General features: G+C 63.8%; 105 protein-coding genes, 1 tRNA gene and 1 pseudogene. 63 read left to right on the top strand and 44 right to left on the bottom strand.

Translation table 11 applies throughout. From position 1 onward, the window contains the following. Nucleotides 1-86: 86 nt before the first annotated feature. Nucleotides 87-473: a type II toxin-antitoxin system Phd/YefM family antitoxin gene (locus tag ACIPV6_RS08200; RefSeq protein ID WP_400270399.1), complete on the bottom strand. Its 387-nt coding sequence runs from the start codon at nucleotides 471-473 to the stop codon at nucleotides 87-89. A 237-nt stretch (nucleotides 474-710) separates the two neighbouring features. Between ACIPV6_RS08200 and ACIPV6_RS08205 the strand changes: the two genes are divergently transcribed. Both ACIPV6_RS08205 and ACIPV6_RS08210 read left to right on the top strand, forming a co-directional pair. Next, nucleotides 711-3,293: a LuxR C-terminal-related transcriptional regulator gene (locus ACIPV6_RS08205; protein WP_400270570.1), complete on the top strand. Its 2,583-nt coding sequence runs from the start codon at nucleotides 711-713 to the stop codon at nucleotides 3,291-3,293. 19 nt (nucleotides 3,294-3,312) lie between these two features. Continuing rightward, a complete protein-coding gene (locus ACIPV6_RS08210; RefSeq protein WP_400270400.1) occupies nucleotides 3,313-4,575 on the top strand; it encodes an APC family permease in 1,263 nt (420 codons plus the stop codon). A gap of 219 nt (nucleotides 4,576-4,794) precedes the next feature. Here ACIPV6_RS08210 and ACIPV6_RS08215 read toward each other — a convergent pair whose 3' ends face one another. Beyond that, entirely contained in the window at nucleotides 4,795-5,208 is a 414-nt protein-coding gene (locus ACIPV6_RS08215; protein WP_400270401.1) for a hypothetical protein, read from the bottom strand. Nucleotides 5,209-5,366: 158 nt separating this feature from the next. Here ACIPV6_RS08215 and ACIPV6_RS08220 point away from each other — a divergent pair, with 158 nt between their 5' ends. After that, nucleotides 5,367-6,626: a plasmid pRiA4b ORF-3 family protein gene (locus ACIPV6_RS08220; RefSeq protein ID WP_400270402.1), complete on the top strand. Its 1,260-nt coding sequence runs from the start codon at nucleotides 5,367-5,369 to the stop codon at nucleotides 6,624-6,626. A gap of 19 nt (nucleotides 6,627-6,645) precedes the next feature. Here the strand turns inward: ACIPV6_RS08220 and ACIPV6_RS08225 are convergent, their stop codons facing one another. Both ACIPV6_RS08225 and ACIPV6_RS08230 read right to left on the bottom strand, forming a co-directional pair. Further along, a complete protein-coding gene (locus ACIPV6_RS08225; RefSeq protein ID WP_400270403.1) occupies nucleotides 6,646-8,055 on the bottom strand; it encodes a UDP-glucose dehydrogenase family protein in 1,410 nt (469 codons plus the stop codon). Beyond that, complete coding sequence (locus ACIPV6_RS08230) at nucleotides 8,052-9,227, bottom strand: glycosyltransferase family 4 protein (RefSeq protein WP_400270404.1); 1,176 nt, start codon at nucleotides 9,225-9,227, stop codon at nucleotides 8,052-8,054. The genes ACIPV6_RS08225 and ACIPV6_RS08230 overlap by 4 nt, the downstream gene beginning before the upstream one ends. Before the next feature lie 158 nt (nucleotides 9,228-9,385). On the opposite strand from ACIPV6_RS08230, the gene ACIPV6_RS08235 reads away from it, so the two are divergent. Continuing rightward, complete coding sequence (locus ACIPV6_RS08235; protein WP_400270405.1) at nucleotides 9,386-11,278, top strand: FG-GAP-like repeat-containing protein; 1,893 nt, start codon at nucleotides 9,386-9,388, stop codon at nucleotides 11,276-11,278. 118 nt (nucleotides 11,279-11,396) lie between these two features. Then, nucleotides 11,397-13,220, top strand: coding sequence for an FG-GAP-like repeat-containing protein (locus ACIPV6_RS08240; protein WP_400270406.1), 1,824 nt, complete (start codon nucleotides 11,397-11,399; stop codon nucleotides 13,218-13,220). 29 nt (nucleotides 13,221-13,249) lie between these two features. On the opposite strand, the gene ACIPV6_RS08245 is transcribed toward ACIPV6_RS08240, so the two are convergent. Further along, nucleotides 13,250-13,672: a MerR family transcriptional regulator gene (locus ACIPV6_RS08245; protein ID WP_400270407.1), complete on the bottom strand. Its 423-nt coding sequence runs from the start codon at nucleotides 13,670-13,672 to the stop codon at nucleotides 13,250-13,252. Between the two features lie 143 nt (nucleotides 13,673-13,815). On the opposite strand from ACIPV6_RS08245, the gene ACIPV6_RS08250 reads away from it, so the two are divergent. From ACIPV6_RS08250 to ACIPV6_RS08260, 3 genes are all read left to right on the top strand, one after another. Then, complete coding sequence (locus ACIPV6_RS08250; protein ID WP_400270408.1) at nucleotides 13,816-14,238, top strand: Hsp20/alpha crystallin family protein; 423 nt, start codon at nucleotides 13,816-13,818, stop codon at nucleotides 14,236-14,238. A 234-nt stretch (nucleotides 14,239-14,472) separates the two neighbouring features. After that, entirely contained in the window at nucleotides 14,473-14,847 is a 375-nt protein-coding gene (locus tag ACIPV6_RS08255) for a J domain-containing protein (RefSeq protein ID WP_400270409.1), read from the top strand. After that, complete coding sequence (locus tag ACIPV6_RS08260) at nucleotides 14,844-15,221, top strand: hypothetical protein (protein WP_397325342.1); 378 nt, start codon at nucleotides 14,844-14,846, stop codon at nucleotides 15,219-15,221. The genes ACIPV6_RS08255 and ACIPV6_RS08260 overlap by 4 nt, the downstream gene beginning before the upstream one ends. A gap of 82 nt (nucleotides 15,222-15,303) precedes the next feature. Here ACIPV6_RS08260 and aqpZ read toward each other — a convergent pair whose 3' ends face one another. The 3 genes from aqpZ to ACIPV6_RS08275 form a co-directional block, all read right to left on the bottom strand. Beyond that, nucleotides 15,304-16,014: an aquaporin Z gene (aqpZ, locus tag ACIPV6_RS08265; protein WP_400270410.1), complete on the bottom strand. Its 711-nt coding sequence runs from the start codon at nucleotides 16,012-16,014 to the stop codon at nucleotides 15,304-15,306. Nucleotides 16,015-16,195: 181 nt separating this feature from the next. Next, nucleotides 16,196-16,423 (bottom strand): antitoxin, encoded by a 228-nt coding sequence (locus ACIPV6_RS08270; RefSeq protein ID WP_400270411.1) that lies wholly within the window; start codon nucleotides 16,421-16,423, stop codon nucleotides 16,196-16,198. A 26-nt stretch (nucleotides 16,424-16,449) separates the two neighbouring features. Then, the gene (locus ACIPV6_RS08275; protein ID WP_400270412.1) at nucleotides 16,450-17,268 is read right to left on the bottom strand and encodes an RNA polymerase sigma factor; all 819 of its coding nucleotides are present in this window, start codon (nucleotides 17,266-17,268) and stop codon (nucleotides 16,450-16,452) included. 99 nt (nucleotides 17,269-17,367) lie between these two features. Here ACIPV6_RS08275 and ACIPV6_RS08280 point away from each other — a divergent pair, with 99 nt between their 5' ends. Beyond that, nucleotides 17,368-18,351, top strand: a complete 984-nt coding sequence (locus tag ACIPV6_RS08280; RefSeq protein WP_400270413.1) for an Lrp/AsnC ligand binding domain-containing protein — start codon at nucleotides 17,368-17,370, stop codon at nucleotides 18,349-18,351. Nucleotides 18,352-18,402: 51 nt separating this feature from the next. Here the strand turns inward: ACIPV6_RS08280 and ACIPV6_RS08285 are convergent, their stop codons facing one another. Beyond that, nucleotides 18,403-19,071 (bottom strand): hypothetical protein, encoded by a 669-nt coding sequence (locus ACIPV6_RS08285; RefSeq protein ID WP_400270414.1) that lies wholly within the window; start codon nucleotides 19,069-19,071, stop codon nucleotides 18,403-18,405. Nucleotides 19,072-19,530: 459 nt separating this feature from the next. On the opposite strand from ACIPV6_RS08285, the gene ACIPV6_RS08290 reads away from it, so the two are divergent. After that, on the top strand, nucleotides 19,531-20,862 hold the full coding sequence (locus ACIPV6_RS08290) for a DUF6350 family protein (RefSeq protein WP_400270415.1): 1,332 nt from the start codon (nucleotides 19,531-19,533) through the stop codon (nucleotides 20,860-20,862). Nucleotides 20,863-20,892: 30 nt separating this feature from the next. Here ACIPV6_RS08290 and ACIPV6_RS08295 read toward each other — a convergent pair whose 3' ends face one another. Then, on the bottom strand, nucleotides 20,893-21,342 hold the full coding sequence (locus ACIPV6_RS08295) for a hypothetical protein (protein WP_400270416.1): 450 nt from the start codon (nucleotides 21,340-21,342) through the stop codon (nucleotides 20,893-20,895). An 11-nt stretch (nucleotides 21,343-21,353) separates the two neighbouring features. Here ACIPV6_RS08295 and purN point away from each other — a divergent pair, with 11 nt between their 5' ends. Next, complete coding sequence (purN, locus tag ACIPV6_RS08300; protein ID WP_400270417.1) at nucleotides 21,354-21,923, top strand: phosphoribosylglycinamide formyltransferase; 570 nt, start codon at nucleotides 21,354-21,356, stop codon at nucleotides 21,921-21,923. A 386-nt stretch (nucleotides 21,924-22,309) separates the two neighbouring features. Continuing rightward, nucleotides 22,310-22,978, top strand: a complete 669-nt coding sequence (locus tag ACIPV6_RS08305; RefSeq protein WP_400270418.1) for a hypothetical protein — start codon at nucleotides 22,310-22,312, stop codon at nucleotides 22,976-22,978. A 65-nt stretch (nucleotides 22,979-23,043) separates the two neighbouring features. Here the strand turns inward: ACIPV6_RS08305 and ACIPV6_RS08310 are convergent, their stop codons facing one another. The 3 genes from ACIPV6_RS08310 to ACIPV6_RS08320 are packed head-to-tail and all read right to left on the bottom strand — an operon-like array spanning nucleotide 23,044 to nucleotide 26,312. Then, nucleotides 23,044-24,396 carry an MFS transporter gene (locus ACIPV6_RS08310; protein ID WP_400270419.1) on the bottom strand — a complete coding sequence of 451 codons (1,353 nt, stop codon included), beginning with the start codon at nucleotides 24,394-24,396 and terminating at the stop codon, nucleotides 23,044-23,046. Nucleotides 24,397-24,439: 43 nt separating this feature from the next. Beyond that, complete coding sequence (gene murQ / locus ACIPV6_RS08315) at nucleotides 24,440-25,390, bottom strand: N-acetylmuramic acid 6-phosphate etherase (protein ID WP_400270420.1); 951 nt, start codon at nucleotides 25,388-25,390, stop codon at nucleotides 24,440-24,442. Further along, complete coding sequence (locus tag ACIPV6_RS08320; RefSeq protein WP_400270421.1) at nucleotides 25,365-26,312, bottom strand: N-acetylglucosamine kinase; 948 nt, start codon at nucleotides 26,310-26,312, stop codon at nucleotides 25,365-25,367. Before ACIPV6_RS08320 ends, murQ begins: the two co-directional genes overlap by 26 nt. 110 nt (nucleotides 26,313-26,422) lie before the next feature. Here ACIPV6_RS08320 and purH point away from each other — a divergent pair, with 110 nt between their 5' ends. Beyond that, nucleotides 26,423-28,093 carry a bifunctional phosphoribosylaminoimidazolecarboxamide formyltransferase/IMP cyclohydrolase gene (gene purH, locus ACIPV6_RS08325; RefSeq protein ID WP_400270422.1) on the top strand — a complete coding sequence of 557 codons (1,671 nt, stop codon included), beginning with the start codon at nucleotides 26,423-26,425 and terminating at the stop codon, nucleotides 28,091-28,093. A gap of 103 nt (nucleotides 28,094-28,196) precedes the next feature. On the opposite strand, the gene ACIPV6_RS08330 is transcribed toward purH, so the two are convergent. Beyond that, entirely contained in the window at nucleotides 28,197-29,198 is a 1,002-nt protein-coding gene (locus ACIPV6_RS08330) for a trypsin-like serine peptidase (protein WP_400270423.1), read from the bottom strand. A gap of 345 nt (nucleotides 29,199-29,543) precedes the next feature. On the opposite strand from ACIPV6_RS08330, the gene ACIPV6_RS08335 reads away from it, so the two are divergent. After that, nucleotides 29,544-31,763: an NADP-dependent isocitrate dehydrogenase gene (locus tag ACIPV6_RS08335; protein WP_400270424.1), complete on the top strand. Its 2,220-nt coding sequence runs from the start codon at nucleotides 29,544-29,546 to the stop codon at nucleotides 31,761-31,763. Nucleotides 31,764-31,827: 64 nt separating this feature from the next. Here ACIPV6_RS08335 and ACIPV6_RS08340 read toward each other — a convergent pair whose 3' ends face one another. The 5 genes from ACIPV6_RS08340 to ACIPV6_RS08360 form a co-directional block, all read right to left on the bottom strand. After that, nucleotides 31,828-32,937 (bottom strand): FAD-dependent oxidoreductase, encoded by a 1,110-nt coding sequence (locus ACIPV6_RS08340; protein WP_400270425.1) that lies wholly within the window; start codon nucleotides 32,935-32,937, stop codon nucleotides 31,828-31,830. A 145-nt stretch (nucleotides 32,938-33,082) separates the two neighbouring features. Beyond that, a complete protein-coding gene (phnE, locus tag ACIPV6_RS08345) occupies nucleotides 33,083-33,937 on the bottom strand; it encodes a phosphonate ABC transporter, permease protein PhnE (RefSeq protein WP_400270426.1) in 855 nt (284 codons plus the stop codon). Continuing rightward, on the bottom strand, nucleotides 33,934-34,710 hold the full coding sequence (locus ACIPV6_RS08350; RefSeq protein WP_400270427.1) for a phosphonate ABC transporter ATP-binding protein: 777 nt from the start codon (nucleotides 34,708-34,710) through the stop codon (nucleotides 33,934-33,936). Before ACIPV6_RS08350 ends, phnE begins: the two co-directional genes overlap by 4 nt. Then, a complete protein-coding gene (locus ACIPV6_RS08355) occupies nucleotides 34,710-35,627 on the bottom strand; it encodes a phosphate/phosphite/phosphonate ABC transporter substrate-binding protein (protein WP_400270428.1) in 918 nt (305 codons plus the stop codon). Before ACIPV6_RS08355 ends, ACIPV6_RS08350 begins: the two co-directional genes overlap by 1 nt. 29 nt (nucleotides 35,628-35,656) lie before the next feature. Further along, nucleotides 35,657-36,859: a TIGR03364 family FAD-dependent oxidoreductase gene (locus tag ACIPV6_RS08360; RefSeq protein WP_400270429.1), complete on the bottom strand. Its 1,203-nt coding sequence runs from the start codon at nucleotides 36,857-36,859 to the stop codon at nucleotides 35,657-35,659. A 164-nt stretch (nucleotides 36,860-37,023) separates the two neighbouring features. Here ACIPV6_RS08360 and ACIPV6_RS08365 point away from each other — a divergent pair, with 164 nt between their 5' ends. The 3 genes from ACIPV6_RS08365 to ACIPV6_RS08375 are packed head-to-tail and all read left to right on the top strand — an operon-like array spanning nucleotide 37,024 to nucleotide 38,970. Further along, a complete protein-coding gene (locus tag ACIPV6_RS08365) occupies nucleotides 37,024-37,806 on the top strand; it encodes a GntR family transcriptional regulator (RefSeq protein WP_400270430.1) in 783 nt (260 codons plus the stop codon). Further along, the gene (locus ACIPV6_RS08370) at nucleotides 37,803-38,498 is read left to right on the top strand and encodes a phosphonatase-like hydrolase (protein ID WP_400270431.1); all 696 of its coding nucleotides are present in this window, start codon (nucleotides 37,803-37,805) and stop codon (nucleotides 38,496-38,498) included. Before ACIPV6_RS08365 ends, ACIPV6_RS08370 begins: the two co-directional genes overlap by 4 nt. 37 nt (nucleotides 38,499-38,535) lie before the next feature. Further along, entirely contained in the window at nucleotides 38,536-38,970 is a 435-nt protein-coding gene (locus ACIPV6_RS08375) for a DoxX family protein (RefSeq protein WP_400270432.1), read from the top strand. Nucleotides 38,971-39,029: 59 nt separating this feature from the next. On the opposite strand, the gene ACIPV6_RS08380 is transcribed toward ACIPV6_RS08375, so the two are convergent. Then, entirely contained in the window at nucleotides 39,030-40,100 is a 1,071-nt protein-coding gene (locus tag ACIPV6_RS08380; RefSeq protein WP_400270433.1) for a Gfo/Idh/MocA family protein, read from the bottom strand. 13 nt (nucleotides 40,101-40,113) lie between these two features. Then, nucleotides 40,114-40,779: a hypothetical protein gene (locus ACIPV6_RS08385; protein ID WP_400270434.1), complete on the bottom strand. Its 666-nt coding sequence runs from the start codon at nucleotides 40,777-40,779 to the stop codon at nucleotides 40,114-40,116. Between the two features lie 254 nt (nucleotides 40,780-41,033). Between ACIPV6_RS08385 and ACIPV6_RS08390 the strand changes: the two genes are divergently transcribed. From ACIPV6_RS08390 to ACIPV6_RS08400, 3 genes are read left to right on the top strand one after another with little or no spacing between them, the layout of a single operon-like run. Beyond that, nucleotides 41,034-42,116, top strand: a complete 1,083-nt coding sequence (locus tag ACIPV6_RS08390; protein ID WP_400270435.1) for a hypothetical protein — start codon at nucleotides 41,034-41,036, stop codon at nucleotides 42,114-42,116. Nucleotides 42,117-42,118: 2 nt separating this feature from the next. Beyond that, on the top strand, nucleotides 42,119-42,847 hold the full coding sequence (locus ACIPV6_RS08395; protein ID WP_400270436.1) for an ABC transporter ATP-binding protein: 729 nt from the start codon (nucleotides 42,119-42,121) through the stop codon (nucleotides 42,845-42,847). Then, nucleotides 42,844-44,025: an ABC transporter permease gene (locus ACIPV6_RS08400; protein ID WP_400270437.1), complete on the top strand. Its 1,182-nt coding sequence runs from the start codon at nucleotides 42,844-42,846 to the stop codon at nucleotides 44,023-44,025. Before ACIPV6_RS08395 ends, ACIPV6_RS08400 begins: the two co-directional genes overlap by 4 nt. Here ACIPV6_RS08400 and ACIPV6_RS08405 read toward each other — a convergent pair. The 6 genes from ACIPV6_RS08405 to ACIPV6_RS08430 form a co-directional block, all read right to left on the bottom strand. Further along, nucleotides 44,003-44,695, bottom strand: a complete 693-nt coding sequence (locus tag ACIPV6_RS08405; RefSeq protein WP_397325371.1) for an ABC transporter ATP-binding protein — start codon at nucleotides 44,693-44,695, stop codon at nucleotides 44,003-44,005. The two genes, ACIPV6_RS08400 and ACIPV6_RS08405, sit on opposite strands and share 23 nt — an antisense overlap. Nucleotides 44,696-44,697: 2 nt before the next feature. Then, nucleotides 44,698-46,143: an ABC transporter permease gene (locus ACIPV6_RS08410; RefSeq protein ID WP_400270438.1), complete on the bottom strand. Its 1,446-nt coding sequence runs from the start codon at nucleotides 46,141-46,143 to the stop codon at nucleotides 44,698-44,700. Between the two features lie 226 nt (nucleotides 46,144-46,369). Beyond that, nucleotides 46,370-47,467, bottom strand: a complete 1,098-nt coding sequence (locus ACIPV6_RS08415) for a substrate-binding domain-containing protein (RefSeq protein ID WP_400270439.1) — start codon at nucleotides 47,465-47,467, stop codon at nucleotides 46,370-46,372. Between the two features lie 65 nt (nucleotides 47,468-47,532). Next, entirely contained in the window at nucleotides 47,533-48,801 is a 1,269-nt protein-coding gene (mmsB, locus tag ACIPV6_RS08420) for a multiple monosaccharide ABC transporter permease (protein ID WP_397325374.1), read from the bottom strand. A gap of 45 nt (nucleotides 48,802-48,846) precedes the next feature. Further along, nucleotides 48,847-50,403: a multiple monosaccharide ABC transporter ATP-binding protein gene (gene mmsA / locus ACIPV6_RS08425; RefSeq protein WP_400270440.1), complete on the bottom strand. Its 1,557-nt coding sequence runs from the start codon at nucleotides 50,401-50,403 to the stop codon at nucleotides 48,847-48,849. Between the two features lie 129 nt (nucleotides 50,404-50,532). Continuing rightward, on the bottom strand, nucleotides 50,533-51,723 hold the full coding sequence (locus ACIPV6_RS08430; RefSeq protein ID WP_400270441.1) for an ROK family transcriptional regulator: 1,191 nt from the start codon (nucleotides 51,721-51,723) through the stop codon (nucleotides 50,533-50,535). A gap of 320 nt (nucleotides 51,724-52,043) precedes the next feature. Between ACIPV6_RS08430 and ACIPV6_RS08435 the strand changes: the two genes are divergently transcribed. Then, nucleotides 52,044-52,874 carry a nitrilase-related carbon-nitrogen hydrolase gene (locus ACIPV6_RS08435; RefSeq protein ID WP_400270442.1) on the top strand — a complete coding sequence of 277 codons (831 nt, stop codon included), beginning with the start codon at nucleotides 52,044-52,046 and terminating at the stop codon, nucleotides 52,872-52,874. Here ACIPV6_RS08435 and ACIPV6_RS08440 read toward each other — a convergent pair. Beyond that, entirely contained in the window at nucleotides 52,871-54,460 is a 1,590-nt protein-coding gene (locus ACIPV6_RS08440; RefSeq protein ID WP_400270443.1) for a PucR family transcriptional regulator, read from the bottom strand. The two genes, ACIPV6_RS08435 and ACIPV6_RS08440, sit on opposite strands and share 4 nt — an antisense overlap. Beyond that, nucleotides 54,450-55,682, bottom strand: coding sequence for an alanine racemase (gene alr, locus ACIPV6_RS08445; protein WP_400270444.1), 1,233 nt, complete (start codon nucleotides 55,680-55,682; stop codon nucleotides 54,450-54,452). The genes ACIPV6_RS08440 and alr overlap by 11 nt, the downstream gene beginning before the upstream one ends. A gap of 196 nt (nucleotides 55,683-55,878) precedes the next feature. Between alr and ACIPV6_RS08450 the strand changes: the two genes are divergently transcribed. Both ACIPV6_RS08450 and ACIPV6_RS08455 read left to right on the top strand, forming a co-directional pair. After that, the gene (locus ACIPV6_RS08450; RefSeq protein WP_400270571.1) at nucleotides 55,879-57,309 is read left to right on the top strand and encodes an amino acid permease; all 1,431 of its coding nucleotides are present in this window, start codon (nucleotides 55,879-55,881) and stop codon (nucleotides 57,307-57,309) included. Next, nucleotides 57,306-58,994, top strand: a complete 1,689-nt coding sequence (locus ACIPV6_RS08455) for a flavin monoamine oxidase family protein (protein ID WP_400270445.1) — start codon at nucleotides 57,306-57,308, stop codon at nucleotides 58,992-58,994. The genes ACIPV6_RS08450 and ACIPV6_RS08455 overlap by 4 nt, the downstream gene beginning before the upstream one ends. A gap of 69 nt (nucleotides 58,995-59,063) precedes the next feature. Here ACIPV6_RS08455 and ACIPV6_RS08460 read toward each other — a convergent pair whose 3' ends face one another. From ACIPV6_RS08460 to purU, 3 genes are all read right to left on the bottom strand, one after another. Beyond that, nucleotides 59,064-59,585 carry a gamma carbonic anhydrase family protein gene (locus ACIPV6_RS08460; protein ID WP_400270446.1) on the bottom strand — a complete coding sequence of 174 codons (522 nt, stop codon included), beginning with the start codon at nucleotides 59,583-59,585 and terminating at the stop codon, nucleotides 59,064-59,066. 72 nt (nucleotides 59,586-59,657) lie between these two features. Continuing rightward, complete coding sequence (locus ACIPV6_RS08465) at nucleotides 59,658-60,317, bottom strand: class I SAM-dependent methyltransferase (RefSeq protein ID WP_400270447.1); 660 nt, start codon at nucleotides 60,315-60,317, stop codon at nucleotides 59,658-59,660. A gap of 21 nt (nucleotides 60,318-60,338) precedes the next feature. Beyond that, a complete protein-coding gene (purU, locus tag ACIPV6_RS08470; RefSeq protein ID WP_400270448.1) occupies nucleotides 60,339-61,187 on the bottom strand; it encodes a formyltetrahydrofolate deformylase in 849 nt (282 codons plus the stop codon). Between the two features lie 236 nt (nucleotides 61,188-61,423). Here purU and glyA point away from each other — a divergent pair, with 236 nt between their 5' ends. The 9 genes from glyA (at nucleotide 61,424) to ACIPV6_RS08515 (ending at nucleotide 69,189) form a co-directional block, all read left to right on the top strand. Then, nucleotides 61,424-62,716 carry a serine hydroxymethyltransferase gene (glyA, locus tag ACIPV6_RS08475; RefSeq protein ID WP_400270449.1) on the top strand — a complete coding sequence of 431 codons (1,293 nt, stop codon included), beginning with the start codon at nucleotides 61,424-61,426 and terminating at the stop codon, nucleotides 62,714-62,716. A gap of 133 nt (nucleotides 62,717-62,849) precedes the next feature. Next, nucleotides 62,850-63,743: a bifunctional methylenetetrahydrofolate dehydrogenase/methenyltetrahydrofolate cyclohydrolase gene (locus ACIPV6_RS08480; RefSeq protein WP_400270450.1), complete on the top strand. Its 894-nt coding sequence runs from the start codon at nucleotides 62,850-62,852 to the stop codon at nucleotides 63,741-63,743. A 93-nt stretch (nucleotides 63,744-63,836) separates the two neighbouring features. Next, nucleotides 63,837-65,009, top strand: coding sequence for a sensor histidine kinase (locus ACIPV6_RS08485; RefSeq protein ID WP_400270451.1), 1,173 nt, complete (start codon nucleotides 63,837-63,839; stop codon nucleotides 65,007-65,009). Continuing rightward, the gene (locus ACIPV6_RS08490) at nucleotides 65,006-65,671 is read left to right on the top strand and encodes a response regulator (RefSeq protein ID WP_400270452.1); all 666 of its coding nucleotides are present in this window, start codon (nucleotides 65,006-65,008) and stop codon (nucleotides 65,669-65,671) included. The genes ACIPV6_RS08485 and ACIPV6_RS08490 overlap by 4 nt, the downstream gene beginning before the upstream one ends. A gap of 150 nt (nucleotides 65,672-65,821) precedes the next feature. Next, the gene (locus ACIPV6_RS08495) at nucleotides 65,822-66,139 is read left to right on the top strand and encodes an SHOCT domain-containing protein (protein WP_400270453.1); all 318 of its coding nucleotides are present in this window, start codon (nucleotides 65,822-65,824) and stop codon (nucleotides 66,137-66,139) included. A 158-nt stretch (nucleotides 66,140-66,297) separates the two neighbouring features. Then, entirely contained in the window at nucleotides 66,298-67,227 is a 930-nt protein-coding gene (locus ACIPV6_RS08500) for an ABC transporter ATP-binding protein (protein WP_397324814.1), read from the top strand. Next, the gene (locus ACIPV6_RS08505; RefSeq protein ID WP_400270454.1) at nucleotides 67,220-68,074 is read left to right on the top strand and encodes an ABC transporter permease; all 855 of its coding nucleotides are present in this window, start codon (nucleotides 67,220-67,222) and stop codon (nucleotides 68,072-68,074) included. Before ACIPV6_RS08500 ends, ACIPV6_RS08505 begins: the two co-directional genes overlap by 8 nt. Then, nucleotides 68,071-68,904 (top strand): ABC transporter permease, encoded by an 834-nt coding sequence (locus ACIPV6_RS08510; RefSeq protein WP_400270455.1) that lies wholly within the window; start codon nucleotides 68,071-68,073, stop codon nucleotides 68,902-68,904. The genes ACIPV6_RS08505 and ACIPV6_RS08510 overlap by 4 nt, the downstream gene beginning before the upstream one ends. A 90-nt stretch (nucleotides 68,905-68,994) precedes the next feature. Continuing rightward, complete coding sequence (locus ACIPV6_RS08515; RefSeq protein WP_400270456.1) at nucleotides 68,995-69,189, top strand: hypothetical protein; 195 nt, start codon at nucleotides 68,995-68,997, stop codon at nucleotides 69,187-69,189. A 125-nt stretch (nucleotides 69,190-69,314) separates the two neighbouring features. On the opposite strand, the gene ACIPV6_RS08520 is transcribed toward ACIPV6_RS08515, so the two are convergent. After that, the gene (locus ACIPV6_RS08520) at nucleotides 69,315-69,575 is read right to left on the bottom strand and encodes a DUF5956 family protein (RefSeq protein WP_400270457.1); all 261 of its coding nucleotides are present in this window, start codon (nucleotides 69,573-69,575) and stop codon (nucleotides 69,315-69,317) included. Between the two features lie 1,239 nt (nucleotides 69,576-70,814). Between ACIPV6_RS08520 and ACIPV6_RS08525 the strand changes: the two genes are divergently transcribed. The 6 genes from ACIPV6_RS08525 to ACIPV6_RS08550 are packed head-to-tail and all read left to right on the top strand — an operon-like array spanning nucleotide 70,815 to nucleotide 75,212. Next, entirely contained in the window at nucleotides 70,815-71,381 is a 567-nt protein-coding gene (locus ACIPV6_RS08525) for a hypothetical protein (RefSeq protein WP_400270458.1), read from the top strand. Between the two features lie 10 nt (nucleotides 71,382-71,391). Continuing rightward, nucleotides 71,392-72,225: an exodeoxyribonuclease III gene (locus ACIPV6_RS08530; RefSeq protein ID WP_400270459.1), complete on the top strand. Its 834-nt coding sequence runs from the start codon at nucleotides 71,392-71,394 to the stop codon at nucleotides 72,223-72,225. Nucleotides 72,226-72,248: 23 nt separating this feature from the next. After that, a complete protein-coding gene (trpS, locus tag ACIPV6_RS08535) occupies nucleotides 72,249-73,346 on the top strand; it encodes a tryptophan--tRNA ligase (RefSeq protein ID WP_400270460.1) in 1,098 nt (365 codons plus the stop codon). A gap of 4 nt (nucleotides 73,347-73,350) precedes the next feature. Beyond that, the gene (locus tag ACIPV6_RS08540) at nucleotides 73,351-74,028 is read left to right on the top strand and encodes a 2'-5' RNA ligase family protein (protein WP_400270461.1); all 678 of its coding nucleotides are present in this window, start codon (nucleotides 73,351-73,353) and stop codon (nucleotides 74,026-74,028) included. Next, a complete protein-coding gene (locus ACIPV6_RS08545) occupies nucleotides 73,955-75,040 on the top strand; it encodes a YihY/virulence factor BrkB family protein (protein ID WP_400270462.1) in 1,086 nt (361 codons plus the stop codon). The genes ACIPV6_RS08540 and ACIPV6_RS08545 overlap by 74 nt, the downstream gene beginning before the upstream one ends. A 19-nt stretch (nucleotides 75,041-75,059) precedes the next feature. Next, nucleotides 75,060-75,212, top strand: a complete 153-nt coding sequence (locus ACIPV6_RS08550) for a hypothetical protein (protein WP_400270463.1) — start codon at nucleotides 75,060-75,062, stop codon at nucleotides 75,210-75,212. Nucleotides 75,213-75,219: 7 nt separating this feature from the next. Here ACIPV6_RS08550 and ACIPV6_RS08555 read toward each other — a convergent pair whose 3' ends face one another. Then, nucleotides 75,220-77,511: a hypothetical protein gene (locus ACIPV6_RS08555; protein WP_400270572.1), complete on the bottom strand. Its 2,292-nt coding sequence runs from the start codon at nucleotides 77,509-77,511 to the stop codon at nucleotides 75,220-75,222. 51 nt (nucleotides 77,512-77,562) lie between these two features. After that, a pseudogene (locus tag ACIPV6_RS08560) lies at nucleotides 77,563-78,372 on the bottom strand (glycoside hydrolase family 43 protein); the annotation flags it as partial. Nucleotides 78,373-78,485: 113 nt separating this feature from the next. Between ACIPV6_RS08560 and ACIPV6_RS08565 the strand changes: the two are divergent. Next, nucleotides 78,486-79,787, top strand: coding sequence for an ABC transporter substrate-binding protein (locus tag ACIPV6_RS08565; protein ID WP_400270464.1), 1,302 nt, complete (start codon nucleotides 78,486-78,488; stop codon nucleotides 79,785-79,787). An 82-nt stretch (nucleotides 79,788-79,869) separates the two neighbouring features. Here ACIPV6_RS08565 and ACIPV6_RS08570 read toward each other — a convergent pair whose 3' ends face one another. From ACIPV6_RS08570 to sdhC, 5 genes are all read right to left on the bottom strand, one after another. Continuing rightward, complete coding sequence (locus ACIPV6_RS08570) at nucleotides 79,870-80,646, bottom strand: alpha/beta hydrolase family protein (protein ID WP_400270465.1); 777 nt, start codon at nucleotides 80,644-80,646, stop codon at nucleotides 79,870-79,872. Nucleotides 80,647-80,771: 125 nt separating this feature from the next. Beyond that, a complete protein-coding gene (locus ACIPV6_RS08575) occupies nucleotides 80,772-81,554 on the bottom strand; it encodes a succinate dehydrogenase iron-sulfur subunit (RefSeq protein ID WP_397324666.1) in 783 nt (260 codons plus the stop codon). Further along, nucleotides 81,554-83,353 (bottom strand): succinate dehydrogenase flavoprotein subunit, encoded by a 1,800-nt coding sequence (gene sdhA / locus ACIPV6_RS08580; protein ID WP_400270466.1) that lies wholly within the window; start codon nucleotides 83,351-83,353, stop codon nucleotides 81,554-81,556. The genes ACIPV6_RS08575 and sdhA overlap by 1 nt, the downstream gene beginning before the upstream one ends. Before the next feature lie 86 nt (nucleotides 83,354-83,439). Continuing rightward, on the bottom strand, nucleotides 83,440-83,901 hold the full coding sequence (locus ACIPV6_RS08585) for a succinate dehydrogenase hydrophobic membrane anchor subunit (RefSeq protein WP_387433251.1): 462 nt from the start codon (nucleotides 83,899-83,901) through the stop codon (nucleotides 83,440-83,442). Nucleotides 83,902-83,904: 3 nt separating this feature from the next. After that, nucleotides 83,905-84,285 (bottom strand): succinate dehydrogenase, cytochrome b556 subunit, encoded by a 381-nt coding sequence (gene sdhC, locus ACIPV6_RS08590; RefSeq protein WP_011773978.1) that lies wholly within the window; start codon nucleotides 84,283-84,285, stop codon nucleotides 83,905-83,907. 253 nt (nucleotides 84,286-84,538) lie between these two features. Between sdhC and ACIPV6_RS08595 the strand changes: the two genes are divergently transcribed. The 24 genes from ACIPV6_RS08595 (at nucleotide 84,539) to ACIPV6_RS08710 (ending at nucleotide 109,379) form a co-directional block, all read left to right on the top strand. Next, nucleotides 84,539-85,672: a mannose-1-phosphate guanylyltransferase gene (locus ACIPV6_RS08595; RefSeq protein ID WP_400270467.1), complete on the top strand. Its 1,134-nt coding sequence runs from the start codon at nucleotides 84,539-84,541 to the stop codon at nucleotides 85,670-85,672. Nucleotides 85,673-85,780: 108 nt separating this feature from the next. Next, on the top strand, nucleotides 85,781-86,986 hold the full coding sequence (locus ACIPV6_RS08600; RefSeq protein ID WP_400270468.1) for an amidohydrolase: 1,206 nt from the start codon (nucleotides 85,781-85,783) through the stop codon (nucleotides 86,984-86,986). A gap of 123 nt (nucleotides 86,987-87,109) precedes the next feature. Continuing rightward, a complete protein-coding gene (locus ACIPV6_RS08605) occupies nucleotides 87,110-87,544 on the top strand; it encodes a MarR family winged helix-turn-helix transcriptional regulator (RefSeq protein ID WP_400270469.1) in 435 nt (144 codons plus the stop codon). A 48-nt stretch (nucleotides 87,545-87,592) separates the two neighbouring features. Continuing rightward, complete coding sequence (locus ACIPV6_RS08610) at nucleotides 87,593-88,024, top strand: organic hydroperoxide resistance protein (RefSeq protein WP_400270470.1); 432 nt, start codon at nucleotides 87,593-87,595, stop codon at nucleotides 88,022-88,024. Beyond that, a complete protein-coding gene (locus tag ACIPV6_RS08615) occupies nucleotides 88,021-89,046 on the top strand; it encodes an NADP-dependent oxidoreductase (RefSeq protein ID WP_400270471.1) in 1,026 nt (341 codons plus the stop codon). Before ACIPV6_RS08610 ends, ACIPV6_RS08615 begins: the two co-directional genes overlap by 4 nt. 267 nt (nucleotides 89,047-89,313) lie before the next feature. After that, nucleotides 89,314-90,381 (top strand): BMP family protein, encoded by a 1,068-nt coding sequence (locus ACIPV6_RS08620; protein WP_400270573.1) that lies wholly within the window; start codon nucleotides 89,314-89,316, stop codon nucleotides 90,379-90,381. 126 nt (nucleotides 90,382-90,507) lie between these two features. Then, nucleotides 90,508-92,031: an ABC transporter ATP-binding protein gene (locus tag ACIPV6_RS08625; protein ID WP_400270472.1), complete on the top strand. Its 1,524-nt coding sequence runs from the start codon at nucleotides 90,508-90,510 to the stop codon at nucleotides 92,029-92,031. After that, nucleotides 92,018-93,364 (top strand): ABC transporter permease, encoded by a 1,347-nt coding sequence (locus ACIPV6_RS08630; RefSeq protein WP_400270473.1) that lies wholly within the window; start codon nucleotides 92,018-92,020, stop codon nucleotides 93,362-93,364. Before ACIPV6_RS08625 ends, ACIPV6_RS08630 begins: the two co-directional genes overlap by 14 nt. Beyond that, nucleotides 93,361-94,650: an ABC transporter permease gene (locus ACIPV6_RS08635; RefSeq protein ID WP_400270474.1), complete on the top strand. Its 1,290-nt coding sequence runs from the start codon at nucleotides 93,361-93,363 to the stop codon at nucleotides 94,648-94,650. Before ACIPV6_RS08630 ends, ACIPV6_RS08635 begins: the two co-directional genes overlap by 4 nt. 3 nt (nucleotides 94,651-94,653) lie before the next feature. Further along, on the top strand, nucleotides 94,654-95,052 hold the full coding sequence (locus ACIPV6_RS08640; RefSeq protein ID WP_400270475.1) for a cytidine deaminase: 399 nt from the start codon (nucleotides 94,654-94,656) through the stop codon (nucleotides 95,050-95,052). Next, entirely contained in the window at nucleotides 95,049-96,359 is a 1,311-nt protein-coding gene (locus ACIPV6_RS08645) for a thymidine phosphorylase (protein WP_400270476.1), read from the top strand. Before ACIPV6_RS08640 ends, ACIPV6_RS08645 begins: the two co-directional genes overlap by 4 nt. An 11-nt stretch (nucleotides 96,360-96,370) precedes the next feature. After that, nucleotides 96,371-97,039: a DedA family protein gene (locus ACIPV6_RS08650; RefSeq protein WP_400270477.1), complete on the top strand. Its 669-nt coding sequence runs from the start codon at nucleotides 96,371-96,373 to the stop codon at nucleotides 97,037-97,039. A gap of 193 nt (nucleotides 97,040-97,232) precedes the next feature. Further along, nucleotides 97,233-97,916, top strand: coding sequence for a DedA family protein (locus tag ACIPV6_RS08655; protein WP_400270574.1), 684 nt, complete (start codon nucleotides 97,233-97,235; stop codon nucleotides 97,914-97,916). Between the two features lie 29 nt (nucleotides 97,917-97,945). Then, complete coding sequence (locus tag ACIPV6_RS08660) at nucleotides 97,946-99,088, top strand: adenosine deaminase (protein ID WP_400270478.1); 1,143 nt, start codon at nucleotides 97,946-97,948, stop codon at nucleotides 99,086-99,088. Continuing rightward, nucleotides 99,066-99,749 carry a MazG nucleotide pyrophosphohydrolase domain-containing protein gene (locus ACIPV6_RS08665; protein ID WP_400270479.1) on the top strand — a complete coding sequence of 228 codons (684 nt, stop codon included), beginning with the start codon at nucleotides 99,066-99,068 and terminating at the stop codon, nucleotides 99,747-99,749. The genes ACIPV6_RS08660 and ACIPV6_RS08665 overlap by 23 nt, the downstream gene beginning before the upstream one ends. Before the next feature lie 120 nt (nucleotides 99,750-99,869). After that, nucleotides 99,870-101,150 carry a phosphopyruvate hydratase gene (gene eno / locus ACIPV6_RS08670; protein ID WP_387433287.1) on the top strand — a complete coding sequence of 427 codons (1,281 nt, stop codon included), beginning with the start codon at nucleotides 99,870-99,872 and terminating at the stop codon, nucleotides 101,148-101,150. 164 nt (nucleotides 101,151-101,314) lie between these two features. Beyond that, nucleotides 101,315-102,097, top strand: a complete 783-nt coding sequence (locus ACIPV6_RS08675; RefSeq protein ID WP_400270480.1) for a septum formation initiator family protein — start codon at nucleotides 101,315-101,317, stop codon at nucleotides 102,095-102,097. A 68-nt stretch (nucleotides 102,098-102,165) separates the two neighbouring features. Beyond that, entirely contained in the window at nucleotides 102,166-102,876 is a 711-nt protein-coding gene (locus ACIPV6_RS08680) for a DUF501 domain-containing protein (protein WP_400270481.1), read from the top strand. After that, nucleotides 102,873-103,829 (top strand): exopolyphosphatase, encoded by a 957-nt coding sequence (locus ACIPV6_RS08685; RefSeq protein WP_400270482.1) that lies wholly within the window; start codon nucleotides 102,873-102,875, stop codon nucleotides 103,827-103,829. Before ACIPV6_RS08680 ends, ACIPV6_RS08685 begins: the two co-directional genes overlap by 4 nt. Then, nucleotides 103,826-105,205, top strand: a complete 1,380-nt coding sequence (locus ACIPV6_RS08690) for a S8 family serine peptidase (RefSeq protein ID WP_400270483.1) — start codon at nucleotides 103,826-103,828, stop codon at nucleotides 105,203-105,205. Before ACIPV6_RS08685 ends, ACIPV6_RS08690 begins: the two co-directional genes overlap by 4 nt. 38 nt (nucleotides 105,206-105,243) lie before the next feature. Beyond that, nucleotides 105,244-106,698 carry an NAD(P)/FAD-dependent oxidoreductase gene (locus ACIPV6_RS08695; protein WP_400270484.1) on the top strand — a complete coding sequence of 485 codons (1,455 nt, stop codon included), beginning with the start codon at nucleotides 105,244-105,246 and terminating at the stop codon, nucleotides 106,696-106,698. Nucleotides 106,699-106,779: 81 nt separating this feature from the next. Further along, complete coding sequence (locus tag ACIPV6_RS08700; protein WP_400270485.1) at nucleotides 106,780-107,700, top strand: N-acetyltransferase; 921 nt, start codon at nucleotides 106,780-106,782, stop codon at nucleotides 107,698-107,700. A 21-nt stretch (nucleotides 107,701-107,721) separates the two neighbouring features. Then, nucleotides 107,722-107,795: transfer RNA gene (locus ACIPV6_RS08705), tRNA-Leu, on the top strand. Nucleotides 107,796-108,017: 222 nt separating this feature from the next. Then, nucleotides 108,018-109,379 (top strand): ABC transporter substrate-binding protein, encoded by a 1,362-nt coding sequence (locus ACIPV6_RS08710; protein WP_400270486.1) that lies wholly within the window; start codon nucleotides 108,018-108,020, stop codon nucleotides 109,377-109,379. 598 nt (nucleotides 109,380-109,977) lie between these two features. On the opposite strand, the gene ACIPV6_RS08715 is transcribed toward ACIPV6_RS08710, so the two are convergent. Genes ACIPV6_RS08715 through ACIPV6_RS08730 form a run of 4 tightly spaced genes read right to left on the bottom strand, consistent with a single transcriptional unit; the run spans nucleotide 109,978 to nucleotide 114,007 of the window. Next, entirely contained in the window at nucleotides 109,978-110,748 is a 771-nt protein-coding gene (locus ACIPV6_RS08715) for an ABC transporter ATP-binding protein (RefSeq protein WP_397324710.1), read from the bottom strand. Continuing rightward, nucleotides 110,745-111,755 (bottom strand): ABC transporter ATP-binding protein, encoded by a 1,011-nt coding sequence (locus ACIPV6_RS08720; protein ID WP_400270487.1) that lies wholly within the window; start codon nucleotides 111,753-111,755, stop codon nucleotides 110,745-110,747. The genes ACIPV6_RS08715 and ACIPV6_RS08720 overlap by 4 nt, the downstream gene beginning before the upstream one ends. After that, a complete protein-coding gene (locus ACIPV6_RS08725) occupies nucleotides 111,752-112,720 on the bottom strand; it encodes a branched-chain amino acid ABC transporter permease (RefSeq protein ID WP_397324714.1) in 969 nt (322 codons plus the stop codon). The genes ACIPV6_RS08720 and ACIPV6_RS08725 overlap by 4 nt, the downstream gene beginning before the upstream one ends. 9 nt (nucleotides 112,721-112,729) lie before the next feature. Next, nucleotides 112,730-114,007, bottom strand: a complete 1,278-nt coding sequence (locus ACIPV6_RS08730) for a branched-chain amino acid ABC transporter permease (RefSeq protein WP_400270488.1) — start codon at nucleotides 114,005-114,007, stop codon at nucleotides 112,730-112,732. Nucleotides 114,008-114,395: the final 388 nt, after the last annotated feature.

A 114,395-nucleotide genomic window follows, 5' to 3' on the forward strand; every position in this document is an offset into this window, starting at 1 on the left:
CCACACTAAGCTTCAAAAGCTTAGCCACCCCGGATTTCCCCACGCCGGCACTGGGAAGCACGCCCCTGCCATACACACGTTCTGTCCTATAACCCAAGGGTTTTGCTAAGCCAAGGGTTTTTACTCGGCCAGTTCTCGTTGAGTCGCCCCACCAGACCTGTGTTGGGCGATGCTTTCGAGGAGGGGGCAGCGCTGGCCGGGGTACGCAGAAGATAGGCAGTTCCCTGCAGGGCCTCGTATTTTGCAAGCGAGATCAGGACGCCGCTGCCCTTGTTCGAAACGATCTCCACTGCAGTGCGGTCTGCGATCACCTGCTCTATGAGTGAAAGCAGATCTGCCTTGGCCATTGAAGCTGTGACAGCCACACTGGCTCCCCCCACTGACCCGCCCTGCTTTCGTCGTACCCATCGTATATATCTACTAGTGCTTATCAAGACAGTCGAACACATATCCACATAGCGAATTACACCCATGTAATTCGATTCCCCCAGCCCATAGCGTGTACATCAAGACACCATCACGCAAGGGGTACCGATGATCCGCCCGACCTTCAGCCAGAGCCAACCCGAGCCCGAAAACCACCACCTAGACGATCCGCGCCACCACCTAATTTTGCGAAATCACCACCTAATTTCGCCCAAAAACGCCTGTGCAAGGCACTTTTGGACCCCTAGTCCCGATTTTCGGGCTTAGTCTCCGGGGTGAACCGCATGACAGTGGTCAACGGAGACAGAAGGTTGGGCAGGGTGTTCGATATTGAGGTGCAGCGCATCCTCGACTACGTGGGACGCGGCATTGGCGTGCGCGTCATCGGTGCGCCCGGGAGCGGCAAGACCACGGTGATTTCCAGCGCGGTGGCGAACGCCGAGAAGACCGGTTTCACCATCCATTCGGTGACCGGGCTCCGGACGCACCGCAATATCCCTTACGCAGCCGTCAAGGGCCTCGGCATGGAGATGCGGCCAGGCCGGAGCGGCGTCCTGGACCTCGCCGATGTGATGGTCAGCCAGCTCGCCAAGCCGGGCAAGCACCTGATGATGGTGGATGACATCCAGCTCCTGGATAACGAGTCGCTCGCGGTGCTGGAGGCTGTCCGCCAGCAGTCGTTCGCACCGATGATCGCCACGGCGCCTGAGACACACAACTTCACGCGCGGTCAATTGGCTGTCCTGAACCAGGGCCGCGAGGCGGTAGTCCAGCTGGATCCGCTGCATTACGAGCAAGTGCATGCGCTCATCGCCAAGGTACTCGGCGGTCCCGCGGACGTGGACACCACGGCACGAATCCTTACCAAGTCCGCCGGTAATCCGCGGCTAATCGTGCGGATTACGGAGACGGCACTGCTGAGCAACCTCCTGGTCCGGCGCGATGGCATGTGGCACATGTCCGCCGGCACCCTGTGGAACGACCACCTCAGCGGCACCGTCGAGGCACTCCTCGCCGAACTGCCCGAAGAGGACGTCAACGCACTGCACAGCATGGCCATCCTGGGTACGGCGCGGATCGACGTCCTGCAGAAGATCGTCTCGCCGGACGTTCTGGACCGCTTGGAACGCCGAGGCTTCCTTTCCGTCATGGACGACCACCACAACGGCACCATCGCCGCGATCAGCCCGCCCGTGATCGTGGACTACTTCCGTGGCCGCCGAACACTGCGTGACCGGCACCTGCTGCGAAGCAGGATCGCAGGGCTCCTCGAATCCTCACCGCAGGTTACGCGGGACGAAACCTCCACGGCCGACTGCCTCTCACGGGCCCTCTCGGCCCTGCGGCTTGAACGCGGCAACGACGACGCTGTCACAGCGCGACACTTCCAAGACCACAATGCTGTCCGCGAACGTGCCCGCTTCGAACGCTGGGAAGCTAACAAAACGGCCACCAACGCGGCAGCGCTGCTGCGCGTTTACTGGGGCGCGCCGGTCGATCCCGTGCGGACCGCACGGGTCCTGACAGAAACGCCAACGGACGACGCCGACCCCAGCGAGTTGCTGTTCCTCACCATCACGAAGGCCCTCCTTGCGATACCGGCGGGCGGCGCGAGTGCCGCCGTCGAGGTTTTGCAGGCTTTCGGGGACGCCAACCCGGAGCTGAAAGCTGACGCGGAAGCAGCCATGCTCTTCCTCGGTGCCTCCCACGGACGGGTGCCCGAACAGCCGGCTGGTGTGCCAGAAGTGGGCGCACGGACCTTTGAGGTCCTGACGCAGGCGCTGCTTGAGCTGTACCGGTGCCGGCCCACAGTCGCGCTCAAACTCATCAACGACGTCGACAACGACGAGCTCTTCCCGCATCTCCGCCCTTTCATCCACGGCTATGCCCTGTTCGCCGCCGGGCGTGTGGATGAGTCGCTGGTGTTCGCGCTGGAATGGCGCGCCGAAGCCCGAAAGAACCTGGACCAGTTCGGCGTGGTCACCAGCAGCTACGTTGCTGTCCACGGCCTGCTCTACAGTGGCTACTTCGACGAAGCGGAATATCTCATGAGCAGCGTCTTCGCCATGGGCCGTCCCGGCTTTGTGGTGGACCTCCTTTACGACGCCATGCTCCGGCTCGCCGGCCTTCGCCAAGCCACCACGTCCACCACGCCTACGCTTTCCATTGCATCGCAGGCCCGCTCTGAAATGCCCGACGTCGGGCCGTTGCCTGGGATTGGCAAAGGGCCTTACGTCCTGGTCACCACCTCGGACATGCAGCCCGCGGCTTTCGACAAGGACGCCAGCAAACTCATCAAGCGGCAACTCAAGAGCGGCTACGTTCTCGAGGCGAAAATGACGGCCTTGCTGTGCACCTGTTTGGCTCCGGGGCGCAGGGTCCTGGACTTGCTGCAGAAAGTGCTGAGGGACAGCGGGATCCTGGTTCATGATCAGTTCGTGGCTATCGCTGCCGCAGTGGTGGAGACCGATCACCAGCTCCTCGGATTGCTGCTGAAGCACTACGAGCCGGACCAGGATGTGTACCAAGTGGGCATGCTGCTCCGGAGTGCACTCCGGGGCCACGTACTCGAAGGGGATACGACATCGGCTGAAGCCTTGGCCACGGCGTCATCGGCCTTCGCTGCCAGGTTCCCCTCAGAGAACGAGCAACTTTCCTTCAACACCTTCGAGGCCAGCGCCCTGACCGAGCGGGAAATCGAAATCGCTGCGCTGGCCGGGTACCTCTCCAACGTACAGATCGGGGAGCGTCTGCGGATCAGCGCCAGAACGGTGGAGAACCATATCTCCAACGCCCTCAGGAAGACCGGAGCAACTTCACGGACAAGTCTCTTCATCTTGGTTGGGAATACATTTCCGCCGCAGTGACTCTGGATAGGCTGGCTGGGTGAACAACCCACCCGCCCTGGCCCGTAGGCTCGGGACCTTTGAGGCGTCCTTGATCGGCCTGGGCTCCATGATCGGGGCGGGCGTGTTCGCAGCCTTCACGCCTGCTGCTGCGGCTGCCGGCTCCGGGTTGCTCGTGGGACTCGTTGTGGCTGCGTCCGTTGCATTCTGCAACGCGACGTCCTCGGCGCAGCTCGCCGCGGCCTACCCGACATCGGGAGGGACCTACGTCTACGGGCGGGAGCGACTGGGGCCCTGGCCAGGATTCCTTGCCGGTTGGGGATTCGTCATCGGCAAGACAGCCAGTGCAGCAGCAATGGCGATGACCTTCGCTGCCTACGCCGCGCCGCCCGGGTGGGAGCGGCCGGTGGCGATTGGCGCCGTCGTCCTTTTGACGGCCGTGAACTATCACGGTGTGACGCGGACAGCGGGGCTGACGCGGGTGTTGGTCATCGCGGTGCTGCTCGCCCTCGGGATCGCAGTTGCGGCTTGTTGGGGTGGTTCGCCTGATCCCGGCAACATCCTTGGCGACGGGCTGCTCTCGCACGGTTGGTACGGGATCCTTCAGTCGGCCGGGTTACTGTTCTTTGCGTTCGCCGGATACGCGCGGATCGCCACCATGGGTGAGGAAGTCATGGAGCCTCGCCGGACCATTCCGCGGGCCATCACCATTGCCTTGGGTATCACCATCCTGGTGTACGCCGTGATCGCCGTGACGTTGCTGGCATCGCTCGGCCCAGACGGCGTGGCGGGTAACGCGACTCCGCTGGCTGCCGCCGTCGGAAGTGGCTGGGCCTCAGCGGTGGTGCGCGTAGGCGCCGCTGTTGCTTCGCTCGGGGCGTTGCTTGCCCTCGTGGCCGGACTGGGACGGACGAGCCTGGCCATGTCACGCGAGCACGACCTGCCGCACGCGCTCGCAGCCGTTCATTCCCGGTACAAGGTTCCGCACCGGGCCGAGGTGACGATCGCCGTCGTGATCTGTGTTGTTGTTGCGGTGGCCGACCTGCGTGGGGCGATCGGTTTCTCGTCGTTCGGGGTGCTGTTGTATTACTTTGTGGCCAACGTCGCGGCCTTCACCCAGCCCGCTGAGGACCGGCGTTATCCGAAGGTGCTTCAGGTGTTGGGGGCAGTGGCCTGTGTGGTGCTCGTGGCAACGCTGCCGCCGCTCTCGATCGGGCTTGGCGTACTGATGTTTGCCGTGGGCATCGTGTACCGGCTGGTGCGCTTGCGTGTCCGTGGCGGGCACGGCTCCGCTTTGGGGTAACCAACGGAACCGTGCCCTATGCTTCCTACGCCTGGAGCGGGTGGGGGTTCCCGCCGGACACCGGGTCTCCCGCCCCGGAAGCACACAGTGAGCCTAAGGGCGATTTTTGCGTCTAGGTGTCGTTTTGATTTTTCTAGGTGGTGAAAACGGGCTGGCTTCAACCTGTTCTGGTTGTCTTTATCGGACGTGGAGCAAAAGATAGGTGCTCGGAGGCGGCGTCTAGGTGGTGGACTTGCGGGCGGCTACCTGGTTCTGCACGCGGTCCATGTAAACCACAAGGCTCGCCACCGTCAGAAGAAGGGCTGAGACCTCCGCCGCTGTGGACGAGATGTCTTGGAACTCCACCACGATGTCCGGACCGAGGGTCATGGCGTTGGTGAATGCCGCGAGAGCGAAGGCGGCCGCTTTGAGCAGCGGATACCTCACCGCCCTTGTGACCACTACTGCCAGGGGGATAAGGACACCCAAAATTCCCAGCGACACAACGGCCATGGTCTTGAGGGTCTGCGGATCCAGGACCTTGAGTCCCTCCGGCGGGGGAGCGAGCCACAACAAGTTTGCGGAGATCGCGGAGGAGGCTGCGACGATGCAGCCAAGAAGACGGAGTGCCCATGGGAAGATGCGTGTCATCATGCACGAATTCTGGACCCGAAAAATCGGTCTAGGTGTTTGGAATGCGCCTCCCTAGATCCACTCGGCCGAAATTAGGTGGTGATCCGGGAAAATTAGGTGGTGCGCGGGATCGTCTAGGGGGCATTCCGCCTGGTGGGCCCGCTGGCAGAATGGAGCATATGACTGCAACCAAGGTTCCCGCCATCGAACTGCGCATCTCCATCAGTGAGACCGAGCCATTGATCTGGCGGCAACTGGTTCTCCCGCAGACCGCCACGCTTGCCGACTTGCACGAAGTGATCCAGGCAGCGTTCGGCTGGAAGAACGCGCACTTGTTCGACTTCCACGGAAAGGGCGAGGACGGAAGGAAGCGAGCCATCGGCATACTCGACGACGAGTCTCCCGAAGGCGCCGAGTCCGCAACGGAGGTTGGGGTGCTTGAGTTGTTTAACCCGGCTTCTCCTGGCAGGTCGCCCTTTGAATACGTGTACGACTTTGGTGACCACTGGACCCATGAAATTGAGGTTGTCGGCGGGGGTGAGCTCCCAGAGAAGGCCATCGTCTGCGTGGCTGGCGCGATGCGTGGTCCGCTGGAAGACTCGGGCGGTGTTGGTGGTTACTCCAATCTTGTCCGCGTCATAGGCGACACAAAACACCCGGAGCATCAGGACGCCGCTGGCTGGTTGGAATGGGTGACCAGCGAGAAGGCGAAGAACTTCGATCCGACCGTATTCGACCTCCACGCCGTCAATGCTGACCTGGACCGGCTATCTCGACGGATCTGGGCAGAAGCACCTTCGCTGGAGGAGATGAACACTGTCCTTGCGCCGATACTTTGGCTACTCGGGGAAGCTCATCCAGATGGGCTGGATCTGACGGCTGCAGGATGGCTCAAGCCAGCGATCGTTAAGCGCATGATGACTGAGCTGAACTGGGACAAGGACTGGTACGGGACAGGCCGCAACGAGGTCAACATTCCTCACGTGAGCGACCTTCGCGAGCAACTACAGCGCTGGAAACTGCTGCGGAAGAACAAGAACAAGTTGCTGCTCACTCCTGCGGGTCGACGGGTGCTCCGCGACCCCGCCGACCTTTGGGACTTTCTGGCAGCCCGTGTAGCGTCGCCGGATACGCCAGCGGATGAAGTCGTCACGAGGCTTGTGGTCCACTGGGAGCTCACGAGCAGCAAGCCGAAATGGGAGAACTTGGACGAAGCAATCCGTGCTGACCTGTCCTTCCACGGTTTCGTTCTCAAGGCCGGGAACGCCGCAATTCCGTTGGACTTGGCCCGGGACATCTACTTCCACGCGCGTCGCCCTCTGGATTGTCTGGCATTGTGGGGTCCTCGAATGTGGAAGAGCATGAATCCCCAGCCCACCGATGCCGGCATCAAGTTCCTGCTGGATGTCCAGAACCGCTGGGACGCCAGCAACCGCTGACGCCCCAGCCCACGGGAACTTACGCTCGCGCGTGCTTCCGTCGCGGCGCGGACTCACCCGAAGCCCGCTCGCCAGCAGCGGCCCCAGCCCGTTCCTCCGCCGCGACCGCAGCGCCGGTACCCAAGCCGCGGACCGTCCAGCCGGCCGCCCGCCAGGCCTCAGCGTCGAGCACGTTGCGTGCGTCCAGCACCATCCGGCGTCGTACGAGTGCCCCAACCTCAACCGGCGAAAGGTGCATGTATTCGTTCCACTCCGTGAGCAGCAGCACCAGCTCGGCGCCTTCCAGGGCGCGCTTGGTGGAGGCCTCGAAGCGGATCTGCGGGTAGCGGATCCAGGCGTTGTTGATGGCCTTCGGGTCCGTGACGGTCACATGCGCGCCGGCGGAGGCGAGCTGCGCGGCGACGTCCAGCGCGGGGGAGTCGCGGATGTCGTCGGTGTCCGGCTTGAAGGCTGCGCCCAGGATGGTGACAGTGCGGCCGGAGAGGAATCCGCGGCACATTTCGCGGGCCACGTCCACGGCCCGAGAGCGCTGGTTCAGGTTCACGGTGTCCACCAAGGCCATCCACTCATCCACGGACGGCACGTCGAGCTCGCGGGACTGCGCGCGGAACGAGCGGATGTCCTTGGGCAGGCAGCCTCCGCCGAAACCGAGGCCGGCGTGCAGGTACCGGTTGCCGATGCGGGGGTCCAGGCCCATGGCTTCGCTGAGTTCGCTGACATCGGCGCCCGACGCATCGCACAGTTCGGCCATCGCGTTGATGAAGCTCACCTTCGTGGCCAGGAACGCGTTCGACGCTGACTTGATCAGCTCCGCCGTTGCGAAGTTGCAGACCAACCGCGGGATGCCGGCGGTGATCAGCGGCTCGTACACGGCATCCAGCACGGCGGTCACAGGCGCACCGGCGGCGGCGCCCTTGCCGCCCGGAACGCCGTAAACCAAGCGGTCGGGCACCAGCGAATCTTTCACCGCCGTGCCCTGCCGCAGGAACTCGGGGTTCCAGCCGAGGAGCACGTCGGACCGCCTGGCCAACACGGCGCGGACGGTTTCCACAGTGCCAACTGGCACGGTCGATTTCCCGACGACGGCGGCACCCTTGGCCAGGTGCGGCAGCAGGCTCCGGGTGGCGCTCATCAGATAGGAGAGGTCCGCGGTGTCCGAGGTCTTGGACTGCGGGGTGCCCACGCAGAGGAAATGGACCTGGGCATCCGCAGCGGCAGAGAAGTCCGTGGTGAACACGAGCCGGCCGGTGGTGCGTCCGTCGCCGAGGAGCTCGTCCAAACCGGGTTCGTGGAAGGGAGCAAGCGCCTTGTTCAGCTGCTCAACCTTGTGCGAATCAACATCGATGCCCACCACGTTGTGGCCCATCGAAGCGAGGGTGGCGGCGTGCACTGCGCCGAGGTAACCGCAGCCGATCACGGAGATCTTCATGAGAAAGGTCCTTTGCTTGGAGTCAGTTCGGAGCCGGTATCGGGCCCGGAATCGGAAGTCACGCCGTTCATCACTTCGTCGTAGTGCCGCACCAGGTCGGCGCAGAGCACCGGCCACGTCCGGCCCTGGACCGAAGCGGTAGCTGCCGTTGCGAACGCGCGGCGCTTGGCGTCGTCGCCCATCAGGTCCTGCACGTAGCCCCGCAGCTGGGCGAGGTTGCCCGGCTCGTACAGCCAGCCGGTACGGGAGTTTTCCACGAGGTCCAGGGGGCCGCCGCGGCCGGTTGCGACCACGGGGACGCCCGACGCCATGGCTTCCTGGATGGTCTGGCAGAAGGTCTCGAACTCGCCGGGATGGACGAAAAGGTCGAAGGAGGCAACGGCTTCAGCGAGGGATTCGCCACCGAGGAAGCCCGTGAAAATAGCGTCCGGCAGCTGCGCCTCAAGGGCGGCCCGCTGCGGTCCGTCTCCCACGATCACGAGCTTCGTATTCGGCAAGCCGTTCAGCACGGCAAGGTCCTCAACCTGCTTCTCCACCGCGAGCCGCCCGACGTAGCCGATGATCCGCTGGCCGTCGGGCGCAACTGAGCTGCGCCACGCCGTCGAACGTTTTGCCGGGTTGAAGCGCGCGGTATCCACGCCGCGCCGCCACATATCCACGCGAAGAATGCCGCGCCCGCGCAACTGGTTGAGCGCGAACGTGGAAGGCACCAGCGTGCGGGTGGCCAGGAGGTGGATGTTGTCCACGCGGTTCCAGGCCCAGTTCTCCAGGAACGGCACGCCGTATCGGGCGGCGTAGCTGGGAACCTCGGTCTGATAGATCGCAACCGTCGGGATGCCGAGTTGGTTGGCGGCCTGCACAGCGCGCCAGCCGAGCACGAACGGGGAGGCGAGATGAACGACGTCGGGGGAGAAATCGGCAAGGATTCGCTTGACCCGATTCACACCACCCAACGCAACCCGCACGTTCGTGTAACCGGCCAGCGGCACAGACGGAAGCCGGTGCACATACGCACCCTTCACGACGCTCGAAACATCAGTGTCCGACGTCGACGGCGCAATCACCATCACCTCATCCCCGCGTTCCTGCAGATGATCCAGCACCCGCAGTATCGAGTGCGTTACCCCGTTCATCAGCGGCAGGAATGATTCGGCGACGATTGCGATCCTCACGCATTCCACGGTGGTCGGGGCGGTTGGCGTTGCGGGTTCGATCGGGTGGCCTGTGGAGGAAGAGTTGGTTAACAGGAGGTTTGTGTTCTTTGTCGGAGCCCCCGCGTAGACTGCCAGCATCCGACGTGCTGGGCGTCGAAAGTTCTGGGGGTCTTGCCATGACTGCTGCTGGGGATCATTCGCGCGCGCTTGATACAGGTTCGGATCGCGTACGACGGCGGCGCTTGGCAGCGGCGCGTGTCGTCGCGGGCGGCCTGGGGCTGGCTTTGTTACTCGCCGGCCTGGTCTCGCCGGGTGTTGCTTCGGCTGATGCCGTGGTTAACGTGGTTTCGGTAGGGGACCGTCCGGGGGACATTGCAGTGAACCCAGTGACGAACAAGGCGTATGTTGTCACGTTTGAGGGTGTTTCTGTCATCGACGGCTCAACTGGTGCCGGCAACCTGTACTCAGGCGACATGCCGGTGGACGTCGCGGTGAACACGGCAACGAACAAGGTCTACGTCAGCGAGATCGGTGGCTCTGTTGCTGTGGTCGACGGTCTGACGCGGGCGGTAACGTCAGTGCCCGTGGGCTCCGGGGCTGGAGTCGTGGCGGTCAACGAAACGAACAACAAGATCTACGTTGGTGTGGCTGCCGGTGTTGCCATCATCGATGGTGCGACCAACGCCGTTACGACCGTCGCGCTATCCGGCGGTGCGCAGGACATTGTGGTGAATGATGTCACCAACAAGGTGTACGTGAACTCCGGCGGAACCATCAGGGTAATCAACGCCGCCGGGAGCGTTACTGGCGACGTCATCATTGGCGCTGGAGGAATTCTCGCCGTGGCCGTGAACCCGGCGACCAACAAGATCTACTACACCACGCTCGGCAGGTACGGTGCGGGCGTGAGCGTCATCGACGGTACAACCGACAAGACCACCGGAAAGCTCGAAACTTCGAGCAAGGTCGGGATCCTGGCGGTCAACCCGGCCAACAACCGGATCTATGTTGCTGCGGACAGTAATTCCACCGACGGTTACGTGAAAGTCATTGACGGCGCCAACCTCACTGAGATCGCCCAGGTCGTCACGCCTTCGCTTATCCGTGACATTGTGGTCAATCAGGAGAACAACAAGATTTACGTCCCCATGTCCGGACGGGGAACAACCATTGTTGACGGCGCGGACAACAGCGCCTCGGCTGTCTTCACAGGGCAGGAGCCAGTTGCAGCAGCCGTGAACTCTTCCACGGGCAGGGTCTACGTGTCCAACACCAGCAGCGCCTCCGTTTCCGTCATTGACTCCGATGCTCCAGCTCCGGCCAAGAACGATTTCAACGGCGACTCGTTCGCTGACCTCCTCGCTCGGGATGCCTCCGGTGTCCTGTGGCTGTACCCGGGCAACGGCTCCGGTGGGTGGTTGCCGCGAGTTCAGGTTGGTGTCGGCTGGAATGTGATGACTGCCTTAATCGCTCCTGGAGATTTCAACGGTGATTCATTCCCGGACGTCATGGCTCGTGACACGTCGGGGGTCCTGTGGCTCTACCCGGGCAACGGGTCCGCTGGCTGGAAACCGCGCGTGCAGATCGGCACAGGCTGGGAAGGCATGAGCGCGATCGAGGGGCTTGACTTCCACGGGGAAGGATTTGTGGACGTGACTGCGCGCGACCGCGGTGGCGCACTGTGGGTGTACCGCGGCAATGGCAGCGGCGGCTGGTTGCCCAGGATGTGGGTGGGTTCAGGATGGTCCGACATGTCCGAGATCACTGGCGTTGGCGACTTCAACGGAGACGGCCTACCGGACATCGCTGCCCGCGATTCCTCGGGCGCACTCTGGCTGTACCCGCCGAACGGTGGTGGCGGGTGGCTGTCGCGCCAGGCCATCGGGCAGGGCTGGAATTCGATGAACTCACTCGTGGGTCCCGGCGACTTCGACGGTGATGGCCGTACCGACATCCTGGCGCGCAATACGGCGGGGGAGTTGTGGCTGTACTCCGGAGCCGGCGGCTCCGTGTGGCCGTCGGCCTCGCGCGTGGGCACGGGATGGAGTGGGATGACGGCGATTCTGTGAGTTTCCTGATAACCATGTAGACTCCGCTCATCGACGCGGCGGTCGCGTCTCATTTTCTGGGGGTCCCATGGGTTCTATCGCGTCTGATTCAACTGTGTCCGGAATTGGAAAGTCACACTTGAAACGCACGACGGCGGCGCTCGCCGTTGTTGTTTCGCTCGCAGTTTCGCTGCTGGTCGGGTCGCCGGCAGTGGCCGACGTTTACGGCGGAGACATACCTGTTGGAACCGCTCCGCATGCCATTGCTGTCGATGATGACGGCAAGGTATTCGTTGCCACGGATTCGGGCCTCTCAATCATCGATAAGGACACGCGCAAAGTCACCACAGTGGACGTCGGAGGTCTTCCTCAGGACGTAGCCGTGTTCCGCAATTGGGTCTATGTGAGCGTGTCTGCCGGCGTTGGCAAAGCAGGCAGCATTGCCGTTCTCGATAGCCAAACAAACAGTGTTGTTCGAACAGATCCAACGGGCGTGGACCCCCGGCACGTCGTGGTCAACCAGTGGAACGGGAAGGTCTATGTTGCCTTCAAAACTGGTGTAACAGTGATGGGCGTCGGCGATCCAACGAAAACAGTGACCCTGCTGGCGCCCCCTAAGGACATGACCGTCAACTCAACGAACAACAACGTCTATGTCGCCAACGGCAACTCGGTCACCGTGATTGATGGAGCCACCAGTGCGAAGACCATCGTTGACCTGGGTGCCTCGGTGCAGGCTGTCGAAGCGAACCGCTACACCAACAAGATTTACGTCACCACCACAGGTAAGAACAGCTCTGCCGTAGTGCTGATCGATGGCATGACGAATGCCACCACGACCGTGCTTGAGACGTTCAAGAAGCTTGGCGACATCTTCAGTGACGGGAACGGCCGTGTCTACGTTGCCTCTTCCAACGGGAGCGAGGGTGGCTCAGTCATGGTGTTTGACGCCGAACTCAAGCGAAGGGTCGCCGAAGTTGGAACCAACGGTCCGTCCGGCATTATGGCGGGGGACAGATATCGGGCCAAGGTGTTCGTCCCGAACCTCGCAGGGGGAGCCACAGTCATTGACTACGCAAACGTCACCGCCACTATTCGGACAGGTAGCAATCCAGTAGCCGCTGCTGCCGAATTGGATGGGGGCAATGCGTACATCGCCAATAAGGGAAGTAACTCGGTGACGGTTATTGACACGTCCCTTCAGGCGCCGATCAAGAATGACTTCAATAACGACCGAAAGACTGACGTCTTGGCCCGGGATGCTGCGGGAGCGCTCTGGCTTTATCCCGGGGACGGCTCCGGCGGCTGGTTGCCCCGTGTCCAAGTGGGCTCCGGCTGGAACATCATGACGGCGTTGATCGCTCCTGGTGACTTCAATGGCGACGGCCTCCCAGACATCCTGGCCCGCGACAGCGCTGGAGTTCTGTGGCTGTATCCGAGTAACGGTTTTGGTGATTGGCTGCCGAAGGTCCAAGTCGGTTCGGGCTGGTCAGGGATGACTGCCCTCGCATCGCCTGGTGACTTCAACGGCGACGGCAAGGTGGATGTACTCGCCCGCGACACCGCTGGCATCTTGTGGCTCTACCCGGGCAACGGCTCCGGTGGTTGGTTGGCGCGGGTGCAGGTCGGATCAGGCTGGTCCGGCATGTCCGCTATCACCGGCGTTGGCGACTTCAACGGCGACGGCACGGCTGACCTTGCCGCTCGTGATGGTGCCGGAGCCCTGTGGCTCTACCCCGGCAACGGTTACGGTGGATGGCTGCCCCAGCGGCAAATCGGGCAGGGCTGGAACGTCATGAACACCTTGGTGAGCCCCGGTGACTTCAACGGCGACGGCAAGGCGGACCTTCTGGCCAGGGACTCTGTGGGCTCGCTCTGGTTGTTTGCAGGCAGCGGCGGTCCGTCGTGGCCGCTCTCCACGTGGGTTGGTCAGGGCTGGCAAGGCATGACGGCCATCTTCTGATGTTTCACGAGGGGGCGAGCTCTCAGCACTCATTCCCCTCCCCGCGCCCGCTTCAAATCCTTCCTTAGTCCACGGTTGTCCGCCCGCAACTCGAGGTTGTCCTCGGTGAGCCCACGGTTGTCCTCCACCAGCCCGCGATTCGTAGCTTCCAACTCCAGCACCAGCTTCACGCCGGCCAGGTTGAGCCCCTCGTCCAGGAGCACCCCGATCCGTCGCAGTGTCACCAGGTTCCGTTCGCTGTAGCGCCGCGTGCCGCCGTCGGTCCTTTCGGGAGTGAGCAGCCCTTTGCGCTCATACAGGCGGATGTTCTGTTGACCCATGCCCACTAGTTCGGCCGCTACGGAGATGGCGTAGACCCCCAGGTCGTCCCGCGAAGCAGCCGCGCCGGAGCCGCCGCCCGGCGCCGGACCAGCCAAGCCGCCGTCGTGCGCTTCCGCCGGAAAACCTGCCACGAAACCACTCCCAAAAATCTCCAAAAAATCCACTTGCAGCCCTCGTAGCTGAGTGCTATAAAAAATCTATACCAGCCAATACAGATCAGGAAGGCTGGCACCACAACAGAATCAGCATCAAGATCCAAAGGAGTGAGAACCACATGCTGATGCGCACTGACCCGTTCCGCGAATTCGACAGGCTCGCCCAACAGGTTTTTGGCACAACAGCACGGCCTGCCGGGATGCCGATGGACGCCTGGCAGGACGGCGAGGAATTCATTGTTGCTCTCGACCTGCCCGGAGTAAGCCCCGAGTCGATTGAGCTGGACGTGGAACGCAACGTCCTCACGGTCAAGGCGGAGCGGAAGTCGCCCGCCGGAGAAGATACGGAACTGATCGCCGCCGAACGGCCCCAAGGTGTCTTCAGCAGGCAGCTCATCCTCGGCGACACCCTGGACACGGACGGCGTCAACGCCAGTTACGACGCAGGCGTCCTGACCCTCCGCATCCCCGTCGCCGAAAAGGCCAAGCCGCGACGCATCGAGATCAGCTCCACCGGACAACGTCAGGAGATCAACGCCTGATAGTTCGCTTCGCGGAGGCCACGCAGCCAACGCGAAGCGTGCAAGCGGGAGAGCATCCGACCGGCCGCATCGGAGAAATGGGCGCAGGCTTCGCGCCACGCCATAGCGCTTGTTGCGCAGAGGAAGCGCGGCCCCCGACGTTGCCTCCCGAAAGGATGGCCCCCGGCCCTGACACGTTCAGGCCGCCGGGGGCCATCTCCCAATCAACCGCACGTCCACCGGGAACCGGCCTTGGTGAATGAACCTGATTACTACGCGATCCTCGGTGTGGCGCCAACCGCGTCGGCGCGCGAAATCGCCCGCGCATACCGCGCCTTGCTGCGGCAGCACCACCCGGACATCCGCCAAAAGACGCACGACGACGGTGCCTCCGAGGCGCTCGACCTCCAGCAGTTGCACGCCGTCATGCAGGCGTACGTCGTTTTGTCGGACCCAGTAAAGCGGGCGGCTTACGACCGGGGTCGCACGCGCGGGTCCGGAACTCCCGTCAGCGTTCGCGTCCATCGAACGACGGCGGGGCCCGCACCTGGGCGGGAGCAGCAACCCCTCAGCTTCGGACCTACCCGCTGGTCACCACTCCGCCGTACACATCCAAGGAGACCCACATGAGCGCCTGGCGTTCCTACGACAGCCACCTGATGCCCGCCTTTTACGAGCGCTTTGAGGAACGCTGGGGCAAGGGGACGGCGCCGTTCCTGGACCCCGAAGTACATGAGCAGCCCATGCCCCGCGCCCAGTGGATCAACGTGGATACGGGTGCAGCGGTGGCCGTTGTTCCCATCTGGACGGACGATCCGGAGCATCGTTCCTTCGGCGTCTTCTACCTCCCGCCAGCGGGGGACATCTGGATCCTCCGGCCGGGGCCAACCACGTTCATGGAGCCCGGCAGCGGTTCATCGCGCGACCAAGTCTCCTTGCGCAACGATGCGTTCAAGAAGGCCGTCAATCATGCCAAGGAGTTCATCTACGGGCCGCAGCCGTGAGGGTCGCCGCCGTCGAGCGACCGCCTCTGGGCCGATGGACGAAGCGAATCCGGGCGGATCGAGGCAGCCTAGGCGGAGTGCGCTATGACCGGCGCACCAGGCGATAGAGGGCTGCGGCGGCGATGCCGCCGGCAATTGGGGCAACGACGAAAACCCAAAGCTGACCGACTGCCCAGCCGTCGGCCCAGAGGGCCGTCGCAATGGAACGTGCCGGGTTCACCGACGTATTCGTTACAGGGATGCTGATGAGGTGAATAAGAGTCAGGGTTAAGCCGATGGCCAGGGCTGCGAATCCTGGCGTTGCCCGCTTCTCCGTGACGCCAAGGATGATCAGAACGAAAACTGCGGTCAAAACGAATTCGATGACCAGTGCCGAACCAACCCCAAACCCACCGGGGGAGTGATCACCGAAACCGTTTGATGCGAATCCGCCAGCACGTGCGGCCGCAAAGAAGCCGTCGGGGCCACCGGTTGCAATCGCGGCCAGCACGCTTGATGCGGCAGCGGCGCCCGCAATCTGGGCAATCACATAGGCCGGGATGTTCTTTGCGGGGAAACGCCCTGCAACAGCCATGCCGATGGTTACTGCCGGGTTGAAGTGCCCACCGGAAATGTGTCCGAAGGCGTACGCTCCCGCCACGACGGTAAGTCCGAAGGCCAGCGACACTCCCAGAAATCCAACGCCCAGGGTGTTTGACTTGTCCGGGAAATTTGCCGCGAACAAAGCCGTGCCTACGCCACCAAACACCAAGATAAATGTTCCGATGGCCTCGGCGCCCAGTTTGGCAGCCAAGGTTGGGGCGGGTTCCAGGTCATGTCGATGTGGAAGTGTTGTGGCTTTTTGGCTGACCATATTGGTCCTTTCAAACTGAAGGTCTATGTATCGCTTCGAAGGCAACCACGAAGGTGGAGGCCCTCCGTGAAGGAACTTTCGGGGGCTTCGTGGTTTCGAGTTGCCGGAGGTAGTGGCTGCGCTACTGCTGGGGGGTGTCTTCCGCGGGACCAACTTCTTCATTTTCGCCGTCGATATGTGACACGAAGTCCGAGGCCGCACCTTGAACGAGCTCAACCTGGCTGGCGAACTTGCCGTCTGTCTTTTCGTCCACGAAATCGCCGACTTTTTCGATTCCGTCCTGGATGGCTTCTTCGTTGCCTGCGATGAGGTCCTGGGCCTTGCCCTGCAAATTTTCAAAAAGTCCCATGGGTGTCTCTTTTCTCTGCCATTGTCCTAAAGGGGCGGAGTTGCCCCAGCAGATAAGTCCGGTGGGGGCGGGATTCGTGACGCGGTCCGACCGTGATTTCGGACTCTCATCAAGCTTTGAATGTCCCGCAGGTCGGAGAGCACTGTCCTGCAACGCGGACAAACAGCCAGATGGCTCTCAGCGCGGTTCCGTTCCGAGGACCCGATGGTCTTCCTGGCGAGCCTTGCGAGTAGCCAGCGGACCCTGGCACATTTGTCTGACTCGGCAGCCCGAACATGCTGCTGCAGGTAGGCGACCCGTAGCCCCTCCCTTGCCCGGATGAGCAACGAGGCAACCGCGTTTGGACTCACTCCAAGCATTGCGGCAACCTCAGCGTGACGCATGTCCTGCAGCTCGATGCATTTCAGGACCGTTTGCCAACGCGCCGGAAGAGACCGCAGCGCTTGCAACAGCATGGTGGAGTCTTCTTTCACTGTGGATTGTTCCGCATGCGGATGAATTGGTTCCAGAGCCCGGTCGCGCTCCAGAGCCTTGCCGCGACGGGCCAGCTGGTTTCGGCGATGGGCCATGCGGCGGGTAATAGTGAGGACATAGGACTTGAAGTGCTCCCGTGGTCCCGTCCCGACCGCGAGCGCCCGGAAGACCTCCAGGAAAGCTTCGGCGACGACGTCTTCGGCATCATTTCTATTGTCGGTTTCCTTGAGGGCCACGAATGCGACCGCTTTTCGATGTCGACCGTACAGTTCATCGAAGGCCGCCCGGTCTCCGTTACGAACAAGCTCCATGAGCTCCTTGTCATCGAGCGCCGCGTAGCGGGACAGTACAGGCAGGACCTGTGCGAGCATGGCATTTCTTTCAGGATGGGGAAGACAGTGGCCCCAAAACTAGGGCTCGCGTGATTGAATTCACGGCAAACGCAGGAAAAACCGGAAAGTGCACCAGCGATGCAGGATTTCGATCTGGACGAGCGCGATCTGCGCTTGTTGCATGCCCTCCAGGTGAGACCAAGGGCCTCGTGGACGTCCCTGGCGCCCATCGTGGGTGCCGATGCGGTGACCTTGGCCCGGCGGTGGACTGCTTTGCAGCAGGACGGCCTGGCGTGGATGACGTCCTATATTGGGGCCGGTACGAGGTTCGTTGGCGCCATCGTCGAAGTGGACTGCAAACCAGCTGCGCTCCCAGCCATTGTCGATGACCTTGCGAGGATCCATGAGGTGATCAGCGTCGACCAGACAGCGGGTGGACGCGACCTTGTTATCACCGTGCTCTGCCGCAGTGATCCTGAACTTTCAGCGTTCCTTGTTGACAGGATTCCTGGGGTGCCAGGCATCCGAGGTACGCGCACGCATCGAGTCATCACGTTGGTTACAGATGCCCAACGCTGGCGACTGCGTGCGTTGGGTGAGGAAGAGGTGAAGACTCTGGAACGGGCAGTTCCCCCGTTGGGTCCCGCGCCGTCTGCCTTACCCACAGATGTGGAGGAAAAGCTGATCCGCATGCTCTTGGTCGATGGCCGGGCCTCGGTTGCAGACATCGCTCAGTGGTTGAACATTTCGCCTGCCCGGGCAAAGAATGCCTTGTCGAACGTGTTGGGCCACCAGCGGGTGGTGGTACGGCTGGAGGTTGCGCGGACCTTCACGCCGTGGCCCATCAGCGTTTGGTATTTCCTGCGTGTCCCGACCACCAAGGTTGAGTCTGTCGCGGTCAGCCTTGCTGGCCTGGACGAAGCGCGCTTGGTTGTTACCACCGGTGGTCTCTACTCGCTGGTTATGTCGGTGTGGCTGAGGCGGGTGGAAGACATGACCCGGTTGGAAAAGCAGATGGGCCAACGGTTTCCCTACGTTGAGATTGTTGACCGATCCATTGTTCTTCGCACCCCCAAACATGTGGGCAAGAGGCTCGCCCCTGACGGGAGACGGATCGTCTAGGGAATACGCTTGGGCTTTTCCGGAGATGCCTCAAGAGGCGCCCACGATTGCCTACTGTCCTGCCCAACGACGCACCGTGCTATTGACAAGGCCAACCAGGACGGCAGTCCACCAGCAGCCCTGGGACACAGCTGCAGCAATCATGATCCGCGCCCGCAGCCTCCGGCCCAGCCCTCCCAAACGTGTCTGGGGCGGAAGGGACATCAACCTATGCATGGCAGGACTGACGCCTAGGCCGTTCAGCATGAGCACCAGAACGCTCACAAGTTTGATGCACGTCGCCGGATTGCCAAGGTCGGGTTTGATCGTTGCTCCCGAAGCCAGCAGCAACGCGATACCGCCCCAGATCAGAGGTCGTGCCACAGACTCGAGTTTGCCCGGTTCATGGAGTGCCACTTTGCCGAGAATCCAGAGGAGGCCGAGCCAATCAACCACCAGTATCGTGCCGAAAGCCAGCACCAGAGCCACAACGTGAACTGCGAGACCGATGCGGTGAATTTCGGGACCAGCGTCCATATATTCCCCAGTCAATACCGAAGCCGACCACGCTGCAAAGCAGATCAACCCCAGCGGCAGCATGCGTGTCCGCGGCAAGGCGTGCCGGCCGCTTGCCGTAGTCAACAGCCTTCGTCCCGTGGAAGGACCGCGGAAATCGGCAAGCCTGATGGTGTTGGCTGCTTCCATCACACGGGAGTTGAAGGAGTCGTTCGAGTCGAGCATGTGGGGAGCTTTCGGTTCGCCTGCGGATGGCGAACGCCTGCGCCCACCTCCATACAAGTGGTCAAACAGCCTTATCGTGACGTCGGAGCTACTCCGACAGTGCGGTACTTCCGTTCACGAGAGGTGGGTTCCCCGGCGCTATGCCAGCGCCAAAACGCCGGGAGCTCACCCCTCGGCGGCAACCAAAAGGGCGAAACCCAACGGGGCATAAGAAGGCTGGTGCAACCTGGAGAGTATCCGTAGCTGGTTGCACCAGCTGCTAGTACGACTTTCAGTAGTTAGTTGTGACACCTATCCATTGGCCGCTCCTAGTTCCCGGCTTCGATGATTTTCCGGGCTTATGAAGTCTGTGAAAACACCTCCAATTTTACGGCCGGACCGCGGAAAAAGCTCCGGAATTCGCCGTACTACCGGGAGTCTGCCGGGGGAGTGGAGCCCACCGTGGCACGATAGATCACGATGAAACTGCGCGCTGATCAGACCGGAAACCGTGGCCTCCCCATGCCCCTTTGGCTGCAGGGTGGTCTGGAAGCGGCGCAGGCAGCGTTCATTTCCGCCATCGTTGTGGTGTTGCCCCTGGTAGGGGTGTGGGCAACGGACGGATTCCAGAACCGCAACGTGGATGCCCTGGCCCGTTTGGCCGGCCAGGCGTGGTTGCTGATCCATGGGGTTCCGCTGCATCTGGCCCAGGTCAATCTGGGCACTGCAGGCCAGCCCGGCTCCGGGTCCTTATCCTTGATTCCCCTGGGCCTGACGCTCATTCCGTTCCTGCTCGCGTGGCGGGCGGGCCGTCGCCTGGCCCGGGCCTCGTACACGGACCAGTTGTGGCAGGCGTTCCTCGGCGCATGGCTTGTTTACGCAGCCTTCGGTGCCGCGACCGGGTTCGTGTGCCGGACCTCGGACGTGGTCATCAACCTGTGGTTCGCCATGTCCATTCCGCTCATCTCCTTCGGCCTGGGACTGGTGGTAGGCGCCCGGCGCGAGGCCGGTTCCTGGAGCCGCCTGATCGGTGTGGATGCCGTCAAGTGGCTCGCCAAGACCAGCCAACATTCGCGCTGGGCCGGCTCGTACGTGGGTTCGGCGTTGAAGGCCGGATTCGTGGCCACCATGGCCGCAGTCGCGCTCGCCGCCGTGCTCCTGGCCGTGGATATCGTGTGGCATTGGACGGACATCATCGCCGTCTATGAAGGCTTGAAGGCCGGAGCATTGGGCGGCGCAGTCCTCACCATCGCCCAGCTTGGTTTCCTGCCGAACCTGGTCATTTTCACACTCGCGTGGTCCTCCGGCGCGGGCTTCTCCCTCGGCGTCGGCTCCACCGCGGGACCGTTGGGAACCGCCGTCGGACCTTTGCCTGCCGTCCCGATCTTCGGTGGGCTGCCCGCCGGACAGCTCGACCTCGGCGGCATGGCCCTGGCGCTGCCCGTGGTGGCGGGGATCGTGGCCGGTTGGTGGTTCCTGCGCGAAGGCGAGAACCACTTTGACGAGTGGCTCTCCATCAAGGTCAAGGCCCGCTGGTTCACGGCTGCGGTGTCCACGCTGTTTCTCGGCGCGTTTATTGGCGCCGTCGCGGGTCTGTTGAGCGCGGGACTGGCGTGGATCGCCCGCGGTTCGGCCGGAATCGGCCGGCTCACAGACATTGGCCCCCACCCGTTGTGGACGGCTGTCTGGGTGGCCGCCGAGGTGGGTATCGGCGTCGTTATCGGTTACGCAGTGGGGCCGTGGCTGGAACGCAGCCAGAAGCTCCGCGAGGCGAACCTGGACGAAAAAGCGTACGACGACGAACACGCCTAAGCCTGTAGGCGGCCGCTTGGGTGGGGATGCCTAGCGCAACGGCCCGGGCATCGAGTTTTCCAGGTCCGCGAGGCACTGCGACTTTGCCGTCTCAGTCAAAGCCGACCGCGCACAATCCTGGTACGTACTCACCTGCTTGAAGAAGAGCGAGGTGGTGAGGATCAGCAGGCACATGATCGCCGAGACCACCAAGCCGGAGATGGTTCCGAACAGCACGATTTTGGAGTGCTTGTACTTAACTGCCCGGACAAGGACCACAATCCCCAACACCACGCTGGCCACGGTAAGGATGGCGCTGAGCCACACGTAGTTCACGTTCAGGGAGAAGACGAAGAACGATCCCAAGGCCGACAAAAGGAACGCTCGGAAAAGCACCTGCGTCCGCCCAAATGCGGACTTTTCCGCCTCGGCGCGGGACTTGGGACTCTGCCGGGGATCGACGTCGGGATTCATGTTTTCCAGCCTACGCGAGCCGCCCATAAGCTAGTGCAATGCGCATTGTTGTCCTCGTGTCCGGTACTGGTTCAAATCTGCAGGCTGTCATTGACGCCGTGAAGTCGGGTGAACTGGATGTGGAGATCGCCGCCGTTGGCGCCGACCGCCCGGATACCTATGGTGTGGAGCGCTCGGACGAGGCCGGCATCGAGACCTTCGTGGTCAACTTCAACTCCTTTGAAACCCGTGCCGAGTGGGATGCAGCCCTGCGGGACAAGGTGCTCTCCTACAGCCCGGACGTGGTGGTTTCCTCGGGGTTCATGCGCATTGTCAGCGCCGACTTCATCGATGCCTTCGGCGGCAAGTACGTCAACACCCATCCTGCATTGCTGCCCTCCTTCCCCGGCGCCCACGGTGTCCGCGACGCCATGGCTTACGGCGTCAAGGTCACCGGCTGCACCGTCCATTGGGCCGACGCCGGCGTGGACACGGGGCCGATCATTGCCCAGGAGGCCGTGGTGATCGAGCCTGAGGACACCGAGGAAACCCTGCACGAGCGCATCAAGGTAGTGGAGCGCCGACTCCTGGTCCAGACCCTGGCCAACCTCGCCTCCGCGCCCAACTAAGTCGCGGATCAGGTCGTTCCCAGCGCTGGGAACGACCTGAAGTGCTACTCAGTTTGCGTTCCGCGGCCCAGGCCTGTGGATAACGGCCCGCGCACCCGCTGATTTTGTCAGCATGGGGCATGAAGTATCCCGGCCCCCTGCCAGAATCCCTGTCGTCAGCCTCCTTTACTTTGCAGCAAGCCCTCGACGCCGGTGCATCACGACGGCGGCTACGTCACCCGAGCCTGGTCGCGCCAAGCCGCGGAATCAGAACCGTTGCCGGGGAGCTCCCAACGAGCTTCGCCGATGACGCGCGGCCTCTGACTCACGTAACTGCATTCTCCGCTGCGTCCCACGCCACGGCCTTCCTGCTGTGGGAGTTTCCGGGGTTTCTACCAGGAAGCAACTTGCCTGGGATTCACATCTCCCGGCCAGAGGGGTTTGCCATTCCGCGTCGACGAGGTGTGGTGGGCCACCGGGGTCAGTTCTTCGAGGACGAGATCACCACACTGGACGGCCTTTACATCACCACGCGCGCCCGTACGTGGTTGGACTGCGCCCGGAAAATGGACATCGACGAGATCACAGTCGTGGCCGATCATCTGATCCGCAATCCGCGACCGGAGTTCGAGGGGCGCACGGAACCGTACTGCACTCTGGCCGACCTTGAGGACATGCTGGACCGGCACTGGGGGACACCCGGAATCCGCAAAGCCCGCCTTGCTTTGGAGCAGGCCCGCGTCGGCGCCGACTCCGCGCCGGAAACGCGATTGAGGCTGGCACTGGGTCGGGCCGGGCTGCCCACAGCGGGCGTCAACGTGCGCACGGAACTGGGTCCCGGCGTCGTACGTCAACCAGACCTGAGTTACCGCGAGTGGCAGGTCGCAGTCGACTACGAGGGTGAAGGGCACTCGGACCGCGAACAGATAGCCCGGGACATCGCGAAGGAAGAAGACTTCAGCCGTGCTGGATGGACCTTGGTGAGGATTTCCAAGCGCCATATGTCCACCGACGCAGCAACGGCTGTAAGAAAAGTGCGGCGCGCGCTCGAAGAACACGGCTGGACACCCCTCTGAGTCGCAGTTCAGGTCGTTCCCAGCGCTGGGAACGACCTGAACTGCGACCTAGTTGGGTCAGCCAGTTACGAGAGGACGCGCTGCTTCGTTTCCGGGGCGAAGAACGCCATCCACAGCACGGAGATCAGGACGAGCCCGCCCGCCAGGGCGAAGGATGTTGCCAACCCGAATTCCGGCCAGAAGAACGAGGCAAACACCAGCGGCCCGAACCCTGCTCCGATGCGGGAGAACGTCGAAGCCCAGCCAAACCCCGAGCCCCGGAGCTCGGTGGGGTACAGCTCGGACACGTACGCATACAGCACGGGAATGGCCACCTGGACCACGAAGCCGAACACGAGCAGCCAGATCACGGCGGCCGAGGGAATGTCCACCACGAACGCCACGATCACCAGCGTCACCGCAGACAACGGGCCAGTGATGGCCAGGATCCACTTGCGGCCAACGCGCTCCACCAACAGGGCGGCGACAACAACGCCCAAAAGCCCGACGGCGGCCATGCCGGCTGTGGTGACAAAGGCCTTGTACTCCTCGAACCCGGCGCCGATGAGAATGCGTGGCATCCACGTGAGCGACAGGTAATACACCAGAAGCACAGTGAAGAAGAGAGCCCAGGCAGCCGTGGTGATCTTCCAGTTGAACGTCCAGATCCGGCGGAGCTGACCCCACGCACTGCCAGCGGAGAGCCGCGGAGCGTCCTGCGGTTCGGGCAGGCTGTAAGCGCGGGCCGGGGCTCCGGTAGCTTCAACCAACCCGTCAATCACAGCCGCCGCCTCAACGCGTCGGCCTTTCCGGATCAGGAACAACGGGGACTCCGGAACCGAACGGCGCACCCAGAACACCAAGAGTGCGGGGATCACCATGACGAGCATCGTGAGGCGCCAATCACCGTACAAAGCAACGAGCCCGGCCGAAACAAACCCACACAGTGCTGCGCCCACGGGCCACCAACCGTCCATGGCAGTGAGCACCTTGCCGCGTTGCTTCCGGGGCGTGAACTCACCCACCAAGGCATAGTCCACGGGAATGCAGCCGCCCAGGCCAAACCCCGCCATGAACCGGAAAATGCAGAACCACACGATGTCCGGAGCCAACGCACCCAGCACCGTGAAGAGGCTGAAGATCAGGAGTGTCGCGGTGAAGGCCTTCTTGCGGCCGATCGTATCCGCGATGGTGCCCCACGCGAAGGCACCCACGGCCATGCCGATCAGGTTCGCGGTGCCGATCCAGGCCGCGTCGGCGGGCTGGAGGGACCAGTGCTTGGAAAGCAGCGGAATGAGGATGCCGTTGAGCGTCACATCCCACGCGTCGAACATGAAGCCGAGGCCACCGATCAGGAAGATCTTGCCTTGGACCTTCCACCGCCACGGCAGTTCCTGCACCACTTGTTCGCCGCTGGGCACGGTTGTGTATGTATTCATCAAGGCCTCCTACCTGCAACTCTAGGCGCTCGGCCAGACACTGTTACTTCTGGCTTTCGATGGCCCTCCGCAGGAATCCACCGGCTTCCTCCAACGCGCCCTTGGCAGCCGCCGGATCGAGGCCGCTCAGCACCACCAGAATCGCCGCCTTCACCGAACCACCCACTGAATCAAGCGCCGCAGCCGCCTCGGCAGCGGACACACCCGTGGCGTGCTGCACAGTCCGTTGCGACCGCGCCAGCAGCTTCTCGTTCGTGGCGCGAAGGTCCACCATCAGGTTCCCGTAGGTCTTGCCGAGCTTCACCATGACGAGCGTGCTGATCATGTTGAGGACAAGTTTCTGCGCGGTCCCCGAATTAAGCCGCGTGGAACCCGCGATGAACTCCGGACCCACCACCACCTCGATCGCCACGTTCGCCAAATGACTCACGGCCGAGCCCTTGTTGCACGCCAACGACGCCGTAAACGCCCCCTTCTTCCGGGCCTCCTCCAGCGCGCCGATCACGTATGGCGTCCTCCCGGACGCGGTGATACCCACGACGGCGTCCGCTTCCGTCACGTTGATATCGTGCAGGTCCCGCGCGCCCGCGGTCGCGTTGTCCTCGGCATACTCCACAGGCTTCTGGATGGCCTGGGTGCCGCCGGCGATCAGCCCGACGACGAGTCCCGGCGGGGTGCCGAACGTCGGTGGGCACTCGCTCGCGTCGAGCACACCCAGCCGTCCCGCCGTCCCGGCTCCCACATACAAAAGGCGACCGCCGCGCTGCAGCCGCTCCGCAACGGCGTCGACCGTTTGAACAATCGCCGCACTCGCCTCTGCGACGGCGGCGTGCACCCCCGCGCTGTGGGAGAGCATGGCCTCCACGAGTTCGTCGGTACCCAGGATGTCCAGGTCCTTGAGGTTCTCTGCGGCGGCTTCGGTCTGCAGGCCAGCGAGTTCCGTGCGGAGATCGGCGAGTTTGTCAGAGTCAGTCGGGCCAGTTTGTTCCGTCACGGTGGATGTACCTTTCCTGGAGGAGCCCGCGGCGCGTCGCAGCGAGAGCGGCACCGTCCAGGCCGTCGCCGAGCGGGGCCACCATCTCAATCCCAGCCGAAGCGAGGGACTTCTGCAAGAGTCCTGCGAAGAACCCAGAAGCCGCCACTCCGCCCAGTACGGCCACCCGCTGTTTGCCGCTTGCGTCGCCGGACGCGGCCAGTTCGACGGTGCTGGTCAGGATGCGGCAGGCGTCGTCCACAATCTCACGTGCGACGGCGTCACCCGCCTCGGCTGCGTGCAGAACCAGCGGCGCGAAACGGGCCATGGCGCGGTAGGGGTTCTCTTGTTCGGCGAGCCAACCCGGGAGGTGCTCGGGCGACTCGACCAGGGCGCCCGCCGCAGCCGAGAGCGACGTGGCGGGTCCGCCGTCGTGCGCCTGCAGAACTGCTTGAAGACCCTGCTGGCCGATCCAGCGGCCGCTGCCGTGATCGCCAAGATAAGGACCCCAGCCGTCGGCACGGTGCAGGACTCCGCCCTCGTCGAAGCGAAAGGCCACAGCACCCGTACCAACGATCAGGCTGATCCCAGGAGCGCCTTGGAGTGCCCCGAGATGGGCGGCCGTTGCATCCGAGAGAACGGCCGCGGGGACGCTGAAATGTTGGGACAACATGGCGGCAAGTTCGCGGGACTTTTCGGCTGAGGCTTCAACGCCGGCGACTGCTGCCCCGACGCCCGTCAGGGTGCTCACGGGCAGGCCGGGTGGCAGCATCGCCGTGGTCTCGAGAAGGAGATCGAAAGCCAGGGTCGGCCCGTTGTCGATGTGGACGCCCGCGAAGCCGTGCTGGTCCGCAGCGCCGAGCAACTCATCACCACTCCGCAACTCCACGCGGCAACGGCTCTTCCCAACATCGGCAACAAGAACGACGTCCGTGGCATCCATGCCTCAACCCTATGTTGCAGGACGCAAAACCAGCCATGCAGCGAAACACGATAAACTGCCCATATCCCCACCGACCCGCGATATCTACGCGAACTAAGACGGAGACTTTTGTGAGCTTGACGCAGCTTGACCGTGTTCCCATCCGCCGTGCACTGATCTCGGTTTACGACAAGACGGGACTGGAGGAGCTCGCGAAGGGCCTGCACGCAGCCGGCGTCGCCATTGTTTCCACCGGCTCCACCGCCAAGAAGATCGCCGCAGCAGGCATCCCGGTCAAGGAAGTCGAAGAAGTTACCGGCTCCCCGGAAATGCTCGATGGCCGCGTCAAGACCCTGCACCCGCGCGTGCACGGCGGTATCCTTGCCGACCGCCGCGTGGAAGCGCACATGGAAACCCTGGCCGGCATGGAGATCGAAACCTTCGACCTCGTGGTGGTGAATCTCTACCCGTTCGTCGAGACCGTGAAGTCCGGCGCAGCGCAGGACGACGTTGTTGAGCAGATCGACATCGGAGGTCCGGCCATGGTTCGCTCGGCCGCGAAGAACCACGCCGCCGTCGCAATCGTCACGGACCCCAACTTCTACGGCGCAGTGGTTGACGCCGCAGCACATGGCGGTTTCGACCTGAACACCCGCCGCCGCCTGGCCGCCAAGGCCTTCGCGCACACGGCCAGCTACGACAACGCTGTTGCCTCCTGGACTGCCAGCCAGTTCCTGGACGAAGACGGCGACGGCGTCATCGACTGGCCCGCCTACGCCGGCCTGGCCTTGGAGCGTTCCGAGGTTCTCCGCTACGGCGAAAACCCGCACCAGCAGGCGGCCCTCTACGTGGACAAGGCTGCTCCGGCAGGCATCGCCCAGGCCGACCAGCTGCACGGCAAGGCCATGAGCTACAACAACTTCGTCGACGCCGATGCCGCCCTCCGCGCTGCTTTCGACTTCGCCGAGCCTGCCGTCGCGATCATCAAGCACGCCAACCCCTGCGGTGTTGCAGTCGGTTCCGCCGACGCAGCGGACCCGATCGCCGACGCCCACGCCAAGGCCCACGCCTGCGATCCCGTCTCCGCGTTCGGTGGCGTCATCGCTGCGAACCGCACGGTCACCGCAGGCATGGCCCGGACCGTGGCCGACATCTTCACCGAAGTTGTCATCGCACCGGACTTCGAGCCGGAAGCCGTGGAGATCCTGTCCAAGAAGAAGAACATCCGCCTCCTCGCACTGCCGGAGGGCTACGGCCGCTACGCATCCGAGATGCGCCAGGTGTCCGGTGGTGTCCTGGTCCAGATGAGCGACAAGGTGGACGCCGACGGCGACAACCCCGCCAACTGGACCCTCGCCGCCGGTGAAGCCGCCGACCAGAAGACCCTGGCGGACCTCGCCTTCGCCTGGACCGCCTGCCGCGCAGCCAAGTCCAACGCCATCCTCCTCGCCGATAACGGTGCCGCAGTTGGCATCGGCATGGGCCAGGTCAACCGACTCGACTCCTGCAAGCTGGCCGTCGAGCGCGCCAACACGCTGGGCGTCCAGGTGGAGTCCGACGTCGAAGGTGCTGGCGGTGCGTCCAACGCCAGCGGCGCCAACGCACCGGAGCGGGCCCGCGGTGCCGTGGCAGCATCGGACGCGTTCTTCCCGTTCGCTGACGGCCTGCAGATCCTGATCGACGCCGGTGTCCGCGCCGTGGTCCAGCCGGGTGGCTCGGTCCGCGACGAGGAAGTCATTGCCGCAGCCAACGCCGCAGGCATCACCATGTACTTCACGGGTGCACGCCACTTCTTCCACTAAGAACGCCGCGCCCAAGGCGCGTAGAACCACACCGCAACGGCGGCCGCCCCTCAAAGGGGACGGCCGCCGTCGTAATTAACAGGGACTTGCTACAAAAGAGCCGTTACGAAGCCGCCGCGGTGTTGTAGGTGGACTGGATGACGGAGCCCCAGTACGGGCCGTACATGGTGGTGGAGTTGCTGCCGTAGCCGTAGGAGTTGACCGAGTTCTGGTAACCGTTGGAGCTGTTGCCGATGAACCACGGACCACCCGAGGAGCCGCCGGTCATGTTGCAGGGGATGCCCTGGGTGTTGAACTGCGGGTTATAGGGATCGTTGGTGGCGGTGCCGGAGCAGCTCTTCAGTGATTCGCCGTTGAAGGGAGAGGCTGCCGGGTAGCCGAAGGACTTGTAGCTCAGGCCGCGGGCGGCGTTGAACTGGACGCCTGAGGAGCCAACAACATCCGCGAGCTTCTGGCCGTTGAGGGTGTTGACCACGGCGAACGCGGTGTCGTACTGCATGTTGCCGCTGGAGGCCCACTGGGTGGGGGAGTACAGCGCCTTTGCCGTCCACTTCCCGTAAGGTGCGGAGCCGTTGAGGTAGGCCGGGACAAACACGAAGTTGGTGGCGTACGCGCCCGGGCCTTCGTTGACGCAGTGCCCTGCGGTGGACACCGTGCTCTTGTTGGCGGCGGTGACGGAGTTGCCGGAGCAGACGTAGTTGGAGCCGCCGAGCGTGAAGAAGATCTTGCCGATGTGCTTGACCGGCGATTCGCTCTGGTTGACCTTGAGGTTGATGGCCTTGGAGTCGGTGGAGGCCTGCTGGCCTTCGATGCTGGTGACGGCGCCCGGGGCTTCGGTGACCGGGGCTTTGCCGAGGTTGAGCAAACCGGTGCGCTGCAGTGCCTTGGTGGCGAGGACATCGCCGTTCTTGGCGCTCTTCATGCGTTCCGGGGTCCAGTAATCTGCGGCGCCGGCGTCCTGCGTCAGATGGCTGCTGACCGCAGCGCCGCTGGAGTCGATGTCCTTGACGGGGGCCGCATTGGCGCTGGTGGTGCCAAGCAGCGCAAGGATCGCGGCAGTGGACAGACTCAGCAGGCTTGTGGCCAGGGTCTTGGTTTTTGTCACGTTGTTCCTACCTAATCGAGGGAGTGAGGCGGCCAGTGATGGCGACCGCCGACTGACGGAATCGAAGCTACCCGGCGTGTGACAAGTTTGTAAAGAGATGTTTCAGAGTTTGTGATATTTTGCTGTCAGTTTCTTGATGGGTCCCGGGAGAGGAGTACGACGGCGGTGCGGCACCTCCGGCGGTCAGGCCGCCGTCGGGCTTTTGGGCGCCCGGGAGGCGTGTGCGAAGCGGCTGTGAAAGCGGTAACGCAAGGCGTGATCCCGGACACGAAGAGCCCCCAAATCGGCGTGCTCGGGTAAGTTAGAGATGTTGAAATCTGCAGACTTTCAGGGAGAACCCCGCCAATGGCCAAGATTATCTATACCCACACAGACGAAGCGCCGATGCTGGCAACCTACTCGTTCCTGCCGGTTGTGGAAGCGTACGCCTCGACCGCAGGTGTGGAGGTCGAAACCCGCGACATTTCGCTGGCCGGCCGCATCATCGCCGTGTTCGGCGATTTCCTGACTGAAGACCAGCGCACGGGCAACGCCCTGGCTGAACTCGGCGAACTGGCAAAGCAGCCGGAAGCCAACATCATCAAGCTGCCCAACATCAGCGCCTCCGTTCCGCAGCTCAAGGCCGCCATCGCCGAGCTCCAGGCCCAGGGCTACGCCCTCCCGGACTACCCGGACAACCCCTCCTCGGACACCGAGACGGACATCCGCTCGCGCTATGACAAGATCAAGGGCTCCGCTGTGAACCCGGTGCTGCGTGAAGGCAACTCCGACCGCCGCGCACCCCTGTCCGTGAAGAACTACGCCCGCCAGAACCCGCACTCCATGGGTGCCTGGACCGCGGACTCCAAGACCAACGTCGCCACCATGGGCCAGAACGACTTCCGCTCCAACGAGAAGTCCGTGGTTATCGAAGCCGATGACGCCCTGAGCATCCAGCTGGTCCGCGAAGACGGCACGGTGAAGGTCCTCAAGAAGGACTTCCCCGTGCTTGCCGGTGAAGTGGTGGACGGCACCGTCCTGCGCGCAGCTGCCCTGGATGAGTTCCTCGCAGCACAGGTTGCCCGCGCCAAGGAAGAGGGCATCCTCTTCTCCGCACACCTGAAGGCCACCATGATGAAGGTCTCGGACCCCATCATCTTCGGCCACGTGGTCAAGGCCTACTTCTCCGAGCTCTTCGACACCTACGGCAAGCAGCTCGCCGCAGCCGGCATCAGCCCGAACAACGGCCTCGCCGCCATCCTCAACGGCCTGGAAGACCTGCCGGAGGACGTCCGCGAAGGCGTCAAGGCAGCTATCACCAAGGGCCTCGAAGACGGTCCCGCACTGGCCATGGTCGACTCGGACAAGGGCATCACCAGCCTGCACGTTCCCTCGGACATCATCGTGGACGCCTCCATGCCCGCCATGATCCGCACCTCCGGCCACATGTGGGGCCCGGACGGTAAGGAAGCCGACACGCTGGCAGTCCTCCCGGACAGCTCCTACGCCGGTGTGTACCAGGTTGTCATCGACGATTGCCGTGCCAACGGTGCCTTCGATCCCACCACCATGGGCACCGTCCCGAACGTTGGCCTCATGGCACAGGCAGCCGAAGAATACGGCAGCCACGACAAGACGTTCGAGATCGAAGCTGCCGGTACGGTCCAGCTCGTGAACCGCGCAGGAACCGTCCTGATCGAACACCAGGTTTCCCCCGGTGACATCTGGCGCGCATGCCAGACCAAGGATGTCCCCATCCGCGACTGGGTCAAGCTGGCAGTTACCCGTGCCCGTGCCTCCCAGACGCCGGCTGTTTTCTGGCTGGACAAGGGACGCGCCCACGACGCCAACCTGATCGCCAAGGTCAACGAGTACCTGAAGGACCACGACACCGAGGGCCTGCAGATCGAAATCCTCTCCCCGGTCGAGGCCACGGCCTTCACCCTGGAGCGCATCCGCAAGGGCCAGGACACCATCTCCGTCACGGGCAACGTGCTCCGCGACTACCTGACGGACCTGTTCCCCATCCTCGAGCTTGGCACCAGCGCCAAGATGCTTTCGATCGTTCCGCTGATCAACGGTGGCGGCCTGTTCGAGACCGGCGCCGGTGGATCCGCTCCCAAGCACGTCCAGCAGTTGGTCAAGGAAAACCACCTGCGCTGGGACAGCCTGGGTGAGTTCCTCGCCCTGGCCGTCAGCTTCGAGCACCTTGCCACCACCACGGGCAACGCCCGCGCCCAGGTCCTGGCGGACACGCTGGACCGCGCCACGGGTACGTTCCTCCTCGAGAACAAGTCCCCGCGCCGCAGCGTTGGCGAGCTGGACAACCGTGGAAGCCACTTCTACCTGGCCATGTACTGGGCCCAGGAACTGGCCAAGCAGACCTCCGACGCAGAGCTGGCTTCTGCCTTCGCTTCGATCGCCGATGCACTGACCTCCAACGAAGAGGCAATCGTTGGTGAGCTAGCCGCAGTGCAGGGTCCCGCCGTCGAGCTGGGCGGTTACTACCGTCCGGACGCCGCCAAGGCCGCTGAGATCATGCGCCCGTCGGCTACGTTCAACAAGGTCCTCGCGACCCTGAAGTAAATTCCAACTGACTCGCAGTTGTTGTTGTTTTGAGCTCAGGACAACAACTGCGAGTCAGTTGCGTTTAACGGTCCGCCGCGAACCGTGCAGGCGCGGTGCCGCCGTCGACGATGTCCTTCAGCACCCGGCCAATAGCCGGCGTGAACTTGAAACCGTGGCCCGAGAAACCGGCACCCACCACCAGAGGTCCGAAACTGTCCAGGACGAAGTCCTCGTTGGGCGTGGTGGTGTAGGTGCAGCTGATGGGAACCGCGGTGGAAGGGTCGACGCCGGGAAGCCACTCTTCTGCGTACCTCACCAGGGCTTCGAGCTGCTGGGGGATGGGCTGGAAGGTGCGCTCGTCCGGGTCCATGACCGGCCCGACGCCATGCCAACCAGCCTTGACGCCTTCGCCCGGGGTGAGCATGCCGTAGACGGGGCTGAACCAGTACTCGTAGATTTCGTTGTTTGGGTCGGGGTCCGGGTTGTGGTTGAAGCTGGGCCACACCAGCGTGTTGTCTGTCGGGGTGAAGTGGGCCGGTTGCTCCTGCGTGACCACCAAGGCTGGGAGCTTGGCGAGCCCGTCCAGGACCTTCGTGGTCCAGGCACCTGCGGTGACTACTACGCGCTTGGCCGCGTACTCGGTTTCCTCCGTCACCACCACCACTGACTCGGCGCCGTCGACGCGGATGTCGCGGACCGGCGTCGAGTATTTGAAGATGGCCCCGCGGGACTCCGCCGAGGTGCGGAGCGCGACCAGCGCGTCCGCGGCCCGGATCCGACCGGATCCCGGGACGAAGAGCACATCGGTGGCGAAGTTCATGCCTTGCCAGCGGTCGGAGGCTTCTGAAGCGGAAATGAAGTAGCTCTCCACACCGCGTTCCTCATGGGCGGCGCGGATACCTTCCAGCTTGGGCGTGTTGCCGTGGTTCGCCAGCCCCACCAGGTCCAGCAGGGGAGCGCCGTGTTCGGCGGCGAGCTCGTCCCACAGGATTTTGGATTCATCCAGGAGGTCCAGGTAGTCGGCCTCGGCGTAGGCGGTGTTGAAGTTGCGGGTTGCGCCGTGGGAAGCGCCAATGTGGTGTCCGGCCTCGAACCGTTCCAGGAGCACCACGGATTTGCCGCTGCGGGACAGTTGCCACGCGGCCGCCGATCCCATCGCTCCGCCGCCAACAACCACCACGTCAACCTGCATACCCGCTCCATCCACAAAGTCCGCGGCCCGCATGTCCGGGCCACCTCCCATTCTGCCCCCACTCACCCAACTGGGTCGCAGTTGGGGGCGTTTTGAGCCGTCAAAACGCCCCCAACTGCGACCCAGTTGGGGGCGGGCAGGTGGGTTAGGCAGCCAGGCGGCGGCGGACCCATGCGGAGAACTGGTCCACCACGATGATCAGCACCAGCACGATCAGGATGTGCGTGAGCATCGAGTCGAACTGGAAGGACTTGATGGACTGGTTGATCAGCAAGCCGATGCCGCCAGCGCCCACCAGGCCAAGGACCAGGGAGGACCGCACGTTGACGTCGAACCGGTAGAGCAGCAGGCCCACGAACTGGGGGACCACCATGGGCAAGGTGGCATTGGCAACCTGCTGGACGCGGTTGGCCCCGGCGGTGCGGAGGGCTTCCTGTGGCCCGGCGTCGATCTCCTCCATCGACTCGGCCCAGAGCTTGCCCATGACGCCCGTGTTGTGGCAGATCAACGCGAGCACGCCAGCGAACGGACCAAGCCCCACTGCAGTCACGAAGATCAGGGCGAACACGATGTCCGGCACGGCACGGAAGAAGGACAACACAGCTCGCGCAGCTTGGTACACCAGCCGGTGCGGACTGGTGTTCTCCGCGGCAAGCGCTGCCAGGAGCAAGGCAAACGGTACAGACAACGTGGTGCCCAGCAAACCGATCCAGAGGGTCACGAGCGTCGCTTCCAGGCCGGGCTTGAGGGTCTTCTCCCAGCTGAGGTCCGGCGGGAACGCATCGGCAACGAACGCAGCCATGCCCTTCCAGCCGTCCACCAGGAGTTGGGGTTTGAAGTCGGTCCCTTCGAAGGCCACAGCGTGGAGTCCGACGACGGCGGCAACCGCTACCGCCGTCGTGATCCATCGCAGCGGCTTCTTCGGGCGGACCAGTGCCACGCGGGTTTTGCTTGGCGTGTCCCGTCGCAGGACGGCGGGTTTCAAGGTCTGCGGAGTCATGCGGCAACAGTCCTGTCTGCGGTGTCCCTGTCCGGGGCGTAGAGCGTGTCGAGGTGCTTGGCAGTTACCTCGGAGGATGGAAGATCGAACGTCATGGACCCCTGCAGCAACCCGATGGAACGGTCTGCGTAACGCAGTGCCAGGTCCGGCTGGTGCAGGACCGCCGCCACAGCGAGGCCCTCCGAGTGCGCGAGTTCACGGAGCAACGCCATCACCTGCTCGGCGGCGTGCGGGTCAAGTGCGGATACGGGCTCGTCGGCGAGTACGACGTCGGCGCGCTGGCAAAGTGCCCGGGCTACGGCCACGCGCTGCTGCTGGCCGCCAGAGAGACGGCCGACGCGGTCGAAGGCGCGGTCAGCGAGTCCTACGCGGTCCAGGCAGTCGAGGGCTTCCTGCTGGACCTCGGCCGGGAACAGCGCCGGGGTGAGGGAGCGGATGGTCGGGATGCGGGAGAGCGCTCCGGCGCAGACGTTGTCCAGCGCCGTGCGGCGGGGGACCAGGTGGATCTTCTGGAAGATCATGGCCATCCGTTGCCGCGCCTGTTGCAGTTCGCGGCCCTGCAGGCCGTCCAACGCTGAACCGGCAATGCTGATGGTTCCCGAGTCCGGTTCGGTGATGCCCATGACGCAGCGCAAGGTGGTGGACTTGCCGGAACCATTGGCACCGAGGAAGGCGACGAGTTCACCGGCAGAGACGGAGAAGTCCACCCCGTTTAGTACCGTGCGGCCGTTGAAGGACTTGCGCAACCCCTGAACGGATAAGAGCGGTGCCACTAGAGATCCTTCTCGGTGAGGTTCATGGTCTTGGCGAGCTCGAACAGCGGGGTGTAGTTGTCCTTGCTGACCTCGAGCAGCGGGCCAGGAGGGGTGACGTCCAGGAACTCGCCCACCTTGGCTACATCCTCCGGCGAGAGTGAGAGGAAGGCTTCCTTGACGGCCTTCTTGAACGCAGGATCTGCGTCTCCGCGGACCGTGATGGGATCGTTCGGGATGGCCTCGGAGGTCCAAACCTGGCGGAAGTCGTCATTCTTGAACGTCCCGGCGGCGATGGCCGTAGCAAGCGTCTGTGAGTTGATCTCGGCTGCGTCCACCTTGCCGTTGGTCAGGGCCAGGAGGGCTTCGGGGTGCCCGCCGGTGTAGTCCATCTTGAGGTCTGCGTCCGCGATGCCTGCCTCGCGCAGGCCATAGCGGGGGAGCACGTCACCCGAAGTGGAGCCCACGCTGCCCAGTGCCAGGGACTTGCCCTTGAGATCGCCGATTGCCTGGATGGGGCTGTCCTTCGGGACCCAGATTCCCGCCGTGTACGTGCTGAGGGCCTTCTCCGCCGTGCCGAACGACACCACGGGTTCGGCGCCGGCCTTGGAGTCTGCGAAAACATAGCCGAGCGGACCGAACTGCCCCAGGTCCAGCTTGCCGTTGCGCATGGCCAGGACCTCGGCGGCGTAGTCCTCCACCACTTGGACGGAGACAGGGCAGTCAAGTTTCTCGGACAGGGCGTTGGCCAGCACATCGTAGGCAGGCTTGAGCTTCGCGGGATCCTCGTACGGCTCGATGCCGAACTTGATCTCGCCGTTGGGGCACGTGGCGGATGTTGACTGCGATGAAGCTGACTGGGCCGATCCGCCACACGCGGTCAGTGCAAGGGCAGCGGCAAGGGCCAGGGCGGAGCCGGTGAAGAGGGTGGTTTTCATGGGATTCCTTGGATGCGAGGGGGAGGGGTTCAGGTCAAGCGGGAAACGTTGCGGTGGGCGAGCCCGAAGGACAGGGTCATGCCCACACCCGAGGTCACGGACACCACCGTGACGCCGGGCTGGATGTCCCTGACCAAAATGGGGGCGACATCAGAGGACGCGTAGACGCCCTGCCAGCGCTGGACGATGTCCAGCGGCAGGCCGATCCTCGCCTCGATGTCTTTGTTGAGGGCAGCAGTCACCGATTCGTCCAGGAAGGGGTCGGCGGTGAGGTAGTAGTGGTGCGAATCGCCCAGGATCACTGAGCCGTCGGGGCGTTGCGTGAACATGACGTTTGCTCCGATCTCCAGCAGTTCAGGTTGTGCCGCCTGCACCTCGTCGCGGAGCGCTGCTGCGGCCGGCATCTCCGTGAATGCGGGGTAACGCAGCATTGAGGTGGCCGTCAGGACTGCCGGTGTCACTTCCAATCCGGACGGCTTGGCGGCAAGGGACATCTGAAGGGCGCAGCGCTGGATCCTGTGCTCGGCGGCGAGGTCAGGGAACAGGTAATCGACATCGTGCCCGACGCACACAAAAACCTGCTTGGCCGTGAACCCACCGCGCGAGGTGTGCACCGTGGTTGCGTCGGCTTGCGGGTTGAAGGCAAGCGCGGAAGTGTTCCAGTGAAGTTCGACGCCGGGCTGCCGGCTTAGCCAGTCGGCCAACCGTGCGACTGTGGTGCGGGGGTCGACGCGGAGATCGTCCCGGAGGAAGGCGCCGCCCACGAGGCCCGGCCATGCACCTTGGTGGGTGCCGCCGTCGTGCGTTTCTTCCTCGGCGTCACGTCCGGCACCCAAGCGGGCCCGGGTCTCCTGGGGAGAGAGAAGCTCCACCTGTCCCGGTTCCCGCGCAGACGAGAGTTCGCGGAGCACCGCCAACTCGGCCTCGGTGTGGGCCAGCACCACCGCGCCGGATTCGACGGCCCAGAAGCCGGCACGCTCAGCGAACTCGAGCCAATACTTCCGCGAAGTCTGGGCGAGTTGGTACAGCTCGCCGGACTGGGCGGTGATGCAGCAGTGGCCGAAGTTCCGGACGGAGGCGCCGGCGGCGTGGTGGTCACGCTCGATGATGGTCACGGTCAGGCCGTTGGCCACCGCGTGCGCTGCGTGTGCCAGACCAACGATTCCCGCGCCTACTACGAGGACATCGGTGGGTTGGCTGGGGATGGTGGGGGAGGAGCTTGGGTTGTTCACACCAACGACTCTGGCCGTCCGCTGAGGGGTAAATCAAGCCAGAATGCCACTTGTATATACAAGTTAATCTGAATTTAAGATCTGTTCACCCGAGTTCACCGTGAATTCATCTCCAGAGCTGGTAAAACGGCGATCTTGCCGAGAGCGACTTGTATGATCAACTGGTGACCGCACAACAAAACGCCCCCCTCCACGTCAGGCTCAGCGAAGAATTCATGCGCCGGATCGCGGATGGTGACTGGCCTCCCGGATTCCAGCTGCCCAGCGAGGCGGAACTGTGCCGTGAGTTCGGAACGTCCCGCGGGCCAATCCGCCAGGCGCTCGCGTTCCTTCGTTCGGAAGGTGCAGTGACGGGCGGGCGGGGAAGGCCGCCGATGGTCCGTTCGTCGGTACCGTCGCAGTCGTTCTCCACGTTCAATTCCTTCACGGAATGGGCGACCGGCATCGGTAAGACACCTGGCCAGCGGACCCTCGAAGTGGCCCGTCGCGAGGCCAGCCCGGAAGCCGCCGAGGCCTTGAACCTGGTCCCGGGAACCACCGTGGTGGAGGTCCTGCGCGTCCGCTACTTGGACCAGGTCCCTGCCATGATCGAGCGCACCACGTTCGTCCTGGAGGTTGGCCGCAAACTGTTCGACTTCGATACTGATTCCGGCTCCATCTTCGCGTTCCTCAAGGAACAGGGCGTGGACCTGCATAGTGCCCGCCACACGATTGACGCCGTTGCTGCGAACGACGAGGACGCTGAACTGCTGGAGCAGCCAGAAGGCATTCCGTTGCTGCGCGAACGCCGTATCACCCGCTCCGCCGACGGCCAGCCCCTGGAGTACTCCGAGGACCGCTACCTCCCGTCGCTCACCAATTTCACCATCGACAACACCGTGGAACGCAGGGCCGCCCTGGTCCGCATCCACACCGACCCGCAATCCACCCAAGGAGTTAACCCATGATCGAGCTTGTTGCCTGCGATATGGCCGGCACAACCATCGACGAACACGGCGACGTTTACGTTGCGCTGGCCCGTTGCGTCGAGGAAACCGGCGTGTCCACCACGCCCGAAGCCGTCCAGGAGTGGATGGGCGCAGACAAAGTGGAAGCCATTACCGCCCTGATCCAGGCCGGCGGAGGAGTCGCCACTCCCGAGACGGTGGCGGCTGCCTTTACCCGGTTCAAGGAACTCTTGGTGGAGTTCTACGCTGCCAACCCGCCGGTCGCCTTGGAAGGCGTGGAAGAGGCGTTCCGCACGCTGCGCGGACAGGGCGTCAAAGTAGCACTCACCACAGGCTTCTCCCGCGATGTCGCCGAGCCACTCCTGGCCGGCCTTGGCTGGAGCGTTGCTGCTCCGGGCACCGAGGCGGGCGACCCCGGCAAGGTGCTTGACGCCGTCGTATGCTCTGACGAAGTAGCCGCCGGTCGGCCCGCACCGCACATGATCCACCGCGCCATGGAACGCACCGGAGTGCAGGATGTCCGGTCCGTCATCGCCGCGGGTGACACGGTCAACGACCTCGCCGCAGCCAACAATGCCGGCGTCGTGGCGGTGGGTGTCCTCACGGGCAAACTGGACCGTGAGGCACTCGCCGCGCACCCGCACCACCACATCCTGGACGGCGTGAAGGACATCCCGGCGCTGCTCAGCTAGTTTGGTGAGCGGCCGTGGCCATGGAAGATTGGAACGCGTGAAATTCCTTCACCCGTCTCCCAAGTCCTCCTCCCGCGGCGTCACCATCCTTCGCGTGGTGTTCGGCGCGCTGCTCATGGTGCATGGCTTCCAGAAATTCATGGCCGGCCACGCCGCCTTTGCCGCCTCCGTGGCTGCCATGGGCGTCCAGAAGCCGGACGTCATCGCCTGGTTGGTCATCGCCGGCGAACTGGGTCTGGGCGCGCTGCTGGTCCTCGGTGCCCTCACCCGCGTGGCTGGTTTTTTGGCGGCGATCCTGTTCGCGTCGATCTGGTTCGTGACCGAAGCAGGAAAGCCGTTGCTCACGGATGCCTCCGGAGTGACGGCTGAGCTGCTGATCGTCTACTTTGCGATCTCGGTGTCGTTCATCTTCCTGGGACCGGGAGCCTTGTCCCTGGACCGCAAGCTGGCGCGGCAACCGGCCAAGCGTTAACGCGCCTGGGTTAAATCACGACGGCGGCACTCACCGGGTGCGCGCCGGTCGCCTGCGCCTTAGCGCGCGTCGTTAGGGTACCGGATTCCCAACTGGGAACGCACGCCGTCAAACAAACGCATCACGTTGATGGAGTCCTCCAGCGGCATGGTGGAGCTCTCGGTCAGGCCCTGCTGGATGCAGCGCGTCACTTCGCGGAGTTCGTACGTGTAGCCGATTCCCACGACGTCGAAGCGTTCGTGACGCGGCTCATCCCAGCCCACCCGGATCACGAGTTCGCGCGGGTTGTTCACCGAGCCCACGGTTTGAATGTAACCCAGGCCTCCGGCAACCGTTGCTGTCCGGGGCCCGTGGGCCATCAAGGACGACGTGAGCTGGGCCTGCGCTCCGGAGTCATAACCGAGGGTCAGGGCGTTCTGGGTGTCCACGCCGTCCTCGTTAAGCGAGCCGATAGCTGTCACCGATTGCGGGAAGCCCAGCGTTCCGAGCGCCCAAAGCAGCGGGTACACCGTGATGTCCAGGAGTGCTCCGCCGCCATCGTTCAATGCCCAGATCCGGGCCGCGGGATCGTAGGGCGCAGGGAATCCGAGGTCCGCGCTGACCCATTGGATCTGTCCGATTTGCCCCGACGCAGCGATGGAGAACGCCCGCTGCATGCTCGGCAGGAACCGGCTCCACACTGCTTCCATGAAGAAGACGTTGTGCTCCCGCGCCAGGCGGACAAGTTCGGTGGCCTCGCGGGCATTGATGGTGAGGGCCTTTTCGCACAGGACGTGCTTGCCCGCACGCATCGCGGCCGAGGCGATCTGGAAGTGCTGGGCATGGGGAGTGGCTACATAGACCACATTCACCCCGGGATCGTCGAACAAGCGCTGGTAGCCGGGCACGCCGTCGTCGTCCCCGTAGCCCTTGGCGAACCCCAGGTTCCGCGCGAAAGCGTCCGCAGCTGCCTGGGTCCGCGAACTCACTGCGTACAACTCCGCGTCCTCAAGCAAGGACAGGTCCTGCGACACACTGTTGGCGATGTTCCCGGTGGACACCACACCCCACCGAAGCCGCTTACCAGTGGCAACCCGCGGATCCTGGTTGGTCTGGGAGAAGAGCCACGGCTTGGCGATAGGGAGAGTCATGCCAGCAATCCTCTCAGAAGCTGTTGCGCCCGTGCATGATTGCATCTTGTTTACGTTCAAGGACAGCCGCGACGCGACTACATCCGTCCATGATCGCTGTGGCGTCGACGTGAATGTAGCCAGCGATACGTGAGATATCTGTACGAATTGTTTCCAACGGCATTTTGAATATCGGCTCGTGGTGGGCGATGCGATTGCGCATCTCGCGGATTTGGGTTAGGTCGGCAAAAAGCACCTTGCGTTTGAGTGCAACGGCTTCCGGAAAGGCTTTCATCAGCCTCGGTTGCCAGAATGCCGTTTCGTAGCTGAGAAATGGATGCCGGGGGATCCCTTTGTCGAGGAAACGGGTCCAGAAGCCAAACGGCAGGGCTGCAACTATTTGACCTGGACTTGGCGTCACAATCTTGCGCGCGAGTTTCGCGATGGTCTCGTCCAGAATCGCCCGGTGGCTATCCATGAGATGGGTGCTCGGGAGGTCCCACCACGTTTCCGGACGGCCCTTCGACAATGCGTTGTGCATTGCATTTCTGAGAGCAACTTCCAAGACGCTAAGGGGACCCCAAAAGGCGGACGACACCTCAATGTTCCATGCATAAAGCCGTGCTGCCAGATGGTGGTTGCCGCGATAGTGTCGTAGGTATGTCTGGAACCGAGGGGCGCTGATCAGCTGCTCAAGCATCCAATTGCGCCTACGTCCATGGCCCCTCTCGGTGGTTAAATAGAATTGCCCCAGGAGTCCGGCATTTCTGCCGAATAGTCACTGGGGCGTGTACCTGACCAGTCTTGCACGGGTCCCGCGACCGATCAAACCCGGCGACACGGTAAGCAGCCTGTTCATCCTTTCGAATGACCGGGGGTGTCTGTGGCTTCGCCTAGGCTGGAGCAATCATCCCTCGCAGAGGTTCTGTGGGGAGTTACCGAAATGGAGCAGGGATGGGTGTTTTTCGGCGCGTCATTTTGCCGGTTGCCTGGTTGTTGGTTTTCGCAATTATCGCCGTGGCTTTGGTCAAGATCGCCTTCATTGATGGACTCAAGTCCACAGCTTCGCAGCCGGCTCCGTTGGCCGAAGTGGACATTCCGATGGTCCCGGCCACGCGGGCCACCGTCACCAACACCGTTCAGGTCAAGGGCACCGTTCAAAGCAACGCCGCCGATCCCGTCCGCAGCACCGCTGCAGGCAAAGTGGTCAAAGTCTTTGCTGAACAGGGCTCAACGGTGGAGAAAGGCACGCCGCTCTTCCAGGTCAAAGCGGAACGAGCAGTGACAAATCCGCAGGTGTCCAAGGATGGTACGCCGCCAAAGCCCGTGTACGACTACTTCGACGTCCTCGCGCCAAGCGGCGGCACGCTGCAATCCTTGACAACGCTGATCGACCAGCAAGTCACCGTCGGCGAAACGGTCGGCAAGGTGGACCCGGGCACGTACGTCGTCTCGGGTTCCGTGACCGCAGCCCAGCAATACCGCCTGCTGGGCAAGCCGGGTCCGGCGGAGATCGCTTTGGTGGGTGGTCCGGCGCCCTTCCAGTGCACCGAAGTGTCGCTCAAGAACAACGCGTCCGACGACGGCGGCACAGGCTCGGGCGGTTTGTCCGGCTCTGGCGGGGGTGCCGGAATGGGGGTCGGCGCGGCGATCGCTGGACCAGGTTCCAGCGGCCAGTCGCAGGAGGACAGCACTCCCACCGGCACACTGAGCTGCGCTGTTCCCGCCGACCAGGAAGTCTTCGCCGGCCTCGGTGCCACCATGACCGTCAGCGCAGGAGTGGCGACCGACGTCGTCACTGTTCCCTTGACGTCGGTGAAGGGCAGTGTGAAGGACGGCATCGTCTGGACGTCCAGTGCCGCCGGAGGAGCTCCTGAACAGCGGAAGGTAGAGCTCGGCTTGAACGACGGGTCTGTGGTTGAGGTGGTGTCCGGACTGACTGAAGGCGAACAGGTGCTCGAGTTCGTTCCCGGCGCTCCCGCCGTCCAGGGCCCGATGATGGGTCCGGGGCCAGTGACACAGATCCAAGCAGGCTAGGTATGGAGTCTCCGAACCACAACGAAACACTGGTCAGTCTTCGAGAGGTGACCCGCTCGGTCAAGCTGCCAGACGGGCACCTGCTGCAGATCCTCCGGGGCGTGGATCTTGAAATACAAAGCGGGGACCACACCGCGATCGTCGGCAGGTCCGGCTGCGGCAAGTCGACGCTGCTCAACCTCCTGGGCCTTCTGGACGTGCCCACATCCGGTGAGCTCGAGTTCCTTGGGCAGCCCGCAGAAAGCCTGGGCGGCAACGCCCGGTCGAGGCTGCGCGGATCCACCGTGGGATTCGTGTTCCAGCAATTCAACCTGCTGCCCGGCCGGAGCGCCCTGGACAACGTGATCACACCGCTCCTGTACGCCAAGGGCAAGGAGTTCTGGCGTCGCCGGGAGATCGCCATGGACATGTTGGACCGGGTGGGCCTCGCTGCCCGGGCCAACACCATGCCCAACATGCTCTCCGGAGGTGAGCAGCAGCGCGTGGCCATCGCCCGGGCACTGGTCCGGAAGCCCCGGCTGATCCTCGCCGACGAACCCACCGGAGCGTTGGACGTGGAAACCGGACAGTCAGTCATGGCTTTGCTGGACACCGTCGCCACGGAATCCGCGGCGGCACTCGTCACCATCACCCATGACGTCAACGTGGCCGCCCTGGCCCGCGCTTGCTACCGCTTGGACACCGGCGTCCTCAGTCCCATGGCGCTCGCGGAAGCAGGAGTACCCGCATGACCGGCTTTGTATCCACTCTGGTGGAAGCGTGGCAGGAACTCCGCATCAACAAAGTGCGCATCCTCCTGGCACTCCTTGGTGTTGCCCTTTCCGTAGCAGCCCTGACGTCCGTTGTTGGCCTGGGCAACCTGGCCCGGGAAGGCTACAAGGAGCAATCCGAACGGAACGGAGGGCGTGCCGCAACGTTGTCCCTGGTTGTGTATGGCCCCACAATGCCCGATCCTGCGGAAGTGGAAAAGGCCTACCAAGGCATCCAGCAGCGCTATGGAATCACCACGTCCACCCACGTGGGCCGGACCCAGGCACGCTTCCAATTTCCCCGCGGGGTCACGAACGTGGACATGACCATCGTGGACGTGGGCTACGGCGTCATCCACCGCGTCCCCCTGCTGATGGGAAGCTGGTTCGCTGCCGATGACGACCAAAGGATGGCACCCGCCGTCGTGGTTTCCGAAGCCTTCTACAACCAGGCCGGCCGCCCCAACCTGACAACCCAACCAACGGTTTCCATCCCGGGCGACCAGCCGGCAACGGCGGTGATCATCGGCGTCGTTCCCGACGTCTGGCCGGAGACGCCGCCCGCCGCATTCATCCTGACCAAAGGTGCGGCCATGGCCGGTATGGCACCTGAAATGTCCGAGTTCAAGGTTTGGGTGGGCGAGGAACAAGCGGATGCGCTGAGCGCCGCGATCTCCGCCGACCTCCAGGGTCAGTTCCCCGGGTACTCCGCCCAAGCCAGCCGGATGGACTACGCCGCCCACGGAGATCCGCTGGCCCCGGTGCAGTTGGTGGTGGGCGGCGTTGCAGGCCTTGTGCTCTTGCTTGGTGCTGTGGGGATGCTGAACATTTCCATGGTCACCGTGCGCTACCGCGTCCGGGAGATCGGCATCCGGCGCAGCTTCGGGGCCACCTCTGGCCGCATCTTCTTCGGGGTCATGATGGAGTCCGTGGTGGCCACCGCAGTTGCCGGCCTGGCCGGGGTGATGGTGGCAATCGCAGTGGTAAAGAACCCCTGGATCGAATCGAAGGTGGCGCCGGGCCTGTCCGAGCACCCGGCGTTCCCCATCGAAGCCGCCCTCCTCGGTTTCGGGGCGGCCGTCCTGGTAGGCGCACTCGCAGGAGCGATTCCCGCGCTCGTCGCCGTGCGCGTGAAGGTTATTGACGCGATCCGGTTTTGAGTTCCTCCGTCAGGCGCCCTTGCTGAAGCCGGAAGCGTCGATCCGTCTTCTGCGCCAGGGAGCGGTCGTGGGTCACTACCAGGATGGTGGTGTTGTGGTCACGGCTCAATGAGCTCAGCAACTGGATGATGTGCTCACCGGTCTGTTCGTCGAGGTTACCTGTGGGCTCGTCAGCCAGGATCAGCTTGGGTTCGTTGGCCAGCGCGCGGGCGATGGCCACACGCTGCTGCTCACCACCGGAAAGGCGGTTGGTCCGGCGGGAGTGCTTCTCCGGATCCAACTGGACCTGCTCCAGGAGTTCCTTGGCCCGCTGGAGCCGCGCCGACTTCCGGACCCCGGCAAACTCCATGGGCAGCATCACGTTGTCCACCGCGCTGAGGTTGGGGATCAGGTTGAACTGCTGGAACACGAAGCCGATGTCCTGGCGGCGGTACTCGGTGAGCTTGCCGTCCGGAAGGCCGGCGAGGCTCACGCCATCCACCACCACGTCTCCGGACGTGGGCTTGTCCAGCGCACCCAGGAGCGACAACAGGGTGCTCTTTCCGCTGCCGCTCTTGCCAACGATCGAGGCCAACGAGCCCTTCTCCAGCTCGAAACTGACGCCGTTGACCGGCTTGATGGTCCGGTCTCCGGACTTGAACTGACGGACCAGGTCCTTGACTACGATCACGGCTATTCTCCTCGGAGTACTTCGATGGGACGGATACGGGCGGTCAGCAACGCGGGAACCAACGCTCCGATGATGGCGACGGCGAACACCGCGGCGATGCCTGCAGCAAGGACGCCGGGGGAGACGCTCGCCGTGACGGAGGTCAGCAACTGGTTGGCTCCGCCGAACGGACCTCCTTGGCCGCCGAAGCCGCCACCACCGGGAACGCCGCCGTTGGCTGCTGCCCCGGCCAAGCCGCCGCCGCGCTGGTTGGTGGTTGCCGCCGTCGTGCTTGTATTGGAACTGATCAGCGCGGAAGCGATGCCGCCGCTCGCAAACGACGCGATGGCTGCGCCAACCACGCTGCCCAAGGCGACCAGTACCAGCGACTCGAGCACGAACTGGAGGCCAATCGTGCGGTTGCGGGCACCGATGGCCTTGAGGACGCCGATTTCCCGGCGCCGTTCGCGGACCAGCATTACCATGATGAGAAGGATGATGAGCCCGGCGGTTGCGAGGGCTGCGATGAACGCAACCAGGGAGATGTTCTTGACGCTGTCCAGGGAGCTGACGGCGGTTTCAAGGTTGCGCTGGCCCTGCGTGACGTCGGCCTTGTCCGTGCCGAGTGCACTCTGCAGTGCGGTCTTGGTGCTGTCCACGTTTTCCATGCTGTTGACCGTGACGATCATGGTGGAGAGTTCATCAGGTGTTTCGGCCAGCGTCTGGGCCTCCGGGAGCGTCACATAGACGGCGTTGTTGCCGAACGTGGTTCCGGCGTCGAACAAGCCTGCCACGGTGAAGGTCTTGTCCTGGATGGTGAAGGTGGAGCCAACCGTCAGGCTGTTCTTTTCGGCCAGGGTGGTTCCAACGATCGCCTTGGCTTCGGTCGCGGTGTAGTCGCCCAGGCCGGTGCCGCTGGTGATGTCCAGCGCCTTGCCGGTGCTGTCCACCTCGGCGCCGATGCCCGTGGCAGTGATGGGAAGAGTGCGGGCGGGCTGCGTGGTAGTGCTGCCCGTGCTTCCTGTGGTTCCGCTCGCGTTGTTTCGGTTGCCAAGCGTCCCGGCGTCGACGGCGGCTGTCAGGCTGGTGGTGACCGTCGTGGCCTGCTGGCCACCTGGGCCGCCGAATCCGCCTTGTTGACTGGTGCTTGTGGTGCCTGTGGTAGCTGTCTGCAGCCGGAGCGCCTTCGTCCCGACGACGGACGCGACGTTCGTGACGCCGGCTGCGGTTTGCGCCTGCGCCGAGGTAAGCGGTTCGCCGCCGCCCTCGAAGCCCTGCCCGCCGGCCGGGTTCACCGTGAGGGTGGTGCCCACCGAAGCGTTGAGCTCCTGGACCTTGGCACCCACGGCCTGGTTGGCCACGAGCATGGCCAGGGCCAAACCAATGGCGACGGCCAGGACGGCAACCACAGCCGCCGTTCTGATTTTGTTGCGGAAGGCATTGCCTACGCTTCGGGCAAGGACGCTCACGTTTCTCCTTTGGACCTGCATGGGCCGCGGACGGCCTCGGCCCGCTGGACGCCGGCCGCAGATCCAACCTTCGTTAAGGCGGCTGTGCAGGAAGCCAGCCGAAGCTATGCGTGGGCTGTGAAGAATCCCGGCGCAGCAAAAAGCCCCGGCGCAGCAAAAAGCCCCGGCTCAGCAAAAAGCCCCAGCCCGCCTTGTGGGCGGACCGGGGCTCCGGTGGTGCGGGGTGCTACTTGGTGATCGGGCCGAGTACCGGATCGTCCACGTAAGCGGTCTTGACGTTCTCTGCGGTCACGATCTGCGGAGGCAGGAGGTACGCGGGGACGGTCTTGACGCCGTTCTTGTACGAATCCTTGTCGTTGATCTCCAGTTCCTTGCCGGCCTGCAGGTCCTTCACCATGGTGATGGCGTGCTCAACCAGCTTGCGGGTGTCCTTGTTGATGGTGGAGTACTGCTCGCCTGCCATGATGGACTTGACGGACTCAACCTCGGAGTCCTGGCCCGTCACGACGGGGAGCGGCTTGCCAGCGGCCTTGACGGAGGTCAGGACTGCACGTGCCAGCGTGTCATTCGGGGAGAGGACGCCGTCCAGGGATGCGCTGCCGTAGCTGCCGGTGAGCAGCGTGTCAGCACGGCGCTGGGCGTTTTCAGCCTTCCAGCCCTGGGTAACAGCCTGTTCGAATGCGGTCTGGCCGGACAGCACCTTGAGGGTACCGTCGTCGATCTTCGGCTTCAGGACGCTCATTGCACCGTCGAAGAAGACCTTGGCGTTGGCATCATCCGGAGAACCTGCAAACAGTTCGATGTTGTACGGGCCGCTCGGCTTCTTGGCCTTCAGTCCGTCCAGCAGGGCCTGGCCCTGGAGCTCACCGACCTTGAAGTTGTCGTAGGCCACGTAGTAGTCCACGTTCTCGGTGTTCAGGAGCAGGCGGTCGTACGCGATGACCGTTGCGCCGGAGTCCTTGGCCTGCTTGAGCTGCGTACCCAGCTGCGCGCCGTCGATCGCACCGACGATGATCACCTTGGCACCCTTGGTGACCATGGCGCTGATCTGGTTCTGCTGCTCGGAAACGCCGCCGTTGGCGAACTGGACGTCGGCCTTGAAACCGGCGCCGGTGAGGCCGTCGTTGAACAGCTTCTCCGCGAGGACCCAGTTCTCACTGGTCTTCTGCGGAAGTGCGACGCCGATCAGCGAGTCCTTGGGGAACGCTTCCCCGCCAGCTGTGCTGCTGCTTGAGCCGCTGTCAGTGCGGCCGCAGGCCGTCAGCGCCAGTGCCGCGATGGCAGCTACTGCTGCTGCCTTTCCTGCTTTACCAAACATTCGCATATCTTGGTTCACTTTCTGTGTGGGTGGGGTGGAGCGAGTTCTCTGGGGTTTGTGACCGGGTAGGGTCAGGCTTCCTTGGAGATGACCTCTTTGGTGGAAGTGGTCTCGTCCGGTTTGATCTCGTTGTTGCGCTGGAAGTTCTTCATCAGCAGGCCCGTGATGGACCGCTTGCCCTGGGTCTTGTTGTAGACATCGAAGGCGACGGCGGCCAGGAGCACGAGGCCCTTGATGATCTGGGTAAGGTCGGCGCCGACGCCCAGCAGCTGAAGGCCGTTGTTCAGGACAGCCATGACCAGGCCACCTACGATCGAGCCGATCACGGTACCGACGCCACCGGTGACGGCTGCGCCACCAATGAACACAGCCGCGATGGCGTCCAGTTCCCAACCAACGCCGTCGAACGGACCCGATGCCGTGGAGCGGCCCACGAAGATCATGCCGGCCAGGCCTGCCAGGACGGACATGTTCATCATGACCAGGAAGTTGACCTTCTTGGACTGCACACCGGAGAGTTCGGCTGCGTGGCGGTTGCCACCCACGGCGTAGACGTGGCGGCCGATGACGGTCTTGTCAGCGATGAAGCCGTAGATCAGGACCAGGACCGCGAGGATCAGGCCGGGGATGGGGAACGAGGTTCCGGGGCGGCCGGTGGCGAAGAGGTACGTGGCGTAGAGGATGGCACCGCAGATGAGGACCAGCTTGGTTACTTCAACCCAGAGTTCGGGAACGTCAGCACCCAAGGCCTTGTTGGCGGCGCGGGCACGCAAGGACATGACCACCACGAACGCAGCTGCCAGGATGCCGATCAGGAGCGTCAGGTTGTTGAAGCCCGTGTTGGGACCGATTTCCGGGAGGTAGCCGGATCCGAGGTACTGGAAGTCGTTGGGAACCGGGATGGTGTTGGACTTGCCGACAAACTGGTTGAAACCACGGAACAGGAGCATGCCGGCCAGCGTGACAATGAAGGCCGGGATGCCAACATACGCCGTCCAGAAGCCCTGCCAGGCACCGATCACGCCGCCGAGCACCAGCCCAAAGAGCACGCCCATGTACCAGGGGATGCCCCAGTCGCGGATGGCCAGGGCCACGGAAACACCCACGAAGGCGGCCACGGAACCCACGGACAGGTCGATGTGTCCGGCGATGATTACCAGCACCATGCCGATGGCCAGGATCAGGATGTAGGAGTTGCCGTTGAACAGGTTGATCACGTTGCCAGGGGTCAGCGTGCGGCCCTGCGTGAAGATCTGGAAGAAGACGATAAGTGCCACCAGGGCGAAAATCATGCCGAACTGGCGGGTATTGCCACCAAAGAGCTTCTTGAGCGCGTTCATTGTTTTGGTCCTTGGGTCAGGAAAGGGCGTTTCTGGGCCACTGGGTCAGGCTGTCTTGCGGTTGGAGGTCATGAGCTTCATCAGGCTCTCCTGGCTGGCTTCGTCCTTGTTCAGCACGCCGGTGATGGAGCCTTCGAAGATGGTGTAGATGCGGTCAGAGAGGCCCAGGAGCTCGGGGAGCTCCGAGGAGATCACAATGACTCCCTTGCCCTGGTTGGCCAGCCGCTGGATGATGCCGTAGATCTCGTACTTGGCTCCGACGTCGATGCCTCGGGTCGGTTCGTCCAGGATCAGGAGGTCCGGGTCGGTGAACATCCACTTGGCCAGCACCACTTTTTGCTGGTTCCCACCGGAAAGCTTGGCGACGCCTTCCTCAACTGATGGGGTCTTGGTCCGCAGCGACTTGCGGTACTCCTCGGCAACCTGGAATTCCTTGCGGGTGTCCACCACGGTGTAGTTGCTGATCTTGTCCAACGCCGCAGCTACGGTGGTGGTCTTGATGTCGTCCAGCAGGTTCAGGCCCAGGGACTTGCGGTCCTCCGTGACGTAACCCAGGCCGGCGTCGATAGCCTGGCGGACGGTTCTCAAGTGGACCGGTTTGCCGTCCTTGTAGACCTCGCCCGAAATGAAGCGTCCATACGAGTGGCCGAACAGGGACCGTGCCAGCTCCGTGCGGCCGGCACCCATGAGCCCGGCGAAGCCAACAATTTCGCCGCGACGGACGAAGAAGTTGGAACCCTTGCAGATCAAGCGGTCCTGGATGGCCGGGTGGCCCACTGTCCAGTTCTTGACCTCGAAGAAGACCTCGCCGATGTTCGGCTCGTGGTCCGGGAAACGGGACTCCAGCGTCCGGCCCACCATGCCCTTGATGATCCGGTCCTCATCCACGCCGTCCCGTTTGACGTTGAGCGTTTCGATGGACTTGCCGTCGCGGATGATGGTGATCTCGTCCGCGATCTGCTCGATCTCGTTGAGCTTGTGGGAAATGATGATGGACGTGATGCCCTTGCCCTTGAGGCCGAGGATCAGGTCCAGCAAGTGCTGGGAGTCCGATTCGTTCAGCGCCGCGGTGGGCTCGTCCAGGATCAGGAGTTTCACGGACTTGTTCAGGGCCTTGGCGATCTCCACCAATTGTTGCTTGCCCACGCCGATTTCCTTGATGGGGGTGTCAGGGTCTTCGCGCAGGCCCACGCGGGCCAGCAGCTCGACCGAACGGCGGCGTGCTTCGGCCCAGTCAATGACTCCCCACTTGGTGGGTTCGTTGCCCAGGAAGATGTTTTCCATAATGGACAGTTCCGGGATCAGCGCCAGTTCCTGGTGGATGATCACGATGCCGGCGGCTTCGCTTGCACGGATGTCCTTGAACTGCTGCGTTTCGGCTTGGTACACGATGTCGCCGGTGTAGCTTCCGTACCCGTAGACGCCGGACAGGACCTTCATGAGGGTGGACTTGCCCGCCCCGTTTTCGCCACAGATGGCGTGGATTTCGCCTGCCTTTACCCGCAGGCTCACATTCGACAAGGCCTTCACGCCGGGGAATTCCTTCGTGATCGAACGCATCTCCAAGAGGATGGGATCACCTTGCGTGTCGAGGGTTGTCATCAGCCCTTACGCCTCCAATGCATGACTTCGTTGTCGGCCCCGCGGCAGCGGAGCTTTCTGATGAAAAAGTAAACTGGATCACCCGTCTTGTCGTCAAGACTTGAACACAAGAACCAGCTAACGATTTCGTTACTTCGCGGTAATACCTGCGTGTTGGAACACCAGAGCGGCTGCTCCAAGGGCTTCGGCATGCGCGCCAAGGGAGGACATGGCAAGGTGTGTCGTCTCGCCCACAACCGGCACTGCATGCCTGACCAAGCCCCGCCGGATGGGATCAAGCAGGAGGTCTCCGAGGCCCGCCAAGGGTCCGCCCACCACGATCACTTCAGGGTTGATGAGGTTCGCGACATTGCCGAGTGCCCTGCCCACGGCAAGGCCGGCATCGTCCACGACGCGCTGGGTCGCAGAGTCTCCTGCAAGGCAATTCCGGACGATGTCCTGGGGCGTCAGCAGGGTGTCCTGCCCGCGGCCCAGAAGTTCGATCATGGTGGTGGTGGAAGCAATGGTTTCAAGGCATCCGCGATTCCCGCAACGGCACACCAGTCCATGTTCGTGGATGGTCGCATGGCCGATTTCGCCCGTGATTCCCACATTGCCGTAGTACGGAATCCCGTTGAGGATCAGCCCGGCGCCAATACCGGATCCCACCTTGAGGAACATCAGGTTGGAGACACCACTGTGGGGTCCCCACGTCACTTCCGACAGGGCTCCAAGGTTGGCGTCATTGTCAACAAAGACGGGGCAATTGAGGGCTTCCTCCAGTCTGTGAAGGATGTCGATGCCTACCCATTCGGGGAGGATCGCACCTTGCGCGACGGTGCCGGATCTGCGGTCGATCGGACCCGGGATGCCTGCTCCGGCGCCCACTACGGCACTGGGATCGATGCTGTTTTCCTCCAACAGCCTGGACAGCAGCCGAACGGCGGCGGCGATGCCCTCCTCGGCCTGGTGGCCCAGGGGAAGTTCGATGAATTCCTCGGCGATCACGTGGTAGCCCAGTGAGGCCAAAACCACCCGCAGGTGGCGGCGGCCAAAGTCGATTCCGACGGCGACGGCACCGTTGCTGTTGAGCCTCACGTTCGTGGCCCGGCGGCCGGAGCTGGTGGTCGGTTCCGTTGAGACCAGGCCGGCGTCCTGCATGATCTTGACGATGTTGGAGACCGTGGCCGTGGACAGGCCGGTCTGCCGTGAAAGTTCCGCCTGCGTTGATGGCCCACTTAACAGGCACTCGATGATCCGCTGCTGGTTCAAGTGGCGCAGGGCGGACTGCGAGCCTGGTTTTCTCGGGTGGCTCTTCGTTGAGCGCTGTGTAGCGGGCATGACAAGAAGAGTGCCCCATGTGACGGCTTGCAGTCAAGAAGTGAACACAAGGTGTGGCGGTTGACCGACATACTCCAACACAAGTTGACGCTGTACGTACCCGTTGTGGGGCCCGCCAAGCGCCCCAAGTCGAGTCTTTGGGGCGTAAAGCAGGCCCCGCATCGCAGGAAGTTCCCCGCACCGGCGTGCGATGCGCCCTGTTTTCCAAATGTCCGGGTCCAAATGTCCCAGCCGCCAAGGGCCCAGCCCTGCCTACGCTGGAAGAACGAAGCCTTCCCGAGCCACGAGCACCGGGATCCCGGAAAACCAAGGTGGTAATGATGCTGCTCTCAGTCCTGCAGGCCAACGCGTCCGTCCTGGACGTGGACGCCAACCTTCGGACCATCGAAGACGCGGCAGGGCGTGCCGCGCAGGCCGGCGCAGCCATATTGCTCACGGCCGAGCTTTTCCCCGTTGGCTACGCGCCGCTGCGGATCCACGCCGAACTCGACCCCCAAACCCTCCCCGCTATCCGCCAGCGCTTGGCGGACATCGTGCGGACGCACGGGATCGGTTTGGTCTACAGCCTCCCGGCACCTGCCCAGGAAATGCCCGACGACGGCGCGCAGCCCACTGGCGTTGAAGAGCGCTGGCATATCTCGGCTACTTTGCTGGACGCCACGGGCGCAGAACTTCTCACGTACAACAAGGTCCACCTCTTTGGCGGGGACGAACACAAGGCGTTCGTCGGCGCCACGGAACCTCCCGCCGTCGCGGTCTTCAATGGAATCCGCACCTCGATGCTGATCTGCTACGACGTTGAGTTCCCCGAGGCTGTCCGGGCGGCCGCAAGCCGAGGCGCTGAGCTGCTGCTTGTGCCCACGGCGCTGTCCGCGGGCTTCGACAATGTGCCGCAGGTCCTCATCCGGGCGCGGGCACTCGAGAGCCAACTCAACGTCGCCTATGCCAACCATTGCGGGCACGAGGACATCTACAACTTCCTGGGCGGCAGCGTCGTTGCGGGTCCGGACGGTTCGCTGCTCGCCGCGGCGGGGGAAGGCGCTGCGCTGCTGTTCGCCGAGGTGGGCACCGACACCGTCAAAGCAGCCCGGGCCGACGTTCCGTACCTGAAGGAACGCCGCCCGGACCTGTACGCGAAGTGGGAGCTTTAGGCCTCAACCAGCGAATCCACATACTGCAACGCGATCCACAGCTCCGCACGAACCTGCGCCGCATTGAGGTCCAGCTCCAGCAGTTCGCCGATCACACCGACCTGCCGCCGCACGCTGTTCCTGTGCAGGCCGAGCAGTTTGGCGGAGGCGTCCCAACTGCCGTTCTCCGTGAGCCAACCGCGCAGCACCGTCAGCAGGGGATCGCGACGTTCCGGTTCCAAGGCAAGCAAGGGAGCAAGCACACGTGAAGCCAGCATGGCGCCCGCGTCCCTGCCAAGCAGCCCCGTCACGGACCACGTCACCTCATCCACGCGTGCGCTCACGCCGGTTGAAAGCACGCGGGCACGCAGCGTGTTGACGCGTTGGTAGGCTGCGGCCAGTCCGTTGAGCTCGGTAGGTTCGCCGATCACCAGTCGCCAGCCGAGCTTCTCCACATCGGCGAGCAGCGAGTCATCCACGCGCAGGCGGGTGATGGCGGTGAAGCCGTAGTCCGTGATTTCCACGAGCTTGGTGTCGAACAGGCGCCGCCACTGGAGCAATTCCCGCACGGGCCCATCGTCCACGGAGCCATCGACTTTGATGCCTTGGACCACCCGCATCTGGCCGGATCGCGTGGAGGAGAGGCTCTGGGCCAGCAGGTCTTTCAAACCGTTGAGGTGCTTGGTCCCGCCCGAAGCCAAGGACTCCGGATGGAGCAGCATGGCGGTCGCCAACTGGCTGGGTGCCAGGGATCCACTGGTCCGCTGCCGCACCAGCAACTCCAGCAAGCCCACCGCCGACTGCACCACGTTGTTCTGCGCAGGCGTCAGCGGCACATCCGAACCCAGGATCAGGGCCCCGAGGTTGGCGTCCTTGGTGCTGCGCAGCGGATGGCCGAACACCAGCGCGGACCCCGCTTCCTCAAAGCCATCCATCTCCACGCGCGGCCCGCTTCCGGACAGCAAGCGTTCCAGCATGGGTGCCAGCAAGGAATGCTCGACGCCGGTGCTGCCGCCGGCGCTGTTGCCGCGGGCTCGGACACGCCCGTCCGCACCCACAAGAACCGCCCACACTGGAACCCGCTGGACCAACGCCGCGAGCAGTTCGTGCTCCGGCCGGGGGGAGAGCACGGCCCGCATGAGCTGCCGGTTGGTGTCGGCGAGCTGCCGGAAGACCCGGGCGTTGTCCGTTTCGAGGAGCTGCGAAAACGACAGCCCGATCGCCGCAAACGGCAGGGACTCCGGAACCTCGAACAGGGTGAGGTTGTGAGTGCGGCAAGCCTTTACCAGAACGTCGGGAACGGCGTCGAAATAGGGCCTGATGCCGAAGCCCAGCGCGGCGACCTTGGCCCCCACCAGGCGTCTGACATAGGCGTCCACCTTAGCCGCCGAGCCACCCTTCCCCAGGAAGGGCAACCCCGCGGTGAGCAGGAATTCGCCCTCCGGCAGGTATGGAGTTGGATCCTCGAGCTCACTCGGTTCCACCCATCGCAGCAGCGAGGCGCCGCTGCCGCCGTCGTGAAGCATCTTCAACTCCGGCGGCAGCTGCTCCAGGAACTGCTCAAGCGTGACGAAACTCAGGCGGGCGCTCGCGGGCTCAGGCAACATGGCCCTGCCCGGCGTCTGCCGGCTCCTGGTAGTCGGGGCATTCGAAGGCGCTCGTTTGATAAGCCCGGGGGAGGCGGGGCGCGATCCGGTTGATGATCTCGTCACCATGGCTGCCTATCGCGGCTCCCCAGTCGTCGGCGCTCGCTGCCCCGCTGGCCGGATCACCAAACAGCACAGCGGTGTCACCGACGTCGATGCCCGTGGCCTCCGGACCCAGGTCCACCATGAACTGGTCCATGCAGACCTTGCCGATCACGGGTACACGACGACCGGCGATGTTCACCACGGAGCGCCCGCTGATGCCTTTCGGGATCCCGTCCGCATAGCCGAGCGGGATCAGCCCGAGATACCTGGGTTCGTACGTGATGGCCTGGTGTTCGTAGCTGACGCCCGTGCCGGCCGGAACTTTCTTGACCATGACCAGCGGCGCGGTGACACTCAGGGCGGGTCGCAGTCCGAAGTCCGCCGGGTCCAGGTGGTCGGCGGGTGCCAGGCCGTAGATTGCCAGCCCTGCTCGGACCATGTCGAAGTGGAATTCCGGCCGGTCCAGGATGTTGGCGGAGCTGGAAACGTGCCTCAGTTCAGGGGAGAGCCCGGCGTCCCGTGCCTGCCGAACGGCGTCCTCGAACTCTGCCACGGCCGCTGCGTTGCCCGGATGCGCCGGGACATCCGCCCAGGCCAGATGGGTCCAGACGCCGCGGACCCGCAGGGTCCCGTCCACTTCTGCTTGGCGTGCCCTGGCCACGAGTTCGGACCAATCCTCCTTGCGTGCGCCGCCGCGGCTGAGGCCGCTGTCGAGTTCCAGATGTACGACGGCGGGACGGCCCAAGCGGCCGGCGATGCCTTCCAGCACCTCCAGTTGATGGACGCTTCCCAAGGAGACATCGACGTCGTTTTCCAGCGCTTCGAGGATAGTGGCGCTGGTCTGGGATGCCAGATAGAGCCACGAAAGAATCGGGACCGTGATTCCCGCTTGGCGCAGGGAAATGGCTTCGGAAAGTTGGGCCGTACCGAGCCAATCGGCTCCTGCTTCGACAGCCGTTCGGGCGACTTCCACGAGACCGTGGCCGTAGGCATTGCCCTTGACCACGGCCATGAAGGACGGCGCTTCGGTGCGCTTCTTCAGGAGTTTGATGTTGTCTGAAATCGCAGACAGATCGACGGTGACCTGGCCGGAAAGGACCGCCGGAGTGGGCGATGATTGATGTGCATTACGTCTCATGGATGAACACTATAGGTCATTTTGCACCAGCTTGAGAGGTGGCTCACATGCCAGTCTTGATGCGGGGAAACCGACCAACTACTCAGAAGGGACGTCAACGGTGACTGTGCCTGTGAACACCCAAGACCCGACTCCGGCCAGCCTTTCCAGGCCTGGCCTCGGAGCCCAGTTGCTGCGCCGCAAACCCATTGGCCAGATGGTCAGCGAAGCCGGAAGCAGCGAAGGCGGCACGCCCTTGGTCCGCAGCTTCGGTGTCCTGCAACTGACCATGATCAGCGTCGGCGCCACGCTCGGCACGGGCATCCTGGTGATCCTCGGTGAATCCGTGCCGCTGGCCGGCCCCGCCATCTGGATCTCGTTCGTCATTGCCGGCCTGGCAGCGTTGTTCTCCGCGGTCTCCTACGCCGAGATGGCAGGGTTGGTTCCCGTTGCGGGTTCCAGCTACTCCTACTCCTACGCCACGATGGGCGAAGGCATGGCGTGGATCTGCGGGTGGTGCCTGGTGCTCGAGTACGCAGTGTCCGTGGCCGCCGTTGCCGTGGGCGCAGGCCAGTACGTCAACGAGACCCTCGCTGCGTTCGGGCAGGTGCTGCCGGATGCCATGAGCCAGCCGCCGGGCGACGGGGGAGTGGTGAACATTCCCGCGATGGTGATCGTGGTGCTGGCCATGGTGTTGCTGGTTCGGGGAGCACGCGAAAGCGCTTGGATCAACACGGCGATTGTCATTATCAAGGTCGGAATCCTGCTCTTCTTCTGCGCCGTGGCCTTCACGGCCTTCAACGCGGGCAACTTTGAACCCCTCATGCCCATGGGAGCAGCCGGAGTTTCGGCCGCAGCATCACGGGTGTTCTTCTCCTACATCGGCTTTGACGCAGCGTCCACAGCCGGCGAGGAAGCGCGGAACCCGAAGAGGGACCTGCCGCGGGCCATCCTGCTGTCCATGGTGATCGTCACCAGCATCTACGTCCTTGTTGCCGTTGCCGCCATCGGTGCCCGTCCTTGGGGTTGGTTCGATGGCACCGAAGCTGCCTTGGTTCAGATCCTCCAGGAGATCACCCACCAGCCGTGGATGGCGCTCATCTTCTCCGCGGGCGCCGTCCTGGCCATTGCCAGCATCGTCCTCACGGTCCTCTACGGCCAGACGCGCATCCTGCTCTCGATGTCCCGCGACGGGCTGGTGCCCAAAGTCTTCGGCCGTGTTTCCCGCCGCACTGGCACCCCGGTGGCGGGAACGCTGATCGTGGGTACCGCCGTCGCACTTACCGCGGGGCTGGTTCCGCTGGGTGCGCTGGCAGACGCCACCAGTATCGGCACCCTCTTCGCCTTCGCGCTGGTCAACGTTGCCGTGATCTACCTGCGCCGCAACCGCCCGGACCTCAAGCGCAGCTTCCGGGTTCCGCTGTACCCGGTCACGCCGGTGCTGGGCACCCTCCTGTGTGCCTACCTCATGGCAAACCTCGGCGCCGACACGTGGCTCGTCTTCGGCGTGTGGATGCTCGTGGGCATCGCCATCTACTTCGGCTATGGACGCCGGAACTCCAAGGTAGCCTCGCTCAGCGAGCAGGACTACCGTGAACTGACCACCAGGGCCGTGAGCCCGGAACCTGTGAAAGCAGACAACGCATGACCATCGCCACAGAACTCCCCACAGCTGAGAGCCCCGCGGAGGCTCCCATCACCATGCTGAACCCGGACTTTCCGTTCAGCTACGACCATTACCTGGCACATCCGGAAGGCCTGGGCTCCGTCCCCGAAGAACGCTTCGGAACCGAGGTGGCCGTGATCGGTGCCGGACTCTCCGGACTGGTTACCGCCTACGAACTCATGAAGCTCGGCCTCAAGCCCGTTATCTATGAGGCCGACCAGATCGGCGGCCGGCTCCGGACCGCGAGCTTCCCCTCGGCCCCCGGCGTGGTGGCAGACCTCGGCGACATGCGGTTCCCCGTTTCCGGCAAGGCCTTCTACCACTACGTGGACCTCCTGGGACTGGAAACCCAGGACTTCCCCAACCCGCTGGCTCCCGTTACTTCCAGCACGGTCATCGAGTTGGCCGGGAAGAAGCACTACGCCGCGACGCCCGAGGACCTCCCCGCCTTCTTCCACGAAGTAGCCGATGCCTGGAAGGACGCCATCAAGGACGGCGCTGCCTTCACTGAGATGCAGGACGCCATCAAGTCCCGCGACACCAAGCGCATCAAGACCCTCTGGAATGAGCTCCTGCCTGAACTGGATGAGCAGACCTTCTACGGCTTCATCGCTGCCAGCAAGTCGTTCAAGGACGCAGGCTTCGCACACCGTGAGGCGTTTGGGCAGGTCGGATTCGGCACCGGCGGCTGGGACACCGACTTCCCCAACTCCATCCTCGAAATCCTTCGCGTTGTCTATACGGACGCAGATGACCAGCACCGACTCATTGCGGGAGGAGCCCAGCGGCTCCCCGAGGCGCTATGGAACCACGCGCCGTCGGACATCAAGCACTGGCCGGAAGGCACCTCGCTGGCGTCCCTGCACTCGGGTTCGCCGCGCGGTGCCGTGGACAACATCCGCCGGGCAGACTCCGGTGACCTGGTGGTCCGCGAGAGCTGGGGCCGCGAAGCCACCTACCCGGCCGTGGTCACCACGTGCCAGTCGTGGTTGCTGTCCACCCGGATCCACACCGAGGAAGCCCTGTTCCCGTCGGAGCTGTGGACGGCGATCGAACGCTCGCACTACATGCAGTCGTCCAAGACGTTCGTGATGGTGGATCGTCCGTTCTGGAAGGACATTGATCCGGAAACCGGCCGCGAAGTGTTGTCCATGACGCTCACCGACCGCCTCAACCGCGCCACATACCTGCTCGACGACGGCCCGGACAAGCCCGCGGTCATCCTCCTGTCCTACACCTGGAACGACGACGCCCTGAAATGGCTCGCCCTCAGCGCCGAAGAACGGGTCAAGCTCATGCTGCACTCCCTGGAGCAGATCTACCCGGGCGTGGACATTGCCAGCCACATCGTGGGCCAGCCGATCACGGTCTCCTGGGAAGCGGACCCCAACTTCATGGGTGCCTTCAAGGCCAACCTGCCCGGGCACTACCGGTACCAGCAGCGGCTGTTCACGCACTTCAAGCAGGACACGCTACCGGAGAGCCAGCGGGGCATCTTCCTGGCCGGCGACGACGTGTCCTTCACCGCCGGCTGGGCCGAGGGAGCTGTGACCACGGGACTCAACGCCGTGTGGGGCGTGGTGAACCACCTCGGAGGTTCGTCCGCGGCCGGCAACCCGGGCCCGGGGGAGCTGCTTGACGAGCTCGGCCCGATTTCCCTCGACTAAAGACGTTGCGGGGCCTGCTCTGCTCGCTAAATCGCTCGTTTAGCGCGCCGAGCGGGCCCCGCAAGTGTCTTAGGCGCCGTGCATCTCCCGGTGCGCGGCAGCGAGTTCCTTGTAGTGGGCGGCGTTGTGCTTCACGCCCTCGAACTCCTCATCCGTGAGTTCCCGCCGAATCTTCGCCGGCACGCCTGCCACCAAGGAGCGCGGCGGAATGACGGTGCCCTCAAGCACCACGGCGCCCGCGGCGATGAGGGAACCCGTGCCGATCACCGCTCCATTGAGGATGGTGGCGCTCATGCCAATGAGGCAGTCGTCCTCCACAGTGCAACCGTGCACCACGGCGCTGTGGCCAACGGAGACGCGCTCGCCGACGGTGCAGGGGAACCCGGGGTCCGCGTGCAGGACCACGTTGTCCTGGAGGTTGGAGCCTGCGCCCACTTTGATGGCTGCTGTGTCCGCGCGGACAGAGACGCCGTAGAAAGCGCTGGAATCCTCGGCCAACGTGGCCTTGCCAATGATCGAAGCCGTGGGCGCCACGAAGGCTGTTTCATGGATGGCCGGGGTGTCCCCGGCGAAAGTGTAAGAGGGAGCCATGACCCCAGCCTATTGCCCAACTGGGGGACAGCAAACGTCGCTACGAGGGGTCAGAGGGACGTTTGCTGTCCCCTACTTGGGGGAGGGGGTGCGGAGGACCAGGAACTGGTAGTGCTGGGTCCAGTTGCCGGCGCCGGGGCCGGACTCCACGCCAACACCCTCGGGCCACGTGCGGAAATGTTCCACCAAGCCGTGTTCCCCAAAGATCCGCTGCACGGTCCCGTCGCTGCGGCGGCTGAAGAACCGCCGGGGCTCTTCGAGGTCCTCGGGGTTCAGTACTTCCTCGTCGTCACCTGACCAAAGCCCGACGCCGATTGGCGCGCCAGGTGCGCAGACCCGCACGAGTTCGCCAACGACGTCGTGAATCCTGCTGTTGGGGACATGCAGGAGGGTGCTCATGCTCCACGCGGCGTCAAAGACGCCGTCCATAAACGGCAAATGCCGCCCGCTGGCTACCGAACAATCGAGTCCGCAGGAGCGGGCCGCGCGAACACTTTCCGGGGAGAGATCAACGCCGCAGTAATGCAGGCCCGCAGCAACAAAAGCCACCCCCTCCACGCCCGTGCCGCAGCCAAGCTCAAACAGTGAATGGCGGTGCTCGTCCTTCAAGAGCCGAACGAACCACTCGCGGCAGTCAACCCGGTGCGGCGTCAGGGAACGGGTGTTGCGGAGCGCGGCGTGGCGGTCGTAATACACAGCCAAGTCTGCCTCGGGATCAGGAATGCCCCGCATACCCCCAGCGTAGATCTGGCGCTAGTTGAACACCACGGTCCGGGTGCCATCCAAGAGCACCCGGTGCTCGGCGTGCCACTGGACGGCCTGGGCCAGCGTGCGGCCCTCCACGTCGCGTCCCATCTGCACGAACTGGGCGGCGGTCCGGGCATGGTCCACCCGGATGACTTCCTGCTCGATGATGGGACCCTCGTCCAGGTCCGCAGTGACGTAGTGGGCAGTGGCGCCGATCAGCTTCACACCGCGTGCGTGTGCCTGGTGGTACGGCTTGGCACCCTTGAAAGAGGGGAGGAACGAGTGGTGGATGTTGATTGCGCGGCCGTTCAGTTCCCTGCAGAGATCGTTGGAGAGGACCTGCATGTACCGCGCCAGGACTGTCAGTTCAACGTCGTGCTCAGTGATCAGTTTCAGCAGCTCAGCCTCGGCCTGCTGCTTGGTCTCGGCGGTGACGGGGATGTGGTGGAACGGGATGCCGTAGAACTCCGCCAACGACTCCAGGTCGCGGTGGTTGGAGACAATGGCGGGAACCTCGATGGGCAGGGTGCCGGCACGCTGTTGGAACAGGAGGTCGTTGAGGCAGTGCGCGTCCTTGGAGCACATGATGATGGTCCGGACCTTTTCGCCCACGGGGTTGATCTGCCAGGACATCCCGAAGGATTCGGCCACTGGCCTCAGCGCGGCGGCCAGTTCCGCCTGGGGGCTCGACGTCGTTGCCTCCACCCGCATGAAGAAGTTGCCTGTGCTGGGGCTTCCGTACTGCTGCGAATCGGCGATGTTGCAACCTGCGTCAAGAAGGGCTCCGGCGACGGCGTGGACAATGCCGGGGCGGTCAGGGCAGGAAAGGGTCACAACAAATGCGGAGTCAGTCACATGACCAAGCCTACCTGTGCGGCGTTGTTGTACTGTTAACGGGTCGCGACTGGCGTTGGGTGGACTACCACCAGGGAGCGGCAATCACGAAGACCACGGATCGTACGCCTGGGCCGAGGGTCATGTCTTACCGCTGCAGCACGTGACCTATGCCTCCCGTAACGGAGGGGACGGGGCAATGCCGCTGCCGGTAGCCTGACCTGTAGCACCACCCGTTCCCTAGCCAGGAGATCTCCGTGACTACCACTACTTCAGCGTCTGTCAGCAACCAGTCGCTCGCCGAACTCGATCCCGAGATCGCAGCAGTCCTCGACCAGGAGCTTGGCCGCCAGCGCGGCACCCTGGAAATGATCGCCTCCGAGAACTTCGCCCCCCGCGCAGTCATGGAAGCCCAGGGCTCCGTCCTGACCAACAAGTACGCCGAAGGCTACCCGGGTAAGCGCTACTACGGTGGCTGCGAATACGTGGACGTCGCCGAGCAGCTCGCCATCGACCGCGTCAAGGCCCTCTTCGGTGCCGAGTACGCCAACGTGCAGCCGCACTCCGGTGCACAGGCGAACGCCGCAGCACTTTCCGCCATGATCACCCCCGGCGACAAGATCCTGGGCCTCTCCCTGGCACACGGTGGCCACCTGACCCACGGCATGAAGCTGAACTTCTCCGGCAAGCTGTACCAGGTTGCTGCCTACCAGGTTGAAGAAGACACCTTCCGCGTGGACATGGACAAGCTCCGCGAGCAGGCCATCGCCGAGAAGCCGCAGGTCATCATCGCCGGTTGGTCCGCCTACCCCCGCCACCTGGATTTCGCCGCCTTCCGCTCCATCGCGGACGAGGTTGGCGCACTGCTCTGGACGGACATGGCCCACTTCGCTGGACTCGTCGCAGCAGGCCTGCACCCGAGCCCGGTCCCGCACTCGGACGTTGTGACCTCCACCGTGCACAAGACTCTGGCGGGCCCGCGCTCCGGCGTGATCCTGGCCAAGGAACAGTACGGCAAGAAGATCAACTCCAACGTCTTCCCGGGCCAGCAGGGCGGACCGCTCATGCACGTCATCGCCGCCAAGGCCGTTGCCTTCAAGATTGCAGGCAGCGAAGAGTTCAAGGAGCGTCAGGAGCGCGTCCTCGAGGGCGCCAAGATCATCGCCGACCGCCTCAACCAATCCGACGTTGCCGAGGCAGGCGTTTCCGTCCTCACCGGTGGCACCGACGTGCACCTGGTCCTCGTTGACCTGCGCAACTCGCAGCTCGACGGCCAGCAGGCAGAAGACCTCCTGCACTCCGTGGGCATCACCGTGAACCGCAACGCCGTTCCGTTCGACCCCCGCCCGCCGATGGTCACCTCCGGCCTCCGTATCGGTACGCCTGCACTGGCTACCCGCGGGTTCGGCGCTGCGGAGTTCACCGAAGTTGCCGAGATCATCGCCACCGCACTGAAGTCCGGCTCCGCCACCGACGTCGAAAGCCTCCAGGCCCGCGTCGACAAGCTGGCCGCCGACTTCCCGCTGTACCCGCAGCACGAGCAGTGGTAACCAGCCTCTCCCAAGGCTGAGCAAGCATTACCCGGGCACTGAACCGGAGCCAACGGGATCCGCTGCCGCGCCAGGCGGCGGATCCCGTTGGCGTGAGCCTCCACACCAGGTCACCCACCAGAAAGCAGATGGAATGACACAGTCCACCGCACAGATTCTTGACGGCAAGGCCACCGCCGCTGCCATCAAGGCCGAACTGACCGAACGCGTTTCCGTCCTCGCCGGCAAGGGCATCGTCCCCGGCCTCGGCACCATCCTGGTGGGCTCCGATCCTGGAAGCACCTGGTACGTCGGCGGGAAGCACAAGGACTGCGCCGAGGTAGGTATCCAGTCCATCCGCCGCGACCTCCCCGAAGACATCAGCCAGGAAGACCTCCTGAAGGTTGTCCAGGAGCTCAACGAAAACCCGGAATGCACGGGCTACATCGTCCAGCTTCCCCTGCCCAAGCACATCGACCAGGACGCAATCCTGGAGGCCATGGACCCTGACAAGGACGCCGACGGCCTGCACCCCATGAACCTTGGCCGCCTGGTGGCCAACGTGAACGGCGAAATGAAGTCGCCGCTTCCCTGCACGCCCAAGGGCTGCGTGGAACTGCTCCGCCGCCACGGCATCGAGCTCAAGGGCAAGCGCGTCCTGGTGGTTGGCCGCGGTGTCACCATCGGCCGGCCCATCGGCCTCCTGCTCACCCGCAAGGAAGTCAACGCCACGGTGGTCCTGGCGCACACGGGAACGGTCGACCTGCCCGCCGAACTCCGGCAGGCCGACGTCGTGATCGCCGCTGCCGGCGTGCCGCACATGATCAAGGCCGAAGACCTCAAGCCGGGCGCAATCGTGCTCGACGTCGGCGTCAGCCGCGTGGACGACGGGAACGGCAAGGCTGTGGTCACCGGAGACGTGGACCCGGCAGCGGCCGACGTCGCCGCCTGGCTGTCCCCGAACCCGGGCGGTGTGGGTCCGATGACCCGCGCGATGCTCTTGGCCAACGTGGTGGAGAGCGCCGAGCGCCAAGCCGGTATCGCCTGAGAAAACGCTAACAAGACGCCTACTCCTCCGGGAGTAGGCGTCTTGCTCCGTTACGAGGACGCCCTTTGTCCTACCTCCGTCTACTCTCGTTGTATGCGCCCATATCAAGGCCCCTTACTTTCTGAGGGACCTCCCCGCCGCTTCAACGGCCCACCCACTGTTTTCATCGTCTTCACGGTCGCCGTCATCCAGGTGGTCGGCACGCTGTTTTCGGCGAGCCACCAGGAGGCCGGCAGGCCGCTGGATGTGTTCGCAATCCTGCTCTTGCTGGTGGGTCCGGCGGGTTTGGCTTTCCGGAAGCGTTCCCCGGAGCTGATGCTGCCCCTGGCGCTCGTGGCCACGGGCCTGTACCTCGCCTGGGGGTATGCGTGGGGTCCGATCGTGTTGTCGCTGGCTCTTGCCATTGTGCTGACCGCCGCTGCAGGCCTGCGCTGGCAGGCCTGGTTGGGAGCCGGACTTGCTGCCGCCGCCGTGGTGGCCGGAGCCGTGATGGCCGGCGACGACGGCTGGCCGTTCCGCGCCTCGGCGGGCGTGGCGTGGGCCGCGATCCTGGTGATCCTGGGGCAGGGGATCCGGCGGCGCACTGAACGCTTCGCCGAGTACCGGCGCCGCAGGGAGGCAGCAGCGAAGGCCGACCGCGATGAATACCGCCTCACCCTCGCCCGCGACATCCACGACGTCGTGGCGCACTCCCTCTCCATGATCAACGTCCAGGCCTCTGTCGCCCTCCACTTGGGCACTGACGATCCGCAGAAGCTCAGGCCCGCCCTGGAAGCCATCAAAACCGCCAGCAAGGAGTCCCTGACCGAGGTCCGGCAACTGCTGGGCGTCTTGCGGGAAGACGTGCCGTTCGAACCCGCGTCGGCGCCCACGCTGGAGCGCGTGTCCGAGGTAGTCAAGCAAGCCGAACTGGGCGGCCTGCAGGTGCGGCTGGACGACGAAACGGACCCTTCCACCATCGGTCCCGCCCAGCAGGAAGCGGCCTACCGGATCATCCAGGAGGCCCTGACCAACGTCGGCAGGCACTCAGGTGCCCAGTCCGCCGTCGTGCGTTTGCTGGTGCGCAAGGGAACCGAAGGCGGGGTGCTCACCGTGCAGGTTGACGACGACGGCGCCGGCATGGGGCTCTCGGTCCCCGGAAACGGCCTCACGGGAATGCGGGAGAGGGCGGCGGCACTGGGCGGGACGGTCACCCTTTACGAACTGTCGCCCGGGCTGCGCGTCCATGCCCTCCTGCCCCTGCCCACAGAAGGCGGCCAGCCGTGATCCGCATCCTCATAGCCGACGACCACACCCTCATCAGGGCAGGATTCCGCGCGCTCCTGGATGCCGAACCGGATATGGAAGTCGTGGCCGAGGCCGGCACGGGCAGGGACGCCGCACGCCTGGCCGCAAGGGACAAGCCGGATGTGGTCCTCATGGACATCCGGATGCCGGACGACGACGGCCTCACCGCCACCCGCCGGATCCTCGCCAACCCGGCGCTCTCCGGCACGCGGATCATCATCCTCACCACGTTTGAACTGGACGAGTACATCGCCGAGGCCGTCCGGGCAGGTGCTGCCGGCTTCCTGGTGAAGGACACGGAGCCTGCCGAACTGATCCGTGCCGTCCGCGTGGTGCGCGACGGCGATGCCCTCCTTTCGCCGTCGGTGACACGGCGGATCATGGCCCAGTTGGCATCGCACAGCCGGGCTGCGGGGGAACTCCTCAAACTGGACCAGGTCACGGAGAGGGAGCGCGAGGTCCTGGCGCTCGTGGGGGAAGGCCTCAACAACGCCGAGATCGCCGAGCGGCTGTTCATCACCCCGCTGACTGCCAAGACGCACGTGTCCCGGATCATGACGAAGCTCATGGTCAGGGACCGCTCCCAGTTGGTGGTGCTCGCGTATGAGTCCGGCCTGGTCAAACCCGGTTGGAAGGCGTGACGGTACCGGGCCGTCTCCCCGGGGAGTACGGCCGGCCACCAAGGTGACTCCTGACGGCGGACGCCCCACCGGTCGCTGAACGGAAGACTCGAACCAGAGCCGAAAGACGGTTCGCGCCGGGCACCGGCGCAGAGAGTTTGGACCACTGACATGTTCACCGCATTGACTTCACTCGTCGGGGAGACCACGTTCGGGGGAGCCCTGGCACACGTGCCGGCCACCGTCGTCGCGCATGGTCCGTGGGGTGACGGCACCTACTGGCCGTTCTTCCTGATCTTCCCGCTGTTCTGGATCCTCGTGATTTTCCTGTTCATCTTCGTGGGCCGCCGGGCTTGGCGCCGCAACCACAACTGGGTCGCGACCCAGGGCGCCGAGGGAGTCCTGCGTGAGCGGTACGCCCGCGGGGAAATCGACGAAACGGAGTTCCGGCAGCGCCTGGAGGTGTTGCGCTCGCAGCGGCCGGCGTAACCCCCCAGCCTGCGTCACCCTCCCCAACTGGCAGTCAGTTGGGCGAATATCTGCAAGAGCTCTTTCACATATCGGTGGGCGCTACTAGTCTGCTGAGGGTGCACAATGAAGCAACCCGCCCTGCATCCCTCCCGGAATCGCAGCACGGAACGTCCGCCATGAACCCACCCACCGTCATCCGCGCCCACAACCTCACCAAGACCTACGGTGAGCTCACCGCCGTGGACAACATCTCCTTCGAGGTCCCGGCGGGGGAGTCCTTTGGCCTGCTCGGTCCCAATGGTGCCGGCAAGTCCACCACCATGAAGATGATCGGCGGCGTATCCCAGCGGACCTCGGGATCGTTGGACATCATGGGCTTGGATCCCGAGTCCCATGGTCCCGAGGTGCGGGCGCACCTGGGCGTGGTTCCGCAGCAGGACAACCTCGACGAGGAGTTGAAGGTCCGCGAAAACCTGATCGTCTACGGCCGGTACTTCGGGCTCCCGCTGAGCTACCTCCGGCCCAAAGCCGATGAGCTCCTGGAATTCGCCCAGCTGACGGACAAGGCAAACTCCAAGGTGGATGCCCTGTCCGGCGGCATGAAGCGCCGCCTCACCATTGCCCGCTCGCTCATCAACGAGCCCCGCATCCTCCTGCTCGACGAGCCCACCACCGGCCTGGATCCCCAAGCCCGCCACATCCTCTGGGACCGCCTTTTCCGGCTCAAGGAAAGCGGCGTCACGCTTATCCTCACCACCCACTACATGGACGAGGCAGAGCAACTGTGCGATCGGCTGATCGTGGTGGACAAGGGCCGGATCATGGCCGAGGGTTCGCCGGCCAGCCTGATCCGCGAGCACTCCTCCCGCGAAGTATTGGAGCTCAGGTTCGGTTCCGAGCGCAACGCGACCATCGGCGTCGAACTTGAAGGCATTGGCGAGCGGCTCGAAACGCTGCCCGACCGCGTCCTCATCTACGCCGACGACGGCGAAGCCGCGCTGGAGCAGGTCTCTGCCCGCGGTTTGCGTCCGCTGACCTCCTTGGTGCGCCGGTCCTCCCTGGAGGACGTGTTCCTGCGGCTCACGGGCAGGAGTCTCGTTGACTGAGGATGAGCTCACGACGCCGGCGCGGCCATTGCGCGCCCACTCACCTGCCGTCTCGGCCGCGAGGGCGAGGAGGTGGGGTTCGTTCTTCTACGCCGAGCAGGTGCTCCGCGTCATGCGGAACTACGGCTGGTCCGTGGTGCTGTACAGCGTGGGGCAACCGGTGGCTTACCTGTTCGCCATGGGAGTGGGCCTGGCCAGCCTGGTGGACGCGAACAGTGAATCGGTCTTCGGAGGGGTCAGCTACCTGGAGTTCGTGGCTCCCGCCTTGTTGGTGTCAGCCGCGGTGATGACGGCCTCCGGGGAGTTCTCCTATCCGATCATGGACGGCTTCAAGTGGCGTCGGGTCTTCTACGGGCCGCACGCGTCACCGCTGGTCCCGCAGCAGATTGCCGCCGGTCACATCATGGCCAGCAGCCTGCGGTTCCTGCTGCAATCCGTGGTGTACTTCGCGGTGGTGGCCATGTTCGGTGCTTCGCCCGGTCCTTGGGGTTGGGTTTCGGCGATCGTGGCTACGGTGGCCGCCCTGTCCTTTGGCTTGCCGCTCATGGCGTACGCCTCCAGCATCACCCAGGACAAGGGGCAGTTCGCCTTGGTGCAGCGCTTCATCGTGATGCCCTTGTTCCTGTTCTCCGGCACGTTCTTTCCCCTGGACACGCTGCCGCTGGCTGTCCGATGGATCGGCTGGATCTCCCCGGTCTGGCACGGGACGGAGTTGGGCCGGGTGTTCACGTACGGGATGGACGAGAAACCCTTGCTGACACTCACGCACGTGCTGTACCTCGTGGCCACCGCAACGGTTGGCTTCATCCTGGTCCGCCGGCAGTTCGTGAAAAGGATGGGCTCATGAGTGTCCTTACCGGCGGGCACAGCGCCACCGACGTGGCCCGCGAACGGAAATTCGGCCCCCTCTACTCCCGCAACGCCAAGGCCGTGGTGGCCCGTGGACTGATGGCGGCGAAGTCCAGCACGTGGCTGGTGCTCTTGTCCGGCTTCTTCGAGCCGGTCTTGTTCCTGCTGGCCATGGGCGTGGGGATGGGCTCCATCGTGGGCACGGTCCAGGGCCCTGGCGGCGAGGAGATCAGCTACGCGGCGTATATCGCCCCGGCCCTCCTTGCGGTCTCGGCCATGAACGGCGCCATCTACGACTCCACGTGGAACGTCTTCTTCAAGATGAACTTCGCCAGGCTCTACCAAGGCATGCTCTACACGTCCCTGGGTCCCCTGGACGTTGCCATCGGTGAGATCTTCCTTGCGTTGCTCAGGGGCCTGCTGTACGCCACCGGATTCACGGCAGTCATGGGCGTCATGGGTTTGCTGACCACGTGGTGGGCCATCCTGGTGATCCCGGCCTCGGTGCTCATCGCCTTCGGTTTTGCGAGCTTCGGCATGGGCATCACCAGCTTCATGAAGACCTTCCAGCAGATGGACTGGATCAACTTCTTCCTGTTGCCCATGTTCCTGTTCAGCGCCACGTTCTACCCGCTCAGTGTGTATCCGCAGCCCATCCAGTGGTTCATCCAGGCAATGCCGCTGTGGCACGGCGTGGAGTTGCTGCGCCAGATCAGTGTTGGCGTCTTTACCCCTGCCACGGCCATCCATGTGGGCTACTACCTGGTGATGATCGTGCTGGGCATCATGCTGACCACTGGAAGGCTGCGCCAGCTCTTCCTCAAGTGATAGAGCCGGCGTAGCCGCTGGGCTAAGGCTGTCTTGATCTCCGCCATGGTCAGTTTGGCGTTGCCCCGAACGCCCCACGAGCACAGGCACATGACCGCCAACGGCGCGCCCTCCCGCCAGGTTCCGAAAACCAAGAGGGTGCTCATGCATGCCGAGGAGGGACAGGCTGATAAGGTGGCTTTTGCGTTTCCCTTCGGCGGAAATGACCCGTCCATCAGCCCGGGCCAGCCCATGCTGAACATGCAGGTAACCCTTGCGGACCACGAACGGGAGCTGATTACCTAAAGATTGAACACCGGAATACGCGGTGCAGAGCCCCCGCGATTGTTGATGGGTAGCACTCTTGCCTGCAGCCTCGGTTGCAAAAGTACCACGACCACGCCTGTGAGATCACGGCCGCCGTAGGCAAGTCAGTGCGCGTAGAACCGTTTCGTGGTCTCCTGAAAAACCCGTAATACTTCGATGGGCGTGGGTGCGATTGAAGCCCCTAGCCGGATTCCCTCGTTGAGTTGATGGTCGAGGTCTTCCAGTGACTTGCCTGACGGTAGTCTCAGATACCAATTGAAACCGCGGGGACGAGGCGGGATCGACGCTCCGGCAATGTATTCGTCGATAGTGTCATCAATCTCTTTTTGATACCGAGTCTGATCTACCTTGAGTGCTCGAATCACATTATTTGGTCCTGCAGCAACAATGAGGAGCGAATGCCATCCCGTCTCTGTGAGCGTGACCCAGTCGGTTGGCGCGTCAGAAGTGGGAAACTCTTGCCAGTCGATAACCTTCTCCTATTTCACTAGATCGGCAACTAGTACTTGCAATTTCCCGTCTTGGGGCAATTGAAGGATTTATTTGTTAAGGGTGCCGCCTGGTACAGGTTGTAGCCCGATGGCAGGAACGCAGTCGTGAACTGAGTAGTGTACGCGTTGGCGTTCGCCAAGTAGTTTCCGTATTTCAGGCCCGATGTGTAACGGCGACCTGACTGAGTCACGGTGAACGGCAGGAGGGCGAGCTCTTGGCACGGTTGCGCATTTCATGGAATTCCAGAGCCTTTTGCCCGCGGGAGTCCCTTTTTGCCTTACCTTTGGAATCACGCTGCACGTAAAGACCTTCCGCGGTACAGGTCCACTGCTGCAGTTTCTGTCTCACAGCCTCGGACACGCATGGCTACAAGGTTTTGTCTACCTCAACTACTGCTGCACTTGCCGAGGCGGCATTGAAGCCGGATGCAAGCACACCAGCTACCAGTAATAAAGCATAAAATGAGGATGAGAAGTGATGCGAAAATTTCATCTAATTCCCCAAAAGTAGATTGATGCACCGCGAATGTGGATGCTGCGAGTAACCTACGACACAGAACTTACTAGTCGCAAGCAAGATATCGTTGTGAGGTTACTTTTGAGTTACACGAAAAGGTCCTGGGCCTTCGCGAGGAAGGGCTATTTCTGAGGCATCCAGCAGCATACACGCGGGTGTGGGGCTGAAAACGTCAACCGTCCCGTAACTGTGACAGGTTTGCACGGCGCCGATGGCACGATTCGTTGTACCAGGTCAAAGTACTAGAGGCTCACCAGGAAACCCGCTACTTGGACATCATCAGTTAGCCGACAGCGACGAGCCATGCCGGCCACCTCGACCACCGTCGTCCAGACCACAGCGCGTCGGCTGTGGGACACCATCGCTTTCGGATATCAGTCGCTGCGGCTCCTGAAAAGTCATTGAATTTTCGTCGTTCGCGGCGGTGGCAGCCCTGGCCGCTACTTTGTGTAAACTCGTCGAAGGGGCGCCGGAGACGCCTCCGCTCCTACTGCCGGCACGGTTCCTGCAGCGCGAATCAACCACCCGCGGATGACCCTGTTCGCCGTGCGTGGAAGCCGGTCCGGGCACCTGCGGGCGTTTGAGACAATGGACCCATGCAATCTCTCGGTGACCCGCACCCCTCCACGTCCACGTCCGCCCGCGGCCCCCTCAAGGGCTTCCGCATCGGCGGCCTGGGGATGACTGTTGTCATCATCGCCTTCCTGGTCGCGGTGATCTTCGCGGCCAACCAGAACGACGTCGTGGGCTGGGTCGTTGCTGTTGTCTCCTTCGGCTGGCTCGCGCTCGCAGCGTTCGTCGTGTTCAGCATCCAGCGGGCCGCAAAGCGGGCCGGGGCCAAGCTGACCGAAGCGCAAAATGCCTTTGCCGCGGCAACCGGCCGCGCGCCGTCGTCGTCCTCCGCGGACCATGGCGGCACCCGGGTGGTGGCCGAACGGAGCCAGGCGGACGAGGTACGGGACCTCAAGCTGGACCACTCCTTCAAGATCGTCCAGGTCCAGGTCCGGGTGGTGGAAGACGAGCGCGCCAAGGGTGCCGATGCCAACCAGGACACCATCAACCGCGCCCTGGAAACCATCGCCATCACGTCCACCAACGCACGGGACATGATCAAGTCCCCGGGTGACTCCGACGAGCCCGTGGCCGGAACCATCATCGACTAGAGTAGAGCGGGTGAGTACGGCATTGAAGAAGGATTTCCTTCGCATCGCATCGGTCAACGTCAACGGCCTGAGGGCTGCCTACAAGAAGGGCATGGCGGAATGGCTGGAGCCGCGCGAAGTGGACATCCTTTGCCTGCAGGAAGTCCGTGCCCCTGACGGGATCGTCAACTCGCTGATCGGTGAGGGCTGGTACATCCTCCACGCCGAGGCCGGAGCCAAGGGCCGGGCGGGCGTAGCCATCGCTTCACGCCAGGAACCCACTGCCACACGGATCGGCAATGGAGACGAATACTTCGATACCTCCGGACGCTGGGTCGAGGCCGACTTCGCCCTGCGGAACTCTGCGGGTGAGGCAACCACGCTCACCGCCGTCAGCGCCTATGTGCACTCCGGTGAGGCCGGAACGCCCAAGCAGGATGACAAGTACCGTTTCCTGGACGCCATGACCACCCGCTTGCCTGAACTGGCCAAGCACAGCGATCACGCACTGGTGGTGGGCGACCTCAACGTGGGTCACACCGAACTCGACATCAAGAACTGGAAGGGCAACGTCAAGCGTGCCGGCTTCCTCCCGGAGGAGCGTGCCTACTTTGACCGCTTCTTCGACGAAGAGATCGGATGGAGGGATGTCCACAGGGGCCTGGCAGGAAATGTCGCCGGCCCCTACACCTGGTGGTCCCAGCGCGGCAAAGCCTTTGATACTGACACTGGCTGGCGCATCGACTACCACCTGGCTACTCCCGCACTGGCTGCCGCAGCTTTCTCGGCAGTAGTGGACCGGGCGCCTTCGTGGGACACCCGCTTCTCCGACCATGCACCGGTGGTTGTTGACTACCGGCTCTAAAGCTTGACGAAAGTTTTTACCCCATGACTACAGCTGAAACTGACGCAGCCGTTCTTCCGGCCGCCAATCCCGTGACCTCCACCAAGCTTGCTGCCGGCGCCAAGCACCGCGTGCTTTCCGGCATGCAGCCTTCGGCGGACTCCCTGCACCTGGGCAACTACCTTGGCGCCCTGGTCAACTGGGTCCGCATGCAGGACGAGTACGACGCCGTCTTCTTCATCCCGGACCTGCACGCCATTACGGTCCCGCAGGACCCTGCCGAACTCGCACGCCGCACCCGCGTCACCGCAGCACAGTACATTGCCGGTGGCGTGGACGTGGAGAAGTGCACGCTCTTCGTCCAGTCCCAGGTTCCCGAGCACGCGCAGCTGGCTTGGGTCCTTAACTGCATCACCGGCATGGGCGAAGCCGGCCGCATGACCCAGTTCAAGGACAAGGCCCAGAAGCAGGGCTCGGACCACGCCAGCGTTGGCTTGTTCACGTACCCCATCCTGCAGGCCGCGGACATCCTCCTGTACCAGCCGCACGGCGTGCCGGTGGGCGAGGACCAGCGCCAGCACGTGGAGCTGAGCCGGGACCTCGCCAACCGCTTCAACAGCCGGTTCGGTGAGACGTTCCAGGTGCCCGAGGCCTTCATCCAGAAGGAATCGGCCAAGATCTACGATCTCCAGAACCCCACGGCCAAGATGTCCAAGTCTGCGGAATCGCCGGCGGGCCTCATCAACCTGCTCGACGACCCCAAGACCGTGGCCAAGCGCATCAAGTCGGCCGTGACGGACACCGAGACCGAAATCCGCTACGACCGCGAGAACAAGCCCGGCGTTTCCAACCTGCTGACCATCTACTCGGCCATCAGCGGTACCCCGGTGGAGAAGATCGTGGCCGACTACCAGGGCAAGATGTACGGCCACCTCAAAGTGGACCTTGCCGAACTCGTCTCAGGTCACCTGGCCCCCATCCGGGAACGCGCCAACGAACTCCTGGCCGACCCCGCCGAGCTGGACCGCCTCCTGGCCCTCGGCGCGGACAAAGCCCGCGGGATTGCCTCCGCCACCCTCGCCGACGTCTACTCCAAGGTTGGGTTCCTGCCCTACCGCGGGGTAGAGCAGGGAGTCCGCTAAATCCATGTGCGCCGCTGGTCAGCTCAACGTCCAGGCCGACTCCCACCAGGGTGCCGGTCCGGACGGTTCGCCCCAGCCCGCTGTCACCGGCACCGGTTGCGGTGCCGGTGACGCCATGTGCGTGGGCGTGATCCTCGGATTCCCGCCGGACATCGCGCAGGAACTGCAGGATTGGCGGGCGTCGTTCGGCGATCCCATGGCCGAGGTCATTCCGGCGCACATCACCCTGATCACCACGACGCCCACGCAGGACTGGGAAGCCACCCGGGACCACGTGCGGGCGGTAGCGCAGACCCAGCCGCCGTTCACCATCACCATTTCCGGTACGGGTTCCTTCCGTCCGGTCTCGCCCGTGGTGTTCGTGAACGTGGAGCAAGGCTTCGAGGAATGCGTGCAGCTCCACGAGAAACTGCAGTCCGGTCCCTTGGAGCGATTGCTCCCGTTCCCGTACCATCCACACGTCACTGTGGCCCACGACGTCGCGCAGGAAAATCTTGACGAGGCCGAAACGGTGCTCAGTGATTACCGGGCCACCTTCCCAGTGGTTAGCATGGGACTTTACGAGCACGACACCAATGGAATTTGGCAGCTACGGGAAGAGCTCGACTTTGGCGGCGACAGTGACGAAGACCAGCAGGCGGAATCCACGTCAACAGGCGGGCAGTCCTCCGCTGCCAACTGAGCTGGCGAAACTCAAACTCGAACTCCTCCACAAGCGGCAGGACTGGGGCCACAGCAAGCGTGCCGGTGACGGCTTGGCCAAGAGAGCGGGCGCCTTCTTTGCGTTGGCCCTCGCCAAGCTGAATACCAACCGGGCCATGCGTTCCTTCCAGCACTACTCCCGGCAACACGGGCCGCTGTTGAGTGCCGGCATCGGATTCAACATGTTCTTCTCGGTGACCGGCCTCCTGACCACCGGCTTCGCCATTGCGGGCATCGTCCTGGGCGGCAACCCGGTCCTGGAAGACGCCGTGATCCGCAGCGTGGCTTCGGCGGCGCCTGGCCTCCTGCAGGTCAACGGCGGGGAAGGCCTGGTGGACCCGCAGACGCTGTTGAACCCGTCCGGTCTCGGCTGGACAGCCGCCATCGCCGCCGTCGTTACCATCTTCACTTCGTTGGGCTGGATCGCGAGCGTCCGGGAAGGCGTGCGCGGAGTCATGCAGGCGGACCCCCTCCAGCGCAGCGCCGTGTTGCAGAAGCTCGTGGACGCCGGGACCTTGCTGCTCCTGGGGGTCATCCTGGTGGTCAGCGCCGGTGCCTCGCTGGTGTTCGGTACGGCCGCGGACTGGATCTTTGATGCACTCCGCCTGGATGAGGCCATCGCCGGTCCCATTGCCGCCGTCGTCAAGATCGTGGTCCCGCTCCTCTTGAACTGCGCGACGGCGGCAGTGTTGTTCCGTTTGGCCGGTGGACTGAAGCTTGGGCGCCAGGCGTTCCTGGAAGGGGTTGTCCTGGCAGGCGTCGGGACCACGGTCCTGCAGTTCTTCAGCACCGAACTTCTTGCCCGCGCGGGGAACAACCCGGTCCTGGCTTCCTTCGCGATCATCATTGGGTTGCTCATCTGGTTCAACCTGGTCAGCCAGGTGTACCTCGTCTCGGCAGCATGGTCGGCCATTCGGGAGGCTGACGTGGAGGCAGGGGAGATGCCGCGCAAGAGGTTCCTCGGCGCCCGCCGGGCCACCCCGCAAACCTGACTTGGCCCGTGGAGGCACCGTGAACAACCAGTTGTGGATCGCTTGCCTCATCGGTGCCGCGGTGGGGTTGGTGGTGGGCCAGCTCGTGTTCAACTCACCCTTCTTAGGCATCCTGATCGGGGTCGGCCTGGGCGCGCTGGTGGGCGCGTCCCTCGGCCCCAAGCGCCCCTAGAACCCGGCTACGGCGCCTTCATCAGTCCCTCCCAGGCGACGGTCCAACCCGGCGGGAATCCGGGGGCGTGGCGTTCGGGTCCGTTGTCCCACCCGGCTGCCATCAACGCCACCGCCGCCAGCAAGCCACCGTTGCCGGGGAGGTACAACGGCAGGGAATCGGTTTGCCGGTTGTGGCCGTTCGGCAGCACGGTGTTCTTTCCCGCGTCCAGCAGCAGCGCGTCCACCGCGGCTTCCGGGTCCTCCAAACGCGCCGCCGTCATGGCCATGACCGGGTAGTCCCAGCCCCAGGTGCTGGCCCAATCCCAGTCCGCCAGCACGTCGCCCAGGGTGGCCCGCATGGTGTCCGGATCGATCAACCCGGTCCTGGGCACGAAACCCAGGGCACACAACATGGACGGGTGGTCGGTGCGGATCGTGAAGGGTTCCACGTCGATCGCGGTGTACACCCCATCCACAACGTGGGGTTTGACCATACCGCCGGCTACGTCCTCCCAAGCGGCAACCGGCTCCAACCCCAGCCGGTCCCGCCAGTCCGAGGCGATGCCCAGCGCCCACTGCCAATAGGCCAGCTCGAACGTAGGGTTGCTGACCCTGCCGCGGATGGAACCGTAACTTTCCTGTGCGGGGACCAACGGCGGCCCGAGTTCGAATCCCCGCTGCGTCGGATGCGCAAAGCTGGCCATGAACGCCGCCGACTCGAACACAATCTCCGCAAATTCTTCCAGCACTTCGCGGCATGGGTTGGCCCGGTAGGCCAGTTCAGCGAGGTAGATGGGGTGCGGCTGCTGCCAGACCAGGAAGGTGCCGATGGTGCTTGGGCTCTCGCGTCCATCCGGTCCAACCTGCTTGGGCCAACGCACTCCCTCAAAACCCTGTTGCTTGGCTGTTTGCCGGGACCTTTCCAGCACCGTGGAGTACCAGCGAAGTGACGGCAGCAGCAGTTCCGTGCGGTTCCATTGGGCGAAGTGGGCAGCGTGCCACCAGTGCATTTCCAAGTGGAAACGGCCGCGCCACGAGTTGCACACCAGCCCCGTTTCCTGCGGCGGCAGCGAGCCCGAGCAGTTGATCGCCGTCAGGTACTGGGAGAGGACAATCCGGCGCTCCAATTGCTTGGCCCGCGGGTCATCGGTGGCGTGGAGTTCGATCGCGCCGCCGGAGTTCCAAAATTTCGGCCAGTACGCGGCCGACGCTGCCGCGACGTCGTTGCCTGCCTCCAGTTCCGGTGAACGTACGACGCCGGACCCTGGCCCGGTGCCTAGACCTGCCTCGGGTGCCGCGTGGGTTGGCTCGGTTGCCGGTGCCGCCTGTCCGATTCCGGCATTGCCGCGCGGGATGCAGTCGCCATCGCCCGCGGGGAGGAAGGCAATGGACAGGTCCAAGGTGGTGCCCCGTCCGCCGGAGTCACTGTGGTCTCCGGCCCCAATACGAACCGAATGCTGGCCCGCCTGTTCGACCTGCAGGCTCTTTCCGGTAATGACCACTTCGTAGCGCGAATCATCCAGTTCCCGGTGCACCACCCAGCCTGTATTCCCGGCGTCGGCCCGGGTGTGCTGCTCCAGGGTGGTTGTATGCGCATCCGGCCTGCTCCAATCAGCTGCATCATGCCAGGCCTCGGAGCCGTACGGAAAGTCGACGCCGATCACCAGGCGGGGCCCAGGCGAGCCCAACGCAGGCGACTCCACGCGCAAGCCGAGCTGGTCGCGGTCCGGGTGGCACGCCGTCGTGACCGTCACGGGGTGGCCCGCCACGGTGAAGTGGCTGGTAACGATGCCAGACCAGAGGTCCAGTGTTTGCTCGGTTCCGGTGATCTCGGCCGGTGCGAGGGCGCGTTCCTTCCCGCCTTCTACCCACCGGAAGCCGATCCTGCCCAGGTCCAGGCGGTGCGCGTTGGCGCGGAGCCACGTTTCGGCCCTGGAGGTTCCGGTTTCCCGGTCGTCCACGATGTCTCCCACCATGTCCACGTAGGGCACTGGCCCGCGGGGTGAGTTGTAGAGGACGGTGGAGCCTGACAGGTCGTAGGAAGCTTCTGGTGGGACTGAGTGCCAGCCCCATTGTGCCTGGGTGCCAAGCAGTGTTCCGGGTGGGAGCTCGTCGCGGGCCCCCACGGGGTAGGAGCCGGGAAAGGTCTGCAGGCCAGTGAGGTCCATGGTGAAGGCGAATTCGCCATTGCCCACTGACACTGGGCTCCGTGGGTCCAGTTCCTGCTGCTTCACGTTGTGGCGCCTGACCAGCGACTCGCGGTCGATGCCGGCAGTGGCGCCGGCACCGGCAGGCGCCAGCACCACTGTGTCCTCCAGTTCACGCAGGGGGAAGAAAGCGGGACGTTCGTTAGGGCTCTGGTTGGGCTGGTGCAAGGTCAGGAACAGGCTTCCGCCAAGTGTCCGGGCGATCATGCCGTGGCCGCCGTCCTTGCTCCACAGGGCTTCAGGCTCCTGGATCCAAGGGCCCAGCACCGTGCCGGATTGGCTGCGGGCGATGCCCATGGCATAGCCGTGGTCACCGAAACTGGACCACAGCATGATGAGTTTGCCGCTGGCAAGCCTGTGGAGGAAAGGACCGTCAGTGACGTAGACGGGTGCGGCCGTCTGGGACGGCTTGTGCAGGGGACGTGACCAAGGAGCCTCGGAAGCCGTGAACAGGACCGTCGGTTCACCCACCGCGGTGCGCAGGTCCGGGCTGAGGCGCTGGGCCACCATGGCGCCGTCGTCGATCTGCTTCCACTCGTGGCAGAAAACCATCCACGGCTGTCCGTCGGCGTCCAGGTGGAGTGATCCGTCAAGGCATTCCCAATCGCGTGGAGTCACCGGCCCGTCGCTCCACGGTGTGTACGGCCCCTCGGCCTGGTCGCTGGAAAGTATCTGGGTTCCCCGGAACTGACCGGGTGCTGTAAAGGTGGCGAACAGGTAGAAACGCCCCTGGTATTCATGGGCTTCGGGTGCCCAGTATTGCTCTTGGCTCCAGAAACCTGGGTCCGGCCGGAAGGCGGAAACGGGCCCCTCCCATTCCTTGAGGTCACTGCTCCGGTAGCAGTCGAATCCCGTGGCGGGACCCGACCAGATGTTCTTGTCGGTGCTGCCGAAGAGCAGGTATTCACCTGTTGCGGGAAGTGTGAGGACGTAGGGATCGCGGATCTGGATGTCGGTCAGTTTCAGGGTCAAGACGGGGCCTCCGGGAAGCTTCCTAAATAGTTAACGATCAGAACTATTGACGCACATCAGTGCGCTTGATACGTTTCAGGAACCGTTTTCTGAGTCTGAAAGAAGCTTACCCAATGGCGCGTAAATCTCTAGGTAGTATCCGAAAATCCCTGGCGTTCATAGCAGCACTGGGCCTGGCTGGCTTGGCCACAGGGTGTTCAGCAGGCAGCAACACCCAGGCCGAAAGCGGTCCGGTGGAGATCAGGTTCTCCTGGTGGGGGAACGCCGGCCGCGCGGAGCTGACCAACAAGGCAATCGCCGAATTCGAGGCAGCCAACCCCAACATCAAGGTCAAGCCGGAGTACGGCGATATTGGCGGCTACTTCGACAAGCTGGCCACCCAGGTTGCGGCCAACGATGCCCCGGACGTCATCACCATGGGTGGCGCGTATCCGGCAGAATATGCCAACCGTGGCGCCCTCCTGGACCTGTCCAAGGTCAATGGCTCGCTGGATCTGTCCAAGCTGGACCAGGGCGCCTTGGAGAACGGCCAAGTGAAAGGCACACAGTACGGTGTGTCGACGGGAGCCAACGCTTTGGCGATCGTGGTGAACCCGGCAGTGTTCCAGGCAGCCGGAGTTTCCCTCCCGGACGACAACAAGTGGAGCTGGGACGACTTTGCCCGCATTGCCGGTGACATCACGTCCAAGAGCCCCAAAGGAACCTACGGCACGGCCACCGTCCTGACCCACGACTCACTCGATGCCTTCGCCCGCCAGCGCGGACAGTCCCTCTACACCCAGGACGGACAACTTGGCTTGGACAAGGGCACGGTCCAGGCGTACTTCGACTATTCGCTAAAGCTGAGTGAAACGGGTGCCGCTCCGAGTGCCTCCGAAACCGTCGAGAAGCTCAACGTCAGCACCGAGCAGACGCTCATGGGCATGGGCAAGGCCGGCATGATGCTCACGTGGAGCAACTCGCTGGCAGCGCTGAGCAAAGCATCCGGTACCGAGCTCAAGCTCCTGAAGCTGCCGGGGGAGACCCCCACACCGGGTATTTGGCTTCAGTCCTCGCAGTTCTACACCATCTCCGCCCGCAGCAAGCACGCGGATGCTGCTGCCAAGCTGGTGAGCTTCCTGGTGAACAATGAGTCGGCAGCCAAGATCATCCAGAGCGACCGGGGCGTGCCCAGCAACTCCGGCATGCGCACCGCCATCCAGGACCTGCTGACTCCGCAGGGCAAGGTTGAGGCGGCGTACATCGACCAGATCGGCAAGATGGACTTCGCGCCCACTTACATCGGCCCCACGGGTTCCACGGCGGTCTCCGAAATCACGGCGCGCATCAACACCGAGGTCCTGTTCAAGCGGCTGAGTCCGGACAAGGCAGCCGAGCAATGGATCAACGAGAGCAAGGCCGCCATCGGCAAGTAGACACCCAACTGGGGGACAGCAAACGCTCCACTGAGGCGTCAGTGGAACGTTTGCTGTCCCCTACTTGGGGTGGGCCGGGCCGTCAGCCGGCGTCGCGGACTTCCAGGTACGGATCAGCCCACGCACCGATGATCCGTGCCACGCGGGCGGCCTGTCCCTTGCCCGTGAGCAGGTGTTCGCTGCCTTCGAGCGAAATGAAGCTGCGCGGATGCCGCGCAGTGCGGAAGATTTCGCTGGCGTTGTCGATTCCCACCGTGTTGTCCGTGGGGGAGTGCATCACCATCAGCGGCTTGTGGAGGGTCCGGATGCAGTCGCGCAGGTCGGCCCGTTCCACGTCTTCCACAAAGTGCCTGCGGATTTCCATGGGCCGCCCGCCCAGGTCCACCACGGCGGATCCGTCCCGCAGGATGGAGTCGATTTCGGCGTCGAACATGTGCTCCACGTGTTTGGGTTCGAACGGCGCGCCAACTGTCACCACGGCATTGAGTCCGGGAATGTCCCGGGTGGCCGCCAGCACGGCAGCGCCGCCGAACGAGTGGCCCACCAGCAGCGAAATGGCCCGGCCCTGATCCTTCATGAACGCTGCGGCCAGGATCGTGTCCGCCACCTTGACGCTGAAGGACCCTGCCGACCATTCGCCCTCTGAGCCGCCCAGCCCCAGATTGTCGAAGCGCAGCATGCCGACGCCCTGCTCGGCCAGGCCTTTGCAAATGCGGGAGGCCGCTGGGCTGTCCTTGCCCAGGGTCAGGCCATGCGAGTACACACCCCAGCCCCGGACGGGACCTTCGGGCACGTCGACGATTCCCGCCAAGGCATCGCCCGTGCTTCCCGTGAAGGTGATTTTCTCGGAGCGTGACACGCTGCCCTCCTTGTTGTTCGGACGCCCGGTTCGGAGCGTCTCCGCTGTTGATTAAAGCCCGACGGCGCCGCTCACCAGCAGTGGTGGGCGGCGCCGTCGTCGTGCTGTCCTTGGAGAACGGCCGACTAGATCTTGCGCGACAGGATAGCCTGCTTGACCTCGGCGATGGCCTTGGTGACCTGGATGCCACGCGGGCAGGCCTCGGAGCAGTTGAAGGTGGTGCGGCAGCGCCACACGCCTTCCTTGTCGTTGAGGATTTCCAGGCGCATGTCGCCGGCGTCATCACGGGAGTCGAAGATGAAGCGGTGCGCGTTGACGATCGCTGCCGGGCCGAAGTACTGGCCGTCGGTCCAGAAGACCGGGCAGGACGAGGTGCAGGCAGCGCAGAGGATGCACTTGGTGGTGTCGTCGAAGCGCTCACGGTCCTCGACGGACTGCAGGCGTTCCTTGGTGGGCTCGTGGCCCTTGTTGATCAGGAACGGCATCACTTCGCGGAAGGACTGGAAGAAGGGTTCCATGTCCACGATCAAGTCCTTCTCCACCGGGAGGCCCTTGATGGGCTCAACGGTGATGGGCTTGGTGGTGTCCAGGTCCTTCAGCAGCGTCTTGCAGGCCAGGCGGTTGCGGCCGTTGATGCGCATGGCATCGGAACCGCACACGCCGTGGGCGCAGGACCGGCGGAACGAAACCGTGCCGTCCATCTCCCACTTGACCTTGTGGAGGGCATCCAGCACACGGTCCGTGCCGTACATGGTCAGCTTGTAGTCGTCCCAGCGGGCTTCGTCGGAGATCTCGGGATCGTACCGGCGGACGCGCAGGGTGATGTGGAACGTGGGGATTTCCCCGCCGCCGCCAACGCCCGCAGGAAGTTCGATCTTGGAAGCGGGTTCTGCCATTTCGGTAGTCATTAGTACTTACGCTCCATCGGCTCGTAACGGGTGAAGACAACGGGCTTGGTCTCAAGACGGATGCCCGCAACGGACTCGGCCGACGAGGCGGCAGTGACGGAGTCGTCCAGGTAAGCCATGGAGTGCTTCATGAACTTCTCGTCGTCGCGGTCCGGGAAGTCCTCGCGGTAGTGGCCGCCACGGGACTCTTCACGGTGCAAAGCACCAACGGTCATGACCTTCGCCATGTCGAGCAGGAAGCCCAGCTCCACGGCTTCCAGGAGGTCCAGGTTGAAGCGCTTGCCCTTGTCCTGGACAGTGACGTTCTTGTAGCGCTCTTCGAAGGAAGCGATGTCGCTGAGGACCTGCTGCAGCGATTCCTTGGTGCGGAACACCTGCATGTTGGCATCCATGGTGTCCTGCAGTTCCTTGCGGATCTGGGCCACGCGTTCGGTGCCGGTGCCGTTGAGCAGGCCGGACAGGATGCCACGGGTCATGGCTTCCGGATCTTCGGGAAGCTCAACGAAATCCGCCGTCTTGGAGTACTCGGCGGCCGCAACACCGGCCCGCTTGCCGAAGACGTTGATGTCCAGCAACGAGTTGGTGCCAAGGCGGTTGGAGCCGTGGACGGAAACGCAGGCAACTTCACCGGCAGCGAAGAGGCCCGGCACAACGGTGTCGTTGTCCTGGAGGACCTCGGTTGCGATGTTGGTGGGGATTCCGCCCATGGCGTAGTGCGCCGTGGGGAACACGGGAACCGGATCCGTGAACGGTTCCACGCCAAGGTAGGTGCGGGCGAACTCGGTGATGTCCGGAAGCTTGGCTTCGATGTGCTCCGGCTCCAAGTGGGTCAGGTCAAGGAGCACATAGTCCTTGTTCGGGCCACAGCCGCGGCCTTCGCGGACCTCGTTGGCCATGGCGCGGGCCACGATGTCACGGGGTGCGAGGTCCTTGATGGTGGGGGCGTAGCGCTCCATGAAGCGCTCACCTTCGGAGTTACGCAGGATGGCACCTTCACCACGTGCACCCTCGGTGAGGAGGATGCCCAGGCCGGCCAGGCCGGTCGGGTGGAACTGGAAGAACTCCATGTCCTCCAGCGGAATGCCGCGGCGGAAGGCGATTCCCATGCCGTCACCGGTGAGGGTGTGGGCGTTGGACGTGGTCTTGAAGACCTTGCCGGCGCCGCCGGAAGCGAACACCACGGACTTGGCCTGGAAGACATGCAGTTCGCCGGAAGCGAGGTCGTAGGAGACCACGCCGGCAACACGCTTCTGCTTGTAAGGAGTACCGTCCTCGCGCACTGCGTCTTCTTCGACGATCAGCAAGTCAAGGACGTAGTACTCGTTGTAGAACTCAACGTTGTGCTTGACGCAGTTTTGGTACAGCGTCTGCAGGATCATGTGGCCGGTACGGTCGGCGGCGTAGCACGCACGGCGGACGGGGGCCTTGCCGTGATCGCGGGTGTGGCCGCCGAAACGGCGCTGGTCGATCCGGCCTTCGGGCGTGCGGTTGAACGGCAGACCCATTTTTTCCAGGTCCAGCACGGCGTCGATGGCTTCCTTCGCCATGACCTCCGCTGCGTCCTGGTCAACCAGGTAGTCGCCACCCTTGATGGTGTCAAAGGTGTGCCATTCCCAGTTGTCTTCTTCGACGTTGGCCAGTGCTGCACACATGCCACCCTGTGCCGCACCGGTGTGCGAACGGGTGGGGTAGAGCTTGGTCAGTACCGCTGTGCGTGCGCGCTGACCAGACTCGATCGCGGCGCGCATGCCGGCGCCACCTGCACCGACAATGACGACGTCGTACTTATGGACCTGCATACCAGATGCTCTCTCTTTCAAAATTCAGATGGTCGGCGGAGGCTGCTCCGCTACGTCAGGCGTGCCGGATCAAGCCGGCTGCGCCGCTACGGGGCCGGGCAGAATCCGCCAGGCAGCTGGACGCCGTCGACGACGGGGCACGGGTTGAAGGTGAAGATCACCAGGGTGCCAAGAATAACGATCACCGCAGTAGCTGCGTACAGGACCACCTTGAGCCAGAAGCGGGTGGAATCCTTTTCCGCGTAGTCGTTGATGATGGTGCGGACGCCGTTGGTGCCGTGGAGCATGGCCAGCCAGAGCATGGCGAGGTCCCAGAACTGCCAGAAGGGATCTGCCCACTTGCCTGCCACGAAGCCGAAGTCGATCGCGTGGATGCCTTCGCCTACCAGCAGGTTCACGAACAGGTGGCCGAAGATGAGCACCACCAGGACGATGCCGGAGAGGCGCATGAAGAGCCAGGCGATCATTTCGAAGTTGCCGCGGCTGCTGCCGGTCCGGTTGTACTTCGGGGCGATCTTGCCCGAACGGGGGGACTGGATGGTGGTCATGGCTTAGTGGCCTCCCAGCGCGAGGGAAAGGTGGCGGATGGCGAACCCTGCGAACGTAACCAGCCACAGCGCAAGTACGACCCACAGCAGTTGGCGCTGGTACTTTGCGCCCTTCTTCCAGAAGTCGATGGCGATCACGCGCAGGCCGTTGAAGGCGTGGAAGATGATCGCAGCGACCAGGCCCGTTTCACCCAGGGCCATCAGGGGGTTCTTGTAGGCGCCGATAACGGCGGTGTAGGCCTCAGGGGACACGCGCACCAATGAGGTGTCCAGCACATGGACCAACAAGAAGAAAAAGATCACTACACCGGTAATACGGTGTCCAACCCAGGACCACATGCCTTCACGGCCGCGGTACAAGGTGCCAGCTGGTTTTGTCGGCACTGAATAAACCTTCCTGCAACACAGCGGCGCTGGCATGGGATCCACGCGGGGGGAACGCCTGCTGCGAGAGCACTCGTAGCTCACGCCTAAATCTAGGCTTCGCTAACAGCTTATTCAATTTAGGACCGGCTTCTCTGCTTGTTAATTCTGTGTTTCCCGCCCGGGATTCCGGGAATTTTTCCGTTGCATGAGACTAATGCCACATGTGTGGCGTGCGGCAGGGCCGGGCAGCTGTGTCCGATAAAGTGTTGAGGTGAGTACAGAAGACGCGACATTCCCGGAATCACCCTTGGACCGCTTCCATGCAGTCATTCCGGCCGGCGGTGTGGGAACCAGGCTGTGGCCACTCTCGCGCGCCGCGGCACCGAAGTTCCTCCATGACCTGACCGGTTCCGGCAGCACTCTCTTGAGGGCAACCTACGATCGCCTCGAGCCCCTGGCCGGCGAGCGGGTCCTGGTCGTAACGGGCCAGGCGCACAGGGCCGCCGTGTGCCGCCAGCTTCCCGAAGTAGGGGACGACGAGCTGGTCCTCGAAAGCGAACCCAAGGATTCCGGCGCCGCCATTGGCCTGGCCGCGGCCATCCTCCACCAGAGGAACCCGGAGACGATCATGGGCTCCTTCGCTGCCGACCAGGTGATCAGCCCGGACGAGCTCTTCCAGGACACCGTCCGCGAGGCGATCTTCACCGCGGCCACCGGCAAGATCGTCACCATCGGCATCAAGCCCACGCACCCTTCCACAGGTTTCGGCTACATCCGCTCCGGCAAGGAACTCAAGGTCGACGGCGCACCCAACGCCCTGGCCGTGGCGGAATTCGTGGAGAAACCCAGCGAGGACGTTGCCCGCAAATACGTCGAGGCCGGCGACTACGTCTGGAACGCGGGCATGTTCGTAGCCCCGGTAGCCCTCATGCTCCAGCACCTGGAAGCCAACCAGCCTGAGCTCTTCGCAGGTATCCAGGAGATTGCCCAGGCCTGGGACACTCCGGAGCGTGCCGAAGTAACCGAACGCGTGTGGCCCACCTTGCCCAAGATTGCCATTGACTACGCCGTTGCCGAGCCCGCAGCGGCAGCCGGCGATGTCGCCGTCGTACCTGGTACTTTCCGCTGGGACGACGTCGGTGACTTCGCCGCCATCGGACGACTTAACAATGCCGGCGACGTCGACGAGGTGACCGTCCTCGGCGAAGGTGCTCGTGTCTTCGCCGAAAACGCCAGCGGCGTGGTTGTCTCGGACACCAAGCGCGTGATCGCGCTGATCGGCATCAAGGACGTTGTCATCGTGGACACTCCCGACGCACTCCTGGTGACCACCAAGGAACACGCACAGCGGGTCAAGGGCGCCGTGGATGCCCTGAAGGCCAGCGGCGACACGGACGTGCTCTAGCCCAGGCTTGTGACTTAAGCCACCTCTTTGGTTGTCCTGCACCTGAACGCAGCGTAACCAAGAGGTGGCTTTCGTTCTTCCGGGGCCGTGCATGGCTAGAGTTGTGACGTGCGCAATTACACGACTGAAACCGAGCCCACCCCTGTTGTAGGCCCCTGGGTTGACGAGCTGTTGCCCGGACTCATCGAATTCAGGCGGGACCTGCACGCGCACCCTGAACTTTCCTTCAAGGAGTTCCGCACCACGGACAAGCTCGTGGAGCGGCTCGAGGCCGCCGGCTTGAAGCCGCGCCGCCTGGAGAACACCGGCCTGACGGTGGATGTGGGGGAAGGGCCCATTGCCACAGCCCTCCGCGGCGACATCGATGCGCTGCCGATCATCGAGGAAACCGGCTTGCCGTTCGCCTCCAAGAACCACGGAGTGACACACGCCTGCGGCCACGATGTCCACACCACCACCATGCTGGGCATCGCCTTGACGCTGCAGCGCATGCACAAGAACAATCCGCTGGGCGGCACGGTCCGAATCATCTTCCAACCGGCCGAGGAAACCATGCCCGGCGGTGCGTTGTCCTGCATTGAGCAAGGGGTGCTGCAGGGTGTTCCCCGCATCCTGGCGCTGCACTGCGACCCCAGGATCAACGCCGGCCAGATCGGCACCCGCATCGGCGCGATCACCTCGGCGTCGGACACCATCAAAATCGAGCTGACGGGCCGCGGCGGGCACACCTCCCGGCCCCACCTGACCGAAGACCTGGTGTTCGCGCTGGCGCAGATCGCCATCAATGTCCCGGCCGTCCTGTCGCGCCGCGTTGACGTCCGCAGTGGTGTTTCCGTGGTGTGGGGCCAGATCTCGGCGGGCTCTGCCCCCAACGCCATCCCGGGCAGCGGATACATGGCCGGGACCATGCGCTGCCTGGACCGCGATGCGTGGCACAGCGCCGGAGAGCTGTTGGACGATGTGGTGAAGCAGGTCGCTGCCCCGTATGGCGTGGACGTTCACTTGGAACACACCCGTGGCGTTCCTCCGGTGGTCAACTCGGAGCACGAGACGGCGCTGATCGAGGCCGCTGCCCGGGCGGAACTTGGCGAGAACGCCGTGGTCCTGACCCCGCAGTCCATGGGTGGCGAAGACTTCGCCTGGTTCCTCGCGGACCTCCCCGGTGCCATGATGCGCTTGGGCACCCATACGCCCGGTGGCGAGGAGTACGACCTCCACCGTGGCGACTTCATTGTGGACGAGCGGGCCTTGGGCTTCGGGGTCCGCGTCCTGACGGCTGCGGCTCTTCGGACCATCCGGGATCTCCAGAACTAGACCCAACTGAGTCGCAGTAGATGCCGTTTTGACCCCTCATAACGGCATCTACTGCGACTCAGTTGGGTGAACGCAGCGGAAATTTAGTTGTGCACAATTCAATTGTGCGCTACCGTTTTAGCCATGAGTGATGCTCCACGCCTCCGCCACCAGGTCTGCTTTGCGCTGTACTCGGCATCGAAAGCCGCGACGGCGGTCTACCGCCCCGTGCTGGACGATCTGGGCCTGACGTATCCGCAGTACCTGGTGATGCTGGTCCTCTGGGAGCAGGAGCCGCGCAGCGTGCGCGGGTTGGGGGCCGAGCTCGGCTTGGATTCAGGGACCCTGTCACCGCTCCTGAAGCGCCTTGAGGCACTCGGCCTCGTGGAGCGCCACCGGTCCGCCGAGGACGAACGCCGTGTTGACGTGGTCCTCACCGCGGCAGGGAGCCGGCTGAGCGAGCGTGCAGAAGCCGTTCCGCAGCGCCTCGCTGACGCCGCAGGACTGTCTGCCGCGGAGATCCAGCAACTGCATGCCACCCTCGGCAAACTCACTGCGGCCCTGCAGAAGTCACTCTGAAGGCTTCATAAAGAGAAAAAGATTTCACACCAGAAAGGGACACTACCCATGAAGACCCTCTACACAGCTGAGGCACTTGCCTCCGGCGAAGGCCGTGAAGGCAATGCCCGCACTAACGACGGCAGGCTTGACGTAGCCCTGGCAAGCCCCGTGGAACTGGGCGGCAACGGCCAGGGAACCAATCCGGAGCAGTTGTTTGCTGCCGGATACGCGGCCTGCTTCCACTCCGCGCTGCGCCTGGTGGGCCGGAAGGAACGCGTTGACCTGACGGACTCCGCCGTCGCCGCGAAGATCCACTTCGGAGCCTTGACCGACAGCGAAGGATACGGCCTGGCTGCCGAACTCGAAATCGCGTTGCCCGCCTTGGGCAAGGAAAAGGCCGAGGAACTCATGGCCAAGGCGCATACGATCTGCCCCTATTCCAATGCCACCCGTGGCAACATCGCCGTGGACCTCAAGCTCGTGGAGTTCGCAGCATGAGCGCCGTGACGCAGGACCTTCCTGCCGCAACCCGCGAAATCCAGCTCGCCTCCCGGCCCTCAGGCCGGCCTGTTCCGGACAACTTCCGCCTGGCCGAGGCTGGGCTTCCCCAGCTGGAGGACGGCCAGGTCCTGGTGAAGAACCAGTTCATGTCCGTGGATCCCTACATGCGCGGCCGCATGAACGACGCTAAGTCGTACTCGGCGCCCTTCCGCCTCGATGCAGCGCTCGACGGCGGTGCGGTGGGTGAGGTGATCGCGTCGCGTTCGGACGCGCACAAGGTGGGTGACGTCGTCGTGCATCAGCTGGGGTGGCGTGAACACGCAGTGGTTGACGCCGCAACGGCCACCACGGTGCCGGCCGGGCTTGCGCCGGCATCGGCGTTCCTCGGTGCGTTGGGCATGACCGGGCTGACCGCCTACGCCGGACTGCTCAAGGTGGCCGAGTTCAAGGAAGGCGACGTTGTCTTCGTCTCCGGCGCCGCGGGTGCCGTGGGTTCCATGGTGGGGCAGATCGCCAAGGCGATGGGCGCCGGCAAGGTGATTGGCAGTGCGGGCTCGGCAGCCAAGGTTGCCAGGCTGTTGGAGCTTGGCTTCGACGCAGCCTTCAACTACAACGACGCTCCCGTGCTTGAACAGCTAAGTGCGGCAGCGGGGGAGCGCGGCATCGACGTCTACTTCGACAACGTCGGTGGCGAGCACCTCGAAGCGGCCTTGGCTACGCTCAACGTTGGCGGTCGGGTAGCCATGTGCGGGGCCATTGCACAGTACAACTCCACCGAGCCCCCGGCAGCGCCGCGGAACCTTGCTGTGGCCATTGGCAAGCAGCTGACGCTTCGCGGCTTCCTGGTGGGCGGCCAACGGCAGCACGCAGCGGAGTTCCGGCAGAAGATGGCTGGCTGGTTGGCCGATGGCACCGTCAGCTACGACGAGACGATCGTGGATGGACTGGAAAATGCGCCGCGTGCCTTCATCGATCTGCTGGACGGAATGAACACCGGAAAGATGCTGGTCCGCCTGTGACGCGTGCCCCTGCCTACTGATTGGTAACAAAAAGTCAACGATCTGGGGCAGGGGCCAGCTTTGTGCTATCTCCGTGTGGTGTACGCCACTAGGGTGGTGGTTATCAATGCGCTACGGCGCAAATGCTGCGAAGCATCAGTGAAAACAGAATTTCTGCCCCGGGGTTTTGGAAACGGACACTCATTGACCACCAGTCGTAGCGATCATCACTTTCTTCCTGGAGGAACATTGAAGAAACCACTGCGTGCCACCCTGAAGCGCGGTTCGATGGCCGGTGTGGCCACCTTGGGCGCCAGCGCGCTCCTGCTCAGCGGCTGCGGACAGGCTCCCGACGCCGGCTCCGCCAGCAATACCGCCAGCAACTACACCGGTTGCATCGTCTCCGACTCCGGTGGGTTTGACGACCAGTCCTTCAACCAGTCCTCCTTCGAGGGCCTCAAGAAGGCCGAAAAGGACCTGGGCATCACCGTGAAGTCCGCGGAGTCCAAAGCCAACAGCGACTTCGAGACCAACCTGAACGGCATGGTGTCGGCCAACTGCAACATGACCATCACGGTCGGGTTCCTCCTGGGCGATGCCACCAAGGCTGCTGCCGAGAAGAACACGGACAAGCACTTCGCCATCATTGACTACTCGTACCAGACCCCCATCGCCAACGTGAAGCCGGTTGTCTACGACACCGCCCAGGCCGCCTACCTGGCCGGCTACGCCGCTGCCTCGGCCACCAAGACCGGCAAGGTGGGAACCTTCGGCGGCATCAAGCTGCCCACGGTCACCATCTTCATGGACGGCTTCTACGACGGCGTCCAGGCCTACAACAAGGCCAAGGGCAAGACCGTCCAGGTTGTCGGCTGGGACAAGGCCACGCAGGACGGCTCCTTCACCGGTGACTTCGAAAAGCAGGACACCGGAAAGCAGATCACCAAGAACCTGCTGGATCAGGGCGCGGACATCGTGATGCCCGTAGCCGGACCTGTTGGCAAGGGTGCAGGCGCTGCCCTCAAGGAAGCAAAGGCGGCCGGCAAGGACGTCAAGCTCATCTGGGTTGACTCCGATGGCTTCCTCACCGCTCCCGAATACAAGGACCTGATGCTGACCTCCGTGGTCAAGCAGATGGGCGAAGCCGTGGAAACCGTGGTGAAGGACGACAAGGAGGGCAAGTTCAGCAACGAAGCCTACGTTGGCACGCTGGCCAACGACGGCGTGGCGATCGCCCCGTTCCACGATCTTGACTCGGCCATCTCCTCAGAAACCAAGAGCGAACTCGATGCGCTCAAGGCGGACATCATCTCCGGGAAGCTGAAAGTCGAATCGGCGGCCAGCCCCAAGAAGTAGCAACTCCTGGACGCGCCGCCAGTACCGTTCCGCGGTACTGGCGGCGCGTTTTTGCCCTGACGTAGGCTGCTGCCATAGGTAGTGAGCAGTGCAGCCGTCCCTCGGACTCAAAGAACGGTGGGAGTTGTGAAACTCGAATTACAGGGGATCTCGAAAGCGTTCGGGAGCTTCTACGCCAACCAAGACATCGACCTCGTGGTCGAATCCGGCCAGATCCATTGCCTCCTCGGCGAGAATGGTGCCGGAAAATCAACCCTCATGAATGTGCTGTACGGCCTCTATGAACCTACAGCCGGCCAGATCCTAGTGGATGACCAGCCCGTGAACTTCCGCGGCCCTGGCGACGCCATGGCGGCGGGAATCGGCATGGTGCACCAGCACTTCATGCTGGTCCCGGTGTTCACTGTCGCCGAAAACGTGGCCCTCGGTGCCGAACCGACGTCCTTCGGCGGCGTCCTCAGCATGGATGAAACCCGCCGCAGGATCCGCGAGATCTCGGGGAAGTACGGCTTCGACGTGGACCCGGACGCCCTGGTGGAAGACCTTCCCGTGGGTGTCCAACAGCGCGTGGAGATCATCAAGGCGCTGGTGCGCGAAGCCAAGGTACTCATCCTGGACGAGCCCACGGCAGTCCTGACGCCGCAGGAAACCGATGAGCTCCTGGACATCATGCGCCAGCTCAAAGCCAGCGGGACCTCGATCGTGTTCATCTCCCACAAGCTGCGGGAAGTGAAGGCCGTCTCGGACGTCATCACCGTGGTCCGGCGCGGCAAGGTGGTGGGCGATGCTCCGCCTACCGCTTCGGCCGCCGAACTTGCTTCAATGATGGTGGGCCGTCCAGTCAGCCTGAGCTTGGACAAGGCGGCGGCCCAGCCCAAGGAAACCACGTTCGTCGTCGAGAATCTCACCGTCCGTGCCCCCAACGGCACCAACGTGGTGGATGGAATCAGCTTCGACATCGCCCAAGGCGAGATCCTCGCCGTCGCCGGTGTCCAGGGCAACGGGCAAACGGAACTTACCGAGGCGATCCTTGGAGTGCAGGAACATGTCACCGGTTCCGTCACCCTGGACGGCAAGCAGCTCCTGGGGTTGCCGGTTAAGGATGTCCTGCGTTCCGGTGTTGGCTTTGTTCCTGAGGACCGGACAGTCGACGGCCTGGTGGGACCGTTCTCCGTCGCGGAGAACCTCGTCCTTGACCTCTATGACCAAGCGCCTTTCGCCAGCGGCGTGAGCATGAAGCCGGCCAAGGTGGCTGACAATGCCAAGGCCAAGATCGAGGAGTTCGATATCCGGACTCCGTCGGCTGGTGCCGCGGCGGGAACCCTCTCCGGCGGCAACCAGCAAAAAGTGGTCATGGCCCGTGAACTGTCCCGCCCGTTGCGGCTGTTCATCGCCAGCCAGCCCACCCGCGGCGTGGATGTTGGCTCCATTGAATTCCTGCACAAGCGCATCGTCGCCGAGCGCGATGTTGGAACGCCCGTGATGATCGTCTCCACGGAGCTCGATGAAGTCATGGAACTCGCAGACCGCATTGCCGTGCTTTACAAGGGCAAGCTCGTTGGCATTGTTCCCGCCGGGACTCCCCGCGACACCCTCGGCCTCATGATGGCCGGCGTCAGCCCGGAAGGGGGCTCCGATGACAACCAGTGACCAGACCAGCAGCGACCAGTCCAAGAAGGACCCAACACCCCAGGAATCCACCGCTGATGCCCAGGCGGCGGACGTCGCCCTGGACACAGCAGGCGGCACCCTGGAGCCATCGATCGTTCCGGTCTCCTCGCAGAGCGGGGATATCGGGCACCAGCAGGGCAGCCTGTTCCGCAGGATCGTCATGGGCAACGGGTTCGTTTCCGTCCTCGCCGTGATCGTGGCGCTGATCCTCGGTGGCCTCCTGATCGCCAGCACGGATGCCCGCGTGGCAAGGACCGCCGGCTACTTCTTCGCCCGGCCCACCGACTTCCTGCTGGCCCTGTGGGACGCCATGACCAAAAGCTACGTGGCGCTCTTCCAAGGCGCGGTGTTCAACACACGCCAGGGCTTCATGCCGCTGCTGGAAACCATGACCGTGGCTACGCCGCTCATCTGCGCCGGCCTGGGCGTTGCCTTGGCCTTCCGTGCCGGTTTGTTCAACATCGGCGCCCAGGGGCAGATCATCATCAGCGCTACCCTGGCCGCCTACGTTGGCTTCACCTGGCACCTGCCCTTCGGCTTGCACCTCCTGGTGGTCATCATCATGGGCGTCCTCGGCGGTGCCGTGTGGGGTGGAATCGTTGGCGTCCTGAAGGCCCGGACGGGTGCGCACGAGGTCATCGTGACCATCATGCTGAACTATGTTGCCCTGTTCCTGCTGGACTTCCTCCTCAACACGGCAGCGTTCCGCCGGCCGGGGGACAACAGCCCCATCTCGCCAAGGCTGGACGAATCGGCTACTTACCCGGTCCTCATCCCGGGCTCGCGGCTCCACCTGGGCTTCCTTGTGGCCGTGTTGCTGACGTACGGCGTGTGGTGGATGCTGAACCGGTCCACCATTGGGTTTGAATTCCGTGCAGTGGGCGCCAACCCAGCCGCGGCGCGGACGGCCGGCGTCAAGGTTCCCCGCGCCACCATCCTGGTGATGGCGTTTGCCGGAGCCCTCGCGGCGTTCGGTGGCGTGGCCCAGGTTGCCGGAACGGAGAAGGTCCTCACTGGTGGCGTTGCCGCCCAGATCGGCTTCGACTCCATCACGGTTGCCCTGCTGGGCCGCAGTACTCCGTGGGGTACCTTCTTCGCCGGGCTGTTGTTCGGTGCGTTCCGGGCCGGCGCAGTCCAGATGCAGATCCAGACGGGCACACCGATCGACATTGTCCTGGTGGTCCAGTCGCTCATTGTTTTGTTCATCGCCGCTCCGCCCTTGATCCGGTCCCTCTTCCGGCTGGACAGCAAGAAGAAGAAAAACAAGAAGGCGGCACCGAACGCCGCCGTTGTCACCGGAGGTGCCAAGTGAGCGCTACAACCACCGCTCCCCGGGCTGGAGCAACCGCACTGCCGGGCGCGCGCCCCTCGTTGAAGGTTCCCGTTTCCCTGGGTGTCCTGGCCCTGCTGGCCCTGGTGTTCTTCGGACTGCTCGGCCCCGGACAAACTGCCGAAATGAAGATCAGCGATCCCGGCGACAGTGTCCAGGTTCCCGCCCTCATCATTCCCGGCCAAGTAGGCGGGGTGGTGCTGGCCATCCTGCTGCTGGCCATGGCGGCCTACTCGATCTACCTCTGGACGCGCGGGGAACGTTCGCCCAAGTGGTTGCCGATCGCGTTCGCCGTTGTGTTCGTTTTCGCCCTGCTCGTGTGGATCGTGGCCGGCGCCCGCCAGCCGTCCATCTCCCTTGCGGGCCTGGTGGCGGGTTCGGTGACGCTGGCCGTTCCCTTGGTGTTCGGTTCGTTGTCCGGCGTCCTGTGTGAACGGGTAGGCGTGGTCAACATCGCCATCGAGGGCCAGTTGCTGGGCGGCGCTTTCACTGCCGCGCTCGTGGCCACGGTCACGGGCAGCCCCTACATCGGCCTGGTTGCTGCTGCGGCGGCAGGTGCCGCGGTGTCCATGGTGTTGGCAGTGTTCAGCATCAAGTACCTGGTCAACCAGATCATTGTGGGCGTTGTCCTGAACGTCCTGGTCTCGGGCCTCACGGGCTTCCTGTTCGGAACGGTCATGGCTCCAAACAAGGACCAATTCAATACCCCCGGCCGCCTGGACATCCTTCCGATTCCGCTGCTTTCCGATATTCCCATCATTGGCCCGATCCTCTTTGAACAGTCGATCGCCGGCTACCTGATGTACGTTGCCGTGGCAGTGGTGTGGTTTGGGCTGTTCAAGACCCGCTGGGGCCTGCGTGTCCGTGCAGTGGGCGAGCACCCCCAGGCGGCAGACACCCTGGGCATCAACGTCAACGCCACCCGATTTTGGAATGTCACGTTGGGCGGCGCCATTGCCGGCATCGGCGGGGCAGTCTTCACGTTGGTGACCATCGACTCCTTCACCAAGGAGATCTCCGGTGGCCGAGGCTTCATCGCCCTGGCGGCGTTGATCTTCGGCCGGTGGAACCCCATCGGTGCCTTCCTGGCCTCGCTGCTGTTCGGCTTCGCGTACAACCTGCAGTCCATCCTGGGCATCATCGGAACTCCGGTGCCCAGCCAATTCATGGCCATGCTGCCGTACTTGGTGACCATCTTCGCCGTCGCCGGCTTGGTGGGCAGGTCAAGGCCACCGGCCGCGAGCGGCATACCGTACGTGAAGGGTTGACGGATGAGCGACGTCGATTGGCGGCTCCTGGAGGACGCCGCCAAGGAGGCCATGGGGAAGGCCTACGCACCGTATTCGAAGTTCCCGGTGGGGGCCGCGGCCCTCACCGAGGACGGCCGGATCATCAGCGGCTGCAACGTGGAGAACGCCAGCTACGGCCTGACCCTGTGCGCCGAGTGTGCCCTGGTGGGGCAACTGCACATGGGCGGCGGTGGCAGGATTGCGGCCTTCTACTGCGTGGATGGCCAAGGGAACGTCTTGATGCCCTGTGGCCGCTGCCGCCAGTTGCTGTATGAGTTCCGCGCACCCGGCATGCAGCTCATGACCACCCAAGGCATCAAAACCATGGACCAGGTGCTCCCTGACGCCTTCGGTCCGGAACACCTGGAGGAAAACACGTGACCAGTACCGAAGCGTTCGACGCCGTCCAGATCATCACCATCAAGCGGGACAAGGGCACCTTGACGCCCGAACAGATCGACTGGACCATCGATGCCTACACCCGGGGCGTCATTGCCGAGGAGCAGATGGCCGCGCTCAATATGGCCATCCTCCTGAATGGCATGGACCGGGAAGAGATCTCGCGCTGGACGTCCGCCATGATCGCCTCGGGGGAGCGGATGGACTTTTCGTCGCTGACAACGCCCGACGGCGGCAGGAAGGCTACCAGCGACAAGCACTCCACCGGTGGGGTGGGGGATAAGATCACGCTCCCGCTTGCGCCGTTGGTGGCTGTTTTCGGGGTGGCCGTCCCGCAGCTTTCGGGCCGCGGCCTGGGCCACACCGGCGGTACGTTGGACAAGCTCGAGGCCATCCCCGGATGGCGGGCGAACCTCAGCAATGCAGAGATCATGGCCCAGCTCCAGGACGTTGGCGCCGTGATCTGCGCGGCCGGATCGGGACTGGCTCCGGCGGACAAGAAACTCTATGCCCTCCGCGACGTGACGGGGACCGTGGAGGCGATCCCCCTGATTGCCTCCTCGATCATGAGCAAGAAGATCGCCGAGGGCACTGGCTCTCTGGTCCTCGACGTAAAGGTTGGCTCTGGCGCCTTCATGAAGGACGAGGCCAAGGCACGGGAGCTCGCGGAGACCATGGTGGCCCTGGGCAAGGACGCCGGCGTGCACACGGTTGCGTTGATGACGGACATGTCCACGCCGCTCGGCCTGACCGCGGGCAACGCGATTGAGGTGGAAGAGTCGGTGGAGGTCCTTGCGGGCGGTGGTCCGGAAGACGTCGTCGAACTGACCGTCCGGCTCGCCGAAGAGATGTTGGCGGGTGCGGGGATCCACGACGCCGACCCCGCCGCCGCGCTCAAGGACGGCCGGGCCATGGACGTGTGGAACCGCATGATCGAAGCCCAGGGTGGCGATCCCCGGGCAGCCTTGCCGGTTGCCCGGGAATCCGAGGTTGTCTACGCTCCGGCAGACGGCGTGCTGGTGGAACTGGACGCCCTCTCGGTGGGCGTGGCTGCGTGGCGGCTCGGCGCCGGGCGGGCCCGCAAGGAGGACCAGGTCCAAGCGGCGGCAGGCGTGCGGCTCCATGCCAAGCCCGGTGCCCTGGTCCGCGCGGGAGAGCCGCTCATGACGCTCCTGACGGATACTCCTGAGAAGTTCGGCCGCGCCAAGGAAGCGTTGCAGGATGCCGTGGTGATTGCGCCGGAGGGTTCGCGCCCGGCCCGGCAACTGATCATCGACAGGATCGCCTAGGCTTAATTCCCGTGCAGGCCATCAACGATTTCATCCTTGCCGCAGCCGGGCAGCCCTGGGTGCTGTTCCTGGTGTTGGCCTGTTGCGTCATCGACGGTTTCTTTCCGCCGATCCCCAGCGAATCGGTGGTGGTAGGGCTCAGCGCTGTCTCCGGAAGCAGCGGTTCACCGAACGTGTGGCTGCTGGCCCTGGTGGCAGCGCTGGGCGCTTTCTCCGGGGATAACATCGCGTACCTGATCGGGCGCCGCATTGGCATCCAGCGGTGGCGCTGGATGCGGACCCAGCGCATGCAGGGAGCCTTCCGGTGGGCGGGGAAGGAACTGCGACGCCGGGCCGCCTCGCTGATCATGGTGGCGCGGTTCATCCCGATCGGCCGCGTCGCGGTGAACCTCACAGCCGGGGCCACCCACTTCAACCACCGGCGCTTCGTTGCCCTGACGGCATTGTCCGCGGTCATGTGGGCCGGCTACTCGGTGGTCCTTGGCTACTTCTTTGGTGTGTGGTTCGAGCACAACCATTTGCTCGGTGCCGTGATCGCGATCGTGGTGGCCGTGATCCTGGGCATCATCATCGACCGCATCATCAGCAAGGTTCGCGGCTCCGTGCCCCTGGACGGCAAGGACATCCCTGAGACGGAGAGCCAGCCGGGGGAGAGCGCCCCGCCTCCACCCAAGGTATGAGACCCCGAACAGGGTAAGATCACCCCGCCGGTTGACGCCGGAACAACTCCCTCGCGGCTAGCGTTAAAGGTGTGATCCCGAGGCTGGGGCGTAGCGAACGACGTCCCGGCCATGGGACACTAAGAGCGACTTCCGTCACAGTGTCAAGTCATATTCATCTAGGAGCTACCGCCGCGTGGAGTTTTTGAACCAAATGCTCGAGCATGCAGCCGGGCAGCCTTGGATTTACCCGGTGCTCCTGGTGTTCTTCTTCATCGACGGATTCGCCACCATCCTTCCCAGCGAAACAGCAATTGTTGGCCTCTCGGCGCTGTCCCTTCACAGCGGGGAACCCAACCTTTGGATCCTGGGGACCACGGCGCTTATTGGCGCCATGGCCGGCGACAACATGGCCTACATGCTGGGCCGCAAGATCGGCCTGACCCGCTGGAAATGGATGCGCCGCCCCAAGGTCCAGAAGATGTTCGCGTGGGCCCAGTACGAGCTGGACAAGCGCGGAGCCGTCCTGATCTTCACGGCCCGCTACATTCCATGGGGACGCGTCGCAGTGAACTATGTGGCAGGGCAGACCGGATTCCGGCACCGCACCTTCTTCTTCCTTGATGCCTTTGCCTGCATCACCTGGGTTGGCTACTCGATTGGCATCGGACTCCTCGCCGGCCAATGGGTCCACCACAACCCGCTGCTTGGCGTCGGTATTGCCGTGGCCTTCGCCGTGGTCCTTGGCATCGTCGTGGACCACGTGCTGCGCTGGTGGCACAAGTACCTCGAGAAGAAGGACTATGCCAAGGAAGCCGCCGCCCGCGGGACCGCTCCCACGGCAGACGTAAGCGCAAAGGCGATTGCCGGCGTCGACCGTTCCAAGCCTGCTGGCTAAGCACCTGCCGTCCCCCTACAGTTGGGTACGTGACTGAGCCAATTCTTGACGCTGCCCCTGCCCTCGACTTCGATCTGAAGAGCCTGCCGAAGGTTTCCCTCCACGACCACCTGGACGGAGGACTGCGCCCCGCCACCATCATCGAACTGGCGGAGGCCATCGGCCACACCCTGCCATCTACGGATCCAGTCGCTTTGGGTGAGTGGTTCCGCGAATCCGCCGATTCCGGTTCTTTGGTCCGCTACCTTGAGACCTTCGACCACACCATTGCCGTGATGCAGACCAAGGAAGGCCTCTTCCGGGTGGCCAAGGAGTTCGTCGAGGACCTGGCCGAAGACGGCGTGGTCTATGGTGAGGTCCGCTGGGCCCCGGAGCAGCACCTGCAGAAGGGCCTCAGCCTCGATGAGGTTGTGGAAGCCGTCCAGGCCGGCCTGGAAGCCGGCGTGGCCGCCGCCGACGAGCGCGGACAGCAGATCCAGGTAGGCCAGCTCATCACCGCCATGCGCCACGCAGACCGTGGCCAGGAAATCGCCGAACTCGCCGTCCGCCACCGGACCAAGGGCGCTGTGGGCTTCGATATTGCCGGTGCCGAGGACGGTTTCCTGCCCTCCCGCTTCAAAGAAGCGTTCACCTACCTCGCCGCCAACAACTTCCCGGCAACAGTCCACGCGGGCGAGGCGGCTGGCCTGGACAGCATCCAGTCCGCCCTGGTTGACGGCCGCGCCCTGCGCTTGGGACACGGCGTCCGGATCGCCGAGGACATCACGGTTGAGTTCGAGGAAGACGCGGACGACGACGGCGAAGGCACCGTGGGGTTGGTAACCCTCGGCAACGTGGCCGGCTGGGTTCGCGACCGCGGCATCGCCTTGGAAATCTGCCCCTCCTCCAACCTGCAAACCGGTGCGATCGCCAACTTTGGCGAAGGGATCGAGAACCACCCGCTGGACATGTTGTTCCAACTCGGCTTCAACGTCACCATCAACACGGACAACCGCCTCATGAGCGGCGTCACCCTCACGGACGAGTTCGAGCTCCTGGTGGAGACTTTCGACTACGACCTCGATGACTTGCTGGAGCTGACGCTCAACGCCGCCGAGGCAGCGTTCCTGCCGCTGGACGAGCGCGAAGCCCTGGTGGAGTACATCAACGATGCCTACGCCAACCTCGGCTGACAAATCCAGCCTCGACACCCTGATCGAAACAATCGCCGCACTCCGGGAGCACTGCCCGTGGATGGGCGCGCTCACCCACGAGTCGCTGGTGGAGTACCTGATCGAGGAAGCCTATGAAGTGGTGGACTCGATCGAGGCCGGTGCTGTTGACGATGAGCTTCGCGGCGAGCTGGGCGATGTGCTGCTTCAAGTAGTGCTGCACGCCCGGCTCGCCGAGGAGCGCGGCAGCTTTGACTTCGCGGCGGTTGCGCGGGACATCAACGCAAAAATGATCCGGCGGAACCAGCACGTCTTCAAAGCCGACGGCACGCTCCAGGACACTTTCCCCGCAACGGTGGAGGAAATCATCCTGAAGTGGGATGCTGCCAAACGGGCGGAAAAGCCGGAGCGTACCGATCCGTTCGAGGGCATCCCGCCACATCTGCCCGCCTTGGCGGGGGCACAGAAGTCCCTGGACAGGGCCGCACGCGCAGGCTTGGCCACCGAACTTCAAGGCGCGCAGGCCGACGTCGTGGTTCCTGCCATCCCAGCCTCGGAAGAGGCGCTGGGTGAGCTGCTGCTGGCGATCGTCGCCGGTGCCCGGGACCAGGGACTCGACGCCGAGCGGGCCCTTCGTGGGGCGGTGCGAACGTTCCAGGACGGCCAAGGCCGGCCTTCATGACGTGAGCGGTTGGAAGCCGTTCCGTAACCTAAGCCACTCTCGACTACGCTAGTAGCGACGAGGACGTCGAGAATTCCCCTCTAGATTCCTGTAAATCGCTTCACCATAAGGAGCACATCCATGGCGCTTATCGATGCCATCCACGCACGCGAGATCCTTGATTCCCGCGGTAACCCGACTGTAGAAGTTGAGGTCCTGCTCTCCGACGGCCAGATCGGCCGTGCAGCAGTTCCTTCCGGTGCCTCCACCGGTGAGCACGAGGCCGTTGAGCTCCGTGACGGCGACAAGGGCCGTTACCTCGGCAAGGGTGTCCAGAAGGCCGTAGACGCCGTTATCGACGAGATCTCCCCGGCCCTGATCGGCTTCGACGCCACGGACCAGCGCAGCATCGACCAGGCGATGATCGACCTCGACGGCACCCCGAACAAGGGCAAGCTGGGCGCCAACGCCATTCTCGGTGTCTCCCTCGCCGTAGCCAACGCCGCTGCCGCTTCGGCCGACCTGCCGCTCTACAAGTACCTCGGTGGCCCGAACGCCCACGTCCTTCCGGTTCCGCTGATGAACATCCTCAACGGTGGTTCGCACGCAGACTCCGACGTTGACATCCAGGAATTCATGATCGCCCCGATCGGTGCCGAGACCTTCTCCGAGGGGCTGCGCTGGGGCGTTGAGGTCTACCACAACCTCAAGGCCGTCCTCCAGGAGAAGGGCCTTTCCACCGGCCTCGGCGACGAAGGTGGGTTCGCTCCCAACCTGCCGTCCAACCGCGCTGCACTGGACCTGATCCAGGAAGCCATCAAGAACGCCGGCTACACCCCGGGCACGGACATCGCCCTGGCCCTGGACGTTGCTTCCTCCGAGTTCTACAAGGACGGCGCCTACCAGTTCGAGGGCAAGGCCCTCAGCGCTTCCGAGATGAGCGCCTACTACGCCGGCCTTGTTGCCGACTACCCGCTGGTTTCCATCGAGGACCCGCTGGACGAGAACGACTGGGAAGGCTGGAAGACCCTCACCGACACGATCGGCGACAAGGTCCAGCTGGTTGGCGACGACCTCTTTGTCACCAACCCGGTCCGCCTGCAGCAGGGCATCGACGCCGCCACGGCCAACTCCCTCCTGGTCAAGGTCAACCAGATCGGTTCGCTGACCGAGACCCTGGACGCTGTTTCCCTGGCCCAGCGCTCGGGATACACCACCATCACCTCGCACCGCTCCGGCGAAACCGAGGACACCACCATCGCCGACATCGCCGTTGCCACCAACGCCGGCCAGATCAAGACCGGTGCCCCGGCCCGCTCCGAGCGCGTTGCCAAGTACAACCAGCTCCTGCGCATCGAAGAGGAACTCGACGACGCCGCACGCTACGCCGGCCGCAGCGCTTTCCCGCGTTTCAAGGGCTAGCCTTCAGCGGAAACAGCTGACCGGTGGCTATGGTGGAAGGACCATAGCCACCGGTTCTGTTTAACGCTTGCCTGCTGAACCGCGGGCATCAGGACTTCGGTCACGTACAGGCGCAGGGCAAGCGCAGAACCCGCCAGGCAAGCACCGGGCATTACAGGAGTGTCATGGCCACCCGTCGTCCCAAGGTACCCAAGGCTGGTGCCCTCGGCAGGCCGTCAGGTCATGCCGCGTCCGTCCAAGGGCCGGGGAAGGGCCCTGAGCCCACGCGGCAAGGTACGGCGGGCCAGGCAGGCGGCGACCTCATCAAGGCAGAGTTTGGCGACGCCAGCCCAAGCGCCGCAGGTGGTTCGGGCGGCAAACCCGCTCCCCGCGTTGAAGCCCACGGCAAGGCTGCCGTCCCCCGACGGCCCGGTGCCCCCAGGACCCCCGTCCGTCCACGGGTCACCACTGCGGGAAAGGCTGCCTCCGCCGGCTCGTCAGCGGCCTCGGCAAAAGCCCCGGCCGTGGGATCCGGCTCCAAGGACAAGGCATCACAAGGAACGCAGGCGAGTGATCCGGTCCCGGCCAAGGCGTTCTCCGGCCGCGTGTTGGCGCTGGCCGTCGTGATGATTGCCATCACCATCATGTTGGCCCCTACGGTGAAGATTTTCCTGGAGAAGCGCTCCGAAATCTCGGCGCTGGAAGCCGAAATCGCCAGCAAGCAAGCCGAGCAGGCGGACCTCAACAAGCAGCTCTCCCGGTGGCAGGACCCCAACTATGTGAAGCAGCAGGCCCGAGACCGCATTAACATGGTTATGCCGGGTGAAACGGGTTACTGGGTATTTGGCGGGGATGAAGCCGCCGGAACCCCTGGGGGCCGCACCGGCTCCGGATCATCTGCGAACCCGGCAAACCTGCCTTGGGTGGATGCACTTTGGGAGTCCATCAGACGATCGGCAACAGACTAGACGCGGTGCCCGCCGCCGTCGTGCCCTGACGGGAGGCGACCAAAAGGGCAGGAAGGTTGGCAGCGCAAGTGGAAGAGAACACGGCAGCAATGCCGCAGGAATCCCGCCAGCCATCAGCACATGACCTTGATGTCCTGAGCCGTCAGCTTGGCCGGCCCGTCCGTGACGTGGTGGAGATCCCCGCGCGCTGCGTGTGCGGCAACCCGTTGGTTGCGGCCACGGCACCCAGGCTCAGCAACGGGACACCGTTTCCCACCACGTTCTACCTCACGCATCCCGTGATCACCTCGGCTGTTTCCCGGCTGGAGGCCGGTGGCCTGATGAACCGGATGAACGATCGCCTGGTGGAGGACCAGGAGTTGGCCGTTGCCTATCACGGCGCCCACGACGCCTACCTGCAAGCGCGCAACGAGATTGCCGAACGTTCCGGAACCGGAGCCGTTCCGGAAATCGACGGCGTCTCTGCCGGCGGCATGCCCACCCGGGTCAAGTGCCTGCACGTGCTCGTGGGACACTCACTGGCTGCCGGTCCCGGCGTCAACCCCCTGGGCGACGAGGCGCTGGAGGCCATCTCCGGGTGGTGGACCAAGGAGCGCTGCTATTGCGACGGCGCCTGGGACACCGCGGGGGAGGCTCCTTCGCGGGACCTCAGCCGCCATGGTCCGCAGGGCCTGCCGGACATCGTGGGCAGGCCTGCCCCGGTCCGGAAATCGAAGACCCCATTGCCCAGCCCGGAATCGACAATGTCCACCCCGGAATCGACGGAAGAGCGTACATGAGCCGCGTTGCCGCCATTGACTGCGGAACCAATTCCATCCGCCTGCTGATCGCCGATGTGTCGGCTGACGGTTCGCCGGGGCCACTGACCGACGTTGTCCGGGAAATGCGCGTCGTGCGCCTGGGGCAGGGTGTGGACGCTACCGGCGAACTCGCTCCGGAGGCCTTGGACCGTACCTTTGCCGCGGCCAAGGACTACGCGGCCCTCATCGCAGACCATGGCGCTGCACCCGTCCGGTTTGTTGCCACGTCCGCCACCCGCGATGCCCGCAACCGCCAGGTGTTCGTGGACGGCATCCAGGACCTGCTGGGCGTTGCCCCCCAAGTCATCTCGGGCGACGAGGAAGCTTCACTGTCCTTTGCCGGAGCCAGCAGCGTCCTGCCCATCAAGGGCGACGACGCCGTCCTGGTGGTTGACCTTGGCGGCGGCAGTACCGAATTCGTCCTGGGCGACGCGAACGGCGTGATTGCCGCCCGTTCAGTGGATATCGGGTGCGTGCGGTTGACCGAGCGGCACCTCAAGAGCGACCCGCCGACGGCAGCCCAGATCGCCGCTGCGGAGGCCGACGTCGATGCGGCCCTTGATCTCGCGGCACGAACGGTACCGCTTGGCCGCGCCACAGCCGTGGTTGGGGTGGCTGGTTCGATCACCACCATCACCGCGCACGCCCTTGGACTGGGCGAATATCAGCCCGACAAGATCCACGGCGCGTACCTGGACATTGAGACCATCAGCGATGCCGCAACCAACCTGCTGGAGATGAGCCGGTCCGAGCGGGCTGCATTGCCTTACATGCACCCCGGCCGGGTGGACGTGATCGGCGCCGGGGCCTTGGTGTGGCGCAGGATCCTTGAGCGCCTGGACCAGGTAACTGAAGGCCGTATCCAGGGGGCAACCTCCAGCGAGCACGACATCCTTGATGGCATCGCGCTCAGTATCCGGGGAGTTGCATGACCATGTGGCAAAGGCGGCTCCTTTCGGTCTCGTTGGCTGCCTTCCTGGCCGGAGGAACCCTGGTGGGGGGATTGGCTTCTGCTCCGTCGGCCATGGCAGATTCCTGGCGTGACAAGGAGCAGTGGCTGAAGGACTCAGGCATCACGAATGCCTGGCAGGTCTCCAAGGGCGCCGGGGTCAAGGTTGCCGTTATCGACAGCGGCGTCGACGGCAACCACCCGGACCTCAAAGGCGTGGTGACGGGCGGGGCCGATGCCTCCGGAGCCGGAGCCGCCAACGGCCAGAAGAGCATCGGGGCAAAGCCGGAGCATGGAACCCTGGTGGCCACCATGCTGGCCGGACGCGGCCACACGACGCCAACTGCCTCGCCCACCGCTTCTGCGCCTGCGACCCCAACGGTTCCGCCTGCAGGGGGACCGGATGGCATGGTGGGCGTTGCGCCCGAAGCTGACATCCTGTCCGTGTCCACGTGGCTTGGCTCGCCCAACCCTGGAGGCAAGACGGACCAGGAACAAATTCCGGTGGCCGTTCGCTGGGCAGTGGACAACGGCGCCAAGGTCATCAACATCTCCTTGGGCAGCACGTCTCCGGATTGGCCACAAAGCTGGGATGCCGCGTTCCTGTACGCCGAGCAGAAAGACGTGGTGATCGTCGCGGCCGCGGGCAACCGTGTGGGCGGCAACGTCCAGGTGGGTGCACCGGCCACCATCCCCGGTGTCCTCACCGTGGCCGGCCTCGACAGTGACGGAAAAGCCAGTGTCGACTCCTCGTCGCAGGGCATCAGCATTGGCGTTGCGGCTCCCGCCGAAGACCTCGTAGGCGGCGTTCCGGGCGGCGGCTACGCGGAATGGGCCGGAACCTCGGGAGCTGCTCCGATCGTGTCCGGCGTGGCCGCATTGATCCGGTCCAAGTGGCCGGACATGAGCGCCAAGCAGGTGATCAACAGGATCGTCAGCACGGCCAAGGATGCCGGCGCCCCGGGCAAGGACCCCATCTACGGTTACGGAATCCTCGACGCCGAGGCTGCGTTGAAGGGCGACGTACCCAATACTTCGGTGAACCCCCTGGGGTCCATCGCGGACTGGATCCGCGTGCACCGTCGCGGGGACTTCAGCACACCTTCGCAAGCCCCGGTGGCCAGCCCCACGAGTGCGCCTCCAACGCTGGCCGACCCCACCGTTCCCTCGGCGAAGACGCCGGCGGGCGTCGACGACGCCCTGCCTGCCGCCGTCGTGCTTGGTTTCGGTGCCCTTTTCGCGGCCATTATTACGGGCGCAGCGCTGCAGTTGCGGCGTGCCTACAAGAACCCGCCGGCGGTGCCGGAAGAGGCCGAAACAGGGGCCGTGGAAGTGGTGGATCCACCCGCGAAGAAGTAGCTAGTGAAGATTTTCACAAAGTGCTGTACTCTGGATTCATGGCAACCACCCCAGAGCTCATTGACCGTCCGCGCGTTCTCGTCGTCGGCGGCGGCTACGTCGGACTGTACGTAGCCCTCAAACTGCAGAAGAAGATCGCGAACGCAGGTGGCATCGTCACCGTCGTGGATCCACTGCCCTACATGACTTACCAGCCGTTCCTTCCCGAGGTGGCAGGTGGCAACATCGAGGCCCGCCACGCCGTGGTCTCCCACCGCCAGCACCTGAAGCAGACCGAGCTCATCCAGGGCCGCGTCACCGGCATCGACCACGCAAACCGCACTGCGGTGGTGGCACCCTCCGACGGTGGCGAGCCGTTCGAGATCCCGTACTTCGACGTTGTGATCGCCGCAGGCGCCATCACCCGTACGTTCCCCATCAAGGGCCTCGCGGACAAGGGCATCGGCCTGAAGACCATCGAGGAAGCCGTTGCACTGCGCAACAAGGTCCTGGAGCGCATCGAAGCGGCGTCCACCATGACCGATCCCGCAGAGCGTGCCAAGGCCCTCACCTTCGTGGTTGTCGGTGGCGGTTTTGCCGGCATCGAGTGCCTCACCGAAATGGAAGACCTCGCCCGCGCAGCCGTCCGCAACAACCCGCGCGTCCGCCAGGAAGAAGTCCGCTTCATCCTGGTCGAGGCCATGGGCCGCATCATGCCCGAGGTCACCGCACCCCAGGCCGAGTGGGTTGTGGAGCACCTCCGCAGCCGTGGCATCGAGGTCCTGCTCAACACCTCGCTGGACAGCGCCGAGGGCAACCTCAAGCTCATCAACCTGCCGGACAAGACCTCCGCAGGTGAAGTCGAAGCCGACACCCTGGTCTGGGCTGCCGGTGTGCAGGCCAACCCGATGATCCGCTCCACCGACTTCCCGCTGGAACCGCGTGGCCGCGTCCGCGTCCTCCCGGACCTGCGCATCGCGGGCGACGAAGGCATCATCGAGAACGCCTGGGCCGCAGGCGACATCGCCGCTGTTCCGGACCTTACGGGCAAGGGCCTGCCGGACGGCACCTGCGTGCCGAACGCGCAGCACGCGCTTCGCCAGGCCAAGAAGCTCGCCAAGAACCTGTGGGCTTCCCGCTGGGACAAGCCGCTCCACGACTACAAGCACAAGAACCTTGGTGCGGTAGCCGGCTTCGGCGAGTGGAAGGGTGTTGCCAACATCAACCTCCTGGGCCGCATCGGCCTCAAGGGCGGTCTCGCCTGGCTGGCACACCGTGGCTACCACGGCATGGCCATGCCCACGGTTGAGCGCAAGTTCCGCGTGATCTTCGGCTGGATCCTGTCCTTCTTCGCAGGCCGCGACACCACCCAGCTGATCGACCTGGACAACCCGCGCGGTGCCTTTGTGGCCGCAGCGACGCCGGCTCCCAAGCCTGCCGCTGCTCCCGCACCGGCCCCGGCTGCTGAAAAGCCCGCCGAGGAAAAGACCCCGGTAACGGCTGACGCCAAGTAGCAAACGCCCGACGACGGCTGCTCCCCAAGGGGAGTGGCCGTCGTCGACGTTTAACCGGAAAGCCGCCCCTAGACTGTTCCCATGGCTGGCGAAACCGACCTGCAAACACTTCTTGGTTCCATGCACCCCGTGACGCGGGACGGAGACTATGTCTATGCCCTCTGGCCGCACGGGAAACCCGTGGAGGGCGACGTGGAGGCTGCCGTCCGCGAGGCCGAGGGCCTGACGGTGGTGCTCCGCCGCGCTGAGGCGGATCGGTTGGGACTCAGCTACGATTTCGTGGCAGCCTGGATCACGCTCCAAGTCCACTCGGCGCTTGAAGCCGTGGGCTTGACGGCTGCGGTCAGTGCCGCACTGACGCATGCGGGGATCAGTTGCAACGTCCTTGCCGGTTTCCACCATGACCACTTGCTGGTGCCGGTCGCCGATGCGGACAGGGCCATGGACGTGCTCCACTTGCTGGGCCGCGGCATTGTGCTGCGGAGCGAGCAGCCCCAGGACCGGCCGGCCATCCTGGCGCTCACCGCACAGGCGTTCTCGGTCTCGCCATTGACTGGCGAGCCGGTTGAAGGGGTACCGGTGGAGGTTGGCCTGCTTCGCGAATTGTTCGACTGCGACGAGTACGTTCCTGATCTCAGCATCGTGGCGGAAATCGGCGGTGACATTGTGGGACATGTGATCAGTACCCGCGGCTCGGTAGGCAGCCTGGAGCTGGTAGGCCTCGGCCCGATCGGTGTAGCTCCAACCCTGCAGCGGCGGGGGATAGGCTCGGCCCTCATGCGCGAAACCGCGATTCGCGCGGCTGCCGCCGGGATCCCGGGGATCGCCCTCCTGGGCAGTCCGGCGTATTACCCGCGCTTCGGGTACCAACCGGCGGCGTCCCTGGGTGTCCGGCCGCCCGAAGCGGCTTGGGGAGACCACTTCCAGCTTCTTCGGCTGCCGGGATGGCCCGACGGCGTAACAGGCACCTTCCGCTATGCGGCGCCGTTCGATCGTCTCTAGCTGGGATACCATGGTCCGGGCGCCCCAGTAGCCCAATTGGCAGAGGCAGCGGACTTAAAATCCGCGTGTTGTGGGTTCGAGTCCCACCTGGGGCACTGCAAGGAAGGGGAGGACCGGCCTCCCCTTCCTTTTTTCGTGCCCTTCTCCGAGAATTTTCCCAGTTGGCTCGTAGATTCCCCACAGGCAACGAGTGTTATAGGGATGTGACCTGAATCACTTATCTTCCCGGATCAATTGCACTAGTTTGAGCAGTAATCAGGAATACCTGAGCAATCGCATCAAAGGCAGTTCGCACCTTTCGATCGAGGAGATTACGCATGTTTGATCTTTCCCAAGCGGCACCCAGGGCCGCCAAGCTAACCGCGCTTGGCATTGGGGTCGCTCTTCTCGCCACGGCCTGTGGCGGGTCTTCCACGCCGAGCCAGACCGGCTCCGGTTCCAGTTCCGCAGCCCCGGCAGGGATATCCTGCCCGGCTCCCAGTGCAGGTGCAGGGGCCGGCAACAGCCAGGCCGCTACCAACACGGGACCCGTGCCTCCTTCGACCACCACCACGTCCACGCCACTGAAGCTTGGTTCGCTCCTGCCGACAACGGGGTCGCTGGCGTTCCTCGGCCCACCTGAAATTGCCGGCGTCAACCTTGGCATCAAGGAAGTCAATGACGCTGGTGGCGTCCTGGGTGCTCCCGTCTCGGTGGTCCACCGCGACTCCGGCGATACCAAGACCGACATTGCCACGCAGTCCACCACGGCCCTCCTGGGGCAGGGAGTCAGTGCCGTGATCGGCGCCGCTTCCTCGGGTGTCTCCAAGACGGTCATCAACCAGATCACCGGCGCCGGCGTCATCCAGTTCTCGCCTGCGAACACGTCGCCGGACTTCACCACGTGGGACGACAAGGGCCTGTATTGGCGTACTGCACCCTCCGACGTCCTCCAGGGCAAGGTGCTCGGCAACTACATGGCTACCTGTGGCGCCCAGACCGTTGGCATGATCGTGCTCAACGACGCTTACGGCACCGGCCTGCAGAAGAACGTGAAGGAAGCCTTCGAGGCAGCAGGCGGCAAGGTTGTTGCCGAGGAACTCTTCAACGAAGGCGACTCGCAGTTCAGCAGCCAGGTGGACAAGGTACTTGCAGCCAAGCCGGACGCGATCGCACTGATCACGTTCGACCAGGCCAAGAGCATCGTCCCGCTGATCACCGGCAAGGGCATCAAGCCGACGCAGCTGTTCATGGTTGATGGCAACACCTCCGATTACAGCAAGGACTTCCAAGCCGGCACCCTGAAGGGCGCACAGGGAACCATCCCCGGTACGTTCGCGAAGGATGCCTTCAAGCAGAAGCTCCTGGCCATCGACCCCGCCCTGAAGGATTACAGCTACGCAGGCGAGTCCTACGACGCCGTGAACCTCATTGCACTGGCCTCTGAGGCAGCCAAGAGCACCAAGGGCACGGACATCGCAGCCAAGCTGAAGGAAGTCTCCGAAGGCGGCGAGAAGTGCACCAGCTTCGCAGCCTGTGTGACGCTCCTTCGCGAAGGCAAGGACATCGACTACGACGGCCAGTCCGGCCCCGTAACGTTCTCCGACGCCGGTGACCCCACCGAGGCGTACATCGGTATCTACGAGTACCAGGACAACAACACCTACAAGCCGGTTCGCGAAGAGTTCGGCAAGCTGTAAGCCGCACTCCATCCGGTAGCCCGAACAGGCCCCCTTCCACGCCGGAAGGGGGCCTGTTCTGCATCCGGATCTCCCAAAACCCGTGTTGTGAGGCCTGCACTGCGTTCTATTCGCGGGGCATGGGGCGTAGAGCGGTCCCCCCAACGCCGTAGGTGTGCGGCCACGACCCACTTTGCCCGCGCCGCCCGCAATTGGGCATCCCTATCTCGGCGTGTTGCCCCCCAGCGGGCGCAAAGTAGGTCGTGACGGTCCGCGGGCCTGGGTGTGCCCCGGCCACCAGAGCGGGAGGTTCGACGACGGCGCGTGCGTCAGTGCCGACGTCGTGCGTCTGCGTTCATGGGAGAGGAGCGGGCGGCCACGACCCACTTTGGGCCTCGCCCCGGCGGACACGCCGGTGTTCCGGGGGCCCTAAGGGACTGTGCGGGCGCAAAGCAGGTCGTGACGGCACGCGGCCCCGGGGGTGGATGCCCGTTGTGGGGCCTGCTCTGCGGGCTTTGGGCGGGGTATGCGACGCAGAGCGGCTCTGCAGCGGGCGAAGCGTGGGCCCCGGTTCAGTTGCCTGAACCGGGGCCCACATGGTGTTGGGGTAGGTGGACTCCTAGACCTCGTCCGCCAGGGTGCCCAGGTAGAGCTGGATGACCTTGGGATCCTTCATGAGTTCGCGTCCCGTGCCGGTGTAGGCGTCGCGGCCTTGGTCCAGGACATAGCCGCGGTCGCAGATCTGCAGGCAGCGTCGGGCGTTCTGCTCAACCATGATCACCGAAACGCCGGCACGGTTGATCTCGTGGACCCGGAGGAACGTCTCGTCCTGCTTGACGGGGGAGAGGCCTGCGGAGGGCTCGTCGAGGAGCAGTACCGCGGGGTCCATCATGAGTGCCCGCCCCATGGCAACCATCTGCCGTTCGCCGCCGGACAACGACCCCGCCCGCTGCGCGCGCCGTTTGCCGAGCTCGGGGAAGAGCCCCGTGACAAAGTCGAAGCGCTCGGCGAACACCTTGGGCCGCTGGAACAGGCCCATCTGGAGGTTTTCCTCGATGGTCAGAGTGGCAAAGACGTTGTTGGTTTGCGGGACGAAGCCAACCCCCTGGGTGACCAGCTTGTTGGCCTTCAGTCCCGTGAGGTCCTGGCCACGCACCACCACTGTGCCCGAGTGGACCTTCACCAAACCGAACATGGCCTTCAGGAGCGTGGACTTGCCGGCGCCGTTGGGGCCAATGATGCCGATCAGCTCGCCCTTGCGGGCCTCGATGCTGCAGCCGTTGAGGATGTTGACGCCCGGCAGGTACCCGGCCACGAGGTCGGTGACCTTGACGACGGCGTCTTCCGTGGGATTGCCTGCGGGGGCGGGCATTGCGCTGGTGGCGCTCATTTCTCGTCCTCCTGCTTGGTTTCGGACACGCCGGTGGCGGTTGTGTCGGTGGACAGAATTCCGGCGTCTTCGGTTCCGACCACCGACTCTTCGTCGGCAACGAGTTCGGCTTCAAGCTCCTTGATGCCCTGTGCGTCGCCCAGATCCACGTCGTGATGGGCGCCCAGATAGGCGTCGATCACGGCGGGGTTCTTCATGACTTCACCAGGAGGACCCTCGGCTACGACCTTTCCCTCGGCCATAACCACCACCCAATCGGCAATGTGCCGGACCATGTTCATGTCGTGCTCGACGAAGAGCACGGTCATGCCTTCGGCCTTCAGGTTCTTGATGTGGTCCAGGAGGGACTGGGTCAGCGCCGGGTTGACCCCTGCCATGGGCTCATCCAGCATCACCAATTTGGGCCGGACCATGAGGGAGCGTGCCATTTCCAGGAGCTTCCGCTGGCCTCCGGACAGGGAGGCCGCGTAGTCGTCCTTTTTGGCGTCGAGCTTGAACTTCTCAAGCAGGACGTTGGCCTGGGCGGTGATTTCCTTTTCCCGGCCGCCCCAGATCCCTTTGAAGAGGGCCTTGGAGAGCCGTTCGCCGGGCTGGTCGGAGGCGCCGAGGCGCATGTTCTCCATGACGGTCAGCTTGCCCATCACCTTGGTGAGCTGGAAGGTACGGACCATGCCCATGCGGGCTACTTTGTAGGAGGAGACCCCGGCGAGGCTGTTGCCCTCGAATTGCCACTTGCCGGAGTTCGGAGTGTCGAATCCGGTGAGCAGGTTGAAGAGCGTGGTTTTGCCGGCGCCGTTGGGTCCGATCAACGCGGTGATCTTGTGGCGGGGGATTTCGAGGTATTCCACGTCCACGGCGTTGATGCCGCCAAACGAGCGGGTCACGTTCTCTGCCACCACGATGGGATCGCGCTTCTTGCAGCCGGGGGTATTCTCCCCGACGGCGATGGGCCGCGAGTCTGTCATGTAATCGATGTTTTCGGTCGGCTGACCGTTGCTTTCACTCATGCGAATGCAAGCTCCTTCTTATTGCCGAAGACGCCTTGCGGGCGGAAGATCATCAGGAGCATGAGGGCCACGCCCACCAGGATGTAGCGCAACTGGCCGGCTTGGACCGTGGTAAGCCAGGTGACTGCTCCGGATTCGATGAGCCCGTACAACAGGCTCTGGGTCAGGGACAGCACCACCCAGAAGATCATGGCACCGATGACGGGTCCCAAAACGGTGGCCATGCCGCCCAGGAGGAGGCAGGTCCAGAGGAAGAACGTCAGCTCAGTGCCATAGTTGGACGGTTGGACTGCGCCTCGGGGGAGCGTGAAGATCATGCCGGCGAGGGCGCCGAGTACACCGCCGATCACCAAGGCCTGCATCTTGTAGGAGTAGACGTTCTTGCCGAGGGAGCGCACCGCGTTCTCGTCTTCGCGGATACCCTTCAGGACACGTCCCCAGGGGCTGCGCATGAGCAACCACACCAGGAGGCAGCAGACGATGACCAGTCCCCACCCCACAACGCGGATGAAGAAGTCCCTGTTGTTCATGCCCATGTAGGACCCTTCGGGGAAGGGGTTCATGGAGTAGAAGCCACCTTCGAATGCCGCGAGTCCGTTGGCCGAACCCGTAACGCTTGTCAGCTGGTTGGTGGTCACGACGTACCGCACGATTTCAGCCGCGGCGATGGTGACGATGGCCAGGTAGTCCGCTCGAAGGCGAAGGGTGGGAATGCCGAGGATGAAGGCGAAGATCACCGAGCACAAGACGGCGATGAGCAGGCTGATGAAGAACGGCGTCTTGAAGGTCAGCGTCGAGATCGCGAAGCCGTAGGCTCCCACGGCCATGAAGCCAGCCTGGCCGAAGTTCAGCAGGCCGGAGTAGCCGAAATGGACGGCGAGGCCCAAAGCGGCAAGGGCGTAGGCCGCCGTCGTTGGACTGAAAAGTTCGCCAAGGGCGCTGGTGAGAATAAAACCGAAGTCCATGGCCCGCTCCTAACCCACACGCTCACGCCGGCCGAGGATACCCTGGGGCCGGAACAGAAGGACAACGATCATGATGAACAGGGCGCCCACGTACTTGAGGTCCGCTGGAAGCCCGAAAACGGTGGTCAGTTCCACAAAGATGCCGACGACGATCGAACCGATCAGCGCGCCGAAGACTGTTCCCAGGCCACCGAGCGTCACGCCGGCGAAGATGAGCAGCAGGATCTGCGAACCCATGTCGAACGTGACTCCGGGACGGTAGTAGGCCCACAGGATCCCACCGAGGGAGGCAAGCACGCCGCCTACGATCCAGACGATCCGGATCACTGAGTCCACGTCGATGCCCGAGGCAGCCGCGAGTGCTGGGTTGTCCGCCACCGCACGGGTGGCTTTGCCCAGGCGCGTCTTGAGCAGGACGATGCCGATCAGGGCGATGACCACCGCACTGATCACCAGGGACCACAGGTTGTTGGGCGAGATGGAAATGGGGCCGAGTTGGATTTCTGCGCTCTGTGCGCCTGGCAGTTGCTGGGTGGCTCCGCCGAAGTAGAACTGGATCACATAGCGGATGGCCAGGGCCAGGCCGATGCTGACGATCATCATGGGAACCAAGCCGGTGCCGCGGCGGCGCAGCGGACGCCAAAGACCGGCATCTTGGGCGTAGCCGAAGAGGCCGCCGCCCACCAAAGCCAACAGGATCGCGAGCCAGAACGGGAACCCGAATCCGTTGAAGAGGAACACCAGGACGGCGCCAAGCGTGACCATCTCGCCGTGGGCAAAGTTGGTCAGGCCCGTTGTTCCGAAAATGAGCGACAAACCAACGGATGCCAAGGCCAGCAGGAGGCCGAAGCTGAGGCCCGCAACCAGGCGGTTGAGGAGGTTCTGGCCGAAGTCCTGTTGCTGGACCACGATGCCCTTGCCGAAGGCGAAGATCACGGACAGGTTGGATGTTTGGCTGAACGTGACATTGCGTGGATTTTCCTGGCCGTCGGCCAGTTTGATGCCGTCCGGCAGGGTGGAGGTATCGAGTTCGATCTTGTAGGTGCCCTGGACCGGGACTCCGATGTTCCATGCACCGTTGGTGCCGGATGTCGCCTCGCCTTCGAATCCGTTTCCTGAGGCTTTGATTTTGACGCCGGCTATGGGCGCCCGGGCGTCGTCGCGGAGGAATCCGCTGATGCTGTTCTGGAAATTGGTGGCTGATGGCGAAGGCGAGGGGGTGGTTGCCTCCGCCGCGGGAGCGGCGATCAACAGAGTGGCGATGAGGGCCGCGAAGAACGCCCCCATTGCTCTCCGTAGTCCCTTGGACCGTCTGATGGACGGGTCGCGCAGTGTGCTTCTCAAAATGGAAACCTCCACAGTGGGGGTGGTCCCGGCTGCGCCATTGCAACCGGTGCGAACGGACACGGGGCTTGGTACATTTCCTGCCTGCGTCTCAAAATGTGACCCAAGTCACCCATGCTGTGGCTATGTTACCGCTCAGTGCGGCTAAAAAATGCAGGGCCAAGGGGTCCAAAGGTCGCGATCAGGTAACAAAAGTGACGCAGCAGGCAACTGCCCTCCACTGTTCCAGCGCCGTGTCACGGTTGGGTTTCTTCTGGATGAACATGGGAACTTTCCCTGCCGCGCATGCGTGGTAATTGGTACCGTGAATTATCACTCAGCCCTTTTTCAG

The organism is Paenarthrobacter sp. NPDC089988 (assembly GCF_044748465.1).
GTDB lineage: Bacteria > Actinomycetota > Actinomycetes > Actinomycetales > Micrococcaceae > Arthrobacter.

Bases quoted from the DNA above. Each gene is read 5' to 3' on its own strand.
- eno (WP_387433287.1), top strand. From the start codon at position 99,870: ATGGCGCTTATCGATGCCATCCACGCACGCGAGATCCTTGATTCCCGC.
- ACIPV6_RS08205 (WP_400270570.1), top strand. From the start codon at position 711: ATGACAGTGGTCAACGGAGACAGAAGGTTGGGCAGGGTGTTCGATATT.
- ACIPV6_RS08610 (WP_400270470.1), top strand. From the start codon at position 87,593: ATGAAGACCCTCTACACAGCTGAGGCACTTGCCTCCGGCGAAGGCCGT.
- mmsA (WP_400270440.1), bottom strand. From the start codon at position 50,403: ATGACAACCCTCGACACGCAAGGTGATCCCATCCTCTTGGAGATGCGT.
- mmsB (WP_397325374.1), bottom strand. From the start codon at position 48,801: ATGAACGCGCTCAAGAAGCTCTTTGGTGGCAATACCCGCCAGTTCGGC.
- ACIPV6_RS08400 (WP_400270437.1), top strand. From the start codon at position 42,844: ATGACCGGCTTTGTATCCACTCTGGTGGAAGCGTGGCAGGAACTCCGC.
- ACIPV6_RS08485 (WP_400270451.1), top strand. From the start codon at position 63,837: ATGCGCCCATATCAAGGCCCCTTACTTTCTGAGGGACCTCCCCGCCGC.
- ACIPV6_RS08220 (WP_400270402.1), top strand. From the start codon at position 5,367: ATGACTGCAACCAAGGTTCCCGCCATCGAACTGCGCATCTCCATCAGT.
- ACIPV6_RS08510 (WP_400270455.1), top strand. From the start codon at position 68,071: ATGAGTGTCCTTACCGGCGGGCACAGCGCCACCGACGTGGCCCGCGAA.
- ACIPV6_RS08640 (WP_400270475.1), top strand. From the start codon at position 94,654: ATGAGCGACGTCGATTGGCGGCTCCTGGAGGACGCCGCCAAGGAGGCC.
- ACIPV6_RS08515 (WP_400270456.1), top strand. From the start codon at position 68,995: ATGACCGCCAACGGCGCGCCCTCCCGCCAGGTTCCGAAAACCAAGAGG.
- ACIPV6_RS08270 (WP_400270411.1), bottom strand. From the start codon at position 16,423: ATGGGACTTTTTGAAAATTTGCAGGGCAAGGCCCAGGACCTCATCGCA.
- ACIPV6_RS08355 (WP_400270428.1), bottom strand. From the start codon at position 35,627: ATGAAAACCACCCTCTTCACCGGCTCCGCCCTGGCCCTTGCCGCTGCC.
- ACIPV6_RS08695 (WP_400270484.1), top strand. From the start codon at position 105,244: ATGGCAACCACCCCAGAGCTCATTGACCGTCCGCGCGTTCTCGTCGTC.
- ACIPV6_RS08675 (WP_400270480.1), top strand. From the start codon at position 101,315: ATGGCCACCCGTCGTCCCAAGGTACCCAAGGCTGGTGCCCTCGGCAGG.
- ACIPV6_RS08435 (WP_400270442.1), top strand. From the start codon at position 52,044: ATGCTGCTCTCAGTCCTGCAGGCCAACGCGTCCGTCCTGGACGTGGAC.
- ACIPV6_RS08260 (WP_397325342.1), top strand. From the start codon at position 14,844: ATGAGCGCCTGGCGTTCCTACGACAGCCACCTGATGCCCGCCTTTTAC.
- alr (WP_400270444.1), bottom strand. From the start codon at position 55,682: ATGAGACGTAATGCACATCAATCATCGCCCACTCCGGCGGTCCTTTCC.
- ACIPV6_RS08335 (WP_400270424.1), top strand. From the start codon at position 29,544: ATGGCCAAGATTATCTATACCCACACAGACGAAGCGCCGATGCTGGCA.
- ACIPV6_RS08725 (WP_397324714.1), bottom strand. From the start codon at position 112,720: ATGGACTTCGGTTTTATTCTCACCAGCGCCCTTGGCGAACTTTTCAGT.
- ACIPV6_RS08385 (WP_400270434.1), bottom strand. From the start codon at position 40,779: ATGCTTGAGCAGCTGATCAGCGCCCCTCGGTTCCAGACATACCTACGA.
- ACIPV6_RS08390 (WP_400270435.1), top strand. From the start codon at position 41,034: ATGGGTGTTTTTCGGCGCGTCATTTTGCCGGTTGCCTGGTTGTTGGTT.
- phnE (WP_400270426.1), bottom strand. From the start codon at position 33,937: ATGACTCCGCAGACCTTGAAACCCGCCGTCCTGCGACGGGACACGCCA.
- ACIPV6_RS08500 (WP_397324814.1), top strand. From the start codon at position 66,298: ATGAACCCACCCACCGTCATCCGCGCCCACAACCTCACCAAGACCTAC.
- ACIPV6_RS08290 (WP_400270415.1), top strand. From the start codon at position 19,531: ATGAAACTGCGCGCTGATCAGACCGGAAACCGTGGCCTCCCCATGCCC.
- ACIPV6_RS08665 (WP_400270479.1), top strand. From the start codon at position 99,066: ATGCCTACGCCAACCTCGGCTGACAAATCCAGCCTCGACACCCTGATC.
- ACIPV6_RS08370 (WP_400270431.1), top strand. From the start codon at position 37,803: ATGATCGAGCTTGTTGCCTGCGATATGGCCGGCACAACCATCGACGAA.
- ACIPV6_RS08320 (WP_400270421.1), bottom strand. From the start codon at position 26,312: ATGGATGCCACGGACGTCGTTCTTGTTGCCGATGTTGGGAAGAGCCGT.
- ACIPV6_RS08620 (WP_400270573.1), top strand. From the start codon at position 89,314: ATGGCCGGTGTGGCCACCTTGGGCGCCAGCGCGCTCCTGCTCAGCGGC.
- ACIPV6_RS08380 (WP_400270433.1), bottom strand. From the start codon at position 40,100: ATGACTCTCCCTATCGCCAAGCCGTGGCTCTTCTCCCAGACCAACCAG.
- ACIPV6_RS08415 (WP_400270439.1), bottom strand. From the start codon at position 47,467: ATGCGAATGTTTGGTAAAGCAGGAAAGGCAGCAGCAGTAGCTGCCATC.
- ACIPV6_RS08730 (WP_400270488.1), bottom strand. From the start codon at position 114,007: ATGGGGGCGTTCTTCGCGGCCCTCATCGCCACTCTGTTGATCGCCGCT.
- ACIPV6_RS08605 (WP_400270469.1), top strand. From the start codon at position 87,110: ATGAGTGATGCTCCACGCCTCCGCCACCAGGTCTGCTTTGCGCTGTAC.
- ACIPV6_RS08440 (WP_400270443.1), bottom strand. From the start codon at position 54,460: ATGTTGCCTGAGCCCGCGAGCGCCCGCCTGAGTTTCGTCACGCTTGAG.
- ACIPV6_RS08430 (WP_400270441.1), bottom strand. From the start codon at position 51,723: ATGCCCGCTACACAGCGCTCAACGAAGAGCCACCCGAGAAAACCAGGC.
- ACIPV6_RS08630 (WP_400270473.1), top strand. From the start codon at position 92,018: ATGACAACCAGTGACCAGACCAGCAGCGACCAGTCCAAGAAGGACCCA.
- ACIPV6_RS08480 (WP_400270450.1), top strand. From the start codon at position 62,850: ATGACACAGTCCACCGCACAGATTCTTGACGGCAAGGCCACCGCCGCT.
- ACIPV6_RS08275 (WP_400270412.1), bottom strand. From the start codon at position 17,268: ATGCTCGCACAGGTCCTGCCTGTACTGTCCCGCTACGCGGCGCTCGAT.
- ACIPV6_RS08615 (WP_400270471.1), top strand. From the start codon at position 88,021: ATGAGCGCCGTGACGCAGGACCTTCCTGCCGCAACCCGCGAAATCCAG.
- ACIPV6_RS08225 (WP_400270403.1), bottom strand. From the start codon at position 8,055: ATGAAGATCTCCGTGATCGGCTGCGGTTACCTCGGCGCAGTGCACGCC.
- purN (WP_400270417.1), top strand. From the start codon at position 21,354: ATGCGCATTGTTGTCCTCGTGTCCGGTACTGGTTCAAATCTGCAGGCT.
- ACIPV6_RS08200 (WP_400270399.1), bottom strand. From the start codon at position 473: ATGGGTGTAATTCGCTATGTGGATATGTGTTCGACTGTCTTGATAAGC.
- ACIPV6_RS08280 (WP_400270413.1), top strand. From the start codon at position 17,368: ATGCAGGATTTCGATCTGGACGAGCGCGATCTGCGCTTGTTGCATGCC.
- ACIPV6_RS08340 (WP_400270425.1), bottom strand. From the start codon at position 32,937: ATGCAGGTTGACGTGGTGGTTGTTGGCGGCGGAGCGATGGGATCGGCG.
- ACIPV6_RS08395 (WP_400270436.1), top strand. From the start codon at position 42,119: ATGGAGTCTCCGAACCACAACGAAACACTGGTCAGTCTTCGAGAGGTG.
- ACIPV6_RS08465 (WP_400270447.1), bottom strand. From the start codon at position 60,317: ATGCGGGGCATTCCTGATCCCGAGGCAGACTTGGCTGTGTATTACGAC.
- ACIPV6_RS08525 (WP_400270458.1), top strand. From the start codon at position 70,815: ATGCAATCTCTCGGTGACCCGCACCCCTCCACGTCCACGTCCGCCCGC.
- ACIPV6_RS08685 (WP_400270482.1), top strand. From the start codon at position 102,873: ATGAGCCGCGTTGCCGCCATTGACTGCGGAACCAATTCCATCCGCCTG.
- ACIPV6_RS08565 (WP_400270464.1), top strand. From the start codon at position 78,486: ATGGCGCGTAAATCTCTAGGTAGTATCCGAAAATCCCTGGCGTTCATA.
- ACIPV6_RS08540 (WP_400270461.1), top strand. From the start codon at position 73,351: ATGTGCGCCGCTGGTCAGCTCAACGTCCAGGCCGACTCCCACCAGGGT.
- ACIPV6_RS08460 (WP_400270446.1), bottom strand. From the start codon at position 59,585: ATGGCTCCCTCTTACACTTTCGCCGGGGACACCCCGGCCATCCATGAA.
- ACIPV6_RS08700 (WP_400270485.1), top strand. From the start codon at position 106,780: ATGGCTGGCGAAACCGACCTGCAAACACTTCTTGGTTCCATGCACCCC.
- trpS (WP_400270460.1), top strand. From the start codon at position 72,249: ATGACTACAGCTGAAACTGACGCAGCCGTTCTTCCGGCCGCCAATCCC.
- ACIPV6_RS08710 (WP_400270486.1), top strand. From the start codon at position 108,018: ATGTTTGATCTTTCCCAAGCGGCACCCAGGGCCGCCAAGCTAACCGCG.
- ACIPV6_RS08295 (WP_400270416.1), bottom strand. From the start codon at position 21,342: ATGGGCGGCTCGCGTAGGCTGGAAAACATGAATCCCGACGTCGATCCC.
- ACIPV6_RS08575 (WP_397324666.1), bottom strand. From the start codon at position 81,554: ATGACTACCGAAATGGCAGAACCCGCTTCCAAGATCGAACTTCCTGCG.
- ACIPV6_RS08235 (WP_400270405.1), top strand. From the start codon at position 9,386: ATGACTGCTGCTGGGGATCATTCGCGCGCGCTTGATACAGGTTCGGAT.
- ACIPV6_RS08310 (WP_400270419.1), bottom strand. From the start codon at position 24,396: ATGAATACATACACAACCGTGCCCAGCGGCGAACAAGTGGTGCAGGAA.
- ACIPV6_RS08215 (WP_400270401.1), bottom strand. From the start codon at position 5,208: ATGATGACACGCATCTTCCCATGGGCACTCCGTCTTCTTGGCTGCATC.
- ACIPV6_RS08720 (WP_400270487.1), bottom strand. From the start codon at position 111,755: ATGAGTGAAAGCAACGGTCAGCCGACCGAAAACATCGATTACATGACA.
- ACIPV6_RS08285 (WP_400270414.1), bottom strand. From the start codon at position 19,071: ATGCTCGACTCGAACGACTCCTTCAACTCCCGTGTGATGGAAGCAGCC.
- ACIPV6_RS08250 (WP_400270408.1), top strand. From the start codon at position 13,816: ATGCTGATGCGCACTGACCCGTTCCGCGAATTCGACAGGCTCGCCCAA.
- ACIPV6_RS08495 (WP_400270453.1), top strand. From the start codon at position 65,822: ATGTTCACCGCATTGACTTCACTCGTCGGGGAGACCACGTTCGGGGGA.
- ACIPV6_RS08450 (WP_400270571.1), top strand. From the start codon at position 55,879: ATGGTCAGCGAAGCCGGAAGCAGCGAAGGCGGCACGCCCTTGGTCCGC.
- ACIPV6_RS08690 (WP_400270483.1), top strand. From the start codon at position 103,826: ATGACCATGTGGCAAAGGCGGCTCCTTTCGGTCTCGTTGGCTGCCTTC.
- ACIPV6_RS08455 (WP_400270445.1), top strand. From the start codon at position 57,306: ATGACCATCGCCACAGAACTCCCCACAGCTGAGAGCCCCGCGGAGGCT.
- ACIPV6_RS08585 (WP_387433251.1), bottom strand. From the start codon at position 83,901: ATGACCACCATCCAGTCCCCCCGTTCGGGCAAGATCGCCCCGAAGTAC.
- sdhA (WP_400270466.1), bottom strand. From the start codon at position 83,353: ATGCAGGTCCATAAGTACGACGTCGTCATTGTCGGTGCAGGTGGCGCC.
- ACIPV6_RS08655 (WP_400270574.1), top strand. From the start codon at position 97,233: ATGCTCGAGCATGCAGCCGGGCAGCCTTGGATTTACCCGGTGCTCCTG.
- ACIPV6_RS08715 (WP_397324710.1), bottom strand. From the start codon at position 110,748: ATGAGCGCCACCAGCGCAATGCCCGCCCCCGCAGGCAATCCCACGGAA.